Below are 109,928 nucleotides of genomic sequence, written 5' to 3'. Positions count from 1 at the left end.
GCGAGGCTCCGCAGCGTGGCGAAGGTGCCGCGGGGCGCCGCCGGGATGGCACCGGGTTGGTCGCCGGATGGGGCGCCGGCTTGGGCATTGGGTTGGGCGGGGGGCACGCGGGAACTCCGGGGCAGGGCCCGCGCATCCGTGCGCGGGACCCAGAGGGCCGGCGCCGGGGCGGGTCCGGAATGGGAATGCCGCCCGGGCGGGCGGCGCGCCACCCCGGTCGGGGCAGCCTCAGGTTGCCAGATGGGGCCTTTGCGGCCCTGGCGCCACCCGGGCCGCCGCATGGCCGGGATGCTGCGGCGCACAAGCCATGAAACCGCTTGGCCGGGGGTGTCGCGCGCCGCGCAGCGGGGCAGGATAGGCACATGAATCCCTTCGCCCGGCACATCGCCGCTTGCAACAACCTTCCCTCCCCCGCCGGCTACCTGCCCTTCCGAATCGGGGCTGACCAAGTGGGTTGGCTCGAGCCCGACGCCGCCCGCGCCCTCACCTTCCTGCCGCGTGTCGTGCATTTCGGCCCGGAGGGCGTGTCGCTGGCCACCAGCCTGCGCGGCCCCGCGGCCCGTGGCGCGGCGATGGCCGAGATCGCCCGCGCCCTCGCCCGGGCCGGGTTTGGCCGCATCCGGGGCGAGGAGTTCGACATCCGCGCGACGCCGGAGGGCCCCGTCCTCGCCACCGTGGACCGCGGCGTGCTGCCGGCGCTGGGCATCATGAGCCAGGGCGTGCACTTGAACGGCCTCGTCCGCAGGCCCCCGGGACCGGATGGCGGGCTACATCTCTGGGTGGGCTGGCGCGCGAAGGACAAGGCGGTCGCGCCCGGGCAGATGGATAACGTGGTCGCCGGCGGCATCCCCGCCGGGCTGACGCCCGAGCGCTGCCTGGCCAAGGAGGCGGAGGAGGAGGCCTCCCTCCCCGCCACCCTGGCGCTGAAGGCCCGCCCGGTCGGTCGCGTCTCCTACATCATGAAGACAGAGGAGGGGATGCGGCGAGACCTGCTGCATCTCTACGATCTCGACATGCCCGAGGACGTCATCCCCCGCCCGAATGATGACGAGGTGGAGCGCTTTGAACTTTGGCCGATTGCCCGCGTGCTGGAGGCGGTGCGGGATTCGGAGACGGTGAAGTTCAACGTCAACCTCGTGCTGCTCGACCTCTTCCTGCGCGAAGGGCTGGTCGAGGACCCCGACGGCTCGCTGCGGGCCGGGCTGGAACAGCTGGCGTGACGCTGGAACTGGACCACCTCGTCATCACCGCGCCGAGCCTGGTGGAGGGGGTGGCCCATGTGCGGGACAGCTTGGGGCTGGAGATGGGCCCGGGTGGCGCACATCCCGAGATGGGCACTCATAACCGCCTGCTGCGTCTGGGCGATGGCGCCTTCCTGGAAGTGATCGCCGTCGGCCCGGCGGCTCCCTCCCCCGCGCGGCCGCGCTGGTTCGGGCTGGACGATGAGGAGGCGCTGCGGGCGGATTGGGCGACGGGGCGGCGGATGCGGGCCTGGGTGGCGCGAACGGGGGATCTCGGGACGCTGCTGGAACGGCATGGGGCGCTGCTGGGCGAGGCGGCCTCGGTCTCGCGAGGCGACCGGCGCTGGCACTTCGCCGTGCGGCCCGATGGTTTGCCGCCGGCGGGGGGTGCCGTGCCTTGCGTGATCGACTGGGGCCCGCGGGGCTGCCCGGCACCGGCCATGCCGGAATCAGACGCGCGGCTGGCCTCCTTCACCGTGGAGCATCCCGATGCCGAAGCGATCGGCAGCCTGTTCCGGCAGATCGGACTGGTTGACCCGCCGACCCTGCGCACCGGCCCCGTCCCGCGGCTCGAGGCCGTGATCGACACACCCTCGGGGCCGCGGGTGCTGCGCTAGCCGGCTCAGCCCGTACCGGATTCGGTGGTCTTGTCGCTCTCGGCGAGCTTGCGCAACTCGTCCGAGGTGAGGCCGGCGGGGATGGAGCCGCTCAGCGAGCCGTCGCCCGCATCCTCATGCGCCTTGTCGGTGGGGGCACCGCCCTCGGTATGGGACGCGTCGCCGGCCGAGGGTTCAGGGCCTGGCTTGGTCTTGTCGGTGTCGCTCATCATGAACCTCCTGCGCCTGCGATGCTTCAGCAACGCGTGGGGCCGCGGGAGGTGTCCGGCCCGCCCTCACCTCGTCAGACGTGCTGGCCGCCATTGATGTGGATTTCCGCCCCGTTCACGTAGGAGGACGCGCCCGAGCAGAGGAAAAGGATGGTCTCCGCCACCTCCTCTGCCGTGCCGAGCCGGCGCATCGGGATCTGGCGTTCCACGATGTCCTCGGTGCCCGGGGAGAGAATGGCGGTGTCGATCTCCCCCGGAGCAATGGCGTTCACCCGCACCCCGTGCGCGCCGAACTCAAAGGCCAGTTCCCGCGTCAGCGCGGCCAGCGCCGCTTTGGAGCAGGCATAGGCCGCACCCGCGAAGGGATGCACGCGCGAGCCGACGATAGAGGTGACGTTCACGATGCTGCCGCTACCCGCGCGCAACTCAGCGAACAGCCCGCGTGCGAGGGCGGCGGTGGAGAACAGGTTCACGTTGAACACCGAGGTCCAGACGGCGTGGTCGGTCTCCAGCGCGCCGAGGCGGCCGCCCTCCTCGCCCTTGGGGGAGATCCCGGCATTGTTCACCAGCGCGTGCAGCCGCCCCTCCGGCAGCCGATCCCGCACCTCGGCGATCATGGCCTCTACCTGAGCCGGGTCGGAGAGATCGGACTGGATGTGGCCCCAGCGCGCCCCGGGCCAGCGGCATTCCTCGGAGAAGGGCTGGCGGGAGACGGTGAGGATGCGCCAGCCCTCACCCTGGAACCGCTTCACCGTCGCGTGGCCGATTCCCCGGCTGGCGCCTGTCAGCAGCATGATTCGGGGGCTGGCGCTCATCTCGGACCTCGGAGGGGTTCCGTGGCCCACATGCCGCGATGCGGCATCGCGGCGCAAGCCGGCGCAACGGGCGGAGGGCGGCGGGCCGCCCGCCTCGGGCAGCCTGGGTGCGATCACGGAGATGCCCCATGTCGCAACCACGACGAGGCCTGTTCAACCTTTCCCTCTCCAACCTCGCTGCCCAGGCCTCGGAACAGGTGGCGCTGGCGGCGGCGCCTCTCATCGCCGTTCTCGCGCTCGGCGCCGGCGCGACGGAGACGGGATGGCTGCAGGCGGCGCAGGCCCTTCCCTTTCTCCTCCTCGCCCTGCCGGCCGGGGTGCTGGCGGACCGCGTTTCCCGCACCCGGCTGATGATCGGGGCGGAGGCGCTGCGGGCGGCGGCGCTGCTCGCGGTGCTCGGCCTCGCGGCAACGGGGCGGCTGAATTTGGCGGGGCTGGCGGCGCTGGGCTTCGTCGGCGCCGCGGGCACGGTGGCGCAGGCGGTCGCGGCGCCGGCGTTGCTGCCGGCCATCGTTCCGCGCGAGGGGCTGGCGGCAGGGAACCGGCTAATCGAGCTGGGGCGCAGCCTGTCCTTCACGGCCGGCCCTGCGCTGGGCGGGGCGCTGATCGGATGGGCAGGGGCCGGGCCGGCCTATGGGCTGGCGATCGGCCTGTCCCTTCTCTCGGCGGCGCTGCTGGCCGGTCTGCACGAGCCGGCGCGCGCCACCCCGCCGCGCCGGCATCCCGGGCGGGAGCTGCGGGAGGGCATGCAGTTCGTCCTCCGGCACCCGCTGTTGCGGCCCATCCTGACGACGGCGGTGCTGTTCAACACGGCCTGGTTCGTGCTGCAGGCCGGGTATGTCGTCCATGCCGTGCGCGATCTCGGCCTGTCGGCGACCGAGGTGGGAATCACGCTGGGGCTTTGCGGGGCGGGGATGGTGGCGGGGGCTTTGGCCTCACCCTGGCTGGCGCGTCGCTGGCCGCTGGGCGCGCTGATCGCGGTGGGACCCTGCGTCGCGGCACTGGCCGCGCTGCTGATGCTGGCGACGGCGGTCTGGCCCGTCCCGGTGTTGGCGGGGGCTGCGCTGTTCCTCTTTGGCGCGGGGCCGATCCTCTGGACCATCCACACCACCACGCTGCGCCAGGCGGTGACGCCAGGGGCCATGCTCGGACGGGTTTCCGCCACAGTGCTGACGGCCACCTTCGGCGCGCGGCCGCTGGGGGCCGCTACCGGCGCGCTGCTGGCGGCGCAGTATGGCGTGAAAGCCTGTCTGATCGCTTCTGCGGCCGGGTTCCTGGCCCAGATGGCAATGATCCTCGCCTCTCCGGCCGTTCGGCTGCGGGGCCTGCCGGCCATGGAGCGCGCCGCAACAAGCGCCATCGAGCCGCAAGGCGCGGCATAGGGGCGACGGCGGGCGCGAAAGGCGGCACTCTCGGTGCACCCGAGAGGAGCACCCGATGCCCAGACCCGCCCGCCGCCTTCCCTCGCCCCGCGCCATGATCGTGGCGCCGCAGCCCGAGGCGGTGGAGGCCGGCGAGGCCATCCTGCGCGCAGGCGGCAACGCGCTCGATGCCGTGCTGGCCTGCGCGTTGGCCCAGGGCGTGGTCGACCCGATGATGAGCGGCATCGGCGGCCTGGGCGTGCTCCAGCTGCTGGACCCGCGCAGCGGCACGCACGTGATTCTGGACGGCCTCTCCGCCGCGCCTCGCGCCTGCACCGATGACATGTGGGCGGACCGCTATGTCGGGGAATGTCCGGATGGCTTTGGGTACATCGTGCGGGACCACCTGAACGAGATCGGCCATCGCGCCGTGACCACGCCGGGCATCCTGCGCGTGTTCGGCATGGCGCATGCCCGCTTCGGCCGCGCGGATTGGGCGGATCTGTTCCAGCCCGCCATCGGCCTCGCCGAGGAGGGCTGGCTGGTGCGCCCCCATGTCGCGACGATGTTCCACCTGGACGAGAAGGCCTATGGCCGCCTCTCCTACGCCGCCAAGCTCGGCCTAACTGAGGACGGGCGCCGCATCTACATGGGCGAGGACGGCGCGCCGAAGCGGCTGGGCAACACCGTGCGCAACCCCGACCTTGCCGCGACCTTGCGGCTGGTCGCGCAGGAAGGCGCGGAAACCCTCTACACGGGGGAACTCGCCCGTCGCGTGGTGGCCGACATGCAGGCGCATGACGGGCTGCTCTCGGCGGAGGACCTGGCGGGCTTCATGCCGGCCTGGCGCGAGCCGCTGCGCGTGGATTACCGCGGTTACGGCATTGCCGTGCCGCCGCCACCCGCGGGCGGCGTGGTGGTCGCGGAGATCCTGCGCATCATCGAGCGCTTCGACCTCCCCGCCCTGGGCCATAACGCGCCCGAATACATCCGTGTGCTGGCCGAGGCGATGAAGACCGCCATGCGCGACAAGGACCGCCATATCGGCGATCCCGACTTCATCCCGCCCCCGCTCGCCCGCCTGCTCTCCGATGCCTATGCGGATGAGTGCGCGGCCTCGATCCGCGCGGGCGAGAAGGTGCCGCTGCCGCGCATCGGGGCGGATGCGAAGCACACCACCACCGTCTCCTGCGTGGATGCGGACGGGATGGTGGTGACGCTGACCCACACGCTCGGCCTGCCCTCCGGCGTTATTCCTCCGGGCACGGGCTTCATGCTGAACGGCGGCATGAACAACTACGACCCGCGGCCAGGCCGCGCCGGGTCCCTCGCGCCGGGCAAGCGGCGCTTCTCCACCATGTCTCCCACCATCGTCTTCGACGGGAAGACGCCGGTTGCCACCCTCGGCGCGCCGGGCGGGGCCTGGATCGCGGTGGCGATCCTGCAGGTACTGTCCAATGTGCTGGACTGGGGGATGACGATGCAAGAGGCGGTGATGGCGCCGCGCTTCTCCTCAACTTCGGACGCCATCGACATCTCAAACCGCATTCCGCGCGCGACGCAGAAGGCGCTGGAAAAGATGGGTTACGAGGTGCGCCGCAACCCCACCAGCTACCCCTTCGCTGCCGTGCACGGGATCACGATGTGGGAGGGCGCGTTGGAGGGCGGCGCGGACCCGCAGCGGGACGGACTCGCGGCCGGCATCGCGTGACGCCGGCCGGATCGGGATTTAGCGCAGCGTCTCGCGCGTGACGCTTCCGCTCGGCGCGGGCTGCATCTGCATCATGCCCGGCTGGCCCGGAGGAGCGCCCATCGGGGCGCCGCCGCCCGGGCCCTCTCCTCCACGGGTGCCGAGGCGCATCAGCGTGGCGCGGAGCGGGTCGGCCGCCGGGTTATGGGCCTGCATGTCCAGCACGATCTGCCGCGTGGAAACGGAGCGACCGTAATAGCCGGTGTTGAAGTCGTTGCGGCTGGAAAGCAGCGAACCCTCGAGCGAGATGCCGGCATACAGGCCGCGGGCACGGGCGAAGCTGACGATATCGGCCCCCACCGCCGTCGTCGTGGCGCCCGCGATGCCCGTGCCGAGGGTGGCGATCGAGGCCGAGGCATCGGCCCCCAGCTTGATCTGGCTGTCCATCACCGCGCTCAGGCCGCGGTTGGTCATGATGAACATCATGACCTGCATGTCCTGGATGCCGATCTGCAGCCCGAAGCTGGCCGAACCAATGGTGTAGAAGGCCGGTGAGGACCAGGAGCCCGCCCCGTCCCGCGCCGTCATCACGCAGTCGCCGCCCTGGCCGCCGAAGATGAAGCCTGCGCGGAAGATGCGCGGGCAGATGATGACGGCCCGTGCCTGGGCGAGGGTACGGTTGGATTCCCGTACGGCGGCCGGGTCCCCGTCGTTCAGCATGTCCTGCACGGTGAGGGTGGCGCGGTCCACCAGCGTCTGCTGCTCAGCTTGGGTCTGGGCCACGCCCGGCGCGGACATGGCCGCCACCATGCCGAGCACCCCGAGCAGCATCATCCTGTGTCGCATGAAGTTCTTCCCCCAACCCCTTGCCCCGGCGGGGAGTTTAGCGACTCGATCGTGGCGAGGCCAGGGCAGGTCCTGGCCGTTCCGGTGGCGGGGTTTCAGTCCTGCGGGGGCTCCTCGTTCACCGCGTGCACGCGCCAGTGGCCCTCATCCCGCTCCAGCCGGGTCAAGGACAGGTTCTTCACGCTGAACTGAAGGGCCTGATAGGGCGTCAGCGCGCAGGCATGGGCCAGGGCCGCCCGGATCGAGCCGCCATGGGCGATGATCACGGCATCCCCGCCTGCATTCTCGTCCGCCACCGCCTCCAGCGTCGGTCCCACCCGCGCGACCACATCCGAGAGGCTCTCGCCCCCGGGCGGCCGCTCATCGGCGCCGTGGTTCCAGAAGGGATGCGGCGGGTCGCGAAGCACGGCGGTGAAGGCCTCATGCGTCAGCCCCTGCCAGTCGCCCAGGTGCTGCTCCACGAAGTGAGGCAGGTCAGTCAGTTCGGCCTCCGGATAGCCGGCGGCGAAGATGGCCATGGCAGTGGCGCGGGTGCGGGCCAGCGGGGTGCAGTACCAGCGGGCCTCGCGCGGGATGCGGGTGCCGAGCCAGGCATGGGCCGGCCGCTCGCGCGTCAGCGTGTCCTGGCACAGCGCGACGTCCATCGAGCCATAGGCGGTGAGCCGCGCGGAGGCCTCCACGAGGGCGTGGCGGATCAGGAAGATTCGGGTCGGGTCCGGCATGGCCGCCCCATACGACACCCGGCCGTGGCGGGCGAGGGGCGCCTTGGGCGCCAGCACTGTCGCCCCCGGGCGTCGACGCCTGATGTTGCCACCCGCGCCCTCACTCCCCGATCGTCAGCAGCGCCCCGCGTTCCCGCGCTCGGCGGAACTGCCCCATGAACAGCCAGGCCATGGCCGCAAGCCAGAGCAGGTCCAGCGCGAATCCCGCACCCAGATGCCCCCAGGCGATGCGCCCCTCGAGCAGGGCCGCGCGCATCCCCTCGAAGACATGGGCGGCAGGGATGGCCAGGGCCACGGGCTGCAGCCAGCCCGGCAGCACCGAGACGGGGTAGAACACGGCCGCGAAGGGCGTCAGCCCGAACAGAACCGACCAGGCCAGCGCCTCCGCCCCGGCGCCGTGGCGAAGGATGAGGCTGGTGACGCCGAGCGCCACCGCCCATCCCATCATCATCAGCAGCGCGAAGAACAGCACCACCACAGGGCCGAGGGCGAAGAGCCCGAAGCCGTAGAGCAGCCAGGCCAGCAGCACCGCCGGCAGCACGCCGGTGAGCATTCGAATCGTGCTCATCCCCACCAGCGCCGCCACCAGCTCCCAGGGGCGCAGCGGGGAGACGAAGACATGGCCGAGGTTGCGGGACCAGATCTCCTCGAGAAAGGAGATGGCGAAGCCCATCTGGCTGCGCAGCGCCACTTCCCAGAGCAGCACGCCGCCGAGCAGGGCGCCGGCGGCAAGGCTGGCCGTGTTGCTCTGCACGCCGGCGATGTAGGCAGTGACGAAGCCCCAGACGATCATCTGGAGAACCGGCCAGTACATCAGCTCCAGCACCCGCGGCCAGGAGCGCCGGAACAGAGCAAGGTGGCGGTACATCATCCCCCAGATGCGCCGCGCCGAGGCCAGGGCCGGCCCGTGTCCCCCGCGTGTCGCCACGACCTGTCCTGCCACGCCGCCCCCCACCCTCTCCGCACGCCCAAGATAGGGTGAAGTGCCCCTCCCGCCACTGTCCGGCCGCGCGGCACACCCCATATCCAGGACCGGATGAACGGCCCCCCGCCCACCCTGCTCGACATCGCCCGGATCTACCTCGAACCCGCTGTGGAATCCCATGCGCGCGGACGGGAGATCCTGGCCCGCTTCCCGGACGCCGAGCGCATCCTCGTCGTTTCCCACTGGCGCATCCCGGAACTGCGGGAGAGTGATCCGGGCGATTACCTGCGGGCCAAGCGGGGGTCGCTGGTGCTCGGCGTGAAGAAGGGGCTGACCATCAGGCCGAACGGGCGCAGCGCGGATTTCATCGCGCCCTCCTCCTCCAATGGCTGCGCCATGGCCTGTGCCTACTGCTACGTCGCCCGGCGGAAGGGGCACTCCAATCCCATCTCCATCTTCGTCAACATCGAGGAGATCGCGGCGGCCACCGCGCGCCATGCCGCACGCCAGGGGCCGAAGATGGAGCCCAACCAGGTCGATGCGCGCGACTGGGTCTATGACCTCGGCGAGAACGGCGATCTCTCGGTCGACGCGCTCATCTCCGACAACGTCCGCGACCTCGTCGCCCTGTTCCGCGGCATCCCCAACGCCAAGGGCAGCTTCGCGACCAAATGGGTGAACCCTGGCCTGCTGGATTACGACCCGCAGCACCGCACGCGCATCCGCATGTCGCTGATGCCGGCAGGCATGGCGAAGTTGCTGGATGTCCGCACCTCCCCTGTGGCCGAGCGCATCGCGGCCATCCCCGAGCTGCATCGTGCGGGCTACGAGGTTCATCTGAACTTCTCCCCTGTCGTCCTGCGGGAGGGATGGGAGGCGGAGTGGAGCGAGTTGTTCGCGGAACTGGATAATGTCCTGCCCGCCGCCGTGAAGGAACAGCTAGCCGCCGAGATCATCATGCTCACCCACAACGAGGGGCTGCACGAGATCAACCTCGCCTGGCATCCGAAGGCGGAAGAGCTGCTCTGGCGGCCGGATATCCAGGAGGAGAAGCGGTCGGAGAGCGGCGGCGTGAACCTGCGCTACCGCACGGGGTGGAAGGGCCGCTGGCTCGGCCGCTTCCAGGATCTGCTGGCGGCGCGCATGCCCTATTGCCGGGTGCGGTATGCCTTCTGACACCGTGCTGGAAGCTCCCGCCCGCGCGCATCCGCTGTGGAAGCCGAAGCGCGTGCTGGTCACGCCCTCCGCCCTCACCTGGCCGCAGGGCGCGGCGATGGTGGAGCGCGCGGCGGCGCTGGGCAGCGAGGTGATCCGGCTGAAGGCCGATCGCCTCACCGGCCTGCCGGACAACTACAGGGACGCCAAGACCACCATGGCCGTGGTCGTCGCCTCACCTAGCCGCCGCAAGCCGCAGCCCATTCCGCCCAGCGCGGACTGGCGCTTCGACCTTGCCGAGGGCTGCCCGGCCCATTGCAGCTACTGCTATCTCGCGGGCTCGCTCGCCGGGCCGCCCATTATCCGCGCCTATGCCAACCTGCCGGAGATCCTGGCCGCGCTGCCGCCGCTGCTCGGCCAGGGGCAGGTGACGTCGCGCAACGCCGCCCGTGCCGCGGAGGGCACGACCTTCGAAGGGTCCTGCTACACCGATCCACTGGGCATCGAGCACATCACGGGCAGCCTCGCCGAGACCATCCGCTTCTTCGGTGCCTGGGAGGCAGAGGCGCAGCTGCGCTTCACCACCAAGTACGATGCGATCGGGCCGCTGCTGGACCTGCCGCACAACCGCCGCACACGCATCCGCTTCTCCGTCAACGCGCGGGGCGCCGAGCGCTTCGAGGGCGGAGCGCCGCGCGTGGCAAAGCGGCTGGCGGCGATGCGACAGGCGGCGATGGCGGGATACCGCATTGGGCTGACCGTGGCACCCATCATCCCGGTGCCGGACTGGCAGGAAGCCTATGACGAGTTGCTGGCCCATTGCGCCGAGGCGCTGAAGGACGCGCCCGATCCCGACCTGACGGTGGAGCTGATCACCCACCGCTTCACCGACGGATCGCAGAAGGTGCTGCAGGGCTGGTATCCCGGCAGCGGGCTGGAGATGGACCCCGCACAGCGCACGCGAAAGCTGACGAAGTTCGGCACGGGCAAGTACGTCTTCACCCGCGAGAGAATGAGCGACCTGCGCGCCTCACTCGAGGCCAGCGTTGCGCGCCGGCTGCCGCGGGCGCGCGTGCTGTACTGGACCTGATCGCCCTCGCCTTGCCGATGCGCGGCGCCTCTCGCATGGTGGCCGCGAACCATCGGAGGACACCATCCATGACGAGAGAGATCATCAAGTCCCCGCGCGTGACGCCGCTGCGCTCGGCCAGCTCGCACGCGGTGAAGGCGGGCGGCTTCGTCTTTGTCACCGGCACCACGCCCTTCAAGGGCGGCGAGCGCGAATCCGCCACCATCGCCAAGGGCGACCTGGCGGCGCAGGTGCATCAGGTCATGCAGAACATCCAGGCCATCCTCGAGGAGGCAGGCACCACCCTCGACCGTGCGGTGAAGATGAACGTCGCGATGACGGACCTGACCCGCTACCACGAGATGGACGCGATCTACCGGACCTATTTCACGCCGGGCAACTACCCCTCGCGCCAGACCACCGAGTCACCGCGCCTCGCGCATCCGGACTTCCTCGTCTCGATCGATTGCATCGCCGAGGTCTGACCTAATCCTGCGTCAGCCCGATCTCGGCGACGAGCTGGCCCAGCCGCTCGTTGTCGCGACGGATCTGCGCCGTCAGATCCGCGGGGCCGAGCAGGAAGGGTGAGACGCCGACCGGAAGGTGCTCCGCAAAGGCGGGGGTGGTGATCGTGTCCTCGATCTCGCGCGCCGTCCGCTCCACCACCGGCTGCGGCACGCCGCGCGGGAAGAACAGGCCGGACCAGGCATTGAGCATCGGCACCTCGGGCGCCGCCTCGGCGAAGGTGGGAACGTCGGGAAAGGCGGGATCGCGCCTCGTGCCATTGTAGGCGAGCGGCCGCAGCGCACCGGATTGCAGATGCGGCAGGGTGACGCTGACGGAATCCATCGTCACCTGCACGCGGTTCGCCAGCAGGTCCGTGTTCCCGGCGGCGCTGCTGCGGTAGGGCACGTGCTGCATCGGGAAATCCAGCGCGCGCCGTAGCGTCTCCAGGTTCAAATGCGGCACGGTGGCATTGCCGGGGGAGTAGTAGAACAGGGGGCTCGCCTCCGGCCGGGACCGGGCATAGGCGACGAGCTCCGCGAGGTTACGAACTGGCAGCGCGGCATTCACCGCGAGGAAGGCGCTGGAGACCGAGACGCCGGCGACCGGCAGCAGATCCGTGAACGGGTCGTAGCGCGCGGGCCTGGCCAGATGCGGGGCGATGGCCAGCGCCGCGACGGAGACGATGCCGAGCGTGCCGCCATCGGCCGGGGCCCGGATCAGGTTCAGCGTGCCCAGCATGCCCCCCGCGCCGGGCTGGTTGTCCACCACCAGCCGCCGTCCTGACCGCTGACCCAACGCATCCACGAAGACCCGCGCCACCTGGTCCGTGATGTTGCCGGCGCCATAGGGCACGATCAGGCGGGACGGGCCGCGATCCGCCTGCCCGGTGGCCGTGCCCGTCCGCTGGATCAGCCCGGCGGCCGTGGCCGAGAGGAGAAGGTGGCGACGCTGCATTCCGGGGCCTGACAATTCCGTTCGGGTGCCGAGCCTAGGCGCGCCCTCCCCGGAGCAACAAGCGCGCCACCCCTAACCGAGCAGCGACAGCCAGACCATCACCAACCCCACCATCGCCGCGCCCCACACCACCGAGCGCAGATACGGCACGCCCGCGGCATAGAGCGGCACATAGACCACCCGCGCCCAGAAATAGATCAGCGCGCCCCAGCCGGTCAGCTCGCCGTTCCGCCCGGCCAGATGCGCGGCCAGCACGGCGGCGGCGAAGAGAGGGAAGGTCTCCAGGAAGTTGTCCCGCGCGCGGGTCAGCCGGCCCGCCACGCCGGTGGGCGGTGGCTGCGGCTCGTCCCGCGCGCCGGCGGACCATTGCAGCCCGTTCGGGCGCTGCACCGAGGTGGCGCCGGCTGCGAGCATGATCTGAACGAGGCCGAGAAGGACGCTCCAGGCGAGCCAGCGCAGTTCGGGGGTCATGGGCAATCCTTTCCGTGTCGCTGGCACAACGCCGCTGCACGTCCTGAGTGCACCTCTTCTAAGCCGGCCCCCGCCGCGCTACATCCAGATGTCCACGTTTCGTTCCTGATCGGGCATCCCTTGGCCAAAGCCACCCACCGCTTCGTTTGCCAGTCCTGCGGCACCGTCCACCCGAAATGGCAGGGCAAGTGCGAGGGCTGCGGCGAATGGAACACCCTGGCCGAGGAGGTGGTGGAGGCCCGCGTCCCCGGCCCGGCCAAGACGGCCATTGGCGGCCGGAAGGTCGAGTTCGTTCCTCTCAAGGGCCATTCCGCCCCCCCTCCCCGCACCCGCACCGGTATGGCGGAACTGGACCGAGTGCTGGGCGGCGGCTTCGTCCCGGGCTCGGTGGTGCTGGTCGGCGGCGATCCCGGCATCGGCAAGTCCACCATCCTGCTGCAGGCCGCGGCCCGGGTGGCAGATGCCGGCAAGCGCACCCTCTACATCTCGGGCGAGGAGGCGATCGAGCAGGTGCGGCTGCGCGCCCTTCGCCTGGGCGTCGCCAATTCTCCACTCGGATTGGCCGCCGCCTCCTCACTGCGGGACATCCTGGCGAGCCTGGAACAGGAGCGGGATGTCGGGCTGGTCATCATGGACTCGATCCAGACCGTTTGGCTGGACAGCCTTGATTCAGCTCCCGGCACCGTCTCCCAGGTCCGCGCCTGCGCGGCGGAGCTCGGCCGGCTGGCCAAGGCGCGCGGCTTCGCTCTCGTGCTGGTGGGCCACGTCACGAAGGAGGGGACGCTCGCCGGCCCCCGCGTGCTCGAGCACATGGTGGACGCCACCCTCTATTTCGAAGGGGATCGCGGGCATCAGTTCCGCATCCTGCGCGCCACCAAGAACCGCTTCGGCGCCACCGACGAGATCGGCGTCTTCGAGATGACCGAACAGGGCCTGGCCGAGGTCCCCAACCCCTCCGCCCTGTTCCTGGCCGAGCGGCGCGGCAACATCTCCGGCTCCGCCGTCTTCGCGGGGCTGGAGGGGACGCGGCCGGTATTGGTGGAGATCCAGGCCCTGCTCTCCCCCGCCACGGGCGGCAGCCCCCGGCGGCAGGTGGTGGGGTGGGACTCGGGGCGGCTCTCGATGCTGCTGGCCGTGCTGGAGAGCCGCTGCCGGATGAGCCTCGGGCAGAACGACGTGTACCTAAACGTGGCGGGCGGGCTGCGGATCAACGAGCCGGCGGCGGATCTGGCCGTCGCCGCCGCCCTGGTCAGCGCCGCCACCGATCGCTCCTGCCCGCCCGACGCAGTTTTTTTCGGCGAGGTCGGCCTGTCCGGCGAGATCCGCCAGGTCGCACAGACCGAACTGCGCCTGCGGGAGGCTGCCAAGCTCGGATTTGCGGCCGCCACCCTGCCCCGGCGCGTGGCCCGCGGCGGCCGGGCGCTCTCGGCCCCGGATGGGCTGCGCCTGACGGAAACCGGGCATCTCGCCGATCTCGTGGCTCCCTTCGCGGCAGCCGGCGCAGCCAGGAAGCCCGCGAGGGACAAGGCCCCGAAGGACAGTGAGAGGGAGAAGGCCAGGCCGGAGGCGGCCGAGGCGGACTGAACCACCCCATGGGCGCGCAACATGCCTCCCCCGCAGCCGCCGGGGCGGCTTCCGGGTGACGCCGCGCCACCGCATCGCTATATCCCGCCGCAATGACCTGGGTTGATGCCGTCTTCCTCGCCGTGATCGCCGTCTCCGGCATCATCGGCTACATGCGCGGCCTCGTCCGGGAGGTCCTGGGCGTGGGCGCGTGGGTCGGCGCCATTCTCTTCGCCTTCTACATGCTGGACGGCACGCGCGGCCTGTTCATCGGGATGGTGCCCGAGAACCAGGCCTGGATGGCGGATGTCGCGGCGCTCGCGGCCGTCTTCGTCGTCACCCTCATCATTCTGAAGATCCTGATCGCCTTTCTGGCGAACGGCGTACGGAACTCCGTGCTGGGGGGCGTGGACCGGGCGCTGGGCATCGTCTTCGGCCTCGGGCGGGGTTTTGTGGTGATCCTGGTTGCCTATATCGCGGCTGGCGCCTTCGTTCCGAACACGGATCTCTGGCCCGCCCCTGTCCGCGGGGCGCGCTTCCTCCCCGTCATCGCCGATGGCGCCGCTTGGCTGAACGACCAGCTTCCCGCCGCCTACCGACCCCGCCTGCCCGACCCGCCGACCGGCCGGGCGCCCACCGCCGAGGAACTGTTGCGGCCCCCTGCGCGCAACCGGATCTGACCCCATGACCGAGATGACGACCCACCCGTTCGCTGCCGCCACCGACGACGCAGACGATGCCTTCCATGAGGAATGCGGCGTCTTCGGTGTCTGGAACTCCCCGGACGCGGCGGCCCTCACGGCGCTGGGCCTGCACGCCCTGCAGCACCGGGGGCAGGAGGCGTCCGGCATCGTCTCCCTCGGCGAGAAGGGGTTCCGCAGCCATAAGGGCCTCGGGCTCGTGGGCGACATCTTCGGCGATGCGCGAGTGATGGCCAGCCTGCCCGGCCGCGCGGCGGTGGGCCACAACCGCTACGCCACCGCCGGCGAGACGGCGCTTCGCAACGTCCAGCCGCTTTATGCGGACTTCGCCTTCGGCGGCTTCGCCGTCGCCCATAACGGCAACCTGACCAATGCACTGGCACTCCGCCGCCAGCTCGTCCGCCGCGGCTGCCTGTTCCAGTCCTCCACGGATTCCGAGGTGTTCGTCCACCTCATCGCCATCTCGCTCTACGCCACCGTGCTCGACCGGTTGATCGACGCGTTGAAGCAGGTGGACGGCGCCTACTCCCTCGTCGCGCTGCATGACGGTGCGCTGATGGGCGTGCGGGACCCGCTGGGCGTGCGCCCGCTGGTGCTCGGCCGCCTCGGACCGGACCAGAACAATGCCTGGGTGCTGGCCAGCGAGACCTGCGCGCTCGACATCGTCGGCGCCGACTTCGTGCGCGACGTGGAACCGGGCGAAATCGTCCTCATCGACGATGACGGCGTGCGCAGCGTGAAGCCCTTCGCCAACACCGCCAGCCGCTTCTGCATCTTCGAGTACATCTACTTCGCCCGGCCCGATTCCGTGGTCGAGGGCACGCCGGTCTACGAGGCGCGCAAGGGGATCGGCCGGGAGCTGGCGCTGGAAAGCGGCGTGGATGCCGATGTGGTGGTTCCGGTGCCGGATTCCGGCGTTCCCTCCGCCATGGGCTATGCCGCCGAGGCCGGTATTCCCTTCGAGCTGGGTATCATCCGCAACCACTATGTCGGCCGTACCTTCATCGAGCCGACGGACACGATCCGCCATCTCGGTGTGAAGCTGAAGCACTCGGCCAACCGGGCCGTGCTCGAGGGCAAGCGGGTGATCCTGGTGGACGATTCCATCGTTCGCGGCACCACCTCGAAGAAGATCGTCGAGATGGTCCGCCAAGCCGGCGCGGCGGAGGTGCATATGCGCATCTCCTCGCCGCCGACGACCCATTCCTGCTTCTACGGCATCGACACGCCCGAGCGGGACAAGCTGCTGGCCGCCAACCACGACGTGGAGGAGATGGCGCGCATCATCGGCGCCGACAGCCTCGCCTTCATCTCGCTGGACGGGCTGTACCGTGCTCTCGGCCGCAAGGGCCGGGACGCGAAGGACCCGGGCTACTGCGACGCCTGCTTCACCGGCGACTACGCGATCCCGCTGACCGACCTCACCGGCCATCCCGAGCGCACGCCCGCGCTGCTGGCGCTGAACGGCGTATGAGCGGGCCGCTCGCGGGGCGCGTCGCCCTCGTCACCGGGGCCTCGCGCGGCATCGGCGCGGCGACGGCCATCGAGCTCGCCCGCCTCGGCGCGCATTGCGTGCTGACGGCGCGCAGCCAGGGCGGGCTGGAGGAGACCGACGACGCCATCCGCGCGCTCGGCGGCAGCGCCACCCTCCTGCCCTTCGACCTGCAGAAGGACGCCGACAAGCTCGACCCGCTCGGCCCCTCGATCTACGAGCGCTTCGGGCGCCTGGACATCCTAGTGCATGCCGCCGGTGTGCTGGGCACTCTCACCCCCGTGGCCCACATCACGCCGAAGGATTGGGCCGAGGTGGTCGCGGTGAACATGACCGCTGCCTGGCGCCTAATCCGCACGCTGGACCCGCCGCTACGCGCGTCCGACGCCGGGCGGGCCGTGATCCTCACCACCGACCGTGCGGGCGCGCCGAAGCCCTATTGGGGCGCCTACGGGGCCAGCAAGGCGGGGCTCGAGCATCTCGTCGGCACCTGGGCCGCCGAGGTGGAGGCCACGCCGCTGCGGGTGAACCTGTACGATCCCGGCCCGGTGGCGACAGGCCTCCGTGCCAAAGCCATGCCGGGCGAGGACCCCGCCAGCATCGCCCGCCCGGCCGATGTGGCGCCCCGCATTGCCGCCCTCTGCCTGCCGGACGAGGCACGCAGCGGCGAGGTCGTGCGGGCCGCCTGACCGGCCTCACATTCGTGCGCCGGGCACGCCACGGCTGAAAACCGACCACGCCGCATCTCGCGAAGCTGCGGTGGGTCACGGCGCCACACAGTACTGCCTGCAATCACCGTATCCGCGGCAGCCATGCCGCTGGTGTCCGGAGACCCCTCGGGTCCCCGATGGGGTGCAGGTGGCTAGCCCCCTGAGTGCCGCGCGAGCCGCCCGCCGCTAACAGGAAGGCCTTAGCCCTCATCCTCCGCGAAGGGATTCTCGGTCCCCCGCAGATTCAGCCGGATCGGCACGCCCGGCATGTCGAAGGCGTCGCGGAAGGAGTTCACGAGGTAGCGCCGGTAGTCCTCCGGCATCATCTCCGCCCGCGTGCCGAACACGGCCAGGGTCGGCGGCCGCGCCTTGGGCATGGTGACGTAGCGCAGCTTCAGCCGCTTGCCCGCGACGAGAGGCGGCGCGTGGCGCTCCAGCGCCTTCTCGAACCAGCGGTTCAGCGCACCGGTGGGAATGCGGCGGTTCCAGGTCTCATAGGCCTCGCGCACGGTGGGCATCAGCTTCTCCACCCCTTGACCCGTGGCGGCCGAGAGCGGGACGACGAGGATGCCCTTCAGCTGAGCGAGGGAGGCGAGCAGCACGTCCTCCACCTTGCGACGGGCGGCGTTGCGGTCCTCCACCGCGTCCCACTTGTTGAAGGCGAGGACGATGGCGCGGCCCTCGCGCTCCGCTAGGCGGGCGATGCGCAGGTCCTGCTCGTCCATGCCCTGCACGGCATCCACCACCAGCACCGCGATCTCGCATTCCTTCAGCGCCGCGATCGTGGCGGCTGTGGACATCTGCTCGAGCGCCTGGGTGATCTTGGCGCGGCGGCGCAGGCCGGCCGTGTCCACCAGCCGCACGGGCCGGCCCGTCTCGTCCGTCCACTGCACGGCCACCGAATCGCGGGTCAGACCGGGCTCAGGGCCGGTGATCATCCGCTCCTCGCCCAGCAGGGCGTTCAGCAGGGTGGACTTGCCGGCATTCGGGCGGCCGACAATGGCCAGGCGCAGCGGGCGCTTGTCGTCCGCGACCTCCTCGCCCTCTTCCGGAGGCTCGGGGGGCAGCGCGTCGCGAATCTCGTCATGCAGCTCGCCCATGCCGTCGCCGTGCTCACCCGAGACGAGAAGGGGGGCGCCCAGGCCGAGTTCATAGGCCTCCAGCGCGCGGGCGGAGCCCTCCCGGCCCTCGGCCTTGTTCGCCAGCAGCAGCACGGGCTTGCTCTGCCGGCGCAGCCACTGAGCGAAGGCGCGGTCGGAAGCGGTCAGCCCGGTGCGGACATCCACCACGAACAGGATGAGGTCGGCGGTGCGCAGCGCGGCCTCGGAGCTGGCGCGCATGCGGCCGGGGATGGTGTCGGGCGACGCCTCCTCGAGGCCGGCGGTGTCCACCAGCAGAACGTCGCGCCCGGCGATGCGGGCGACGGTTTCCTTGCGGTCGCGGGTCACGCCGGGCGTGTCGTCCACGATGGCGATACGGCGCCCGGCCAGGCGGTTGAAGAGGGTGGACTTGCCCACATTGGGGCGGCCCATCACGGCGATACGGGGAAGCATGGGGGGCAAGAGCACCCCCCGTGCCGCCGGGTCAAGTGAATCGGTGGCGGGCGGCGTGGCGGGGCGGCCCGCCGCGCCGGCTCAGGCGCCGCGCAGCGCCACCAGCGTGCCGTCGTCGGTGACGAGATAGACTGTCCCGGCCACCGCGATCGCGGGCAGGGTGACGCCGCCCGGCAGGCGGATGCGGGAGGCGATCCCGCCCTCGGCCGGATCGACTAGCACGGCCTCCCCGAGCGAGGAGGGCACCATGATCCGCCCGCCCACGACGAGAGGGCCGCCGAAGCTGACGGGGTTGCGCCGGCGGTCGCGCGCGGAGCGCTCGTCCAGCGCGGTGAGCCAGCGCACCCGGCCATCGGCACGGCCCATGGCGACGAGCTGGTTCTCGGGCGTGACCGCGAAAATCCAATCCCCTGCCACGGCCGGGGAGCGGGCGCTGCCTACATCGCGCTCCCACAGCCGGCGGCCGGAGCGGAGATCGACCATCAGCGCGGTGCCGGCCTGGCCGACCGCGACCACGCGGCCTTCGGTGATCACCGGCAGCCCGGCGACGCCCGCGAGCTCGGCCAAGCCGCCGCGGCGGGCCGCCTGGCCACCGGAGGAGAGGCTCTCGGTCCAGACCACCCGGCCATCGGTCACGCGGAGGGCGGCCAGCTCGCCCGAGGGGAAACCGGCCACCACCGTCTCGCCCTCGATGGCCGGGGCGGGCAGGCCCAGCGGCACGGCCGAGACCGGACTGCCGCGATAGATCCAGAGGCGACGCCCGTCCTCGGTGGACAGTGCGAGGAGCTGGTTCTCGACGGTGGGGACGAAGATGCGCCCGGCGGAGACGGTTATGCCGCCCCGCGTGGGCGCCGGGACGGAGGCGCGCCAGCGGATCTCGCCCGTGCCGGGGTCCATTGCCAGCACCTCGGCCATGCCGGTGGCGGCATAGAGAACGCCGTCCGCGAAGGCGAGGCCGGCGCCGATCGCGCCCACATCGTCCTTCTCCGGCGTCGTTTCGCGGGTCCAGCGGCGGCCGCCGGTATTGGCATCGAAGGCCGAGACGGTGCCGAAGGCATCGGTGGTGAAAACGGTGCCGTTCGCCAGGATCGGGCCCGCGGTGATGCGGCGGCGATAGGAGGAGCCGGTGCCGATGCTCGCACGCCAGGCCTCGCGCAGCCCCTCGCCGGCCGAAGCATGGCCGGGATCATGGGCCAGGTTGCCGCCGGCCTGCGGCCAGTCGGCCAGGGCGGTGGGCGCGGGCAGGGTGACGGGGCGGCCGGCGAGGGCGGGGTCGATCTCCACCCGGCGATCGGCCTGAATCACCGGCAGGCGCTCGCCCGGCAGGGGCGTCTTGCTCTCGCCGAAGATGCCGTCGATCGTCTCGCAACCGGCCAGGGCCAGGGCGGCGCCACCCAGAAGAAGGGCACGGCGGCGGGAGGGATTCGTCATCGCGTCGCGGGTCCTCTCAAGCATTCGGAAGCTGCGCGAGCACGCGGGTGGCGCGGTCTCGAAGAGCCTGGGGCGCGGCCTGGTCGGCGATCAACCCCTCCAGCGTCCGCCGCGCCTCGGCGGTGTTGCCCTGGCGAATGGCCACCAGCGCCTGCAGCTCACGGGCGGAGGCCCGCCAGGGGCTGCCCTCGCCGGCCAGGGGCGCGATGCGGCCGGCCAGCGCCGCCGGGTCCTGGCTGTCCAGCCCGTGCAGCACCCAGTTGAGGGTGGCCAGCTCGCGGTAGAGCGGATCGGCCGCGCGGTCATTCGCCACGGCATCCCATTCGGCCAGCGCGCCGGGCAGGTCGCCCGTTTCGGACTTCAGGGCGGCGGCGCGGAGGCGGGCGAGGATGCGGTAGCCATCCGGGGCGCGGCTGGCGATGTCGTCGAACCGCGCGGCGGAGGCCTTGAGGTCGGCGCCCTGCAGCTCGGTCTCGCGATGGACCACCAGGAAGGCATTGGCGGCCGATTCGGCCTCGCGGGTCTCGTACCAGCGCCAGCCCTGCCAGCCGGCGACGCCGAGGATTGCGATGAGCGCGAGCGCGGCCAGGGCCCCGCCATAACGCATCCCGAGCTGCCGGGCGCGCTCGGCGCGCAGATCCTCCTGCACCTCGTCGAAGATATCGGGCAAGCGGGTTCCTTCCCCCCTGGGCCGCCGGGATGGGCAATAAGGGCGGGGGTATAGCGGGACCGTCACGGGGCGTTAAGCCCGGGGCGCGTTTGATGAGGGGATGCGCCGCCATGCCCTCCTCGTCCCGTTCCTCCTGGCGCTCGCAGGCTGTGAGGCGGCGGGGCCGCTGGTGGCCGTGAACGGGGTGTCGCTGATGCTTACGGGGCGGGCGGTGCCCGACCTCGTCTATTCCGGGGTGACGGGGCGGGACTGCTCGATCGCCTATCTGGATGGCGGGGAACGCTACTGCCGGGCGGTGCCCGAGCCGGTGGAGCAGCCCTACTGCACCCGCAGCCTGGGCCGGGTGGATTGCTGGACAGGGCCGGTTCCGGGCAACCCGCCGCCGCGGGATGTCGGGCAGTACCGCCCTGGTACGCCGGTACCGCCCTGGCCGGAGCGGCTGCTCTAGGGGTCAGGCCTCAAGGATGCAGAGAGGCACCCTTGGTCGCCTTGTCCACGTCCTTCTTCGGGCCGCGCAGGACCAGGCCCACCAGATCGGGCGCCTCGGCATTCTCCGCCCGGAACGCCTCCCGGTTCGCCGCGTCATGCCCGGTGGAGAACATGGCGCGGACATAGGCGGCCCGGGTCAGGCCGCGCTCGATCCCCATTCGCCAGGCACGCTGCAAGGTTTCCGGCCCGGCGGCGAAGACCAGCATGGGCTGGCCAAGCAGCCGGGCATGGAGGCGGCCCGCCGCGTCCTCATAGGGCTCGCCCATCGCCTCGGGTGCCGCGCCCGCGATACCGGTAGCCAGGAAGGCCGTCACGTTCAGCTTCTGCCAGACCGCCAGGTCATCCAGCACCAGGATGGCCACCTTCGTATCGAACACCATGATCCCGCCCCACTCGCCGCGTCGTCCGGCGGGCATCTCAGGCGCGGGCGGCGGCCCGGTCTGGAACATCCGTGCACAGCGCGCGGTAGGCGGCCGGCGCCAGCCCATAGGCCCGGCGGAAGCGGCGGCCGAGATGGCTCTGGTCCGCGAAGCCGCATTCCACCGCCACCGCTGCCGGACGTTCCCCGGCCGCCAGCAGGGTGCGGGCGCGCAGCAGGCGGATCTGCACGAGATAGGCGTGCGGGGAAGTGCCGTAGGCTGCTCGGAAGGCGCGGGCGAGCTGGAACCGGTCCGCCGCGCCCGCCGCACGGGCGAGGGCGTCGGCGCCGGGATCGGCCGCCATGTCGTCGTGCAGCCGCTCCCGCGCCCGCCTTGCCACACGGGCATCGCCCCGGGCCGGTATGGCGCGCCTCGGTCGCCCGAGATGCGGGCGCAGCCGATCCAGCACCGTGTCCAGCGCCGCATCCCACGCCAGCCGCTCTGTCGGGCGGGCCAGGGCGATGCAGGCGGCACGGATGGCCGCGCCGAGCGGCGGGTCGTCGCAGAGGCTGGCTGCGAAGCCCGGATCGCTCGTCGCGCCACCCAGCCCGGCCCGCAGCCACGGGCGCGGCAGATAGAGCATGTGATAGGCGAAGCCGCCCTCGGCGCCGGCCTGCCCGTCATGCGCCTCCTGCGGCTCGATCAGGATCACCCGGCCGGCGGTGCTGCGCCGGCGAGCGCCGCGGCAGAGGAAGTCCTGCACGCCACGGTCCGTAACGCCGACAAGCCACTCGTCATGCCGGTGCAGGTCGTAGGCATGAGCGGCGAAGCGGGCTCGGATCGCCTCGACGCCGCTCGCGCCGTCATGCACCAGGCGCACCTCGTCGGGCGGGGCCGGCAAGGTGGGGGACCCTACCCCGCCCGCGTGCCGTCGAAGCGCACGGGCTCGCCGGCGGGCGCGCCGAGCACCTCGTCCTCCCGCATCACGGCCTGGCCGCGGATCACGGTCATCACGGGCCATCCTTGGCAGGTGGCGCCGATGAAGGGGCTCCAGCCGCAGGGGGAGACGAGCCAGTCGGCCTCGATGGTGCGGGACTTGCCCATATCCACCAGGGTGAAGTCGGCATCGTAGCCGGCGGCGATCCGGCCCTTGGCAATCGCGCCATAGACCCGCGCTGGCCCCGCCGCCATCAGCTCCGCCAGGCGGGAGAGCGACAGGCGCCCGGCCGAGACGTGGTTCAGCATCAGCGGCACGATGGTCTGCACGCCGGTGAGGCCGGCAGCGGTGGCGGGCCAGGGGCGTTCCTTGGCCTCCTTGGAATGCGGCGCATGGTCGCTGCCCACCGTGTCCACCGTGCCATCCGCCACCGCAGCCCAGGCGGCGTCGTAGTGGCGCTTGTCGCGGATGGGCGGGTTCATCACCGCATAGCCGCCGAGCGCGTCATAGGCATCCGGCGCCCATTGGGTGAGGTGGTTCAGCAGCACCTCTACCGTGCCGACATCGCGGAACTCCTTCATGTATTCCAGCTCCTCCGCGGTGGAGACGTGGAGGATGTGGGCGGGGCGGTTCGTCTTGCGGGCGAGCGCCATCAGGCGGCGCGTGCCCAGGAAGGCGGCCTCCACGTCGCGCCATTCCGCGTGCAGCTTGTGCGGCCCACCGGCCGCGAACATCGGCTTCCGCCCCTGCAGCCGGTACTCGTCCTCGGAGTGGTAGGCGATGCGGCGGGTGCCGCCGCGCATCACGCGCTCCAGCGTCTCGTCATCCTCGATCATCAGGTCGCCGGTCGAAGATCCCGCGAAGACCTTGATGGCGCAGACATTCGGCTCGCGCTCCAGCGTGCCCAGCTCCGCCACGTTGCTGCGGGCACCCCCGACATACATGCCGACATCGCAGTAGGCAGTCTCGTGGATGTGGCCGCGCTTCCAATCCAGCTTCTCCGCCGAGGTGATGGAGGGCTGGGTGTTGGGCATGTCGAACACCGCCGTCAGGCCGCCGAGCACCGCGCCCTTGGTGCCGGTGGCCATGGTCTCGACATTCGGGGCGCCGGGGTCGCGCAGATGCACATGCGGGTCGATCAGCCCGGGCAGCACATGCAGGCCGGCGCAGCCGATCACCTCGGCCGCTTCGGCCGTGCGCAGGTCGCCAATGGTGGCGATGCGGCCATTGCGGACGGCCACGTCCGCCGCCCTCTCGCCCCAGGGCAGCACGAGCGTGCCGCCGCGCAGGATCAGGTCGTAGCTCGCCATGTCGTCGCCCTAGGTCTCGATGGAGGCCGCGGTGATAACCCAGGCGGCGAGGGTGCGGGAGGGGCCCGGCTGGACCTCCCCTCCCCCATCGCTATCCTGCTGCGGCGCACTCCCCTGCGAATTCCTGGAAAGGAGGCCCCGGCATGCCGTCCGACCTCGCGCGGCTGCCGGCACCGGCACAGTGGCTCCTGCTCGCCGGCTTCGCGGTCCTGTTCACGGCGGTGTTCCGGCTGCTGGGCATCCCCGCCTCTCAGCTTCTCGGCCCGATGGCGGCCAGCGTCCTGCTCAGCCTCGGCGGGCTGGCGGTGCGGCTGCCGCGCGGGATCTACGTCGTGGCCCAGGCGCTGGTGGGCTGCCTGATTGCCACCGTGGTGACGCCGGGGATCCTGCACACCTTCCTCGACGACTGGCCTCTCATCCTCGGCGCCGTCCTCTCCACCCTGGCGGCCAGCAACCTGCTGGGCTGGCTGATGAGCCGGATGGGGGTGCTGCCCGGCACCACGGCCATCTGGGGCACCGCGCCCGGCGGCGCCTCGGCCATGGTGGTCATGGCCGAGGACTTCGGGGCGGATGCCCGGATCGTGGCGCTGATGCAGTACCTCCGCGTGGTACTCGTGGCGGGAGCGGCGGCGCTGGTCTCGCATTTCATGGCGCCCGCCGCGCCAGTCCTTCCCGCGCCCTGGTTCCCGCCCCTCCAGCCCCTGGCCTTCGCCTCTGCCGTGGCCCTGGCCGCCGCCGGTGCCTGGCTGGGGCGGCGCCTGCGGATCCCGGCCGGGGCGATGCTGGTGCCGATGGTCCTGGGCGCCACGCTGCACTCGGCCGGGCTGATCGAGCTGCAACTGCCGCCAACCTTGATGGCGCTTGTCTATGGCGCGATCGGCTGCAGCATCGGGCTCGGCTTCACGCGGCAGGTGCTGGCCCGCGCCGCCTCGGCCCTGCCGGTGATCCTTGTCTCCATCTTCGTGCTGATGGGGCTGTGCGGGCTGATGTCGTTGGGGCTGGTCTGGCTTCTCGGGCTCGATCCGCTGACGGCCTATCTCGCAATGAGCCCGGGGGGCATGGATTCCGTGGCGGTGATTGGCGCCGCGAGCCAGGCGGACATGTCCTTCGTCATGGCCCTGCAGACGATGCGGCTGGTGGCCGTGGTGCTGCTCGGGCCGCCTCTCGCCCGGGCGCTGGCGCGGACGTTGCGACCCGCTGCCCCGGAGACCAAGCCGGAGTAAGACGCCGCTTGCGCACATAAGAGACTTAAAGATATCCTTATGACGCGTTGGTCCCGCGCGAGCGGGTGAAAAGGGAACGCCGTGCGGCCTGACCCCCATCCCGGGGTGAGGGCCAAGTCGGCGGCTGCCCCCGCAACTGTCAGCGGCGAGCCGCGCGTCCATCCGCCCCCGACAGGGCGGGGCCACTGGGGAAACCCGGGAAGGCAGGGCGTGCGGTGGTGACCCGCGAGCCAGGAGACCTGCCAGCGCATCAACCTCTTTCAGCCGGCGCGGGGCGCGTCCGGTGGAGAAGAACGATGCGCGTCATCCCCCCGGGCGATCCCCCGCCACCCCGTTCGGCCCCGGCCACCCTTCGCCGCTGACCCCCTGCCATGACGGACGCCCCGGTGGGCGCCCTTCCCTCTCCTTGCGTGCGGCTCTGCGCGCTGGATGGGGACGGGATGTGCCGCGGCTGCTTTCGCCTCCTCGACGAGATCGCCGCCTGGCCACTCGCCGATGACGTGGAGCGGCGCGCCATCCTGCTGCGCTGCACCCTGCGCCGTCACATCCGAACGGACGACGAAACATGACTGCTACGAATCTCGGCTTTCCCCGCATCGGCCTGCGGCGCGAGTTGAAGACCGCCCTCGAATCCTTCTGGGCGGGTAAAACGCCAGAGTCGGATCTGCGCGCCACGGCCGAGGCGCTGCGCCTGCGCCACTGGACCCTGCAACGCGATGCCGGGATCGACTGCCTGCCCGTCGGCGACTTCTCCCTCTACGACCATGTGCTCGACACCGCCTGCGCCGTGGGTGCCATCCCCGATGGCTATGGCTGGGCGAAAGGCGGGCCGGTCTCGCTCGAAACCTACTTCACCCTCGCGCGCGGCGAGCGCGGTACGGTTGAGGCGTGCGGGCACGCGCATGGCAACACTGCCAAGGGCGCGCCCGCGCTCGAGATGACGAAGTGGTTCGACACGAACTACCACTATCTCGTCCCCCTCCTCCGCCGCGGGCAGGAATTCGCGCCCACCGCCTTCCCCGCCGTGGAGGCCTATGAGGCGGCGAAGCAGGCGGGCTTCAACGCGCGCCCCGTGCTGCTCGGCCCCGTCTCCTTCCTGCTGCTGTCCAAGATGGCGGAGGGAGAGGGCGATCCGCTCGATCTGCTGCCGGGGCTGCTTCCGGTCTATGCCGAGACGCTCAGGCGCCTAGCCGCCGCCGGCGCGCGCTGGGTGCAGGTCGACGAGCCCTGCCTCGTACTCGACCTGCAGGACAAGACGCGACTGGCCTTCGCCACCGCCTATGCCACGCTGGCCGGCGTCGCGGCGCCGCTCTCAGTGATGCTCACCACCTATTTCGGCGGGCTGCGCGACAATCTGGAACTGGCGCTGGCGCTGCCCGTGCAGGGGCTGCATCTCGACCTGGTGCGGGCGCCGGAGCAGCTCGCCACCGCGATCGGCAAGGCGCCGCCGCGCATGGCGCTATCGCTCGGTCTGGTGAACGGGCGCAACGTGTGGCGCACCGACCTGCGCGCCGCCTTCGGGCTGCTGCGCGAGGCGGCAAGCGAGCGGCGCGCGGAGACGCTGATGGTGGCGCCCTCCTGCTCCCTGCTGCACAGCCCGATCGACCTGGATGGCGAGACCGCGCTCGACCCGGAGCTGCGGGGCTGGATGGCCTTCGCCAAGCAGAAGCTGGGCGAGGTGGCGATCCTGGCGCGCGGCCTGCGGGACGGCGCACTTGCCATTGAGGCCGAGCTGGCCAAGAGCGACGCGATCCAGGCCGCCCGCCGCGCCTCCGCCAGGCTGAACGACCCGGCCGTTGCCGCGCGCCTCGCCGCCGGCACGCCGGAGGATGCGCGCCGCGCCTCCCCCTACTCCGCTCGCCAGGTAGCGCAGCGCGAGCGGCTGAACCTGCCCGCCTTCCCCACCACCACCATCGGCTCCTTCCCGCAGACCGCCGAAGTGCGGGCTGCCCGCGCCGCCCGCAAGCGCGGCGAGACGACGCAGGAGGAGTACGAGGCCTATCTGCGCGCGCAAATCGCGAACTCCGTGCGCTGGCAGGAGGAGGCGGGCATCGACATGCTCGTCCATGGGGAGTTCGAGCGGAACGACATGGTCGAGCACTTCGCCGAGTTCCTGGAGGGTTATGCCTTCACGAAGAACGGCTGGGTGCAGTCCTACGGCTCGCGCTGCGTGAAGCCGCCGGTGATCTTCGGCGACGTCTCGCGCCTCACGCCCATGACGGTGCGCTGGAGCGCCTATGCGCAATCCCTCACCAGCCGCCCGATGAAGGGCATGCTCACCGGCCCGGTGACCATGATGCAATGGGCCTTCGTGCGGGACGACGTGCCCGCCGCCACCGTGCGCCGCCAGCTTGCCTACGCGCTGCGCGACGAGGTGGCCGATCTGGAAGCGGCCGGCATCGCCGCCGTGCAGATCGACGAGCCCGCCATCCGCGAGGGCCTGCCGCTGCGCGCAGCCGACCGCGCGAGCTACCTGGGGGATGCCGTGGAGTGCTTCCGCATCGCGGCTTCCGCGGTGCGCGACGCGACGCAGATCCACACCCACATGTGCTACTCGGAGTTCAACGACATCATCGCCTCCATCGCGGACATGGATGCCGATGTCATCTCCATCGAGACCGCACGATCCCGCATGGAGCTGCTGGAGGCCTTCGCGGTGTTCAGCTACCCGAACGAGATCGGCCCGGGCGTGTGGGACATCCATGCGCCGCGCGTGCCCGAAGCCGAGGAGATGCGCGGCCTGCTGCAGGTTGCAGCGCAGCGCATTCCCGCGGAACGGCTGTGGGTGAACCCGGATTGCGGGCTGAAGACGCGCGGCTGGGCGGAGGTTCGGCCGGCCATCGCGAATATGGTGGCGGCGGCGCGCGGGCTGCGGGCGCAGGCGGCGGAGTGAAGCAAGGCTGGGGGGAGATATCCCCCCAGACCCCTTTCTATTTTTGCCTTGTAGCGCTCGTGCGCCATCGGCACCGGTCCGACGACAAACTCGGAGAAAAAGGAGGGGTCCGGGGGAGTTCCTCTCTCCCGGCCTTCCTTCACCAGGTCAGCTCAGCGACGCTGATCCGGTTCTCCGCCAGTGGCCAACCGCGCGCCACCACGCGCTCCTCGTTGAACACGCCCACGACAGGCCGCCCGATCTCCGCGACGGGCAGCCGCGCAACCACGGTGGACCCGGCCGGCACGCCGCGCGGCACCTCCGTAGGCTCGCGCCCGTCCAACAGCACGACATCGCGCGGAATGCCGAAATAGCCGCGCGGGCGGTTGAAGCGCACCACCGCGCCCGCGCCCTGGTCCGCGGCGGCCGGCGGTGCGGCCGGGCGCAGGTTCACCACGTCGGAGGAGCGGGGAAAGGGGCTGCGGTAGATATGCGTGATGGGATGGTCCGGCGCCGCCACAACGAATTCGAGCAGCCAGTGCGGGCCGACCTGCAACGGGCCCCAGCGCCCGTCCTCGCCGGTCATCTTCGCGTGGATCGGGCCCCGCCTGCGCTCGCCGGTACCGGGCTCCACGCGATAGACCTCCACCATCGCGCCAGCCACCGGCCGGTTGGTTTGCACGCCGCCGGGGGTGCCGGTGACGCGGCCATTCAGCACCACGCGATCCTCCGGTACCACGTCCAGCCGGTCGGGCTCGCGGCCGGCGATAAAGCGGTACATCTCGCGGAAGGCGCGGGCGGAATAGGCCGTCTCGCGGTGATCGACACCGGGGAGGACGAGGTTGGTCGCGCCGCGCAGCTCCGGGCTGTCGTAGCCGACGCCGGTGGGCACGCCGGGGCGACCGGCATAGCGGCCGTCGGGTTGCGCGTAGAGATCGTTGGCATCCGAACGCAAGGTGAGAAAGGCAGTGCCGGGCACCACCTGACTCTCGCCGCCGTTCAGCCTTTGCAGCAGGTCGGAGCGCCGGTTGAACTCGCGGTTTCGGCCGGGCTCCCAGTCATAGATGCCGTTGTTCGGCGTCCCGCAGGTAATGACATGGGACACCTCGGACCCACCGCCATGCCACTGCACATGGTTGCGGATCGGGTAGCCGCCGCGGGAGTTCCCAACCAGCGCCACGCGTGCCGCGCCGGTACGGCCCCGCAGCGCAGCAATCTCCTCAGCCAGCTCGCCCCATGCCTGGTCCGAGGAAGAGCGGCGGGGCTGGGGTACGGCATCGTCGTCCCGTGCCAGCGGGTCGGTGAAGTCCAGCGCGCGCAAGCGGTCGCGCGGCCATGCGTTGCTCTCGAAACGCCACAGCATCGTCATCCACAGCGCCGAATGGTCGCCATTGCCGTGCACGAACAGGATCGGGGTCAGGGCGGCCTCCTGGGCATGGGCATGGGTCCGGACGACTTCTGGCAGCAACGGGGCAAGCGCCAGGGCGCCCAGCAGGGTGCGGCGGTGCGATGTCATGAACGGCCTCCCGAGGTCTCTGGCGGCACCCTAGCCGCACCGCGCGGGATGGGAACCCAAGGGTGTCTCGCTTCGTCGCGCACTCCAGGAACTCTGGGCAGAGCTGAAAATATCGCTCTTCGCGCATCTGGTCTCGACCCCGGTCAGTACAAAGTAAGAAAGGCCCCTTACAGGGGAGGGAATACCATGCTTGATGCGTCTTCCTCGCCCGGGTGCCGCACTGAGGTCCCCTTGTGCGGTGTCACCTATGTTAGCGAGAGCCTAATCTTCGGATCCGAGGCTGGCTGGGCGGCGGAGATCGAGCAGATCCTGCACTCCTCCTGTCGATGGAATGCGGGAATGGGCATCACCGGTGCCCTGCTGATGACGGAGAACCGCTTCGTGCAGGTGCTGGAGGGTGCGGCCCCTGCCATCCTCCTTTCCATGGACCGGATCAGCAGCGACCCGCGCCACCGTATTCTGCGCATGGAGAAGCGGCAGTTGGACCGCCGGCGCTTCGCCGCCTGGTCCGTGGCCTTTCTCGGCCGCGATGACGAGGTACCCGCCCTTCTTGCCCCCGCCAGGTCCTTCGCCTCTGGGCAGGATGCCGCCCCGGTGCTGGCGCTGATGCACTACCTGGTGCGCGAACCAGCGACGGGCTGAAGGCCCCGCTACCGCGCCGAGAGGGCCTCGAACACGCCGCCCTCCATGCGCCTGTTCTCCACATGCCGGGCGTGCCACAGCGCCCAGAACAGCAGGTGCCAGGCGGCGAAGCCTTCGCGCTTGCCGGCGGCGGCGCGGAACAGGGGCAGGATGCGGTCGGGCCGCGCGATCTCGGCCACGCCGGGCTGAGCAGCCACCAGCGGGGCGAGCCGCTCGGCGGCGCCGGCGATCCAGGCGCCCACGGGCACGGTGAAGCCCTGCTTTCTCGAGAACGGATCGGCGGCCGGGAACTCCCGCGCCAGCCATTGCCGCAACAGCCACTTGCCGCGGCCGTCGCGCACCTTCATCGCGTCCGGCAGGCGCCAGCAGGCCCGCGCCACGCCCTCGTCCAGGAAGGGCACGCGTCCCTCCACACCATGGGCCATCAGGCAGCGGTCGAGCTTCGTGAGCAGGTCATTCGGCAGCCAGTCCGCGATATCCAGCGCCTGCGCGGCCTGAAGACGGGTGCGGCCCGGCATGGCGGCGGCGACCTCGGCAGCGGCCAGCCCGTCGCGCCAGGCGCGCGGGGCCTCACGCAGCACATCCAACCGGTCGAAGGCGCCATGGGCGCGCATCGCCTTGCCGCCGAGCCACCAGGGCCGCATCGCGGCGCGGTGGCGGCCATAGCCGGCCAGCAGCTCGTCCCCGCCCTCGCCCGAGAGCACCACCTTCACCTCCTGCCGCGCCCGCCGCGCCAGGAACCAGGTGGGGATGATGGCGTAGTCGGCCGCTGGATCGTCCATGGCGCCGACGATGTCGGGCAGGTGGCGCCAGACCTCGGCCTCATTCACCGTGATTGTCTCGTGCCGGGCGCCGGCCGCGCGCGCGACATGCGCGGCGCGCTCGCGCTCGTCCGCGGCGCCTCCCTTCTGGGAGTTGGGGACATCGAAGCCGGCGGTATAGGCCAGCACGGGGCGGTCGTTCAGCCGGGCCATCATCGCCAGCACCGCCGCGCTGTCCACGCCACCCGAGAGGAACATGCCGTAGGGCACGTCGCTGCGCTGGTGCAGGTCCACGCTCCCCTGGAAGGCGGTACCGAAGCGATCCAGCGCCTCGGCCTCCGTGATCGCCTCCGGCCCGCCCTCCGGCAGGGCATTGCGGCGCGCGCGCTCCAGCACCGCGCCATCGCCCAGCACCACTGTCTCCCCGGGCAGGACGCGGCGGATGCCCTCGAAGATCGTCTCGGCGCCGGTGGTGAACTGGAGCTGCATCAGCTCCTCCCGCGCCTCCGTGCGGATGCGCGGCTGGATCAGCCCGGTCGCAAGGATGGCCGCGGGCTCGGAGGCAAAGGCGATGCCGTTCGACACCTGCGCGACATAGAGAGGCTTGATGCCGAAGGGATCGCGCGCCAGCACCACGCGCCGTGCCGCGCGGTCATGGATGCCGAAGGCATACATGCCGCGCAGTGCGTCAGTGAAGCGCAGCCCGTCGCGGCGCCAGAGATGCAGTGGCGGCTCGCAATCCGATCCCGTGCTGCAGATCAGCGCGTTTTCGGTGCGCAGCTCGCGGTAGTTGTACACCTCGCCATTGCCGATCAGGGCCGCGGCGCCGGCGAAGAGCGGCTGGTCGCCACCGGCCAGGTCGATGATGGCCAGGCGCGTGTGCGACAGCGCGACGCCGCCTGACACATGATGCCCGTGCCCGTCCGGCCCGCGATGGGCCAGCGCGCCCGTCATGCGGTCCAGCACCGAGAGGTCGGGTGACTGGCCGGCCTTGAGGACGATCCCTCCGATCCCGCACATGCCTTCAGCCCCCCGATTTGTGCGGCTGCAGCGTGGGTAGCAGCGCGCGCCAGCGCGCCAGCACCGGCGCCTCCGCGTGGTGCAGCTCGAAAACCGCACGGCCGCCCTCGGCCAGCGCCGCCGCGCGGTCCGGGTCGGCGATCAGGTCCTTCACGGCATGGGCAAGGGAGTCCGGGTCGTCCACCGGCACGATCAGCCCGGTCTCGCCATCCGCGATCAGTTCCTGCGGGCCCGGTGTGGCGGTGGCGATCACCGGGACGCCTGCCGAGAAGGCCTCCAGCACCACATTTCCTAGCGGCTCCTGGCGGGAGGAGAGGACGAAGAGGTCGCAGGCGGCCAGCAGCGCGCCCGTGTCCTCGCGCCATCCCAGCAGCGCCAGCCGATTCTGCACTCCAAGCGAATGTGCAAGCCCTTCCAGCGCCGCGCGCTCCGGCCCGTCCCCTGCGATCGAGAGATGCGCCTCCGGCACCAGGGCAAGGGCCCGGATCAGCGTGTCGAACCCCTTGTTCTTGTGCAGCCGGCCCATGGCAAGCAGCTTCACCTGCCCGGGCGACGCGGGCAGGGCGGCCGGTGCCGCCTCCGAGAAGTCCGGTGCGAAGTTCGGCAGGTGATGGACCCGCGCCGCATCCCAGCCCTGGGCGATAATCCAGCGCACCAGGTCCCGCGTGTTCGCCACCAGATGGTCGCAGCGACGATAGTAGGAGAGGTCGTAATACCCTCCCAGCCGCCCGACCAGCACCCAGGACCCGGGATAGGCGAAGCGCGCGGCGCGGTTCATCCAGGCCACCGCGACGTCCGGGCGGAAGTCGTGCAGCGCCTTGTCCAACTGCGGTGCGGTGAACAGGTCGAAGGGCCCGCCGAAGCGCAACTCCACGGGCTCGAGCCCGCCGGCGCGCAGCCGCGCGGCACGGCCGGGATCGCGTCTCATCACAGGCAGCACCGTCTCGCCCGCGCCGTGCAGGGCGATGGAGACGCGCTCGTAGAAGGTCTCGGCGCCGCCCATCGGGGCGCCGGCCATGATCTGGGCGATTCTCAGCGGGCAGTCCTCATTCCGGCCGGTGCCTGTCCGGCTCCAGCCTGGCCTTCAGATGCGACAGCAGCGGGAACAGGCCCGTGCAGAAGGCCAGGAGCACGCCCCAGCCCCCTTCCCGCCAGCCGCCCTGCCCCAGAAGCGAGCCGAAGAAGCGGCCAGGAAAGGCGAGGAGATGGCCCGGCAGAGAGCCAATCCGGCGGTTGGCCAGCAGGTCGGTTGCCTGATCGGCGGAAAGCCGGTCCAACCGGCGCAACAGGCCGGAGATGTCGGGGGCCAGCGTGTGGTGGAGACCGTGGGCGGTGAGCCACTCGCCTTCCGTGCCCGTCCAGTCCTGGCCGGGATTCAGGCGCTGCGACTGCCAGCGCTTCGCGCCGCGGCGGAACAGGATGGGCTTCAGCGTGGCGCCGAAGCCGCCGGCCCAACCGCGGCGGATCAGGCGATCGCCCAGATGGTTGTCGACCCTTACGGGGTGGAAGGCGTGGGGGGATGCCTCGGTCACGCGCCGGATCTCCGCCCACAGCTCGGGCGACACGCGCTCGTCGGCATCGACTTCCAGCACCCAGTCGCCGCTGCAGGCTTCGATGCCGGCGTTGCGGCGGTCCCCCTCCAGCGGCCAGTTTCCCTCGATCACGCGATGGGCGCGCTTCCAGGCGATGGCCAGGCTCTCATCCGTGCTGCGGTCCAGCACCACCACGATCTCGTCAGCTGGCGCCAGGCTCTCGAGGCAGGCGGGCAGCCGGGCCTCCTCGTTGCGGGCAACCACCAGGGCCGAGATGCGGGTCATGCGGCCTTCCTGACTCGTAGGACAGGCATGGTCACGCCGAGACCGGCGTGGGCAGCAGCGCGCGGGCGGCATCCAGCGCCTGCTCCACGCCCAGCCCCTCCATCCTGCCATCGGCCGCCACAACGGCGCGGGCGGCGCGGCCGACCGGAGCGTACTCCCCCGCCGGCGTCGGGCCGAACAGGCCGAGCGTGGGCGCCCCCGTTGCGGCGGAAAGGTGCATCAAGCCGGAATCATTGCCGATGAACAGGCGGGACCGCGCGAGCAGCGCCGCCGCTTCCGGCAGGGCGAGCCGCCCGACCAGGTCCAGCGCCTGCGGCAGGGCGGCGATTACGGGGGCGGCCATGGCGCGCTCCGCGTCACCCGGGCCGCCGAGCAGCACGGGCCGCGCACCCGCCAGTGGGGCATCAGGGGCAGTCAGCGCTTCGGCCAGGGCCACGAAGCGCCCGGCCGGCCAGACCTTGCCGCCCCAGTTGGCGGTGGGCCCCAGGGCCAGGATGGGGCGGTCATCGCCCAGCAAGGCGCGCACCCGCGCGGTGTCCTCGGGCGCGAACCAGGCCACGGGCGGGGGCGGCGGGTCCAGCCGCAGCACGCCCGCGATATGCCCGATGCGGTGCCCGGGCCGCCGGCCGCCGCGCATCACCGCCCGCCGCCGCGCCGGTACCAGCCAGCCCAGCGCCGAGCCGCGCAGGTCCACCACCAGGTCCCAGAGGGTGGTCGAGACCTGGGACCAGAGGTCCAGCCAGTGCAGCGAGAGCCGGCGCTTGGTCACCACAATGGTGCGCTCCCGCCCGGGCATGCGCGCGAAGACACCCTCGGCCACTGGGCCGCAGGCAATGGTGATCCGCGCCCCCGGATTGGTGCGGATCAGGTGGTCCAGCAGGCCGGTGGAGAGCACGGCGTCGCCGATCCGGGTGGAGGTGACAAAGAGGATCCGCATGGGCTGGGCCTGTGTAGCACGTCCGGCGCCGGGATGGGCCAGCCGCGAGGCCGGCCCCCGCCCGGTTCAGCCGCCCGACGCGCCGCGAAGCGCCAGCAGCGGCACCAGCGCCGCCAGGGCCACGAGCACGGACCAGTATTCCATCCGGATCCAGAACAGCTTGTGCAGCCGGTGGAGCAGCACGCGCTCCCCAGTCGCCGGATCCACCAACTCCCGCGGCGGTCGGCTGTTCATCCGCCGCCCGACCACCCAGTTCACTGCCGCTGCCGCGAACAGGCCGATGCTGAAGGAGACGAAGGCCAGGTCCGGGCGGCCGATGGCCTGCAGCAGCCATTGCACCAGCGCGCCGACGGCGACAGCGGTACCGAGCACGACGGGGACGACGAGGATGCCCCAGCCCGACCAGATGACAATCAAAGGGGTCTCTCCCGCAGTTGGGCAGGACTGACCACGCCGCGTCGCCGCCGGCAACCGTCACGGCTTGCGCCGGAGGGCGCGGCGCCCGATCTGCCGGGCATGCCCAGCGCCCCCCTCCCCGACCGCGGCCTGCTCGAGATCGCCGGCCCCGACCGCGCCACCTTCCTCCAGGGCCTCGTCTCCAACGACGTTGCGATCTTGGGGACTGGCATGGCCCCTGAGATGGTGTGGGCGGCGCTGCTCTCGCCGCAGGGCAAATGGATCAGCGACTTCCTGGCCTTTGAGGCCCCCGCCCTGGCCCCCGATGCCATCCTGCTGGACCTGCCCCGGGCCGATGCGGCCATGGTGGCCGAACGCCTTTCCCGCTTCCGCCTGCGCTCGAAGGTGACGCTGACGGATCGCTCGGGCGAAGTGCCGGTCGGCGCCGTTTGGGGTGAGGAGCCGCCCATGGCCGCCCTCGTCCGCCGGGACCCGCGGCTGGAAGCGGCGGGCTGGCGGATCTACGGCACGGCGCTGGAGGGCGATCCCACCGACTATGACCGCCATCGCCTGGAACTCGGCCTGCCCGACGGCACCCGGGACCTGGACCGCGACAAGACCGTGCTGCTGGAGGCCGGCTTCGACGAGCTGCACGGCATCGCCTGGGAGAAAGGCTGCTACATGGGGCAGGAGCTGACGGCCCGTACTCGCTACCGCGGGTTGCTCAAGCGCCGGCTGGTGCCGGTAGCGGTGGAGGGCCCGCTGCCGCCGCGCGACGCGCCGGTGACGCGGGACGGCGCGGTGGTGGGCGAGATGCGCTCCGGCCTTGATGGCCTCGGCCTCGTGCTGCTGCGGCTGGAGGCGGCGCGCGCCGATGCGCTGGCCTGCGGGGACGCTGTGCTGCGCCCCAGCCTTCCCGCCTGGATGCGGCTGCCCGCCCCCGCGGCCTGATCCGGCGGCTGGCTGCTCCCCCGGGATCTGCCGCGAGCGACGGTTCAGCCGCCCCGCGCCCTTCGCGGGCCGCCGGATCCGCCGCGGCCGGGGCCCTTCCCCGGCGCCCCACCTCCCCAGCTCCTCCGCGGCCCTCCACGGCTGCGCGATGGCATCTCTCCGCCGCCAGACACCGCGCGCACCCGCCCGGAGGGGCTGGCGGCGAGCACGGCCTCAATCCACTCGTTGAGCCGCCGGCTCTCCTCCATCGCGCCGTCGATGTCGCGATAGGTGTCTGGGTAGCGCAGCGCCATCCAGCGCCAGGCGACGAGGCGGCGGTGCACCTTCTCGGCCAGCTGCAGCGCATCCTGCCCCGCGCGGTCCGGCGGCGGCAGCTTGCCGGCGCGGGGCGGCGGCACGGCCAAGCCCAGCCCCTGCTCCACCGCCCAGTCCGCCAGCCGCTGGATGCCGTCGTCCCGCTCGTCCACGGGGCACAGCGCGTAGGTCCAGCGGTCCATCAGCGACAGCTCGCGCACGCCATCCACCTCGGAGGCGATGGCCAGCTGGGTCGAAAGGTCGCCGAGGCGGTAGTTCGGGTCATCGCGCCGGAGCACCGCGCGCTCGATCCGGCGAAGGGTGCCGAACAGGCTCTCGGTCCCGATCTCGGCCGCCACCGCGGCGATGATCTCCGCATCGGGCGCGACCGGGGGGCGCAGGTCGGTCGGCGGTTCCGGCGCGGCGCGCAGGGCGCGGGCGATGTCCTTCGGGTCCCCGCCCCCCGCGAGCACGGCGACCACCCCCTCCGCATGCGCGCCGCCGAAGCGACCGGCGCGGCCGCCGATCTGCTTGATCTCCTGCACCGTGAGCGGGCGGTCCTCTTTTCCGTCGTATTTGGTCAGGGCCGAGAACACCACGCGCCGGAGCGGGCCGATATTCAGCCCCATGCCGATCGCGTCCGTCGCCACCAGCACCTCCGCCTCGCCTTCGCGAAAGCGCCGGGCCTCCGCGCGCCGGACCGTAGGGCCGAGCGCACCATAGACCACCGCCACGCTCCGCCCGCGCCGCAGCAGCTCGGCACGAAGGGCGAAGACCTCGCGGCGGGAGAAGGCGATCACGGCATCGCCGCGGCCGATCTCGGCCAGCGGCACGGGCGCGGTGGCCGCGGTCAGCGGGCCCATGCGTTCGAGCCGGATCTCCTCCACGGGGTCACCGCACAGCTTGGCAATGCGGTGGATCATCGGCGCGGCATCGGGTGCGCCGAGCAGAATCACCTGCCGCGCGGGCACGCCCATGATGGCCGCGGTCCAGGCCGGCCCGCGATCCGGGTCGGCCAGCATCTGCACCTCGTCGATCACGGCGACGTCCACCGGGTTCTGGAAGGGGCACATCTCCACGGTTGCCGCGGTGTGGCGGCTGCCGGCGACGCGGATGCGCTCCTCGCCGGTGGACAGCGCCGTCGGGATGCCGCGCGCCTCCAGCGCCTCCCGGTACTCATGCGCCAGAAGCCGCAGCGGGCCGAGGGCAATGCCGCTCTCCGCCTCCGCCAGCCGGCTCAGGCCGAAATAGGTCTTTCCCGAATTGGTCGGGCCCAGGCAGGCGATGATCCGGCGATTGAGCGCGCGAGCGGTCGCGAAATGGGCAGCGTAGCGGTCCAGCCCGGCGATGCGGGCAACGGCCGCGTTGCTCGCCCGGCGGGTCTCGGTCCAGGTGCCGCGCTCGGCGCCGGGGCGGTTCCCGGCATCGGCTTCCCGCCAGCCCGGCACCTCCGGCCGCAGCGCCTCCAGCGCGGCGGGGTCGAACTCGGCCTCGCGGAAGGTGCGGCCGCCGCGGCGGGCCTCCACCCGGCGGGCCACGGGCACCAGCCCGGCGCGGATCCAGCGCTCGGCTTCCTCCCGCGTGCAGTCCAGCATGCTCGGCACCGCCTCCGGCCCGACGAGGGAGCTCTCCCAGGTCTTGAGGCGCCGCTCCTCCTCGGCCCGGGTCTCGCGCGCCGCCCGCGAGGCCGCGCGCCGCTCGTCCCGGCGCAGGCGTTCCTCGGCCTCGGCACGGCGGGCGAAGGCGGCGGCGTCGGCCTCGTTCATGCCGAAGGCCTCGGCGACGAGAACGGCGCAATGGGCGACCGTCTCCAGCGAGGGCTCGCGCGACGGCCCCTTCGGCAAGTCCTCGAGCGCCGCCGCGAGCGCGGCTTTCGGGGTGCGGTAGCCGCCCAGCCGCATCACCACGGCCCGGCGCAGGGCCGAGAGCAGTTCCGCCTCACTTGCCTCGGGCTGGTCCACGCCGCTGACGGCCACGTCCAGATCGTCGGCACGCACGGGAAGGGCTTCGACCCGCCTGGTCAACGCGCCCAGCCGCTTGCGCCAGCTGGGGCGGCGGATCTCGATCAGCGCCCGGCGCAGCACCTCCTCCGGCACCGGCGCGGTGCTGCCCACGGCTTCCAGCAGGGCGCGCATCTCCTGCGGCTGCACCGTCAATCCGGCGGCCTGCGCGGCGCTGCGAACCGCCTCGCCTTCGTCATCCGCAACGCGCTGGTGCTGGTCCATGGGGTCTCCGACACAGGCGATCAGGGCATCACGGGCCCGGATCAGGAGGTAAACGCGCGCTTCGGAGCCATGGTTCGGCAGCTTGCGCGAAGGCCCGACGGTCAACTTCGCCGGGGCCGGACAGGTCTAGCCGGTTGCGGGGCTCTGCCCAACTGCCATAGCGTCAGACAGTGCCTCATCCCCTGCCCCCGCTCGTCCTGGACGACACGCCTTCCCTTGCCGACCGTGCCTATGAGCGGCTTCGCGAGGCGATCGTGGACGGCACCTTGCCAGCTGGTCGCAAGCTGTCCGAGCGCAGTCTGGCGGCGGCACTCGCCATCTCCGCACAGCCCATCCGGGAGGCGCTGCGCCGACTGGAGGGCGAGGGGCTGGTCGAGAGCCGTCCGCGCAGCGGCACCTTTGTCGCGGCCCTCGATGACGGGCGGCTGATCGAGATGGGGCGCATCCGCGCGGCGCTGGAAGGGGTGGCCGCCGGCTTCGCCGCCCGCCAGGCGACGCCGGAGGCGCTGGCCGCCCTGCGCGCCCGGCTGGAGGCGATCCGCGCCGCGACCACCCTCGGCGATCCCGCCCGGCTGGCGGAGGCGAACGACGCCTTCCATCTCGCGCTCCATGCCATCACCGGCAACGCGCTGCTGTCCCGCACCCTGCAGGCGCTGCGGGCCTACCACCACATGAGCCGCACCCGTGTCCTCTCCACCCGCGACCAGCGGGACCGGGCGCTGGAGGAGCATGGCGCCGTCCTCGCCCGTATTGAGGCCGGGGATGCGACAGGGGCCGAGGCGCTGATGCGCGCCCATGCCCTGCGCTCCCTCGCGGTCGCCTACCCCGAGGCCGGCGCGGGCTGACCCGGCTGGCCCCTGCTCCCGATCGCGGGCAGGATCGCGCCAAGCCCCTCGGGGCACCAACGGCCATAGGGGTGGGATGTGAGCGCAGCGGGCAGAGACCAGGGTTTGAGGGGCGTGCTGATCGCCCGGCGCGTGCCGGAGGCGGTGGCGGCGCGCGCGCAAAAGGAGTTTGGCGCGGTCATTGCCGATCACGACATGGACGCGGAGGAGGCCCTGGCCGTGGCGGCCGAGCACGGGCTCGCCGCTCTCGTCACCGGCCCGAAGGTGCGGCTGACGGCCGCCCATGCCGCGAAGCTGCCGCCCTGCCTGAAGATCGTTGCCAACACCAGCGTCGGCTACGACCACATGGATGCCGCGGCCTGCAAGGCGGCCGGTGTGCTGGTGACGAACACCCCCGACGTGCTGACGGACTGCACCGCGGACCTCGCCTTCATGCTGCTGCTGAATGCCAGCCGCCGCGCCTATGAGTACGAGGGGATCATGCGCGCGGGCTGGCGCAAGCCCCTTGGCATGCCCGACATGCTCGGGCGCCAGCCCAGCGGCCGCACACTCGGCATCATCGGCATGGGGCGGATCGGCCAGGCCATGGCGCGGCGCGCGCGCGGCTTCGGCATGAAGATCATCTACCACAACCGCAGCCGCCTCTCGCCTGAGCAGGAGGAGGGCGCGGAGTATGTGGCCGACCTGTCTGCCATGCTGCCGCGCTGCGAGTACCTCTCCCTGCATCTGCCGGGCGGCGCGGCCGGCACGCTGATGACCGCCGAGACCTTCGCCCAGCTGCCCCGCGGTGCGATCTTCGTGAACACGGCGCGCGGGTCGCTGGTGGATGAGGACGCGCTGATCGACGCGCTGAAGTCCGGCCAGCTTTTCGCCGCCGGGCTGGACGTGTTCCGCCGCGAGCCGGACTTCGACACCCGGCTGGCGGAGCTGCCGAACGTGTTCCTGACGCCGCACATGGCCAGTGCGACGCTGGAGACGCGGGACGCGATGGGGTTCAAGGCGCTGGACAATGTCGCGGCCGTGTTTGCCGGGCGGGGCCCGTTGGACCCGGTGTGAGAGAGGCTCGGGGGGGAGTTCTCCCGTCGAACGTATAGGTTCGACCCCTTCCTCCATTCCTTCAAGTTTGTCGTCGCGCGGGTGCTGTTGGCACGCCAACGCGACTGACGAAAACCGAAAGGGGTCCGGGGGACACCTCCCCCGGCCTTCCCCTCAGGCGAAGCGGCGGCGCATCGGCGGCCGGCGCGGCGGCGGCTTCGGGCCCATCACCTCGTCGATCTCGGCCTTGGCCTGGTTCACCAAATCGATGAGCAGTGCGGAGCCCTCCGCGGGCTCGACCAGCCGCGGGCGGCCGAGCCGTGCCGGCGGGTGGACCACCACGGAACAGCTGCCATTGCCGCGTTCCTCGATCTCGAGGACGTGCTGGCGGTAGTCGCGGGTGGAGACGACGGTGAGGCGGGCCATGACCCGTGGCTAACGCAAGATACGGGCCGGCGGAAGCGCGGAGTGCGTCATGCCGCCCCTCCGGTCCACGCGCGGCGGCACTCCCAACCCTAGGGGCGCGGCGTCAGAGACGCCGCTCCTCGATCGGCGGCAGGAAGGCGTCGGTGTAGATGTCCTCTACCTTCAGCCGCGGCGTCAGGCCGTAGGCATTCTCCACCGCCGTGATCGCCGTCTGGAAGCGCGCGCGGTCGGGGTTGGAGAGGCCGTTCCGGTTGACGTGGTCGGAAATGACCTGCTCGTCCATGCTGAGGGCCTGGCGCTGGGTCTCGATCGCCACATCCGTCAGCGGCTCCACGCGCTTGAGCATGGCGATGCTCTCGTCGCGGTTCTTGTTCGCGTAGATGAGCGAGCGGAACAGCGCCCGCTGGGCGTTGCGCACCAGCTCCGGGTTGCGCTCGGCAAAAGCCTTGGTGGTGATGAAGGCGGTGCCAAGCAGATCCAGCCCGTGGTCGCGGTAGTACATCACGCGCTGCTGCGGGAAATCGAGGCCGAGCGCCTTCAGCGACATGCCGGCCGAGGTGATGGCGCCGGTGATGCCGTCCACGCGCCGCTGCGCCAGCATCGGCTCGCGCAGCTCCGGGCTCACCGTCATCCAGTTCACCTTCGAGGCATCCACCCCCGCGGCCCGCGCGAAGGCGGGGAAGAGCTGACGGCCGGCATCCGACTCCGGGGCGGCCAGGGTACGGCCCTCCAGGTCCTTGGGCGTGCGCACCGGCCCGTCGGCGCGGGAGATCGCGCAGAGAAGCGAACGGTCGCCCCACATGGCGGTGGCGATCAGCCCCGCATTCGGATTCTCGGCCATGAACTTGATGACCGGGTTGATGTCCGCCTGGCCCATCTCATAGGCGCCGCTCGCGATATCCACCGGCGTGCGGCCGGAGCCGAAGCCACGATCCACCGTGGCGTCGATCCCGACCTCGCGAAAGAAGCCCTTCTCGCGCCCCATGATGGCGTAAGCGTTCGGTCCCTGCTTCGCCCAGTCGAGCGCGAAGCGCAGCTTCTGCAGGGGCTGGGCGCGCGCCAGGTTCGGCATGGCCAGCCCCGCGCCGAGCAGGGCGGCGCCCCCAGCGAAGATGCGCCGGCGAGACAGGTGCTGAGCCAGGTTCTGAGACAGCTGCGGCGCCATCGGAAATCCCTTCATGCCGGGATCGGATGCCCGGCCCTTCGATCCCGGCAGCAAAAAGGGTGCCGGGACCCTTTTGGCAAGCCCCTTCGGCGGTCCCCCTCCCTGCCCGGGTCTTGCATGGCATGATCGATGCGGGGCCGCCGGGCCCGCGCCGAAGAAGAGGCCCGTCCCATCGATCCCTGCACACTCACAGCCGAAGGCATGGTCCGGCTCTACCATCGCGGCGCCCTCTCTCCCGTGGAGGCCACCCGCGCCGTCCTCGCGCGCATCGCGCGGCTAAACCCCGAGCTGAATGCCATCATCACGGCCGATCCGGCCGGCGCGCTGGAAGCGGCGCGGCGCAGCGAGGCGCGCTGGCGGGAAGGTCGCCCCGCCGGCCCGCTGGATGGCGTGCCGCTGACGGTGAAGGACAACATCGCAGTCGCCGGCCTTCGCTGTTGCTGGGGCAGCGCGGCCTATCGGGACCACGTCCCCCCCAGGGACGAGCTGCCCGTGGCGCGACTTCGCGCGGGCGGCGCCGTGATCCTGGGCAAGACGAACGTCCCCGAATTCACCCTGGAGGGCTACACGGACAATGCCGTCTTTGGCCCCACCCGCAATCCCTGGGACCCGAGCCTGACCCCAGGCGGGTCCAGCGGCGGGGCGGTGGCGGCGGTGGCCTCCGGCATGGGCCCGCTGGCACTCGGCACGGATGGTGGCGGCTCCATCAGAAGGCCGGCCTCCCATGCCGGGCTGGTGGGGCTGAAGCCCACCCCAGGCCGCGTGCCGCGCGCGGATGGGTTGCCTCCCATCCTGCTCGACCTCGAGGTGATCGGCCCGATCGCGCGAACGGTGACGGATGCAGCGGCGCTGTTGGGTGCGATTGCCACGCCAGCCCCCGTGCAGGACCCGGCCTCGCGCGGAATGCCGCCCTTCGCGCCGCCCACCCATGTCCCGCGCCTCCGCATCCGCTACGTCCCACGTTTCGGGGACCACCCCGTCGATCCCGGGATCGCTGCTTCCGTGGCGCGCGCGGCCGCGCGGCTGGCAGGTCTCGGCCATCAGGTGGAAGAGGGCCCGGTGCCCTTCGCGGTGGAGGAGGTGCTGCCGCTTTTCTCCACCATTGCCGGCGCCGGCCTTGCCTGGCTGCTGGGCAGCCTGCCCGGGAAGCCGGCGCCCGCCTCCCCTGCCCTGGTTGCGATGGCCGCGGCCGGGCAGGCCATGCCGGCCTCCACCCTGATGGCAGCGCTGGAGGCGATGGCTGCCTTCCGCCGCGCCATGGCCGCCTTCCTGACCACAGGGTGCGACGCCGTCCTCACCCCTGCCGCCGCCGCCCTGCCCTGGCCGGCCACGGACTCCCACCCGCCCCGGATTGACGGGCGGGAGGTCGGGCCGCGCGGTCATGCCGTGTTCACCAGTTTTGCCAATCTTGGTGCCCTGCCGGCGATCGCCCTGCCCTGTGACCTGGTGGCGGGCCTGCCTGTCGGCTTCCAGCTTGTCGCCGCGCCGGGGGCGGATGCCGTGCTGCTGGCCGTGGGCGCGGAATACGAGGCCGCGCATCCCTGGACCGACCGCTGGCCCGGTCTTTGCCCCTGATCCAACCCCCCGGAGGCGCGCCTTGCCGAGACTGACTATCCATCGCCTGTCCATGGCGCATCCGGGCGACGTCAGCGCGCTTCAGGGACTGATCGAGCGCGGCAGTCTGCCCGCCAGCCAAATCCGCGCCGTGATCGGCAAAACCGAAGGCAATGGTGGGTTGAACGACTTCACCCGCGGCTATTTCACCCAGTCGCTGATGCATCTCCTCTCCCGCGCCACCGGCGAGCGCGCAGAGGAGCTGGCGGAGCGCATCCCCTGCGTGCTCTCGGGCGGCACCGAGGGCGTGCTCTCGCCCCACTACATGGTCTTCGCCGTCGATTTCGCGGCGGAGGGTGCGGAAGGGCTGGCCATCGGCACCGCCTTCGGCCCGCCCGTCGCGGCCGGGGATGTGGGGAACGACACCCAGATCGCGCGCGTGGCCAGGGCCGTGCGCGCGGCAATGGCGGATGCAGGGATCACGGCGCCCGACCAGGTCGCGCTCGTGCAGGTGAAGTCGCCGGCGGGCGGACCGGGGCTGCTGCTGCGCTCCGTCGCGGGCGGCGCCATGGGCGCGGCGCTGGCGCTGGGCGACGTGGCGGCCGACCGCGCGCTCAGCGACGCCCTGCTGGAACGGCCGGAGCTGTTCTCCTCCCGCGTCAGTGCCTCCGCCGGGGTGGAGGTGATGCGCGACGAGGTGGTGGTGTTCGGCACCGCGCCGGGCTGGGCGCCGGGGCTGCGCATGGCCGTGCGCCCCATGGCGGATGCGTTGGACCTCGCGGCCGTGCAGGCTGCCTTCCGCGCCGCCGGGCTCAGCACGGAGCCCGACGTGCCCGCCGCGCAGCGCGCGCGCATTCGCGCCGTGCTGGCCAAGGGCGAGCCAGACCGCCGGCACCATCTGCGCGGCCAGCGGCACACCATGCTGGGCGATACGGATCTGGACGCGCAGCGGCATCTACGCGGAGCTCTCGGCGCCGTCATCGCGGCGGTGGCAGGGGATGGACGCATCTTCGTCTCGGGCGGGGCTGCGCATCAGGGGCCGCCCGGTGGCGGTTTGGTCGCGGTGATCGCGGAGGAGGCTTGATGCGGATCGGGATCATCGGCAGCGGCGTTGCGGGATCGCTTCTTGCCGAAGGGCTGCGCGGCGCGCCCGGCCATGAGGTGACGGTGTTCGAGCGCGCGGCCACCGGCGAGCATGCGGAGGCAGGAACCGGCCTCAACCTTGGCCCCAACGCGCTGAAGGCGCTGCGCCTGCACAACCCCGCGCGGTACGGCGCGCTGCGCGCCGCCTCCCTGCCCTGGCGCCGCTGGACGGTGGACCTGGCCGACGGCACGCGCCTTCTCGACCTCGACATGCTCGACGTGGCCGAGGAACCAGGCGTGCGTGTCCGCTGGTCCGAGCTGTACCGCGTGCTGCGCGAACCGCTTCAGGACATCACGCGCCAGGGCCATGCGATGGAGGGATTGGAGGAGGATGCGGCCGGGCGGCTCGTGCCTGTTTTCCGGTTGTCCGACGGCACGCTGGTCCGCGATGGCGGCTTCGACCTGCTGGTAGGCGGCGACGGTCGCTACAGCCGACTTCGCGCGCTCACATCAGGCGACCCGCCCGTGGAGCAATTCGGCATCTGCATCTGGCGCATGCTGGTGAGCAATGCAGACGATTGCCCCTTCGACGATTACGGCCAGTGGTTCGAGGGCTCCAACCGCCTCCTCGCCTTCCGGGTGCCGGGGAATGCCGTCTACATCGCGGGTGCCTTCCGCCTGACCGATGGCGCGGAAATCCCGGATTACGCGCGCCGCGCCTCCTACCAGCGCGCGCTGTTCACCCCATCATCCGGCATCCCGAGCCCGGAGGTGGCCTGGATGCTCGGCCGCATCGAGGCGCAGTTCGAGGAGATCCACTGGGCCCGCATGCAGGACGCCCCGGTGCTGCGCCATGCGGCCGGCGGCCGCGCCCTGTTCCTGGGCGATGCCGCGCAGGCGATGATCCCCACGCTCGGCCAGGGCGCGACCATGGCAATGGAGGACGGGGTGCTGGCCGCGGCCGTGCTGCGCGCGGGTGGCGATGCGGCGGCGGTAGCCGCGCTGCGGGATCCCCGTGTGGACTTCGTGCGGGCCCTGTCGCGCGAAGCAAGCGACACGGTCCTCGGTGCCGATCCCATTACAGGCACGCGGAAGAAGGGGGAGCCGCCTTTCCTCGATGCGCTTCGGCGCCTTTACACGGAGGTGCCGGAAACGGTGTGAACGGCAGGGAGAATGCGTCCTCCCCTGCCTTCCTAAACCCGGATCAACCCCGAGACGGGCCGGACCGGCGTCGTATCCGGGAACACATCGGCCACCGCCTGTGCGGGGAAGTGCAGGTGGTCCACCATGACCCCAGCCAGCACCGCGCGCAGGTCGGTAGTGGGGCGCAGGTCGCGATTCTCGTACAGCTCGTGCGGTGCAAGGCCTGGCCAGTCCGCCAGCACGCGCCCGCCATTCAACCGCCCGCCCAGCAGCAGCGCGGCCGTGGCCATGCCGTGATCCGTGCCGCCCGTGCCGTTCAGCCGCGCGGTGCGGCCAAATTCCGTGACGACGGCCACCACCGTGTCTGACCACACCGGACCCAGCCCCGTCCGCAGTGCGTCCAGCGCATCGTCCAGCGCGCCCAGCCGGTTCGCCAGCCCACCCCGTGCGGTGCCCTGGGTCGAGTGAGTGTCCCAGCCCTTCAATCCCAGAACCGCCACGCGCGGCCCGTTCGGCTGCACCATGATGCGTGCAGCGGCCGCGGTCTCGGTGGTGAAATCCGGGCGGCCCGGAACGCGCTGTGTGCCCGGAGCGCCGGGCGCCGTGTCCTGCATCATCGTGTCCAGCTGCGCGCCACCCCGCAGCGCCTCGGCCAGCTTGGGATCACGCGCCTCGTAGAGGTCGAGCAGGCGGGCCACGAGCTCCTCGTCGGCGTAGTGGAAGCGCTGGAGCTGCCAGGTCTCAACTGGAGCGGGACCCTGCATGATCACCGGAATCACTGGCGCGATCGCCAGTCCCTTCGCCGGCGCCACGCGTTCCCCGCGGGGAAGTGCCGTCAGCGCCCGGTTCAACCAGCCCGTCCGCTCACCGGTGGTCACGCGCGGCAGCCCGCTCTCCAGCACGTCCTGCCCGTCGAAGTGGGAGCGGCCGCGATAGGGCGTGTGGGCGGCGTGAAGCGCGATCGCCTCCTTTGCCTGGAACATGGCCAGCAGCTTCGGCATGTTGGCGTGCAGCCCGAACATGCCGTCCAGCGCCACCGTCTGGCCCGAATCCGCCCCACGCAGCGCAGAAAAGGCCGGATCGCCCACGGGCTGCAGCATAGAGATGCCGTCCAGTCCGCCGCGCAGGATCACCACGAGCAGCCGCGGGTCGCGCCCCGCCGCGCGGGCCAGCCGCGGCGCGTAGGGCCAAGCGAACAGAGCACCGAGGCCGCCGAGGACGGCGCGGCGCATCACGGGATGGGTCATCGCCTCTGGAACTCCGGGGAGAGAAGGAGAAGAGTCAGCGCCTGCCGGCCATCCGCGGCCCGCTCCACGGCGCGTCGTGTCTCCGGGCTGGCAGCGGGGCCGAAGGCAGCATCGAGAAGGGCGCGCGCATCGGTGCGGGGCGGAACCCGGGCAGCCAGTTCGGACGCCCAGTCGAGCCGGGTCTTGATCGAGTCCGGCGCGGCCCAGGCATCGTCCTCGTTCGGCCACCCCTTGGGCGAGGGTGCCTGCCACAGCGGCTGGCCCATGGCGCCCAGGGCGCGCCCGGGCTCGGAGCGCGCGGGGAGCCCACCAAGAAGGCGCGCGCTGGCCAGCATCAGCTCGATGGGCGGGCGCACCTTTCGCGGCGGCACCCAGGCCTCGCTATCCGCGACAAGCGCGCGGGTGACCGCACCGAGGTCGCCATCGGTACGGCGGAACACCGCCGCCATGCGCTCCTCCAGACCCGCCAGCCCGTTGCCGACGAAGTGCCGGACCATGCGGCGGGTGACATGGCGCGCGGTGGAGGGATGGCGGGCCAGGTCCGTCAGCGCGGCGATCGCCTGGTCCGCTCCCTCCTGCGGGTAGGTCTTGCCCAGCAGCGTCTGTGGCCCGGGCTCGTGGCGCTCGGGGAAGAAGCCCACGCGCTCCGGCCGGGTCGGGTTGGGGGCGAGATCGATCGTCCAGCCCGTCAGGATCTTGGCCAGGGCGATCACGTCGTCCTGCGTGTAACCACCATCGACGCCGAGCGTATGCAGTTCCAGCAGCTCGCGCCCCAGGTTCTCGTTCAGCCCGCCACGGCGGCGCCCGCGGCGGTTCACTGGGGCGTTCGGGCCGGTCGAGCTGCGATTGTCCAAATAGAACAGCATGGCCGGATGCAGCGCAGCGGCGACCAGCAGGTCACTGAACTTGCCCAGCATGTGCGGACGGACCGCATCCCTGTCCATGCCACCGCCAAGAAAGCCGATATAGGCGCCGGCTGTCGTGAAATGGTCGGACCAGTAAAGGGAGAGGCGCTCGATCAGCGGCGTCGTGGTGCGGGTGGCAGTCTCGATTGCCACCTTCAGCTCTCCTGCCGCCACCGTGCCGGGCCGGGTGAAGGAGGTGCCGGGATCCGCGCCGCCGCGCGAAACGACGGCGTTGCGCTCGTCCAGGATGCGCCGGCGCTCGACCAAGAGGGTGAGGCCTTGGGTGGTGTTCGGGGGCAGATCTTCGCCCGAAACGGGGGCCGTGACCGGCTGCATGAGCTGGGCCGCCACGCGGCCGCGCGGGTCCGACCGTGCGGCCGCGAGCTCGCCAGGGGCGGCGCCGAGGCCGAACCGGTTGACGCTCAGCAGGATGTCGGACTCTGCCAAGGCCATGCTCCGTGGTAGAAGGCGTGGGCAGGAAAATGCCCTGAGGACAAGATGGTCCGGGCGACGCATCCACCAGCCCTCTCAGGCCTGCCTTGGTGTGGGAACCTTCGGGGTGGGATGCAAGGCGCGGGCCCGTACGGCAAGGATCACGAAAGGTATCCGCCCTCTCCCACCCTGCCCTGGCAGAGCGAGGGTGGGAGGCCCGGCGATGTGATCCGTCCCGCGCCCGATCGCGGTTTACAAGCCCTTCATGCTCCGTGCATGTTCCGGTCAGTGATGGTCCGGGGCCGGTGATGTCTGCATCGGCTGCGTCCTCGTGATCACTTCGCACGGGAACGACGTATGCTCGATGAATCCACGATCCATGGGCCGGCCGCGGGCCTGACCACGGCCGGGCTGGCCATGGAGGATGTGGCGGGCCGCACCTTCTTCCTCATCGGCAACAACGACAGCTGGGTTCGCAGCATGCGCTTCGCCTTCAAGGCGGACGGATCGGTGCTGGGACATCAGAGCCGCGACATGTTCCGCTGGCGAGTCGAGGGTGACGGTATCGCCTTCCTCAACCGCAAGGGCCAGGTGACGGCCACGTTCCGCCGCACCAGCGCCGATGGTGAGCCGCTCGCCTTTCGGGGGATGATGCGATTCACTGCAAAACCGGCCGAGTACCGGATGGAGGAGCAGGTTTCCTCTTCCCGTCGGATCGCGGCCCTGCCGGAGGTGCTGCGCTTCGACGGCGAGTTCGGGGAGGAGGTGAACAGCTTCATCCCCTACGTCCACTGGCTGCACCAGACCGGGCAAATGACGGGCCGGCGGATCGATACCTATGCGGGCATGGAACCCTTCTACTTTTTCCTGAACGCGGACCAGATCAACGTCTCGGCACGCAAAAGGGGCATGGTGCGGCCGAACACGGCGCCGGCGCATTTCCTCTATCCAAGCGGGCTGTATGCGCATCAGGCGGGCATGGAATGGGCGCCCAACTACCGCGGCCGCTACAAAACTGACTTCGGCTTTGGAAAGCCCATCCTTGTCGTCCACAACAAGTACACGGTCGAGTGGGGCGGCGTGCCGCACAACTTTCTCAACCCCGAGACGCTCGAGCAGATCTTCTCCCGGTACAAGAACGACTACCAGATCGTGTTCTTCGAGGCGGCCCGGGCCTCCCATAGTGCCCGCGGCTACTCCGTAGACCGCCAGCACCTGCTTACCTACAGCGATGTCGAGATCGCGGAGAAGCACCCGGAGGTCATCATCTTCGGCGACATGCTCGAGAAGTCGGGAAGTGCCTACAACCTGCTAAAGCTCAAGATCTTCAGCAGTGCTCACCATTTCATCACTGTACAGGGCGGCAACGCGCATATGTGCGCGCTCTTCCCCGGGTCACTGGTGGCTATTCAGCACATCCGCGGCGTCGAGACGCGCCACGCCTACCAGAACGGCATCTTCCAGTTTCTGGCCAATCCCCGGCCGCTCTACCTCGTGGGCAAGAACCCCGACCAGCTCGGCGATATTCTGGACGCCTTTGAGGATTGCCGGAAAATCGGAGACCGCGTGCATCTCGGGCCGAAGGGCCTCGACCTCTACGAGCGCTACTACCCGGCCCCTGTCCGGCCCTGGTAGCAGCATCCGCTCCTCGCCTACTCAGGCGAGGATGGTGCGCGCCAGTTCCTGCTTCCTGGTGCGGATACCCACCTCGTCGATCATCGGCGCAGGCATCGTGCCAAAGTCCAGCGTGGCCGGATCCGTCTCAAAGAAGGACGGCCAGTTCGATCCGAGCTTGGCGACGGAGCCGTGCTTGATATCGTAATAGCCCGCGGATCCCGAGATATAGCTGCCCTTCACCCCAGCGCGAGACGCCAGCAAATGGCAGTGGAAGCGCGTGCTGATGCAAAAGTCCCCCGGCCGGAAGGGCAACCCGTCCTCGAAGATCAGGTCCTTGTCGTAAATGGCCGCATCCGCCACCGCCTTGCGGAGGACATTCACGAACTGCATGTCGTGCTTCTGGAAAAAATTCAGGTAGCGCACCGAGGAAAAGTGGCCCCGGTTGGCCTCCATGACGGTCATGATCCCGTCCAGCAGGGACTGATGGCGACCCGCTAGCTTCATGTCCTTCTGGACGTTGATGTAGAGCGCCGGCGAGCGGTCCGGCTCACGCGAGGTCTTCACTTCCGAGATGAAGGTGTCGTCCACCCCGAAAATCACATTCGCCTCGGGCGACTCCGCCTTCACGAACTCGAAGCTCTGATGATCCCGCGTCTCAATCAAGGTGAACTGGCCGAACAGCTCGGCCAGGCCCGGCGTGTCACGCTGAAGCGGCAGCAGACCCAGACCGGTCCCGTAGAGCGGCACGCCCAGGCGCTTGGCCAGCGTCGCCATCATGCTGACCGCGGCAAAGGAGAAGCGGAAATGATCGTTCAGGAAGCCACCGCCACAAACATGGAAGGCGCTGATCCGCGAGAGGGTGCTGCGCCAAGCGGTGTTGTTCTCCAGCATATGTTCCGCTGCCTCGATGCCAGCACGGATGCAGCCCGCGACACCGAGCGCCTCGGCCCCCTCCTTCGCCCGCACGACGAAGGCCTTGCTCGTCCCCGCGAGGAAGTCGTTAAAGAAGACCGGGTCGTCCATGTGATAGGCCTGCATCCAGGCCGCACCGCAATTGGCGATCAGCTTCTTGGATGGGGCGTTATCGAGGGCGAAGCGGATCCACTGATCGAGGATGTAGTCGTCACCAAAGTTCCTGTTGCCACCGTAGCAGTAGAACACGTGAATGGATGCTGCCACGACAGTCGCTCCTCGAATCACCGCCACAGTCCACCACGCAGCGCGCCTGACGAACCCCCTGTTCTTAGACCAGCTCTCGTCCGCGTGGAATCACCGTAACGGGCGCGGGCTCGGCGGGAACTGGAGGGACGGAGATGTCTCGGAGATGCCCTGAGCTTGTTTTGAATATGTCACAGGCCGATGCAGCCGAGCGAACGGGAACGCATCCCGTTCGCTCGGCCAGGGATATCAGCCGCGCTCGGCCAGGAACCGCCGGACGCCGGCCAGCGACTGATTGATGACCTGGTCCATGTCCAGATACTGGTAGGTTCCGCAGCGCCCGATGAAGCTCATCCGGTCCAGCTTGGTCGCCAGCGCGGCGTACTCCTTGTACTTCTCCTGGTACCGCCCGTCCGAGGTCTTCACGGGGTAGTACCGCTCCTCGTTGTTGTCGCGGTAGTCGCAGGGCTCTTCCACCGTGATCGTGCGGCGGCCTGTGTCCTCGACGCGGTGATGCGGCAGCAGGTCCCAGTGCGTCTCGCGCGTGAAGGGGCCGGTGTCGGTGTAGTTCGTCACCGTCCAGTTCATATCGGCCGGCGCCGGCTTGTCCTCGGTGCGCTGGTGGAAGCGGATGGAGCGGTAGGGAAGCTCGCCCAGGCAGCGGTCAAAATACTCGTCGATCGCCATGCTGTTGAAGCAGTGCGTGTAGTCGTTCTCCATCCCCTTCTCGTAGTGCACGCCCGTCTCAACACGGATGTTCGGGTGGTCGAAGATGGAGCGGAAAATGGCGGTGTAACCGTCCTGCGGCATCATCTGATGGCGGTCACCGGGGAAGTAGCGATCCTCGCGGTCGGTCCGCAGTGGGATGCGCTTCACCACCGAGGCGTCCATCTCCTCGAGGTCCAGGGCCCACATCTTCTTCGTGTAGGGGCGGAAGAAGAGGTCGGTCAGTTCCTTGCCGATCTTCGAGTTCAGGTGCTCGGCCGCGTTTTGCGGATTGGGGATGTCCACGGCCACTTCGGCCAGCGCGGCCTGCATCGCGGCCTCGTCCGGCAGCGGACGGTGCAGCACGGCCTCCACCGTGTCGGCATTCACCGGCAGCGGCACCAGGCGGCCGTCCGGCAGCAGCGCGCGCACGCGGTGCTGGTAATCCACGAAGGTGCCAAAGCGCTTGATCCACTCCACGACAGCGTCATTATTTGTGTGGAACAGGTGCGGGCCGTAGCGATGGACGCGCACGCCATTGGCGTCCACCTCGTCATAGGCGTTGCCGGCGATGTGGTCGCGGCGGTCGATAACGCGCACATCCCATCCGGCCTCGGCCAGGGTGCGGGCGTAGACGGCGCCGGCGAAGCCGGCCCCGACGATCAGGGCCGTCGATCGGGCCATCTCAATACCTCATGCTTGCGCGACACGACCCGGTGGAAACCGGGGCTGCCGCTCGATACGGGGGAACTCAGGAAGCCGCGGCGGCCTTCTGGCGCTGCTCGGCCTCCTGCAAGGAGGCATAAGCCTTGTCAAGCATTTCGCCGCCATAACCCTGGTCACGAAAGTAATCCAGATCCTTGAGGAAGGACGGAATAATCTTCCACTTGACCGCAATCGCGGACATCTTGCCGAGATATTGCCGGAAATCGAGCACGGGGTGTAGCAACTCGGAGGTGACCGGCAGCCGCCTCTCGTGGTTCAGCACCCGGCCCTCGCGCGTGTTGAAGGAAGCCTTCTCCACGCTACCCGGCATGACCTCGTTCAGCGGCAAGCAGCGGAAATGCCCCGCCGCCTCCAGCGCGGAGGACACAAAATACTCGCAGTACACGCTCTGCTGGCCGTCGCTGAGCTTCGGCTGTGAGGCCTCTGCCACGCGCTCACGGTACAGGTGGATGAGCGCCCGCCGGGACAGGCCGATGATGGGGAAGATGCTCTTCCAGGCCTGCGGAAAGCGGTGCGGCCGCTTGTCCCGCCCGGGGCCGAGCTTGCGGTGGTTCGTGGCGACGAGGTCGAGATCCGCCATCTCATCCGAGCGCAGCCGCGCGGCGAGGCGCTGGAAGTAGTCGCCGTCCTTGTCCGCCGGGCCCACGTCGTACTCAATCATCAGATAGAAGTCGTAATCCGGGATCTGCGGCATCGTCGCGTAGAAAGGATAGTCGCCCAGGTACGCCATCGCCCGCGGATGCTGCGTCGACAGCCCGAGCGCCTGGCAGGAGGCGATCGAGTGCGGCACCTTCCGGAAGGGTGCCACATCGATCTCGCCCCGCGTCTCGTCGAGCGCAAAGAACACGTCCCAATCCGGCACGGCCGAAAGCTGGGCAACGAGTTCCATCGCCTTGGCCGACTGCTTCAGGTGGCTGCGGAGCAGGACGGCCACCCGACGAGGCTCCCCGGGAGCCCGGCCGGGCCGGGTTTCCGGCAACTCATCCGGTCGTGTCACCATCCATCCTTTCCGGCCCATACGGGCTGGCCTCCTCTGATCCCTGAAAAATGCCGGGACAATGCGGTTCTATTGGTAGTGATGTCGCAGAAAAGGGGCGTCGCGTCGTCCGCAGAAATCCAGTTCCGGCTTCAACTTCTTCGTCAGTTGCTCAACCGTCTCCGGCTGCAGGTCGCCCCGGAAGCGCCCGGGCGTGACATCCGAGCCCTTCCAGGTGCCACCCACCTTCACCCAGTCCGGGTTAGCGAACAGGTTCTCCGGCCGCTCGATGCGCAGCGCATCCGCCACCTGCGACGGCGCGCGGTTGAAGGCGCGGCAGAGATTGTCGACCATGTAATCGAAGGCGCAGCAGAGCTGGTTGTAGGAGGTCCAGGTTACTGCATCGCCCAGCGGTCCGTCCGAGAGGTCGGTCAGCATCTGATAGCTGGCCTTGTTGTTGCGGCCGAGCACGTAGCGGTCGATCCCGCCCTCCTCGACCTTCCGGCGCTTCTCCTCGGCCACCTCGGGCGTGTCATGCGTGTTGGGGTGCTGCAGCGCCCACCAGTACTGGTTACAGGCCAAGTCCCGCGGGTCGCGGTAATGCGCGATCATGCGGAAGGGCGATACGTCGAGCGTCGAATCCCAGTGCCGCGGTCCGCGGAACCAGTAGAGGACGTTGGGCGCCTTTGAATCGAGGAAAGTCGCGCCCTCCTTCTTCTCCAGCGAGGCCGGCCCGCTCGCCGCCTTCAGCCGCAGCGATGGCCCGCCGATGGTGTGCAGAATCCGCAGCATGGACGCGGTACCCGAGGTGGGCGTGCAGATGAACACATAGGCCATGGTGGCTATTCCTTGCCCCGCAGCCGCCACAGCTCGGCCGCGATGATGAAATCCTCCTCCCAGTCCACATCCACCGTCTTGTCCTTGGCGATGGCGTAGAGCAGGGGCGTCGCGCCGATCCGGTCGCCATGCGCGCGGTACACATCCGCATTGGCGATGAAGATCGCGCTGTTCACCTCGTATAGAGGGGTCAGCGTCTGGGTGCGCGGCCACTTCTCCGCGGTCCGGTCGTAGTTCACAGAGGTGGTCGCGTTCCAGATGAAGGTGCGCAGCTCCGTCACGCCCAGCAGGCTGTCATGCGAGCCCGCACTACGCGCCGCACGATAGGTCGCGATCGCCGCGGAATACTCGGCCGCACCGAAGAAGGGACTGGTCACATGCGTCCACACCACATCCCCTTCCGGGATGATGCTGGGCACATAGGCGATCACCTCGTCCGTGCTGGTCGAGGAGGAGCAGAGATGATCCGGCCGATGGTCGATCCGCAGCTTGCCGTCCGAGCGCGCGACATAGGGGGCCGCGATCTCCTCCACTGCCGGGTCGTTGGTGGAGAGCACCACGGCATCCAGCGCCTGGCAGGACAGCAGCTGCTCCAGCTTGATTCCCAGCAGCCCGTCCTGCCGATCGGCGAAAGGGCGGGTGTTCTTGCGCGGCACGCGCTGGCTGCCGGCGCGACAGGGAAGGAAGGCAGTGACGGGCATGGAGATCCGTTCAGGCGTCGAGAAGGGCGGGCAGGCCGCGCAGGTCGCGGATGACGGGAAAGCCGTGCTCGGCCGCGAGCGCGCGCATGCGCGACTTGGCCGTGGAGAAGTGGTCGGCATAGGCGAAGCGCGCGCCCACTGCCTCGGCCGCCGTGAAGTCGGCCTCGGCATCGCCCACGAACCAAACATCTCGCAGCGGCAGGTCGCGCCCAAGCTCCCCCGCCACCAGCTTCAGGTTCTCCGCCTTGGTCGCGGGCGAGCCATGGATGGCGCGGAACCGCCCGGCCAGGCCGCGCTCGGCGAACACCTCGCGCAGCTCGGCACCGTCCGACCCGGAAACGACGAAGAGCGGCAGACCGCGCGCCGACAGCCCGTCCAGCACCTCGCGCATGGCGGGGGTGGAGGCACAGCGCGTGTAGCGGCCGCGCAGAAGCTGTGCATAGGTGCTCACAAGCACGTCCCGGTCCACGCCCGCGGGCCGGGTCTTCAGATCATCCCAGGTCAGGAAGTGCTCGAACAGCCGGTAGCGGGATGTACCGAAGTTGGCGGTCTGGTAGCGGGAGAACCGGGCGATGTCCTCGGGATGGAACCCGTGCTCCGCCAGCGCCTCGCGGAACACCTGGACCTTGAGCGTGTTGGAGACGAGCAGGACGCCGTCGCAGTCGAATACGACAGCGGCCACTGCTTTCCGGTTCATCGCGGGAGTCCTGCGCGTTTCGGGCCTCAGGCGACTTCCGCGATCAGCCCGTGGATCGAACCCTGCTTCACGCGGTAGCGCGTGGGGGTAAGGCTGGACAGCTCCGCCCCGCCCGGATGCGCCGCGAAGCTGTCGAGCACGGACTGCACCTCGCGCGACAGCTCCTGCTCGGCCGCGGATGCCATGGTGTAGCCGTCGAAGCCCACCAGGAAGCAGCGGCGCGCGCCGAGGCCGAGCGCGGTGCCCAGCGCCAGCGCCAGAGGCGAGTTGTCGGAAACCGGGCCGAGATGCGCCTCGTCCGTCTCGAAGGGATTGGCCTGCACCACCGGAATGGTCAGCCCCTCCGGCACGCAGCCCGGCACGCGCGGCGGTGCGGGGACCACGGCGGCAGCCACGCGGGCCATCGCCTCGGCCGGCGCGCGGAATGCGTCATGCCCGGGCAGGCATAGAAGCTGACGACCGCCGATCTGGGACGCGATATCGAGATGGCGCGAGGAGGAGAAGACCACTGCCGGATCGTGCTGCGCGACCAGCCGCGCGATAGCATCGGCATGGCGCCTTACCGAGGGACCGCCGCCGACCAGCAGCACGTCACCCGACTTCATCCCGAGCGTGGCCACATCCGGATAGACCGACTGATCCACGTCCTGCCCGCCCTGGCGCTGCAGCGCCTGCACGATCGACATGACGGAGTAGCGGTTCTTCGCCAGCCAATCCATCACGTCCTTCTGGGGCAGGTTATTTGCGCCCGAGATCATGTAGGGCAGGTTCGTGCCCCAGCCCTGCTCGCGCTGCATCACCTCGAAAGGCGCGACGACGGCGGACAGCGCCTGATGATCGAGCGGCGCGTTCAGCCCCTCGCGCGCGAGCTGGATGAGGATGGTCTCGGTCTTCGCATTGCCGGCGCCGCGGCCCATGCCGGTGAAGGTGCCGTCCACGATATCCGCGCCCGCCTCGATGGCGGCGAGGGTGTTGGCGAAGGCCAGGCACATGTTGTCATGGCCGTGGAAGCCGATGGCGAAGCCCGGCATCCGCTCCCGCAGCTCGCGGAACAGGCGGGACACCTCGGTCGGCGTCACGCCGCCATAGGAGTCGACCAGGGACAGCGCGTCATAGGCATCCTGGCTCTCGATCGCGAGCCGGATGTGATCCAGGTTGTCCTTGAAGGTGGACAGGTACATCACGTTGAAGCCCACCTGCAGGCCGAGCTTCTTCAGCTCCCGCGCCAGCGACAGGCCGTGCGACAGATGTGCCGGCGCGCAGGCGATCCGCACCATGTCGAGAATGCCGGCGAGCGGGCCGAACAGCGCGGGCACGCGCTCCGGCTCCACCGCCTTGGCGTCGATCATCACCATCATCTTCTGCTCGGGGCGCAGGCGCGCGCGAAGCGCACGCAGCTTGTCGGCCGTCAGGAAGAAGTATTCGCCGTAATAACCGGACAGCTTATCATTGACGTAGCCGACCTCGACATGGTCGATCGGCAGGCGCGACACGCTGTCCATATAGGTATCGACGAGCTTGGGGTCGAAATCCCAGGATGTGTAGTAGCCGCCATCGCGGAAGGTGCAGTCCAGGACCTGAACCATGGCTCTCTCTCCACTCGGCATGCGGCACCGCACAATGCGGAACCTAGCCATGCACCGGCGGGCGGGCAATGTTCAATCTCGGAAGGCAGCACGCCCCTGAGAACTGGCCTGACCTCCCGAAAACGTGAGCTAACTGAGCGCCCGGATCTTTATGGTAGCGCATCCAGCACACTCGGGTGAAAGAGGTCTTCCGGCGTGATCTCCCGAGCGGCCAGCCCGTCCGCTACGGCGAATCGGACCATTGCCCCCACCTCCTCCCGGTTCCGCCGGAAGCCGTAGGGCCAGGGATCACCCCCCATGATCCGGGTCTGCGCTTCCGCTTCCGCCGCGATCCAGGGCAGCGAGGCGCGGAGCACGTTCACAAGTGACAGATCGGCGACGGCCATGGCGCGCGCGCGGGCGAAGGCACGGAACAATTCGACCGGCAGCCAGGGATGCGCGGCGGCAAGCTCCTTGCGAAGGGCGACGCAGTGCATGATCGGGAAGAAGCCGGTTGCGCGGAAATAGGCTTCCTCTTCCGTCCGGTAATCCGGGTAAAGCCGGTCCACCGGCGCCGAGCGTGCGACGAAGCAGGAGGGCGGGCGCGGCCCGACCACCGCGTCCAGCTCGCCCGAAGCCAGCAGCCCGTTCAGCGTCTCCGTCGGCCCGATCGCGGCCACGTCCATTCCGGGCGGCAGGGTGAGCGCCACCCGCTCGCTGCCTCCGATCTCCTCCATCCCGCCGGTGCGCCAGGCGATGCCCATGGTGTCCACGCCGTAATGCTCGCGCAGGATGCCGCGCACCCAGAGAGCGGCCGTCTGCTGGTACTCCGGCAGCCCGATCCGCTTCCCCGCCAGATCCGCCGCCGACCGGATCCCGCGATCCGTCCGCACATAGATTGCCGAGTGCCGGAAGGCGCGGGAGGGAAAGACGGGGATGCCGATATAGGGCGCGTCCCCCCGCGACGTGGTGACGATGTGGCTGCCCATGGACAGCTCCGTCACGTCGAAGGCGCGGTCGCGGAGTGCGCGGCGGAAGATGTCCTCCGGCTCCCCGGGCAGCACGGTCAGGGTCACGCCCGGCACCGTCACGCGCCCATCCAGGATGGGGCGCGTGCGGTCCGAGCTGGTGCAGGCGAGGGTCAGGCGAAGCGTCTCGGGCAAGGCGTTCATTCCATCCTGTCAGGCCATCCGGGCGGCATTGGCGTAGGGGCGGCTCAATCCAGCGCGATCCGCGCCAGGCGCACGTAGTTGCGCTGCGTCTCCACATCCTTCCGGAGGAAGGCGTCGAACTCGGCCTGCGACATCGCCATGGGCTGCGCGCCCTGCTTTGCCATCGCCTCCCGCGTCTGCGGGCGGTTCAGCCAGGCATTCACTGCGCCGTTCAGCCTCTCGACGATCGGGCGCGGCACCTGCGCCGGCGCCATCAGCCCGAGCCAGATCGAGGCCTCGTAGCCTGGAAGGCCGGATTCCGCGACGGTGGGCAGCTCCGGCAGCAGCGGGTCACGCTGCGGACCTGTCGTGGCCAGCGCCCTGGCACGCCCGCCTGCCACATGCGGCTGCATCGTTGGGATCGCATCGAACATCATCGGCACCGTGCCGGAAATCAGCGCCGTACGCGCCTCCCCCGAGGAGCGGAAGGGAATGTGCTGGATCTCGATCCCGGCCATCGAGCGGAACACCTCGCCCGCGATGTGATAGGGCGTGCCGGGACCGGAGGAGGCGTAGTCGATCCGGCCGGGCTCCGCCTTCGCCTTCGCGATCAGCTCCGCGACGCTGCTCACGCCGAGCGAGGGATGCACGGCCAGGACGTGATGCGCCACATTCACCGAGGCCGCCGCGGCGAGGTCTCGCATCAGCGCGTAGGGCCTGTTCGGGATCAGCGTCTCGTTCGCGGTGTGCGTGTTGGACATCATCAGCAGGGTGTAGCCATCGGGCACCGCCTTCGCGACGACATCCGTGCCGATCACCGCCCCCGCACCGGGCCGGTTCTCCACTACGAAAGGCTGGCCGAGGCCCTGGGTCAGCGCCTCCGCCACGTTGCGGGCGGCGATATCGGCCGATCCGCCGGCGCCGAAGGGCACGATGATGCGCACCGCGCGGCTCGGCCAGCCCGCCTCCTGCGCCCGGGCCGAGCGGATCGCAGGCACCGCCAAGCCGCCCGCAGCCAGTGCGGCAAACCCCCTGCGCGTGATGATACCACCCATTCCCTCGTTCCTCCCGAGCGTTCTGCCGGGCCGGTTCGGCCTCTGGCACGCGAAGCCTAGTCCACCTTGCCGATCCGCTGCACGGCGCGCACCAGCCGCGCGCTGTCCTCGCGAAAGAAGCGCTCGAACTCCGCCCCGTCCTGGTAGGCGATCGGGCTGCCCGCCGTGTCGAGCGCGCGCTTCAGCCCCTCATCCGTCACGCAGACCTGCCGCAGCGCCGTCCGCAGCCGGTCCTGCACCGGCGCGGGCGTCGCCACCGGCACGAACACGCCCGACCAGATGTAGAACTCCACCTCCGGATGACCCAGCTCGATGAAGGTCGGCACCGTCTCGAAACCGGGAATGCGCTCGCGCCCCCAGCTCGCCAGCGCGCGCAACCTCCCCTCGCGCACATGCGCCAGCGCCGGGCCGGGACCGGAGGCCAGGGTGTCCAGCGTACCGGAGAGCAGCGCCGTCAGCGCCGGCCCGCCGCCCTGGAAGGGCACATGAAGCAGGTCCAGATCCGCCGCCCCGGTGAACATCGCCATCGCGACATGCAGCGTGGAGTAGTTGCCGGCCGAGCCGAAGGTGATCGCACCCGGCCGCTTCTTCGCATCGGCGATGAATTCCTGGATCGTGCGCCAGGGCGAATTCCCTGACACCAGGAAGACGGTCGGGTCGGCGGTGATGCGCGCGATGGGCGCGAAGCCCTCCACCGTATAGGCCGGGGTGCGGCCCTGGATGCGCTCGCTCTCCGGCAGCATGGCATGGGAGGAGAGCGCCATCAGTGTCGTGTAACCATCCGGCGCTGCGCGCGCGACGCTCGCCGTGCCCACGATGCCGCCCGCCCCCGGCCGATTGACCACCGGCACCGCCTGGCCCAGCACACGCTCCACCGCCGCGGCCGTGGGGCGCGCGGAGGTGTCGGCCTGCCCGCCCGGCGGGAAAGGCACGATCATCTGGATGGCACGGCTGGGCCAGGCCGAGGCCGAGGCCGAGGCCGAGGCCGAGGCCGAGGCCGCGGATTGCGACAGGGCGCCGGCCGGGACCAGCCCCGTCGCCCCGAGCGCCGCCATCAGATCACGACGATGCAGCACGTCTCAAACCTCCTCCGGGCAGCTGACACGCCGCCGCTTATTCTTGCGCGGGGGCAGAACCCCGCGCCGCCTCGTCAGGTCGCGCTGCGGAGCGCGGCCACGTCCACCTTGCGCAGCGTGTTGCGAATGCGCCCGATCCCCTCGATCGCGCATTCCACGACATCTCCGTCCCGCAGGAAGCGCGGCGGTTTGAAACCGATGCCCACGCCCTCCGGCGTGCCGGTGGCGATCACGTCGCCCGGGAGCAGCGCCATGCTGAGCGAGATGGTCTCGATCAGCGTCGGGATGTCGAAGATTAGGTCGTTCGTGACGGCGTCCTGCCGCTTCTCACCATTCACCGTGCAGCTCACGCGCAGGGCGTCGTGCTGGAGCTCGTCCGCGGTGACGATCCAGGGGCCCATCGGGCAGAAACCGTCGATGCCTTTGCCCAGCAGCCACTGCTTGTGCACGCCCTGCAGGTCCCGGGCGGTCACGTCGTTCACCACCGTGTAGCCGAACACATGCTCCATCGCCTGGGCTTTCGGGATCGCGCGACCGCCTCGCCCGATCACCACGGCCAGCTCCGCCTCGTAATCCAGCTCGGCATCCAGCCCCGGCACCATCGGGATGTCGGCCCAGGGGCCGGAGACGGAGGTGAAGGGTTTGGTGAAGATGATCGGCGCCTTCGGCACCGCATCCGCCGCGCTGGTGGAGGAGGAATCATACCCGCTGCTGGCAAATTCCCGCGCATGCGCATGGTAGTTCTTGCCCACGCAGAAGATGTTGCGCGGCGGATGCGGCAGGGGCGCCAGCAGCATCGCCTCGTCCAGTGCCTCACCCTCGCCCGCGGGTTCCGGCAGCGTGGCACCGCCCGAGAGCACGCCGATCAGCGCCGTCATCTCGGTCGGCAGGCCGGGGGCCAGCGTCTCCACCGGCCAGTACCGCCGGCCCGCATCATCCACCCGCACCAGGCGCGCCGCACCGCCTTTCCTTACCATCGCAAGCTTCATCAGCCCAATCCCTATACCAATCCAGCTTCAAACGGATCCAATCCGGTGATAAGGTTCGCTGATTGGTTGAACCGGTCAAGACCCTGGATCGATGACAGCGCAGCATGACGAGAGCCTTAACAATCGCCTCGGCGCCGTCGATCTCCGCGCGGCCCTGGCCCAGGACCTCCAGTCCGGCCGCTGGCAGCCCGGCGAGAAGCTGCCGACCGAGCGCGAGTTTGGCCTCCATTACGGCGTGGCCCGCAACACCGTGCGCCGCGCGCTGGACGCCCTCGAATCCGAGGGGTTGATCCTCCGCCATGTCGGCCGTGGCACCTTCCGCGCCACCCTCGCCACACCCTCCGCTCCGGAGGACGCGCTCAGCCCTTCCGACGTTCTCGAATGCCGCCTGATCTTCGAGCCAGAGATGATCTCCCTCGCTGTCGCCCGCGCCAGCCGCGCCGATCTCGACCGCATGGCCGAATGCCTGCGCGGCACGGACGAGGCCGCCGATCTCGCGACCTTCGAGCACTGGGACGCCGCCCTGCACGATGCCTTCGCGCAGGGCACGCACAACGCCGCGGTCATCGCCATGTCCCGCGCCCTGGCCCGTGTGCGCGAGAGGACGGATTGGGGCCAGCTTAAGGCCCGCGGCAACACGCCCGGCCACCGCGCCACCCTGCAGGCGCAGCACCACGCGATGCTCGATGCGCTACGCCGGCGGGACCGTGCGGAGGCGCGCCGCGTGATGCGCGAGCACATCCTCTTCGTGCAGGGCTACATGTTCGGCGAGTGATCGGCCGCCCTGCCCCCTTCATCTGTCGGAGGGCGGCGATCCAGGTTACCAGGGCACCCCGGCGCGTACGCACCGGGCACTCACGTATGAAGGACGCGCCATGACCCGCTCTGCGCTTCTCGCCCTACCCCTCCTCCTCCTTGCGGCACCGCTCCATGCCCAGGCACCCGCACAGGGGCCGGCCGCGTCGCCACGCCCGGCAACGATGTGGGAGGACGTGGATCAGCCGATGAGCGCGCTGCTGAACGGCGGGCATCGCATCATCTCCGCCTTCGGCCCGAGCTTCACGCTCGAGCGGAATGGCAAATACGTTGCCTGCGAGGTCCGTCCGGCCGGTGGGATGCGCGGCGCGCGCGAGACCACCTCGGAGTGCCACCGCCTGAACTAGCGGGCGATCCTGCGGGCATGCCGGCGCTAACCGCCGGGATGCCGCCCCGCCGCCCGCCCCAGCGCGGAGGCCAGGCGCAGCGCCCAGTCCTCGATTCCACCGGCATCGCCCAGCAGGTCCTGCCGCACCTCGATCAGCGCCGCGTCCAGCCCACGCGCGTCGCCATGCACCGGTACCGTGTAGTCATGCAGCCCGGGCTCAATCCTGTAAGGCTCGTTCTCCCCTACGACGAGATCACTGCCCTCGCCGATCGCCGCCGCCAGCGCCTTGCCGAACACCTCAGCCCGATCGAACAGCACTCCGGCGTGCCAGGGCCGGTCCACGCCGCGGTAGCGCGGCGTGAAGCTGTGCACGCCCACCACCACCGCCGGCTGCCCCGCCGCGTGGCGCCGGTCCAGCAGCGCGGTGACGGCGTCGTGGAAGGGATGGAACCACGCCACCTCCCGCGCCGCACGCTCCTCCGTACCCAGGCCCAGATTGCCAGGGATCGCCGTGTCCTCGCTCTGCTCCGGCATGCTGTCGGGGACGCCGGGCGGCCGGTTCAGGTCGATCAGCAGCCGCGACGCACCGGCGAGGAACAGCGGCGCGTCCAGCAGCGCCGAGAGCCGGCGCGCAAGTTCCGCCGCGCCGATGTCCCAGGCGATGTGCCGCGTCAGCTCCGCCTCGGCCACACCCAGCGCGCCGTAGCGCGAGGGGATGTGGTTGGAGGCGTGCTCGCACAGCAGTACGAAGGGCGAGGCGCCCTCCGCATTCAGCACCGTGACGGGCGCGGGGTCGCTCACGCCGCCTGCGCCTCGTCCGCCACCACGTTGAAGCCCGACAGGTTGCAGCGGCCGAAGGTGGTGGTGATCGCCACATCCGCCGCGTCGCGCCCGCGCGCCATCAGGATGCGGCCGATGCGCGGAAAGTTGTGCCGCGCGTCGAAGGTGTACCACTGCCCGCCGAGGTAGGCCTCGAACCACGCGGAGAAGTCCATCGCGGCATCCGAGTACGGCACGCCGAAATCGCCGAGATAGCCAGTGCAGTAGCGCGCCGGGATGTTCATGCAGCGGCATAGCGCGACGGCGAGATGGGCGTAGTCCCGGCACACGCCCACGCGGTCGTTGTTGCCGCTGAAGGCGGTGCGATACACGTCGGCATGCTCGTAACCGAAGCGGATGCGCTGATGCGCGTAATCGCAGATGGCCTGCACCCGCGCCCAACCGGGCTCCGTCCCGCCGAACAGCGACCATGCGAGGTCCGAGAGCCGGTCCGTCTCGCAGTAGCGGCTGGCAAGGAGGAAGACGAGCGCGTCGTCCGGCAGTTCCTCCACAGGCACCTGCCGTGCATACGGCACCACCAAATCGGGCAGCCCGGAATCAATGATATCAAAGCGGGCGGAAATCGTCGTCCGGCCTGTGGGCGCAAGGATGCGGTGGCAGATATTGCCGAACATGTCCCGGTACTCGGTCGCGGCAACCGGCGGATCGAACATGATCTGATGCGGCCCGACCAGATCCGGCATGCGCGAGGGATGCACGCTCAAGGCCAGGATCATCGGCGTGGGCTGCGGACAGTCATAAGTGATGTCGTAGCCGGCATGGATCTTCACGTCGGGAGGCTCCGGTTAGAGGGAAGGCAGATGATTGGCAGGAACGGCGTGCGTCATGCGCCAGGCAGAGCGGGCATGCGGCGGGATCCGGGTGTGGGCACCTCGGCCGTGACCTGGACGGAGACATCCATGCCCAGGCTGTCGTCGGGAAAGCCCTTCCAGCTGCCGTGCAGCGGCACCGCCTGGTCGGGGTCGCGCGCCACGGCCACGCGGATCAGGTCGCGGTTGCCGACGATGCCGTTGGTGGGGTCGAACTCCACCCAGCCCGCGCCGGGCAGGTAGACGCGCACCCAGGCATGGGTGGAGCCGCCGCCGACGCGCGCGGGCCCTTCTCGCCCGCGGCCGTCGAGCCCGGGCGAGTAGATGTAGCCGGACACGAACCGGGCCGCGAGGCCGAGGGAGCGCACAGCCTCCATCATCAGCAGCGCGAAATCGCGGCATGTGCCGCTGCCCAGCTCCAACGTGCGCACCGGCTCCTGAATGCCGCGGATGGCGCGGGGGATGTATGTAAAGTCGCGCTTCACTGCGCGCGTCATCGCGGCCAACAGGTCCAGCGTCCCAGTCGGCCCGCTCTCCCGCAGGAAGCCGCGCGCCCAACGATCGACCGCGCGCTCGGGATCGGCGTGGTGTCGCTCGATGGAGCGCGCCAGGTCCGGCATTTCCTCGACAGAGTAGGAAAAGGGCAGGCTGCGCGCATGCTCCTCCAGACGGAAGTCGAGATCCTCCACCGGGCTGTGGTCGAGCCGCATGGTGCTCTCGAAACGAAGCTCCCGCGCTCGAGCGCTGAAGGAGGCTACGCCCACGCTGTTGCCGAACACGTCATGCACCCACCAGAAGGCTTTGGGCCGGGGTGTGACCTCGATCCGCGCATCCAGCAGCCGCTGGTCGTGCCCGTCCCGCGGCCGCAGCATCATCCGGTGCTCCCCGAAGGAGACGGGCTGCCGGTACTTGTAGGTCGTAACGTGTCGGACGGTGAGGATCGGCATGGTCACCCTGTCGCGGCCCAGAGGGCCTGAGCACCATGGGGGTAAGCAAAGGGCAGGCCGCACGCGGGGAGAGTTGCCCTCCACGGTCCTGGCCCGCCTATCACATGTTATTCATCGTAGCGCGGGTTGCTCCCCGCAGTTTCACCTTTCGCCCGATTTCCGCCTTTCCCGCTCCATCCGCAGCGCCTGGTTGATCAACGCCATATGGGTAAAGCCCTGCGGGAAGTTCCCGCGCTGCTCCCCGGTGGCCGCGTCGATCTCCTCCGCGAACAGGCCCAGGTCGTTGCCGCGCGCGACCAGTCCCTCGAACAGCATGCGGGCTGCCTCGCCCTTCCCCGCCAGGGCGAGGCAGCCGACCCTCCATAAGGCGCAGGCGGTGAAGGTGCCCTCCTCTCCCTGCATCCCGTCCTCCGTGCGGTAGCGGTAGACAAGGTCGCCCTCGCCCAGTTCCCGTGTGATGGTGTCGAAGGTCGCGTGCAGGCGCGGGTCATGCGCATCGAAGGCCTCGAACAGCACGGTTCGCAGCACCGCCGCGTCCAGCGCGTCGGACCCGTAGGCGCCGGTATAGGCACCGCGCGCCGGGTTCCAGCCGTGCTCATGGTACTCCGCCCGCACCTCGCCGGCGGCCCGCTCCCAGTCGGTGATGCGCGCCTCCTCCACCCCGCCCACGCGGCGTGCCAGCCGCGCGGCCCGGTCCAGCGCCACCCAGATCAGCGCCTTGGTGTGCACCATGTGCCGCTTCGGCTGGCGCGGTTCCCAGATGCCGTGGTCGGGCTCGTCCCTCGCCGCCATGGCGCAGGCCGCAAGATTGGAGAGCGCCTCGGGCAGGTGATCGTTCACCTTGTGTGGCGGGTCGAAATCGACCGCCTCCAGGAAGGCATCCAGGGCCAGCAGGTGCTCGCCATAGATGTCGTGCTGCGTCTGGCCGGCCGCACCATTGCCGATCCGTACGGGGCCCACCCCGCGCCAGCCCGGAAGATGCGGCAGCTCCTCCTCCTCCGGCACCGGCCCGTCGATGCCGTAGAGCAGGCGGAGGCCCTTCCCATGCGTCGGGTCGGCGGCTCGCAGGAAGCGCAAGTACTCCGCCGCCTCCCGCACATAGCCGAGCATGACGAAGGAGGTAACGGTGAAGCTCGCATCCCGAAGCCAGGCATAGCGGTAGTCGTAGTTGCGGTTGCCCGGCACGGCCTCGGGCAGGCCGATGGTGGGCGCGGCGATGATCGCCCCGGTCGGCGCATAGGTCAGCAGCTTGAGGCAGAGCACGGACCGCAGCACCGCTTCCCGGTAGGGCCCGCGATAGGTGCAACGCCCGCTCCATTCCTCCCAGTAGTCCCGCGTGGCCTCCAGCCGCGCGATCGCTTCAGCGATCCCGCCCGCCGGCCCCGCATCCTCGCCCAGCAGCAGTGCGGCACACTCTCCGAGCGCGAGCTCGAAGGCAGAAGTCACCGCCCCACCCTCAATGCCGGGCCGCCCGGGTATTCCATCCACCCGCAGCGGCTGCGCCCCTGCCTCGAACAGCACGGACCCATCCGCCCGTATCACCGGCTGGCAGGCCGCACGCCCGTAATCCGGCGTGGCCAGCACGGTGAAGCGGCCGGAGATGCGCCCCTCCTCGCAGCGGAGCAGCCGCACCAGCCGGCCCTCCGCCTCCCCGTCCGGCCCCTCCGCGGGCACCTCCATCGGTCGGCGCAGCGCCATGAAGTCGTGCAGCACCGCCCGCCCCGTGGCGGTGGTGAAGACCGTCTCCAGGATGTTGGTGCCAGGCAAGTAGCGGCGGCTGGTGCCGATCAGCCGGTCGAAGGCGATCCCGCAGGCCCCGCCCTTCTTCTCGTCCAGCAGCCGCAGGAACAGGGCCGGGCTGTCATGCCGCGGCCAGCACATCCACTCGATGGAGCCGTCGCGCGCGATAAGCGCGGAACGGCAGGTGTCGCCGATCAGCGCGTAATCGGCGATGGGCTTCGACATCGGGCGGGATTCTCCGGCAGGGCTCGCCGCAGATGCGCCCGATTCGCGCGGAAGAAAGCCGCCGGACGCGCGCTCGTGATCGGGAGGCGCTAGAACAGCCCCTCGATCTGCCCCTCAGCATCCAGCCCGATTGTCTCCGCCGCCGGATGGCGCGGCAGGCCGGGCATGGTCATCACATCGCCGCAGATCGCCACCACGAAGCCCGCCCCGGCCGAGAGCCGCACCTCCCGCACCGGCAGCACATGCCCCGTGGGCGCCCCCAGCAGCGCGGGGTTGGCGGAAAAGGAATACTGCGTCTTCGCGATGCAGACCGGCGCGTTGCCGAACCCGGCCTCCTCGAACTTCCGCAGCCGCGCGGCCAGCGCCGGCGGCAGCGCAATGTCGGACGCCCGGTAGATCTCCCGGGCGATGGTGCCGATCTTCTCCGCCAGCCCCATCCCTGTGGGATAGATCGGCTGGAACCGCGCCGTGCCGCCGGCAATCAGCCCCTGCACCGCCCGCGCCAGTTCGGCCGCCCCCGCCGCGCCGTCGCCCCAGTGCGTGCAGAGGATCGCGCGCGTGCCGAGCGCCGCCATCGCCTCCTGCACCGCCGCGATCTCGGCATCGGTGTCGCCCGTGAAGCGGTTCAGCGCCACCACCACGGGCAGGCCGAACTTGCCCATGTTCTCCACATGCCGCTCGAGGTTGGACAAGCCGCGCCGCACCGCGTTCATATCCTCGGTGCCCAGCGCCGACTTCGCCACGCCGCCATGCATCTTCAGCGCGCGCACGGTGGCCACCACCACGCAGGCGGAGGGCGAGAGCCCGGCCATGCGGCACTTGATGTCCAGGAACTTCTCCGCGCCCAGATCGGCGCCGAAGCCCGCTTCCGTCACCACCACATCGGCCAGCCGCAGCCCCAGCCTCGTCGCGATCACGCTGTTGCAGCCATGGGCGATGTTGGCGAAAGGCCCGCCATGCACCAGCGCCGGGCTGCCCTCCAGAGTCTGGACCAGATTGGGCATCAGCGCGTCGCGCAGCAGCGCGGCCATGGCGCCATCCGCCTTCAGCTCATGCGCCGTCACCGCCCGCCCGTCTCGCGCCTGGCCGATGATGATGCGCCCAAGCCGCGCGCGCAGGTCGTCCAGGTCCTTGGCCAGGCAGAAGATCGCCATCACCTCGGACGCGACGGTGATGTCGAACCCATCCTCGCGCGGGAAGCCGTTCGCCACGCCACCCAGCCCCACTGCGGCCAGCCGCAGGGCGCGGTCGTTCATGTCCACCGCGCGCTTCCAACCGATGCGCCGCGCATCGAGATCCAGCGCGTTGCCCCAGTAGATGTGGTTGTCGATCATCGCCGACAGCAGGTTGTTCGCGGAGGTGATCGCGTGGAAGTCGCCGGTGAAGTGGAGGTTGATCTCCTCCATCGGCGCCACCTGCGCCCGCCCGCCCCCTGTGGCCCCGCCCTTCACCCCGAAGCACGGCCCCAGGGAGGGCTCGCGCAGCGCGATCATCGTCCGCGTGCCCAGTGCGTTCAGCGCATCGCCCAGCCCGATGGTGGTGGTGGTCTTGCCCTCGCCGGCGGCAGTGGGGCTGATGCCGGTGACCAGCACCAGCGCGCCCTCCCGCCGTCCCTCCTGGGCGCGGACGAAATCCATGCCGATCTTGGCCTTGTACCGCCCATGCGGCTCCAGGGCGTCGAGGGGGATCCCGGCTCGCGCGGCAATCTCGGCGATGGGGCGCAGCGTGGCGGCCCGCGCGATCTCCAGATCCGTCGTCATTCCTAGTCCCTGCGGCTGGTCTCCCCGGGGTTACGGCAGGCCCGCCCGCACGGCAAGCCGAAGCGCTTGGCGGGGCCCGCCCCCAATGCCAAGCTTCCCGCAACGAAAAATACCGGAGGAACACGCCCCATGACCGAACGCCCCAAAGATGCCAGGCCGGGCGCGCCCCGCCGGGCCCTGCTCGTCGCCCCCGTCCTGCTGGCGGCGCCGGTCCTGCTCCGGCCCCGCGCGGCAGTCGCCCAAGTCGCCGAATGGCCCTCCCGCCCCGTCACCGTCATGGTTCCCTTTGTCGCCGGCGGCCCGTCGGACATCGTCGCCCGCGCCGCCGCCAACCGCATGACCCAGATGGTCGGCCAGCCCGTGGTGGTCGAGAACCGCCCGGGCGCGAATGGCGAGGTCGCCGCCCGCGCCGCCATGCGTTCGGCGCCCGATGGCCACACGATGATGGTCGGCTCCATCGGCGTCTGGGCCATCAACGCCGCGCTGCGCCCTAATCTCGGCTACGATCCCGTGCGTGACTTCACGCCGCTGGTGCTGGCCGCCACCACCCCGAATGTCCTCGTGGTGAACGAGAAGCACCCGGCCCGTGACATGCCCGGACTCATCGCCTGGCTGAAGGAGCGCAACGGCCGCGCCTCCTACTCCACCTCCGGCGTCGGCTCCTCGGACCAGATGACGACCGAGTTGTTCAAGATCCGCACCGGCACGCAGATCACCCACATTCCCTATACCGGCGGCGCCGCGGCCGCGACCGATCTGATCGCCGGCAATGTGGACCTCTCCTTCCAGAATCTCGGCACGGTGGCCGCCCATATCGCCGGCGGCCGGCTGCGTGCCCTGATGGTGACCAGCGCCCAGCCGCATCCTGTGCTGCCCGGCGTGCCCACCTCGCAGCAATCGGGGCTGGAGGACTTCGTCGTCACCTCCTGGCAGTCCTTCATGGCGCCCGCCGGCATGGCCACGCCCCTGCGGGACCGCCTGGCCGGCGCGCTGCGCGACGCGCTCCTCCACCCCGAAGTGAAGCCGCGGCTGGAGCAGATCGGCTTCGACGTGGTGCCCACCACCCCCGAGGATTACAGCCGCTTCCAGCAGGCCGAGATCGAGCGCTGGCGCGGCGTGGTGCGCGCCGCCAATATCACCGCGAGCTGACGCCTCCCCCTCGCTGACGGGGATGAACGCCCGCGCCACGGCACGAGCGTTACCCTCTTGCCCATCACGGGAGCGTTTGACCTGCGTTAGCGCGCTTTTCCTTGCCCCGTGACAGGGTAATCTGGAGGAAATCCGATCGGGGTGGCCGCGTGGCAGGGAAATGGCTCGGCGGGCTTTCGCGCGCAGCAATGGCGCCGCTGCATCTGGCGGCGCTCGCCACCTCCTCGCGCTCCTTCGCGCATAATCCCTTCCTCGGCAGCGCGAGGCTGAACCGCTGGGGCCTGCATGCCCGCCGCGTGGCCCTCGCCCAGCGGATGGCGCAGTTCCGCCGCGCCCGCTTGGCCCCCACCCTCTCAGCCGAGGACCGCGCCACCTTCGAGCGCGACGGCATCGTGGTGAAGCCCGATGTCCTGCCACCCGAGGCCTTCGCCCGCCTGCGCGCCGAGATCGAGGCCTTGCGCGCGCCCGCCCGCGAGATGAAGCAAGGAGACGCCGTCACCCGCCTCATGCCCCTCTCGCCCGATGTGCTGAAGCGCCTGCCCGAAACCCGCGCGCTGGTGAATTCCGGCTTCTGGCGCGGCCTGCTGAACTACGTCGCCAGCACCCGCATCGGCCCGATCCTGTTCATCCAGACCATCCACAGCCACGCCGCCGTCGGCGAGGACGACCCGCAGACCGAGCTGCACAGCGACACCTTCTACCCCAGCATGAAGTGCTGGCTGTACCTGCACGACGTTCCCGCCGAGGACGGCCCCTTCGTCTATGTCCCCGGCTCCCACCGCGCGACGCCGCGCCGCCTGTGGTGGGAACGCGAGCGCAGCCTCACCTGGCAGGAGGGCAACGGCCACCACCGGCGCGGCTCGCTGCGCGTCTCGGAGGAGATGGTGCGCCGGCTCGGCTACGGACCGCCCATCACCTATGCCGTGCGCGCCAATACCCTTGTCGTTGCCGACACCTACGGCTTTCACGCCCGTGGCCCGAGCACGCGCCCCTCCACCCGCGTCGCCCTCTGGGCTCAGGCGCGGCGCAACCCCTTCCTACCCTGGGCCGGCCTCTCGCCGACCAACCTGGACGCAGTGCGGGACCGGCAGGTGGTGGTGTTCTGGAGGCTGGCGGATCGGCTCGCCCGCTGGGGCCTGATGCGGCAGACCTGGCACGCAGCCGGGGCCGTCGGGCCGATGGACCCGCCCGTAATCAAGTGAGGGCGGGGGAGATATCCGCCCGGGCCACCCTCTATGCTTAGGAAGGGCTTTGGAGCGCCAGCGGCACGGGCGTGACGAAAAACTCGAACAAATAAGGAGGGAGCCCGGGGGAGTTCACCTCCCCCGGCCTTCAGGCCGCCCGCCGTCCCACGCCCAGCTCCTCCAACGCCCCGCCAATCGCCTCCACCGCGGAGCGCATGTCGTCCGGCGTCACCGCCCCGATGCAGCCGATCCGCACCGTGGGCACCTGCGTCGTGAAATAGCTGCTGATCATGAAACCACGCCGCTTCATCGCTTCCGTGAAGCCATGCAGCGTGAAGCCCGGCTCCTCTGGCTGGTAGAGCGTCAGGATGATCGGCCCCTGCTGCGCCTCCTCGACATAGGGGCGCATTCCCAGCCTCACCACGCCCTCGCGCAGCACGCGCATGTTCTCGGCGTAGCGCGCCAGCCGCGCGGCCCGGCCACCCTCCGCCTCAAAGAGGTTGAGGGCCACCGCGAAGGCGTGCAGCACCTGCACCGGCGGCGTGAAGCGGAAGGAGCCCCAGCCCGACTTCTCCGCATGAACCAGCACATCCGCCAGGTCGAAGGACCAGGACCCCGCCTGTCCCACCAGGGACCGCGTGCGCTCCATCGGGCAGACCGCGAAGCCGATGCCCGGCATTCCCTCGATGCACTTGTTGGAGGTGAAAATCAGCGCATCAACCTCCGGCTGCGCCTTCATGTCGAAGGGCAGCGCCCCGAAGGCGGACACGGCATCGGTGATCAGCCGCCGCCCGGCCGCGCGCACGACGGCACCGATCTCGGCGGGGTCGTTGATGATGCCGCTTCCCGTCTCGGAATAGACCATGCCCACATGCGAAATGGTCGGGTCGGCCGCCAGCGCCGCCGCCACCTCCTCACCCCGCACGCCGCGCGTGTCCGGCACCGGCATCACCACGGGATCGCGCCCGGCCTCCCGCGCCAGCCGGGCCATACGCTCGCCATAGGCGCCGTTGCAGGGCAGCAGAATCCGGCCGCCGGCAGGCACAAAGGTCCGGATCGCGGCCTCTACCACGAAATGCCCGGCGCCCTGCAGCGGCAGCGTCGCATGCACCCCGGCCACGCCGCCCGCGATGTCCCGCACGCGGTCGCGGATGCCCTCGTATTCCGGCGCGAAGTCGCGGTCCCACGGCGCGATGTCCACGGCCATGGCCGCCCGGGTCTCGGGACGGGTCTGCACGGGGCCGGGAGTGAGCAGAAGCATGGGGCGGAAACCTCGTCCGGACTGATGGCCGGCGAAACTGCACCCCTGAAAAGCGCGGGACAACCCGTCCCGCGCCCCGTCAGGCCTTTGATGTCAGGAGCCGAAGATCAGCAACCGGCTTGGCGCGGCACCCGCTCCACCTCCAGCCCGAACAGGGGCCGGAGCCGCGTGCCCAGCACGTTGCCGAAGAAGGCGGCCACCATCCACACCCAGCCATGCAGGCTGCCCGAGGCGATGCCGGAGAAATAGGCGCCGATGTTGCAGCCATAGGCCAGCCGCGCCCCGTAGCCGAGCACCACGCCGCCCACCACGGCCGCAACCGCCGAGCGCAGCGGAAGCCGCCAGTTCGGCGAGAACCGCCCGGCCAGCGCCGCCGCCAGCAGCGCGCCGACCATGATGCCGACATCCATCACCGAGGTGACATCGCCCAACACGCTGCCATGCAGCAACGCCTGCTGCCCGGGCGAGGCCCAGTACGGCCAGGCGTTCACGTCGAAGCCCAGCGCCAGCGCCGCCTTGGACCCCCACAGCGCGAAAGCCGAGGTGATGCCCCAGGGCCGCCCGGCCAGGGCCAGGGTCACGAAGTTCAGCACCGCCAAGGCAAGGGCGCCCGCCACGATCGGCCAGGGCCCACGCAGCAGCCGCGGCAGCCCGGCGCGCGCGGGCATCACGGCATGCACCAGCCGCCCATGCCGCCGCCGCTCCAGCAGCACTGTCACGCCAGCGATCCCTGCGAAGACTGCAAGGTTCAGCACCAGCGCCGGCACCACCCCGAAGCTGGCCACCAGCGAGATCGGCGGCAGATGCGGCAGCGCCGACCACCAGTGCAGATGCGCCGCCCCCATAGCCGATCCCGCCACGAAGGAGAGCAGCGTCAGCACCATCCGCACCGAGCCGCCGCCGACGGTGTACAGCGTGCCAGAGGCGCAGCCGCCGCCGAGCTGCATCCCGATCCCGAAGATGAAGGCCCCGAAGATCACGGAGACACCGACGGGCGCCACAAGCCCCTGCACCGGTTGCCCGAACACACTGCCCGCGGCCAGCACGGGAAAGAACAGCAGCACCGCAAGCGCCAGCATCAGCATCTGCGCCCGCAGCCCCTCGCCGCGCCGGTCCGCGATGAAGACCCGCCAGGCCGAGGTGAAGCCGAAGGCCGCGTGATAGAGCACCAGCCCCAGCACCGCACCCAGCAGGTACAGCGCCGCCTGCCGGGCGCTCACCACCTGTCCCAGCACCGCCATTCCCGCGATCAGCAGCGCCGCCGCGCCAATGGCGGCGGTGGCCTGCACGCTCGGCGGCTGTGGTACCGGTGAGACATCGGTCATCGTGGTGGCGGACATGCAGGCACTCCCCTGGGACGCGGCGCCGGGCCAGCGCGATCGGTCAGGAGATGGAGCACGTCCGGGAGAATTTCACTGCACCAAAAGATGCCTTGCGCGCATTCCACGCCCGCAGCCGCTAATTAAGCGGTCAGGGCTCCGCGCAGTTCACGCAGCAGCTTACGCCGGATCGCCTGGGCGAAGTCGGCGTAGTCCGAACACTCCATCACGAAGGCCCCCGGCCCGCCGATCACCTGCGCGGCGTAATGCGCGGGCAGATCCGGCTCCTCGTTCACCACGGCCAGCGCGTTGATCACCACCCCCGCCGCCACCGCCGCGTCCCGCACGGGGGCGGATGGGATGCCGGCATTCCCCGCGCCGTCTCCGGAGACGTCCACCACCTGCCGTGCGGCATTGCCTGGAAACTCGGCCAGCAGCCGTAACGCGGCCGTCAGCCCCTCGCCCAACGCGGTGGCTCCGGGAGGAACCAGCCGCGGGCAGAGATCCACCGCCTCCGCCAGGGCCGCCGCGCCCTCGGCATCGGCCAGCCGCATCCAAGGCACCGCCGCCGCCTGCGCCCCGGGGCCCGACCACAGCAGCAGCGCCACAGCAGCCGCCCCGCGCGGCCCGCCCCGGGCCGCCTCCACAACGGAGGGGTCGCGAAAGGCCTCGGCCAGGCCGCCCATCATCAGCCCGAACTCGTCGTGATCGACGGATGAGGAGGCGTCCACGGCCAGGCACAGCGCGATGTCCACGTCCCGCATCCCCCGCAGGTAGGGCCGCGCCCGCCCGGCACAAAGGGCACTTCTCTCGGCCGCGTCCCGGCAGCCGCCCACACAGCCATGCGTGGCGGAAGGAAAGGCCGGGAACGGCGCCCTCGCACCCAATGGCTGCTTCATCGGGTTCGACAGCTTGCGGATCGGGGAACAGAGCGGGGGGTGGCGGTATGGCCCTGCCGCCGCGCTCCCCTGCCTTGAAGCCGACATGCCGCGACGGCATCTTCGCCACCGGGCTGCCTCGGCGTGGCTGCCCGGGCATCCGGGGCAGGACGGGTCATCCTCCGTGCCCTCTGCGTGTCGTCCCCATGGCCCAGGCCCCGAGCAGAGACGGAAACCGATGGACGGCACGATCGCCACGCCCCTGCCCGCCCCCGCCCAGGACCCGGCCGGGACGGGAGTGCACGAAGCCGCCCCGATCTCCCGCATCGTCGCCGAGGTGGCGGCCACCTTCCCGGGTGAGCGGATCAGCCTCGGCGAAATGGCAGAGGCCTTCGGGGACCGCGCCTTCGGCCTGCTGATCCTGCTGCTGCTACTGCCTTCGCTCCTTCCAGGCATGGCCAGCGTCTTCGGCCTGCCTATGCTGGTGCTTGGCATGCAGATGGGCCTCGGCCGGCGCGTGCCGAAGCTGCCCGGCTTCATGGCCCGCCAGTCGATCAAGCGGACGGACCTGCTGCGACTGGCCGGCGCTTCCTCGAAATGGCTGAAGCGGATCGAGTGCTATGTCCGCCCCCGCCCCGGCCCTTTCACTACCCCGTTCGGCGATCGGCTGTTCGGCTGGCTCACCGTCTATGTGGCCGTGATGCTGATCCTGCCCGGGCCGGGCACGAACGGACCGCCCGCCTTCGGCAATATCGTCATGGCCCTCGGCCTGGTGGAGCACGACAGCAAGACCATGGGCTGGGGCGTCGCCCTCACCGTCCTGGGCTGCGCCTTCGCCACCGCGGTGCTGGCTGCACTGGGTTGGATGGGCGTCAAAGCGCTGGGCTTCGTATTCTAGGCGTCGCGTGACACTGCGTGTTCCAGGGAACACACTTGGCCGCCGACCCGTGCTCAAGGCGCCTCAGCGCCTCCCACCGCGCTCTCGATCGCGTTACACGCCCCGCCATGCGCCGGTGGCCCGAAAGGGCTGAAACGGGAATGCGCGACGTGCCCTGGCCCGGGAAAGGCCGCGGCGCCCATCCGCAGCTGCCCTCGCAACTGTAGGCGGCCAATGCGCCCCCATCGCCATTGCGGCCCGACCAGGCTGTGAGAAGGCGGGGGCGCTCCTCGAAGGAGGGGGCCGCGAGCCAGGAGACCGGCCGGCGCAGAGCTGTCTCGCGCGTGCCGGGCGAGGTGCACCGGCGCAACGGACCTTTGGACAGGGGGCGGACATGCCCCTTCCGCAGGCGAGAACCGCGTCCACCGTCGCGTGCCCTCCTCCCGGGTGGCGCGCGGCAGATCGTGACCGCTCGGCTTGGGATCCCCCGATGCGCCGCATTGCTCTGCTCGCCTTCACCGCCCTCTCCATGCCTGCCCTCGCGCAGGTCTCGCCCTCGGTCACGACCACTGGCACGCCCCCCCTCGCCCAGCCCAGCGCGGCCATCGCCGAAACCGTCGTCACCGCCACCCGTATCCCTACCCCGATCGAGCGCGTGCCGGGCTCGGTGACCGTGATCGACCGCCAGACCATCGAGGAGCGCGGCTACCAGACCCTCGCCGAGGCGCTGGTCAGCGTCCCCGGCTTCGCCCTGATCCAGTCCGGCGGCCTCGGCCAGCCCGCCTCCGCCTTCATCCGCGGCACCGCCTCCCGCCACGCCTTGGTGCTGCTGGACGGCGTGCCCGTAAACGACGCCTCCGAGCCCAATGGCGCCTTCAACTTCGGCAACGACCTGCTGGGGATGGAGGTGGAGCGCATCGAAGTGCTGCGCGGCCCCGCCTCCTCCCTTTACGGTTCCGGCGCCATCGGCGGCGTGGTGAACATCGTCACCCGCCGCGCGCCCCCCGACCGCACCATTGCCCCCTTCGGTGAGGTCGCCGGCGGCTCCAACCGCACGCTGCGCGGCTCGGGCGGGATCGCCGGCACGGTCGGCGAGTTCGACTACCTCCTCTCCCTCCGCAGCCTGTCCACGCGCGGCTCGGATGCCACCCCCTCCCGCTTCAACCGCGACACGCGCGAGCGCGACGGCTTCCGCAGCACCGGTGCCACCGTTCGCCTGGGCTGGACGCCGAGCGAGCGCTTCCGCCTGGAAGGCCTCGCCAATTGGCGCGAGAACCATGGCGGGCTGGACAACGTGCCGGACGACGACCCCAACTACTCCTTCGAGGACCGCCGCTACACCGGCCAGATCCGCGCCGAGGGCAAGCCCTTCGAGGCCTGGACGACGGGCTTCCGCATCGCCCAGACGGTGGATCGCCGCCGCTACTCCAACCCCGCCGACAGCCTCTCCCTCTCCACCACCGAGGACCTGTTCCGCGGCGAGCGCACGATCTTCGACTGGGGCAATCAGATCCGCCTGCCCGATGCCGGGATCTTCGACCAGAGCCAGCTCTCCTTCGGCGTGACGCATGAGCGGGAGGACGTCCGCCAGGCCTCCGGCAGCGCCTTCTTCCGCACCACCGTGGATGCGAACGCCTCGAACACCGCCGGCCACGCCGGCTATCAGGTCCGCGTCTTCCGCCGGCTCGACCTCACCGCCGGTTTCCGCAACGACTCCTCGGACGACTACGGCGACCACGCCACCTACCGCCTTGGCGCCGTGCTGGCCGTGCCGGAGATCGGCGCGCGCATCCGCACCGCATATGGCACCGCCTTTAAGGCGCCCTCGCTCTACCAGCGCTACGGCGTCATCTCCGGCTTCTTCCAGGGCAACCCGGACCTGCGCCCCGAGTCCTCGCGTGGCTGGGAAGCCGGGGTGGAGTTCGACATCCCGCTCGCGCGGCAGCGCGACTTCGCGACCGTCGGCGCCACCTATTTCGAGAACCGCATCCGCAACCTGATCAACTTCGACGCTTTCTTCTCCTCTCTCGAGAACGTCGATCGCGCGCGCATCAAGGGCGCCGAGTTCACCGCCACCCTGCGCCCCGCGCGCTGGCTGACGGCGACCGCCGCCTACACGATCACCGACGCGCGCGACGCCCGCACCGACGAGCGCCTAGCCCGCCGCCCCGAGCAGCAGCTGGCGCTCAACGCCAGCATCCGCCCGCTGGACAACGTGACCATCGCGCCGGAGCTGATCATCTACGGCCGCTCGCGCGAGGGTGCCTTCGCCTCCTACTCCAACAGCGGCAACGCCATCACCACCGCCCGCGACAACAAGGCCGGCACCATCTTCAACCTGACCGCGACCTGGCAGGTGACGGAGCCGGTGGCGCTCTTCGTCGAGGGCCGCAACCTGACGGACAGCGACTTCGAGCCCGCCAACGGCTTCGTCATCGCCGGCCGCACGGTGCTGGCGGGAACGCGCTTCCGCTTCTGATCGGGGACCGGGCAGCGTTCCGGGCCGGCGGGCGTTCATCCATGCGACGCCATGGAGAACGCCCGATGAGCCAGATGACGCTGCCCGACCTGTCCAAGAGGATGGCCGATATTGACTTCGCCATGCTCTCCACCCGCGCGGAGAACGGCCACATCGCCGCCCGTCCGATGAGCAACAACGGCGAGGTCGAGTATGCGGGCGATTCCTACTTCTTCGCCCTGGAGAGCACGCACACCGTCGGCGAGATCCGCCGCGATCCAAAGGTCGGCCTCACCTTCAGCGCCGGCAAGAGCCTTCTCGGCAAGCCCGGCATCTTCATCGCCGTCGAGGGCACGGCCGAGCTGATCCAGGACAAGGCCGCCTTCCGGGAGCACTGGACGACGGACCTGGACCGCTGGTTCGAGCAGGGCGCCGACACCCCCGGCCTCACCCTTATCAAGGTCCACGCCACCCGCATCCACTACTGGGACGGCGAGGAGGAGGGCGAGGTCCCCGTCCGGTGAACGCCGGGCCGGTCCTGCTGGCCGGCGGCACGGGCGACCTCGGGGGGCGGATCGCGAAAGCGCTTCTAGCCCGGGGCGCCACGGTCCGCGCCGTCCTCCGCCCCGGCACGGCGGCAGACAAGGTGGTCGCCCTACGCCATCTCGGCGCCGAGGTGGCGCTGGTGAACTTCGATGACGCGGCGGCGCTCGCCGAATCCTGCGCCGGCGCGGGCTGCGTCGTTTCCGCGCTCAGCGGGCTGCGCGGCACCATCCTGCAGAGCCAGGGCGCGCTGCTGGATGCGGCGGTGCGCGCGGGCGTGCCGCGCTTCATTCCCTCCGATTTCGGCATGGACTTGTTCAAGATACCGCCGGGCCGGAACCGCAATTTCGACCTGCGCCGCGAGTTCCACGCGCGGCTGACCCGCGCGCCGATCGCCGCCACCTCCATCCTCAGCGGCGCCTTCGCGGACATGCTGGGCGGGGAGGCGCCGCTCATCCTCTTCGGCCTGCGCCGGGTGCTCTACTGGTCCAACCCGGACCAGCCGCTGGATTTCACCACGAAGGACAACGTGGCCGAGTTCACCGCCGCCGCTGCGCTGGATCCGACCACCCCGCCCGTGCTGCGCATCGCGGGAGATGTGGCCAGCGCGCGCCAACTGGCGACGATCGCGGCCGAGGTGACCGGCATGCCCTTCGGCCTACTTCCCGCGGGCGGGCTGGGCCTGCTGCGCGGCATGATCGCGGTCACCCGCAAGCTGATGCCGCGGGATGGCGAGGTCTTCCCGCCCTGGCAGGGCATGCAGTACGTCGAGAACATGTTCGACGGCCGCGGCAAGCTCGAGTCACTGGACAATGATCGCTACCCGGAAATCCGTTGGACCGGGCTGCGGGAGGTGCTCGCCTCCCGCGCCTAGGCCACGCGCTACAGCGTCTCGAGCAGCCCGACGATGACCTGCCCGCGCGGCGCGAGGTCGCGCCACAGGATGTGCTCATTCGGCGCATGGGCGCCGGCGCCGGTGCAGCCCAGCCCGTCCAGCGTCGGGATTCCCATGGCGGCGGTGAAGTTGCCGTCCGAACCGCCGCCGCGATGCTGCTTCGGCAGCTCGTAGCCGGCCTCCCGCGCCAGGGTCCGGGCGCGCTCGTACAGGTTCAGGATGTCCGGGTTCTCGGCAAAGGAGGGTCGGTTCATGCCGCCGGTAATGGTGATGGTGATGCCATCCTCCGTCCCGGCCAGCGCCATGATCTCGCGCTCCATCCGCTCGCCGTCCTCGGCAGTGGCGACGCGCAGATCGATCTCGCAGCCGGCCTCGGGCGGGATGACATTGGGCCGTGTGCCGCCCCAAACAGGCGCGACATTGGTGGTGGTGCCGCCAGCCAGATCCACCATCGCATGCACCTTCTGGATGAGCCCGGCGAGCGCCACCACCGCGCTGCGCCCCTCCGACCAGTTGCCGCCGGCATGGGACGACACGCCCTCAATCTTCACGACGAACCGGCCCACGCCCTTGCGCGCTGTGACGCAGGCGCCGCCCGGGTTGCCGGCGGGCTCGGGGATCAGCACGGCGCTGGCCCCTGCCGCCTCACGCTCGATGATCTCGCGGGATGTCGGGCTGCCCACCTCCTCGTCGGGGGTGAGCAGAAGGGTGATCGGGCTGTGGGTCTCGATCTTCTGGCGCAGGATCTCGCGCAGTGCGTGGAAGGCGAGGAAGGACCCCGCCTTCATGTCGTAGATGCCGGGGCCGAAGGCCTTCTCACCCTCCACCTTCCAGGGCATCGAGGAGGCGAGCGTGCCGTTGTCCCACACCGTGTCCAGATGGCCCGCGATCAGCACGGGCTTGCGGTTGCCGGTGCTGGGGGAGGCCGGGGTACGGGCGATCAGGTTGTCGCCATAACCGTCCCGCCCGGGGATGCGCGTCACCTCGGCGCCGGCGGCGCGCAGCTCGGCCTCGGCCCGGTCCATCAGCCCGTTCACCGCGGCGGAGTCCGTCGTCGGCGTCTCATGCAGCACCCAGCCGCGCAGTTCCTCCAGCAGGGTCTCGCTGGTACCGATCCTGGTGCGGGGCATGGGTGCGTCCTCTTCCGTGGGGCCCCGGTTCTCGCGCCGGGGTCCCGGGTTGTCCATGCCCAGGGAGACCCCGGGAAGGCCTGGTCCCGGTGGGGTGATCGGGCGCTGGCTGGAACGTGGCGTGCTGCGATGCCACATTCGGCCCATGAGCATTGAAATGAAGAAGGTCTGCGTCTTCTGCGGCGCCAACCCGGGCAGCGATCCCGCCTTCGCCGAGGCGGCGCGGGACCTGGGCCGGGCCATCGCGGAACGGGGCCTCGGCCTGGTCTATGGCGGGGGCAAGGTGGGGCTGATGGGCGTGGTGGCCAATGCCGCGCTCGAGCACGGCGCCGAGGTGGACGGGGTGATCCCCGAGCACCTGATGCAGCGGGAACTGGGCCACGGCTCCGTCACGCGGCTGCATGTCGTTTCCTCCATGCATGAGCGGAAGGCGCTGATGGCGAAGCTGTGCGACGGCTTCGTTGTGCTGCCCGGCGGCTTCGGGACTCTCGAGGAGGCCTTCGAGGTCCTCACCTGGTCGCAGCTCGGCCTCCACCGGAAGGGGACGGTGTTCCTGGACGTGAATGGCTACTGGAGCCGGCTGAACGCCATGCTGGACGGCATGGTGGACGCAGGCTTCGTCCGGCCGGAGCACCGGGCGCTGTCCCTGACCGCCCGCGAGCCGGCGCAGGCGCTCGACCTGCTCGCCGAATTCCGTCCGCCGGAGGTGACCCGCTGGATGGAGCGGGTGGCGCAGGCCTGAGGTGACCTGCCGGGTCTGGACCGACTGGCGCGGACTGCCCGAGGCAGCGCGCGGCGGCACTGTGGCGCTGGGCAACCTTGACGGGGTGCATCTTGGCCATCGCGCCGTGCTGGCCGCGGCCCATGGTGCGCGGCCGGACCTGCCGCTCGCCGCCCTGACCTTCGAGCCGCATCCCCGCGAGCATTTCCGCCCCCAGGACCCGCCCTTCCGCCTGACCCTGCTGCCCGCCAAGGCCGCGGCGCTGGCCGGGGCCGGCTGTGCCCATGTGCATGCCGTGCCCTTCGATGCCCCGCTGGCCGCAATGGAGGCCGAAGCCTTTCTCGACGCCGTGCTGCTGGATGGGGTCGGAGCGCGCCATCTGGCCTGCGGGGCGGATTTCGCCTTTGGGCATCGGCGCGGCGGCGATGTCGGGTTCCTGTCCCGCTGGGCGGAGCAGCACGGGATCGGGCTGACGGTGGTACCGCCGGTATCCGACGTGGCGGGCCCGGTGAGCAGCACGCGCATTCGGCGGGCGCTGCAGGACGGGTATCCCGACCGCGCGGCCGCCCTTCTCGGCCGGGACTGGGAGGTGCGCGGGACGGTGTTCCAGGGCGACCGGCTCGGGCGGGAACTGGGGTGGCGGACGGCCAATATCTGGCTTGGGCGTCATCTGGAGCCGGCGCGCGGGGTGTACGCGGTGTGGGCGGCCCTGCCGGATGGAAGCGTTGTGCCGGGGGTGGCGAATGTGGGGCGCCGGCCGACGCTGGGCGGTGATCCCGAGACGCGGCTGGAGACGCATCTGTTCGACTGGTCTGGCGATCTCTACGGGCAGGAGATCGGGGTGCGTCTGCATCGCTTCCTGCGGGAGGACGCGGTGTTCACCGGGCTCGATGAGCTGAAGGCAGCCATCGCGGCGGACGCGGTGCAGGCGCGGGCAGTGCTCGGGCTGGTTTAAGCAGCCGAGGTATCGCAGCGGGGGAAAGACGGAACGCTTACTTTCCCCAAACCCATCATCTTTATAACTGTTTGGGATGCTCCGCTGACGGAGTGCCTCGCGCTCACGAGCCGAGGCGACTGAAGGTTCCAAACCCAATCCGCGGCAGCCAGATGGGGGTCCAGGGGCCTCAGGCCCTTGGCGGGTGAGGTTCGGAGAGGGCAGCGCCCTCTCCGACGCCGCCTCACATACGCAGGCCCATGCGGCGGATCATCGCGGATTCCTCCTCTACCGACTTGCGGGCGAAGGCGGTGTAGGCCTCTGGCCCCATATGCATCGCGGGCATGTCGAACTTGTCGAGCACCGCGACATGGGCGGGGTCGGCGACGGCGTCCCTGAAAGCGGCATCCAGCGTGCGGACCACGGCCGGGTCCATGCCTTTCGGGCCAGCAACGCCGTAAGGAGAGGTGGAGATGATATCGAGGCCCAGTTCCTTCAGCGTGGGGACATTGGGATAGCGCTTGGCGCGCTCGGGGCCCCAGGTGACGAGAAGGCGAAGGCGGCCGTCCTCGACGAGGGGGCCCCAGCCGGAGCTGTCGGCGGTGGCGTGGATCTGGCCGCCCAGCAGGGCCTGCATATTCTCGGACACACCGCGGAAGGGGACGTGGACCCAATTGATGTCCTTCGTGCCGGCGATCTGCTCCATGGTGATGTGGAGCGAGGTGGCGACGCCGGGGGTGCCATAGTTGAACTTGCCGGGATTGGCCTTCGCGTCGGCAAGAAAGGCGTTGAAGTCGGCCCAGGGGGCATCGGCCTTTACCACCACGCCGAAGAGGTAGCCGGTGAGGTGGGAGACGTAGGTGAAGTCCGCCAGCGGGTCGAAGGGCGGGCGCTGGGCCATGAAGGGCACGCGGAAGACGCTGATAGGCATCTGGGCGAGAGTGTAGCCGTCCGGCCGCTCGCTCAGCAGGGCCTGGGCGCCGAGGATCCCGCCGGCACCGGCCTTGTTCTCCACCACCACGGGCTGGCCGAGGCGGCGGCTGGCCTGCTCGGAGAAAACGCGCATCTGGACGTCGGTAGTGCCGCCGGGGGCCCAGGGGACGAGCATGCGGATAGGCTTGTCAGGGAAGCTTCGTTGCGCGAGCGCCCGGGGCGAGAAGGACGGGGTGGCGAGCGCAGCGGCGCCCAGGCCGAGCGCGTGGCGGCGGGTGACGGGCATGCGGGATGTTTCCCTGGACGGTTTCCTCGGCAAGAGTATCGGGACGGTTTAGAACAAAAGGGAAGGATGATCGGTGCCCCCCCCCGCTTAGGGATGGGCGCCGAAGGTGACGGATCGGGCGGGGCTGGTTCCGTGGGTGGGCCTGGCCAATCGGGGCGTTGACCTCCTGAAGGACCAGTTGGAAGCGCATCGACACTTGCTCGGCCTCGGCGAGAACGATGTTGCGCTCCTCTGCAGGGAGGGCCGCGAGAAGGGCGTTGGCTTGGCGGGGCTGGCTGAACGATCCGGGCGTTTGCATCTCCGTCCAGATGCTTGTCCTGCCTGCCTGGCCGGCTGTCCCCTCCCTGGGTTAGGCCCCGGCCAGATCGTTTCCTCTGTCGGCAACCCAGGTTCCGGAGGGGGTGCCGTGCCCGCGCTCCTGGCCGTCTCAGCTAGATGAGTGAGGCGCGGAGAACGAGCATCCGGGCGGCGCCATGCGGCCGGTCAGCCAGGGATTCCCACCCCTCCAGGGCCGGGACGGCTTCGTCCCGCCCGATCTCGAGGCAGGCGAGGGCGCCGGGGGCGATCCAACCGGCGGATCTCAGCGCCGCGAGGGCCTGGGGGGTGAGGTCCCGGGCATAGGGCGGGTCTAGGAACAGAAGAGTGGCGGGGGTTCCGACACGCGGGGGACGGAGGGCGTCCCCGGCGAGGATGCGGGTGAGCGGCTCGGCCTTCAGGGCGGCGATGTTGGCACGGAGGGAAGCGAGGGCGGCGCGGTCCTGCTCGATGAAGGTGGCGTGGGCAGCGCCGCGGGAGAGGGCTTCGAGGCCGAGGGCGCCGGTACCGGCGAAGACGTCGAGGACCGTTGCGCCCTGGAGGTGATCGCGGCCGGCCCAGGGGGCATGGCTAAGACTGTCGAAAAGGGCCTGACGAACGCGGTCCGCCGTGGGGCGGGTGGTGGCGCCGGGCGGGGCCTGGAGGGCTCGGCCGCGCCACTGGCCGGCGACGATCCTCATCGCGCGTGCCTCGTTGATTGGCACCCCAGGACGGCCACGCGCCTCACTCGGTGTGCGGCTTCGCGCCCCAGGGCGTCCGGTGCGGGTCGCCGGCGCGGCGGGCGCGCGGGGGGCGGCTGCGGGGCGGGGTGGCCTCGTCGGGGGGAAGTTCGGTGCGCTCGGTACCGCGCTGGATGCGGGGAGCGGCAGTGGCAATGCCGAGCTGTTCGCGCATGGTGCGGGCGTTGACCTCCTCCACCGCGCCGGCGGGAAGGGTACCGAGCTGGAAGGGGCCGTAGGCGACGCGGATGAGGCGGGTCACGTGCAGTTCGAGATGCTGCATGACGCGGCGGATCTCGCGGTTCTTGCCTTCCTGCAGGGAGACGGTGAGCCAGGCATTGGTGCCCTGGCGGCTGTCGAGCCCGGCCTGGATGGGGCCGTATTTCACGTCGTCCACGGTGATGCCGCGGGCGAGCCAGGCCAGCGCTCCCTCGTTGACGCGGCCGTGGACGCGGACGCGGTAGCGGCGGAGCCAGCCGTTGGAGGGAAGCTCCAGCCGGCGGGCCAAGGCGCCGTCATTGGTGAGGAGCAGGAGGCCTTCCGAGGTAAGGTCGAGGCGGCCGACGGAGACGAGGCGCGGGAGGCCGGCAGGGAGCTTCTCGAAAACGGTGGGGCGGCCCTGGGGGTCCTTGTGCGTCGTCACCAGGCCGTCCGGTTTGTGGTAGCGGAACAGGCGGGTGGGTTCGGCCGTGCCGACGCGCTGCCCGCGGACGAGGACGGCGTCCCCCTCCGCGATGAAGGTCGCGGGGCTCTGGACGGGCTTGCCGTTGAGGGTGACGACACCCTGGGCGATGAGGGCCTCGGCATCGCGGCGGCTGGCGACACCCGCGCGGGCGAGCCACTTGGCGATGCGCTCGCCGCGCTCCGGGTTGCCCGCGTCGTCGGCGGTCTCGGGGGTATCGTCGCTCATGCTGCGGCAGGGCCTGTGCTGGAGGGCGACGTGCCGGACAGCCCGTTGGGGGAGCGGGCGGCAGGGGTTTGGCGGGCGGCGTCCACGAAGGCGTCGAGAATGGCGTGGTCGCGCGGATCCACCGTGTATTCGGGGTGCCACTGCACGCCCAGGCAGAAGCGGTAGCCCGGGTGCTCCAGGCCTTCCACCACGCCGTCGGGCGCGCGGGCGTTGACAATAGCGCCGTCGCCCGGCCGGTCCACGGCCTGGTGGTGGGCCGAGTTCACGGCCATGGCAGGTGCGCCGACGATGCGGGAAAGCAGGGTGCCGGGGGTGAGCTCGACCTCGTGGCCGGGCTCGGTGCGTGGGTTGGGCTGCTCGTGGGCCAGGGGGGAATCCGGCACGGCGTCGGGAATATGCTGGATGAGGGTGCCGCCGAGCGCGACGGCGAGGAGCTGCTCCCCCCCGCAGATTCCCAGCACGGGGATGTCGCGGCGCAGCGCCCCGCGGAGGATGGCGATCTCGAAGGCGGTGCGGCCCTGCTTGAGGACCACCGTGTCGTGGCGGGGGCCGCCGCCATACATCGCCGGGTCCACGTCGAAGGCACCACCGGTGACGAGGAGGCCGTCGAGGCGGTCCAGGTAGTCGTCGGCCAGCGCGGGGTCGTGCGGGAGGGCGATGGGGAGGCCACCAGCGGCGGTGATGGCGTCGAAGTAGTTCTGGCGCAGGGCGTACCAGGGCAGCTTGGAGTAGCTGCCAGGCTCCTCGGCATCGAGGGTGAGGCCGATCAGGGGGCGCGCATTGAGGGGTTGGGCGGTCATGAGTGGGTTGGTAGAGCCTGGGAGGGCGCGGCCACAAGCGTCAGGGGCGGGTTGATGCCGGATGGATTGCGGGATGGAGGACCGATGGCGCTCGCGCTGGAGGAGGCGCGGGCAGCGAGTGGCCGGGACGAGGTGCCGGTCGGGGCGGTGGTGACGGACACCGCCGGCCTGGTCTTGGCACGCGCGGGAAACGAGGTTGAGGCGCGGTTCGACCCCTCCGCGCATGCGGAGATGCTGGCCCTGCGGGCCGCGGCGGCTGTGCGAGGGGCGAAGCGGCTGTCGGATTGCACGCTGTGGGTGACCCTGGAGCCCTGCCCGATGTGCGCCCAGGCGGCGAGCCTGTTCCGGGTGCGGCGGGTGATCTTCGGGGCCTATGACCCCAAAGGCGGCGGCGTTGAGCACGGGGCGCGTATTTTCACCTCCTCGTCCTGCCATCACGCGCCGGAGGTGGTGGGCGGTGTGCGGGAGACGGAGTCGGCGGCGCTGCTTCGGGGCTTCTTCGCGGGGAAGCGCTGAGGCTTCCCCTTCGCTGGTTCAGCGCAGGCTGAGCTCGGTGAGGCGCATGGAAAAGGGCTGGACCGGGCAGAAAAGGATAACGCGGCAGGATTGCGCCGCGGGGCCGTCCCCATTGTCGTTGAACTCGATCACGTGGAAGGCGGGCTCGGGGCCGAGCTCGACGGGACGGCCGGGGAGGTCGGCCGTGGAACCGTCGGCGCCAATGCGCCGGAGGAGGCTGGTGAGGGGCAGGCGGTCGGTGGAACTGCCGCGGAGGAAGAGGGTGGCGCGGCGCTTCTCGCGCAGCACGGCCGGGTCCCATTCCATCTCAATGGTGACCCAGCCGCTGGAGGTGCGCTGAAGGAGGGCGATCTCGAGAGCGCCGTCCGGGGTGGGGCGGAGATGCAGATCCGGCTTGGCGCCCTTGCGGAAGCCGATGGTGAGACCGGGCGCGATCTCCTCATAGGGCTGCGAGAGGGGCTGGGCGCCGAGGGCGCCGGGCGCGGCAAGGTGAGCGGCGTAGTTGGGCGAGGAGGCCTCGACGCGGTGCCCGGCCTCGGCCATCTCGCGCTTGAGCGTCAGGACCATGTCCAGGACGTCGTCGAGCCGTTCGGTGATCCGGCGGGTCATGGTCGCTCCGGTATGCTGCATTGCGGCAGAGGATGTGGCGGGCAGTGTTCCTGCTGCAATGCACAAATTGGTTTACGCCCGGCCGGTGAGCTGGGGAGAAGCCGCCGTGAGGGCATGGCCGGGGCGGCCGGTCCCTGACACATTCGGTGCCCGGGATGGGCGGAGGAGAGCGAATTCATGCGGCTGCTGGGTCTGGACGCCTCGCTCGCGCGCGCCTCGGCGGCGCTGTGGGAGGACGGGGTGGTGCTGGCCGAGGCGCGGCGCGACGGGGCGCGGGGGCAGCCGGCGGCACTCCCGGGGTTGGCGGATGGAGTGTTGCAGGCGGCCCCGGGTGCGCCCGACGCTGTCGCGGCCTCAGTGGGCCCGGGCGGGTTCACGGGGCTCCGGGCAGCGCTCGCCCTGGGCCGCGGCTTGGCAGACGGCTGGGGCGTGAAAATCGTCGGGGTGACAACGGGACAGGCGCTGGCCGAAGCCCTTCCGGCGGCGCAGGTGGCCGGGCGGGCGGTCTGGTCGGTGACCGTGGCCGGGCGGGGCGGGCTCGTGCTGGAGCGGGTGGGCGAGGCGCCGGTGCTGCTGGACGAGGCGGGCCTCCCCTCCCCCTCCGGGCCGGTGGTGCTGGTGGGGGACGCAGCGCCCATCGCTGCGGCGCGGCTGCGGGCACGCGGGGCGAATGCCCTGCTCTCCGATGCGCGGCTGCCTGAGGCCGCGGGGGTGGCGGCCGCTGCGGCGCGCGGGTTGCGGGACGGGACGGGGCTGCGGGAGGCGGTGCCGCTCTATGCCGAGCCGCTGGCGCTGCGGGTGCCTGGCGGGGGCTGAGCCGTGACAGAGACAGCAGTGCGGGCCGTCGAGGCCGGGGAGTTGACCGGGCTGGCAGCGCTGCACGCGCGGGCCTTTCCGCCAGACCAGCACTGGGGGGTGGTGGCGCTCGGGACCATGCTGGCGCTGGAGGGCGGTTTCGGGCTGGTGACCGGCGGAGAGGAGCCGGCGGGCTTCGTTCTGGCCCGGGCAGTGGCGGGGGAGGCGGAAATCATGACGCTGGCGGTGGACCCCGCCTCGCACCGGCGAGGCCTGGGGCGGCAACTGCTGGAAGCGGCGCTGGCGGAGGCGGCGCGGCGGGGGGCCGGGGTGCTGTTCCTGGAGGTGTCCGAGGCGAATCTGGCGGCGCGGGCGCTATATGCCGGGGCCGGGGCGGCGGAGGTGGGGCGGCGCCGACGCTACTACAGCGACGGCAGCGACGCGCTGGTACTGCGCTTCAGCCCGCCTTCCTGATCCAGAGCCGGGTGTCGCCCGCCGCGTCCTCATCCTGGGCGAGGACCTGATGGCCCTGTTCCGTGGCCGTGCGGGGGACGTTGCGACGAGGCTCCTCGCCGCGAAGGGTAACCAGGAGAACCTCGCCGGGCGCCATCCGGTCGAGCGCCAGGCGGGTGCGGACGAAGGTCATCGGGCAGGTGTCGCGAGTGATGTCGAGGCGGCAAGTCTCGTCAGGCATGTCCGCGTGTCCTTCGGGAGGGTTTTCGGGCGTCAGTTCTTTGGACATTTGCGCTGCACCTCTACTCTTCTCTGTTGTTGCCAGGGCCGAGGATGTAAATCAGTTGCGAATCGCGTACGCAGCAAGTGCCGGGGGTCGCGGGTGTCTTTCATTCGACGAAACTGGCGGGGATGGCGTGGCGTGTCGGGCAGTGGCGAGGCCGAGGGGATCCGGGGATGGCGGAGAGCGTGACGATGGTGCGGGATTCCGCGGATGGAAGCGTACTGGGGCTGACGGCGCAGATCGTGGCCGCGCATGTCTCGAACAACCCTGTGCCCGTGGCAGAGCTCTCCGGGCTGATCGAGAATGTCCATCGCACGCTGGCTGGACTGGGCCGACCGGCCGAGATGGCGGCGCCGATCCGGCCGGAGCCAGCGGTGCCCGTGAAGAAGAGCGTGACGCCCGAGTACCTGATCTGCCTCGAGGACGGCAAGAAGTTGAAGATGCTGAAGCGCCACCTCAAGACAGCCTACAACATGACGCCGGAGCAGTACCGGGAGCGCTGGGGCCTGCCGCCGGATTATCCGATGGTGGCGCCGGCCTATGCCTCGCACCGCTCGTCGCTGGCCAAGAAAATCGGGCTCGGGACGCGGCCGCGGACGACGCGCCGCGCGCGCGGCGCGAAGGACTGAGTGGGCAAGGCGCCTCACCGGTGAGGCGCCTGCCCCGCGGGGCAGGCTCCGGGGGCGGGTGCCGGCGGCGAGGAGCCGGATGCGGTGCCGGGCGCCCTGCCGGATGGTCCGTTGGGCGAAACGCCGAACGGGCTGCTGGACGGGCTATTCGAAGGGCCATTCGACGGGGCGTTTGGCGTCGGGGCTGCGGCGGGCTAACAGTCTCCGCCCGAACGGGATGAACATGGACCACGCCACCCACACCCATAAGGCGCCACAGGGCGCGGACGCGACCCGGATCGAGCGGCTCTGCGTCGAACGCGGCCTGAAGATGACCGGGCAACGCCGGCTGATCGCGCGCGTGCTGTCCGAGGCCGAGGACCACCCCGACGTGGAGGAGCTGTACCGGCGCGCCATCGCGCTCGACAGCAAGGTCTCCATCGCCACGGTGTACCGCACCGTGCGGCTGCTGGAGGAGAAGGGCATCCTTGAGCGGCGCGACTTCGGCGGCGGGCGGTCCCGCTACGACCCGGCCGATCGCGGGCAGCACCACCACCTGATCGACGTGGACACGGGCACCGTCATCGAGTTCGAGGACGAGGAGCACGAGCGGCTCGTGCAGTCGATCGCGGCGCGCTACGGCTTCACGCTGGTGCAGCAGCGGCTGGAACTGTTCGGCAAGAAGGTGGCGGCCCCCCTCCCCGCCTCGGCGGATCGGCGGCGCGCGGGCGGGCCGGGGACGAAGAAGGACGCGGGGTGACGTGCCGGAGATGACGGGGCCCGGGACGAGGATTACGGGAGCGGGGACGACGGGAGCGGGGGTGTTCGGGTCCGGCATGATGGGCGCACCCTCCGGCTTTGGGGAGATCCGCAACGGCAGCCTGGGCGTGCGGATCGCGGAGAGCGCGGCGGAGGTGGAGGCCGCGCAGGCGTTGCGCTGGCGGGTTTTCTACCAGGAAATGGGCGCGCATGCCGATGCCGCCACCGACGCGGCCCGGCTCGACGCTGATGCCTACGATCCCGTAGCCGACCACCTGTTGGTGCTGGACCATGACCGCGGCGAGGGAGCTGCGGCGGTGGTGGGCACCTATCGCCTGATCCGCCGCCCGGCCGCGGACCGGGTGGGCGGCTTTTACTCGGCCTCTGAATATGATCTCACGCCCATCCTGGCGCTGGAGGGCGGGCTGCTGGAACTCGGGCGGTCATGCGTCGATGAGGGCTATCGCACGCGCGGCACCCTGCAGCTGCTGTGGCAGGGCATCGCGGCCTATGTGTTCCAGCACCGGATTGCGCTGATGTTCGGTTGCGCCTCCCTGCCCGGCACCGATCCGGACGCGCTGGCGGAGCCGCTGACCTATCTCTACGCGAGCCATCTGGCGCCGCCTGCGCTGCGGCCGCGGGCGCTGCCCGAGCTGTATGTGCCGATGAACCGGATGGATGCGGGCTCGATCGATTCTCGGCGCGTGCTGGCGGACCTGCCGCCCCTGGTGAAGGGGTATCTGCGGCTCGGCGGCTTTGTCGGCGACGGGGCCGTGGTGGACCGGCAATTCAACACCACCGATGTCTGCGTGGTGGTGAAGACGGACCAGGTGACGGCGAAGTACCTGAAGCACTACGAGCGCCGGATCGGCGGCGCGGGCGAGTAGCCGCGCCGGCCGCACGGTCCGGGGCCGTTCACGCCCGGGGCTGATCAGTCCACGGGCAGTGCCATGCCGTCCCGCTGCGGGTCGGCGCCGCCTTCCAGCCGGTCGCCCGCGATGCCGATGCCGTGGAGCGCGGCGAAGGCGTAGCTCATCGGGCTGCGCTTGATGTCGTAGCCCTGGGCAGCCAGCGTATCCGTCACGTCGCGGCGGATGCGGTTGGAGACGTCGATGGAATCCGACACCGCGACGATGCGCGGGGCGGCGACCGCATCCGACATGGACATGCCGAAATCGAGCACGTTGCTGATGCCCTGCGCCACCGCGGGCGCGATGTAGCTGCCGCCGGGCGCGCCGATAACGATGCGCGGCCGGTCACCCTGGAAGACGATGGTGGGGGCGGAGGAGGAGGCGCGGCGCTTGCCGGGGGCGATGGAGCCGGCGCGGCCCGGGCGCGGGTCGAAGCGGCTCATCGAGCCGTTGTACATGAAGCCCAGCCCCTCGGTGATGGCGCCGGACGGGCTGCCGAGGGTGTGGGTCATCGTCACGCAGTTGCCCTCGCGGTCCATCACGGAGACATGGGTGGTGTCGCGCTCGGTTTTCCGTTCGAGGCGGGTCACGCGCAGGCGGTCGGCGCGGCGGATGCCCTCGGCCACGTTTGCTGTGTAGGCGGGCGAGAGGAGCTGGTCCGTCGGCACGGGCACGAAGGCCGGGTCCGACATGTTGCGGTCCTTGTCGATGGTCATGCGCTTCATGGCCTCGGTCAGGATGCGGATATGCTCGGTGCCGGAATGGGTGAGCGCGCCGATGTCGAAATGCTCGAGGATGTGCAGCACCTGCAGCATGGCGAAGCCGCTGCTTGGGGGCGGGTTGGTGGCAATACGATGACTACGGTATTCGCCCCAGATCGGGTCGGCGAGGCTGGGACGATAGGCGCGCAGGTCCTCCATGCCGATCAGCCCGCCATGCGCCTTGAAGTCGGCGGCGATCTCCTCGGCCATTTCGCCGGTGTAGAACAGCTCAGGGCCGCCCTCGGCGAGGCGTTCAAGGCTGCGGGCCATGTCGGGGTTGTGGATGGTGTCGCCGAGGCGCTTGAGCGTGCCGTCCTCGCGGAAGTAGACGCGGCGTCCCGTCGCGGTCATGCGCAGCTTGTCGATGGTGTTGACCTGGCCGCTGGCGGACTGGTCCTGCGACCAGAACCAGTGGACATGCGGGCGCACCATCCAGCCCTGGCGGGCCTGGGCGATGGCGGGCTGGAACACGTCCCGCCACTCCATGCTGCCCCAGAGGCGGAGCGCTTCCGCGTAGCCCGCGACATTGCCGGGGGTGCAGACGGCGAGGTGCCCGGCCTCGCTGATGCCGCCTTCCAGCAGGAAGGCAAAGCCATCGCGCGACTGGCCGAGGAGCTTGGATTCCCACATGTCCGGCGTGGCGGCGAGCGGGGCGCGGGAGAAGAACTCCAGCACCTTGTGCACGCCGCGGCCGGGCAGGAAGACCTGCATGGAGCCGAAGCCGCCGATGCCGACCATCTGCGGGTCCACCACGCCCTGCACGAGGCCGCAGGCGATGGCAGCGTCCACCGCATTGCCGCCGCGCTCGAGCACGCGGGCGCCGGCTTCCACCGCTTCCGGCTGCGGCGCCACGATCATCCCGGGCATGTCAGGCGCGCTTCGTCTTGAGGAGGCCGGCGAGGAAATCCTGCACGCGGTCGATGACGAGCATCCGGCTGTGGGCGACGCCGGGGACAAGGTCGAAGCGCACGGTCACGCCGGCGGCCTCGAAAGAGGCCTGCAGAGCCTTCAGGCGTTCGGGGCGCGTGCGGCCGGCATCGTTGGCGCCCTCCATCCAGTAGGTGCCGCCGGGCTTGTGGGTGATCTCCCAGGTCTCGAGATCGGCGTCGCCGACGAGCATCTGCACGGGAACCCTCGCCAGCGCATCGCGGTCGAAGGCGATGCCGAAGACCTGTTCCAGGTTGCGGATGCCGACCCACCAGTCGCGATCGGCGTCGAGCAGGGTGACGGAGCCGGAGGCGCCGATGCTGGCGGCCCAGAGCTTGCGGGGATGCAGGATGGCGAAGCGATGGGTGAAGTGGCCGCCGCCGGAGAAGCCGAACAGGGCGAAGTTCTGCCAGTCGCGGCCGTAGCGCTGCGCGACCTCCTCCACCATGCCGAGCAGGACGCGGTCGTAGCGGATGTCGCCTTCCTGCATGTATTTGTAGCCGCTGCGCGCGCCATCCCCGAGCGGGCCAATTGGGAAGATGGGGCAGAGGATGACGCAGTTGTTCCAGCGCCCGAACTCGGCAAAGCCGTCGCGGAAGTCGAGGAAGCTGGTGCGCGAGGTGCCGTGCACGCAGACCACCAGCTCGGTGTCTGGGCCGATCTGCGGCGGGACGTAGAGGCAGTACTGGAAGCGCGGATCGACCTTCGCGGAATAGATGGCGGTCTTGCCGGTGTCGTAGGTGGCGCGCAGCAGCTTGGCCTGCGTGTCTTCGGTGGTGGTGGACACGGGGATCAGGATTCCTTCGTGACGCCGTTGGCGAGCGTGTACTGGTCGGCGCGGGTGACGTAGCCGATGCCCTTCTTCGCGGCCCAGACCGAAACCTCGTGGTGCAGCGGGATGAGGGCCACCTCGCGGAAGGCGATGCCGCTGGCTTCCGCCAGCAGGGCGTTGCGGGCTGTGTCGTCCATGGTGCGGAGCGCCTCCTTCAGGCGGCGGTCCACCTCCGGGTTGGAGTAGCGGCCACCGTTGGAGATGCCGTAGCCGGCCGGCTTGTCCTCGGTGGCGACGAGGGCGCCCATGGGGTTGCTCGTCTCGCCCGTGTTCACGCCCCAGGCGCCGAGGAAGCAGGAGAGCTCGGTGCGAGCGTTGTTGCGGCCGGCATAGGTGGACCAGGGCATCACCTCCGCGCGGCACTCGATGCCGATGCGGGTGAACATCTGTGCGACGGCCTGCACGATCTTGGCGTCGTTGATATAGCGGTCGTTCGGGCCGTGGACGGTGAGGCGGAAGCCGCGGGGGTAGCCAGCCTCGGCGAGCAGCGCGCGGGCGCGGTTCGGGTCGAAGGGGGCGGGCTCCAGCGTCGGGTCGGTGCCAGGGCCACCCTTGGGCAGGAACTGGGTGGCAACCACGGCCTGGCCCTCCATCGTGCGGTCCACGATGGCCTGACGGTTGATAGCCATGGAAAGCGCCTGGCGGACGCGGAGGTCCTTGAACGGGTTGCGGTCGAGCGGCCGGCCGTCGGTGCCGGTGACGAAGGGGGAGACATCGTTCACCTGGTCGGTGGCAAGATAGACGAACCGGGAGGAGATGCCGCTGATCAGGTGCAGGCGCGGGTCGGCCCGCACGCGCTCGGTGTTGCCGGACGCGACGGCCTCCACGATGTCGAGGTCGCCGGCCAGGAGGCCCGCGAGGCGGGCGGCGTCGTCGGTGACGACGCGCAGCTCCACCCGCTCCCAGGGCGTGGCGCCGCCCCACCAGGCCGCGTTGCGCTCGAGGGTGATGCGGTTGCTGGGAATGTAGTCGCGCAGGATGTAGGGGCCGGTGCCGATGGCGGCGCGGCCGGCGTTGAACTCGGCGCTGGGGGCGTCCTTGAACCGGGCGCTGATGATGCGGACGCGGCCGATGGCGTTCAGCAGCAGCGGGTCGGGCGCGCGGGTCTCTACCAGCAGGGTGCGGGGATCGGGCGCGGACATGGCCTTGATGCTGCGCGTGTAGGTGCGGAAGGACGCCGCGCTGGGGATGTCCGTCGCGCGCTGGATGGAGACGATCGCGTCCTCGGCGGTGAAGGGCGTGCCGTCGGTGAAGCGCGTGTCGCGAAGGCGGAAGGTCCAGTGAGTGTCGTCCGTGCGCGTCCAGCTTTCGGCAAGGCCGGGGACGGAGCGCGAGGCGTGATCGTTGACGATCAGGCTGTCGAACAGATGGGTGGCGACGGCGTTGTTCGGGGCGTTGCTGAGCAGGTGCGGGTCGAGGGTGGTGTTGGGTGCGGCCATGCCGATCCGCAGGGTGCTGCCGCCCGGCGTCTGGGCCCGGGCGGAGGCGAGCCAGCCCGGTGCGGCCCATCCCGCCCCTGTGGCCAGGGCCAGGCTGAGGAGGTCGCGTCGCTGGGTCATGGCCGTGTCGTCTCTGGGGGGTGCCGGGAGACTAGGTCCGGTCTCCCGGGCGGTCCAGGCGGGCTCGTCACGCCGGTGTCACCAGCGCGCCATGGACGTGTCCCGGGCCTGGGAGTAACCCGGCTGAATGGACGCCGCCATCCGCGACCCTGCCGAGGCCCTGACCCCACCGAGCCGCCTGCGCCGGCGCACGCCGCTGCGCTTCCGGCGCGCCGTTCCGGGCGGGCGCTTCTTCGATGTGATGGACGACCGGCCGCTGGGCGGGCGGCTTCGGGCGGTCCGTCGGCTGGCAAGCGTGCTGCTGTGGACGCTTCTGGCCATTCCCGTGCAGGCCGTGCTGCTGCTGGTTCCCGGGCCGGGGAAGGTTGCTTTCGCGCGGGTGTACTGGCGGGTGGTCTGCTTCCTGATCGGGATGCGGATCCGGGTGGTGGGCGAGCGGCGGGCGGCGCCGCGCACGCTGTTCCTGGCCAATCATTCCTCCTGGCTCGACATCCTCGTGCTGGGCGGCACGCTGGATGCCGCCTTTGTCTCCAAGGCCGAGGTGGGGCAGTGGCCGCTGGTCGGGCTGGTGGCGCGGCTGGGGCGGACGGTGTTCGTCTCCCGCGCCCGCGGCCGCACCGGTAACGAGGCCCGCGAGATGCGGGACCGGCTGGGCCGGGGCGACAGCCTGATTCTGTTCCCCGAGGGCACGAGCTCGGACGGGACGCGGGTACTGCCCTTCCGCTCCTCCTTCCTCTCGGTGGCCGATGCGGCGGAGGTGATCCAGCCGGTGTCGGTGGCCTATGACCGGCTGGGCGGGCTGCCGGCCTGCCGGCGGGACCGGCCGCTATTCGCATGGTACGGCGATATGTCGATCGGCCCGCATGCCTGGCGGCTGTGCCGGCATGCCGGGCTGCGCGCGACCATCCTGCTGCACGACCCGCTGGACCCCGGGACCATCCCGAACCGCAAGGCGCTCTCCGCTGCGGCCGAGGCGACGGTGGCCGAAGGGGCGGCGATGCTGCGGCAGAACCGCGAGCCGCGGCCGCTTCCGGTGCGGCCCGTTTCGATCCCGGTGGCCTGACGCGCTTGACGGGAATCGAACGCTTCCGCAACGCTCGGGGCATGGACATGCCGTGCCCGCCGCGCGGGGCCTTCACTCCGGGCTTTTCTTGACCTGGAAGGCCCTGCGCCGCACATCCCCCCGGCCCGGGGCCCCCTGCAGACGGGGCCGCGGTACGAGAGGGTCTTCTTCCGCATGAGCAGTTCCACCGGCCCCGTCCTGACTGGTTCCCCGGTTGCCTCCCTGGCAGCCTCCGAGACGGGCACCAGGCCCGCGCGCAAGCTCCTGATCCGTACCTGGGGCTGCCAGATGAACGTGTATGACAGCGGGCGTATGGCCGACATCCTGGCGCCGCTGGGCTATGCCCCGACCGAGAGCGCGGAGGAGGCCGATATGGTCATCCTCAACACCTGCCATATCCGCGAGAAGGCGAGCGAGAAGGTCTTCTCGGACCTCGGGCGGCTGCGGGACACGAAGAAGGCGCGCGCGGCCGAGGGCCGGCAGACCGTGATCGCGGTAGCGGGCTGCGTGGCGCAGGCGGAGGGGGCGGAAATCACGGCCCGGGCGCCCTGGGTGGATATCGTGCTGGGGCCGCAGACCTATCACCGGCTGCCGGAGATGGTGGCCCGCGCGAGCCGCGCGGCCGGCGCCGTGATCGAGACGGACTTCCCGGCCGAGGACAAGTTCGACCACCTGCCCGAGGCCCGCGCGGCGCAGGGGCCTGTGGCCTTCCTGACGATCCAGGAGGGCTGCGACAAGTTCTGCTCCTTCTGCGTGGTGCCCTACACGCGCGGGGCCGAGTTTTCCCGACCCGCCGTGGCAATCCTCACGGAGGCGCGGCAGCTCGCGGCCGGCGGGGCGCGGGAGATCGCGCTGCTCGGGCAGAACGTGAACGCCTGGGTGGGGGAGGCGCCAGGCGGCGGATCCTGGCGGCTGGCGCGGCTGCTGCGGGAACTGGCGGAAATCCCCGGCGTTGCTCGTCTGCGCTACACGACGAGCCACCCGCGCGACATGGATGACGACCTCATCGCGGCTCATGGGGAGATCCCCGCCCTGATGCCCTATCTGCACCTCCCCGTGCAGAGCGGGTCGGACAAGGTGCTGGCCGCGATGAACCGGGGGCATAAGGCGGCTCTCTACCTGCGACTGGCCGACCGGCTGCGCGAGGCGCGGCCGGACATCGCGCTGACCTCGGATTTCATTGTCGGGCATCCCGGCGAGACGGCGGCGGACTTCGAGGCGACGATGCGGCTTGTCGAGCGGGTGGGCTTCGCCGGCGCCTATTCCTTCAAGTACTCGGCGCGCCCCGGCACGCCCGCCGCCTCCATGGCCGGGCTGGTGCCCGAGGCGGAGAAGGACAGCCGTCTCCAGACCCTGCAGGCGGTGCTGCGGCACCAGCAGGATGCCTTCAACCACGCCTGTGTCGGGCGCGTGGTGGATGTGCTGATCACCGGCCTGGGGCGGCATCCCGGGCAGGTGGCGGGACGCAGCCCGTGGCTGCAGCCGGTCCATGCAACCGGTGCAGCCCCGGTTGGCGCCGTGGTGCCGATGCAATTGCGCGCCGCGCTCCCCAATTCCCTTTCCGCAACCATGGTGCTGACCGAGGAGTCCGCCGCCGCTTGACCCAGATCGCCGCCCCCGCCGGGGGGATCTCCCTTCGGCCCGATGCCCGTCCGATCAGCCGCCCCGGTTTCCAGCCGGACGTGCCGCGGACCATTAATCTGACCTTCGACGACAACGCCCTGCTGGCGCTGCTGTACGGAGAGCACGACCGGCATCTCTCGCGCATCGAGCAGCGGCTGGGGGTACGGATCGCCTCGCGGGGGAACCGCGTGACGATCTCGGGAGGGGCTGAGGCGACTGGGCTGGCGGAATCGGTGCTGCGCTCACTGTGGCAGCGACTGGAGAAAGGGGACGCGACGGGCATGGCGGAGGTTGAGGCCGCGCTGCGCATGGCCGACGGGCCCGTGGAGGATCCGCGGCTGCCGTTGGCGGATATGCCGGCGATCCGGACACGCAAGGGCGCCATCGCGCCGCGCAGCCGGACACAGGCGGGCTACATGGACATGCTGCAGCGCCAGGAGATGGTGTTCGGCGTCGGGCCCGCGGGCACGGGCAAGACCTATCTGGCGGTCGCGCAGGGCGTGGCGCTGCTGATGGCCGGGCGCGTGGACCGGATCATCCTCTCCCGCCCCGCGGTGGAGGCCGGGGAGCGGCTGGGCTTCCTGCCGGGCGACATGAAGGAGAAGGTCGATCCCTATCTCCGCCCCCTGTATGACGCGCTGCACGACATGATGCCGGCGGACCAGGTGGCGCGCCGGATCGTCTCGGGCGAGATCGAGATCGCGCCGCTGGCCTTCATGCGCGGGCGCACGCTGGCCCATGCCTATGCCATCCTGGACGAGGCGCAGAACACGACACCCGCGCAGATGAAGATGTTCCTCACCCGCATGGGCGAGGGGTCCCGCATGGTGGTGACGGGCGATCCCTCCCAGGTGGACCTGCCGGCGGGACAGAAGTCCGGGCTGGTGGAGGCGCTTTCCATCCTGGACGGGGTGGATGGCATCGGGGTGACGCGCTTCGGTGAGGCGGATGTGGTAAGGCACCCGCTGGTCGGGCGGATCGTCTCGGCCTATGGCCGTGCCGAGGCCGATGGGCGGATCGCGCCCACCGATGGGCGCGGGCCGCCGCGCGGCAGGATCAGGGAGTAAGGCAGAGGTGGGCAGTCGCCCGCCCGGTGGTGAAGCCACCGGGCTTTTCATGAAAGGGGCCGGCGGCGATGCCGCCGCGCTCCTCCTGGGAGCCGGCCAGGCGGCCGGATTCCCCGTCGGCCGGGCCGGCCGCGATTCGGGCGGGCACTGGCCTGCCGGCGACGGCGATGAGGCCGGGCTGGATGACGAACCGCCCGGCGGGGACTGGGATTTCGATATCGAGGTGGTGGTCGAGGACCCGGCCTGGCGCTCCGCTGTGCCGAGGGTGGAGGAAGTTGCGCGGCGTGCCGCGGCGGCCGCCTTCGCCGAGGGCGGGCCCGCGCCGGAATGCGGAGCCGTGACGGTGCTGCTGACCGGGGACCTGCAGGTGAAGCGCCTGAATGGCGACCACCGGGGCAAGGTGAAGCCGACCAACGTGCTGTCCTTCCCTCCCCTGCATCCCGGGATGCCCGGTGACGTGGCGTTGGCGCTCGGCGTGGTCCGGCGCGAGGCGCGGGCGGCGGGGCGCAGCGTGATGGCGCATCTCTCGCACCTCGTGGCCCATGGGGTGCTGCACCTGCTCGGCCATGACCACCTGCGCGCGGGCGAGGCGCGGCGGATGGAGCGGGCGGAGGCGCGGATCATGCGCCGGCTGGCGCTCCCCAACCCCTGGAGGGGCGTGGCATGAGCGAGCGGAACGGGCCCGATCGCAAGGGCATTCTGTGGAAGTTCCACGGGCTGCTGCAGCGGCGCGAGGCCGAGAGCGTGCGCGACCAGGTGGAGGCACTGGTCGAGGGTGAGGCCGAGGAGGGCAGCATCCCCGAGGCGGATGCGCTTGACGCAAACGAGCGCGTTATCCTCGGCAATGTCCTCAAGCTCCGCCACAAGACGGCGGTGGATGTGATGCTGCCCCGCGCCGACATCGTGGGTATGCCCTGCGACCTGACGCTGGACGAATCCATCCGGCTGATCCAGCGCGAGGGCCACAGCCGCTTTCCCGTCTACCGCAACGACCTGGATGACATCCGGGGCATGGTGCACATCAAGGACGTGTTCGCCGCGGTCGGGCGGGACGAGGAGCCCTTCTCGCTGGAGAAGGTTCTGCGGCCGCTGCTGTTCGTGGTGCCACAGGTGCCGGTGCTCGACCTGCTGCTGCAGATGCGCGAGGCGCGGACGCATATGGCGCTCGTCGTGGACGAGTATGGCGGCATCGACGGGTTGGTGACGATCGAGGACCTGGTCGAGACCATCGTCGGCGACATCTCGGACGAGCATGACGAGGACGTGGCGCCCCAGGTGACGGAGCGGCCGGATGGCAGCCTGGACCTGGATGCCCGGCTGAAGATCGAGGATTTCGAGGCCCGGATGGGGGTGGTGCTGACGGGCGAGGAGCGCCTGCAGGACATCGACACGGTGGGCGGGCTGGTCTTCACCCTGGCCGGGCGCGTGCCGGCGCGGGGGGAACTGGTCTCCCACTCCTCCGGCCTGGAGTTCCGGGTGCTGGAGAGCGATCCCAGACGGATCCGCCGCGTGCGGGTGCGGCGGGCGGTGCCGGCCGGTGGGGTTCAGGGCGCCGATTCCGGCATGGCGGGCGGGCCTGAAGGTGCGCCCGAGGGCCAGATCGGAGGGATCACCGGGGTCGCGTCCCGGGCGGCCGAGTAGCGCGGCGGGTTTTTTGGGGGCGGGGTTCGTGCAGCGGTTCATCCTGTATCTGGAGTCGCGCGCCGGCTGGCGCGCCCTGGCCGCTGCCTTCGGATTGGGGGGGCTGGCCGCGCTGGCCATGCCGCCGCTGTTCCTGATCCCGCTGCTGCTGCTGGCCCTCCCGGGGCTGGTGATGCTTCTGGGCCGGGCCACGAGCTGGCGCCGGGCGGCGCTGATTGGATGGGCCTTCGCCTGGGGGCATCACGTCGTCGGGCTTTACTGGATCACCTACTCCATCCTGACCGAGGCGGAGCGGCTGTGGTGGCTTGTGCCGCTCGCTGTGCCTCTTTTGGCGCTGTGGATGGGGCTGTACGGCGCCATCCCCGCGGTTCTGGCCTGGCTCGCGCGGCCGGGCTGGCCGCGGGTGCTGGTGCTGGCCTGCGGCTGGGTACTGGCGGAGTTCGTGCGGGGCTGGGCTTTCACGGGGTTTCCCTGGAACCTGCTAGGCTCGGTCTGGGCCTTTGCCGCGCTGCCAGTTCAGGGCGCAGCCTGGATCGGCACCCACGGCCTTTCCCTCGTGACGGTTCTGCTGGCCTGCACGCCGCTGCTCGGGCGGCGGGCGATGGCGGGCGGCGTCGTGGTTTTGCTGGCCTTTGCCGCGTTCGGGGCGGTGCGGCTCGCCCCGGCGGAGCCGTCGGCGCTGCCGGTCACCCTCGTGCTGGTGCAGGGAAATGTGGCGCAGGAGGCGAAGTGGCGGGCGGAGACGCGGGTGCCGATCTTCCGCCGCTACCTGGAGCTAAGCCGCGAGGGGGCAGAGGCAGCAGCGCGGGCGGCACCGGGAACCCGGCCGGTAATCATCTGGCCCGAGACAGCCAGTCCCTTCCTGCTGGCGGATGATGCCGAGGCGCGCCGGGTGGCCGCGGAGTCACTGCCGCCGAGCGGTCTTCTGCTGGCCGGCACCGTGCGGGGGGAGTGGGGGCCGGACGGGCGGCCAACAAAGCTGTTCAACAGCCTGGTCGCAATGGGGCCGGACGGGGTGATCTCGGCGACCTACGACAAGTCCCATCTGGTGCCCTTCGGCGAGTACATGCCGCTCTCGGGGCTGCTGCCGATCCGGGTAATCCGGGGAGGCGTGGACTTCGGTGCGGGGCCGGGGCCGGTCGCACTGGCGCTGCCGGGGCTACCGCCGGCGGGGCCGCTGATCTGCTACGAGGTGATCTTTCCGGGAGCCGTGGTGGGAGCGGAGCGGCCGGGGTGGCTACTGAACATCACGAACGACGCTTGGTTCGGGATCTCGGCCGGACCGCATCAGCACTTGGCGGCTGCGCGGCTGCGGGCGGTGGAGGAAGGGCTGCCGCTTGCACGGGCGGCGCAGACAGGTATTTCGGCCAGCTTCGATTCGCGGGGGCGAGAGATCGCGCGTCTGGGGTTGGGGGAGACAGGCTTCGTGTTATCGCCCCTGCCGGCAGCCGGAGAGCCGACGCCCTTCTCACGATTTGGTTTACTGATCCCTGCTTTGCTTGCCGCAGCCGTTCTACTGGCAGGGTTGCTGAATCGCCCAAAGGGGTAAAAAAGGCTTACCTGTTGCCCATATGAGGGATCCGGAGGCTGTGTGCCGGGCAGGAATGTCCAGTTTTTTAGAATTCTCGAAAGAGTTGACATTTCCTTACCGTCCCCCCAGTCTCTTTTGCATCGTTGCAGGGTTCTATGAGGGTTGCTGCCTCGGCTGCGCCTTCATGGTGTGCAGGACGTGCGCCGCTCCCCTGCCGTCTTTTGAACGAAGGAGTGGCGCCGATGTCGAGTGAGGAGGCGCTTGAGCGCACCGAGCGCGTCGAACATCGCCCGAGCCCGATCGACGTGCATGTCGGTAGCCGTGTGCGTTTGCGCCGTACCCTTTTGGGGATGAGCCAGGAGAAGCTGGGGGAGGCCCTCGGCCTTACCTTCCAGCAGGTGCAGAAGTACGAGCGCGGCGTGAACCGGATCGGCGCCAGCCGCCTGTTCGACCTGGCCCGCGTGCTGGATGTGCCGATCGGGTTCTTTTTCGACGATATGCCCGACAGCATGGGCGGTAGCGCCTCCGGCGGCTTCCGCTCGCGCCTTGCCGGGTTCGCCGAGACCCAGGAGGGGTTCGAGGACGATACGCTGCACAAGCGTGAAACGCTTGAACTGGTGCGGGCCTATTACCGCATCAACGAGCCGGCGGTGCGCAAGCGGGTGTTCGACCTCATCAAGAGCCTCGCCCCGACCGAGTAATCCGTCAGCCCCTCGTCTGGGGATTGTCGAAAACCGGGTTGCGATAGTCGCGCAGGGCCTTGCTTAGGGCCTGCGCGAGGCTTGTCTTGTCGTCCTCCCCAAGAAAGTGGCCGATCTCGGTGGAACGGCCGCGAGCGGCCAGTCGCAGCTCGCTCACCCGGCCAGGACGGGGAGTCAGGACCACACGGGCCCAGTAGGCCTCGAAGGACAGGGCACCGCGCCGGCCGCGGCGATCCGTCCGCTCCACGCGCAGGTGGCCCTCGGCCAGGATAATCCGCTCGGCCAGCCGGTCCGACCAGCGCCGGTGGGCCCGGAGCAGGCCTAGTACCAGCACCACCTCGCCGCCCATGAAGCCCGCCACCGGCCAGGCGCCGAGCGACCAGAACAGCGCCGTGAGCCCGGCGGAGCCGCCCAGCACCAGCCCGGCGATGATGCGCAGTCCGGCCGGCGTGCCGGACTGATGCGGCACGCTTAGCGCTTCAAAGCGGAGCGGCTCAACCGCCAGAGGAGCGGGGTCGAGGCCGGGCGTATCGGGCGATCCGGTCACGAACATGAAATTCAGTCGTCGCCGGCCGTGTTCAAGGCCCGATTCGCCCGGAGCGGCGATTCGGCCGTAAAGGCGATGGCGTGACACGCCCTCCCTCCCCTCCCCTGCATGGCACGGCCCGCCAGCCTCGACGCGCGCGACGCATGGCGGCCGCGCAGGCTGCCAACTTCATCCGCGCACTGGCCGAGGCGAATCCGGCGCCCCGGCCGGAGCTGGACTACCAGGATCCCTTCACCCTTCTCGTCGCCGTCGTGCTCTCGGCACAGACGACGGACCTGGCGGTCAACAAGGCGACCGCCACCCTGTTCGCCGCGGCACCGGACGCGGCCTCCATGGCAGCGCTGGGGGTGGAAGGAATCGCGCCGCATATACGCCGGATCGGTCTGTGGCAGGCCAAGGCGAAGAATGTGGCGGCACTGGCCGGGCTTCTGCTGGAGAGGCACGGGGGCGAGGTGCCGCGGGAGCGTGAGGCGCTGGAGGCCCTGCCGGGCGTTGGGCGGAAGACCGCGAATGTCGTGCTGAACGTCGCCTTCGGCGAGAACGCGATGGCGGTGGACACCCACATCTTCCGCCTGGGCAACCGAACCGGGCTGGCGCCGGGGGATACGCCGCGGAAGGTGGAGGACGGGCTGGTCAAGCGCTGCCCGCCGGAGCTGCTGCGGGACGCGCATCACTGGCTCATCCTGCACGGGCGCTACGTGTGCAAAGCGCGGCGGCCGGAGTGCTGGCACTGCGTGGCGCGGGCCTGGTGCAACTACCCGGACAAGGTGGCGGGGCCGAGCGACTAGGGCCCGGGGATCAGGCTGCGGCGTCCTCCTCCGCCATGGCTCTCAGCTGCGACAGGCTGACGACCCGGTTCCGGCCGCGTCGCTTCGCCGCGTAGAGCGCACGGTCCGCCTCGCTGACCAGGAACTTCGCGCCGCCGGGCAACCCGGAGGTGGGCCGCAGCGTGGCACAGCCCAGGCTCGCGGTGACGATGCCGACCTCGCTCCCCTCATGGGTCAGGCCGAGCCGCTCGATGGCGGAGCGGAGGCGTTCGGCGATGTGCCGCGCGCCCTCGGCCTCGGTGTTCGGAAGGAGCACCGCGATCTCCTCGCCGCCATAGCGTGCGGCGAGGTCGATGTGGCGCTGCACCGCGCGGGAGACGGCTGCCGCGACTGCCCGCAAGCACTCGTCGCCCGCCGGGTGCCCATAGCGATCGTTGAAGGCCTTGAACCGGTCCACGTCGAGCAGAAGCAGCGAGATCGGCAGATCCTCGCGCAGGGCGCGGCCCCATTCACGGTCCAGCGCGGCATCCAGGGAACGACGGTTGGCCAGGCCGGTGAGGGCATCGGTGTGGGCGGCGGCCAGCATGGCCTGTTCTGCGGCCGCGCGCCGGGCCATCTCGCGCCGCAGCAGGACCGCCAGGAGCAGGATGAGGGCGTTCAGCACGGCGAGGATGCCGCCGGTGATGAAGGCCTTGGCGCGCCAGTCCGCGAAGATGTCCTCCACCGCCGTCGCGACGCTGACGACCAGGGGCAGGTTTCCGATGCGGCGGAAGGTGTATAGCCGCGCCACTCCGTCCAGCCCGCCATGCCCGACGAAGCTGCCGGAATCCTCGGCCATGTAGCGCTGCACGGTGTCGGCGCCGCTCAGGTCGCGGTCGATCTCCACGGGCCGGAACGGGTGACGGACCAGCAGCCGGCCGTCGCGGCGAAAGAGGCTTACGGCGCCGTCCCGGCCGACATCCAGGGTGCCGAAACGGTCCTGGAAATAGGCGAGGCGCAGGGTGCCGACCACCACGCCGGCGAAGCCGCCGGCCGCGTTGTGCAGCCGGCGGCTGATGGCGATGCTCGGGTCGCCGCCGCGCAGGCGGCTGCGGAACGGGCGGCTGATGAAGAGGCCGGCATCCGGCCTGTCCCGGTGAACCGTGAAGTAGTCCCGGTCGGACAGGTTCAGGCTGAGCGGGGTCGTCGAGATCGAGGAGGCGGTTGGGCGCCCATCGGGCCCGATGACGAGAATGGAACCGAGATACTCCGCCGTCGCGGCACGGTCGAACAGGGCGAGTTGGCGGAGCTCGGGACTCGCGCTCTCGATCTCCGGCAGTTGCAGGGCCGCGATCGTGCCCTGGATCGAGAGATCGTAGAGGCCGATGTTCCGCTCGATATCGTGCTCCAGCGCGCGCACGAGGTTCGCCGAGGCCAAGCGGGCGTGCTTCCAGGCATCGTTCCTCCCATCGACGAGCACCCAGGCGCCGAGGCCGATCACGCCGAACGCCACGGCAAGGCCGAGGCCGCGAAGGGCCGAGGTAAGGCGGGCCGGTCGTCCAGCCGCCGGGCCGGGCATGGATTGGGCGGCTTCCTGGCGCATCACCTTCCCTGGCCGCGGTCTGCGGCTTCGGGGGCAGTAAGGGCCGGAAAGGGTTAACGCGAGCCTAGGAGGCGGGCAGTGCTCAGGCCGGCGGCTCGGCCCCTACCTGATCCACGATGCGCCGGTAATGCTCGGGGCGGCGGTGGGCGGCGAAGTTGAACATCTTCTCTTTGCCCTGGCGCGTGAGGTCGAGGTCGCAATCGGCGACCAGTACCTCGTCGCCGAGCGTCTTTGCCTGGGCGACGACAACACCGTTGGGGTTCACGATGACGGAACCTCCGATGAGGCCGGAGCCGTCCTCGTTGCCGGCCTTGGCCACGGAAACGGCCCAGGTGGCGTTCATATAGGCGTTGGACTGGGCGGCGAGCGTCGAGTGGAAGGTGCGGATCTCCTCGTTCTCCGTGCTGCCGCCGTTCGGGTCGTAGGCGGCGGAGTTGTAGCCCATGACCATCAGTTCGACGCCCTGCAGGGCATAGACGCGCCAGGCCTCGGGCCAGCGGCGGTCGTTGCAAACCAGCATGCCCATGACGGGGGCGCCCCAGTCGGCCGGGCCGCGGAAGGCGGGGAAGCCGAGATCGCCGTATTCGAAGTAGCGCTTCTCCAGCTGCTGGAAGCGGTCGCCGGCGCGGGGCTCGACGGAGCCGGGGAGATGCACCTTGCGGTACTTGCCGAGGATGGTGCCGTCGGGCGCGGTGGAGATGGCGGAGTTGAAGCGCTGGCCGTCCTCGGTGAGCTCGGCGTAGCCGACGTAGAAGCCGACGCCGAGCGCGCGCGCGCGGTCGAACAGCGGCTGCACGCGCGGGTTAGGCATGGCGCGCTCATAATAGGCGTCCAGCTCCGCGCCCTCGATCAGCCAGCGCGGGAAGAAGGTGGTGAAGGCGAGTTCGGGGAAGACGACGAACTTCGCGCCCTGGGCCGCGGCGTCCTCAAGAAGCACGATCATGCGGGCGAGGACGGCCTCGCGGCTGTCGGCGCGCTGGTTCGGGCCCATCTGGGCGGCGGCGAGGCGGAGGATGCGGGGCATGGGCGGGAACCTCTGCACAACGGCGGACGATGGCCCTTCATGCCGCAGCCAGGGGGCGGGGGGCAATCGGCCGCAGGCGGGAAAGCGCGGCGCGGCTTGACTTCGGGAACGGCCATGTCCAAAAGTGTTATATGGCAGCGAATGTTTCCGAAACACGCAACCGCCCGGGCCGGCCGCGCGAGTTCGACGCCGACGTGGCGCTGGACACGGCGATCGGCGTGTTCAGCCGCAGCGGCTACAGCGGGACTTCCATCACCGACCTGACAGAGGCGCTGGGGCTGACATCGGGCAGCCTCTACAAGGCCTTCGGCGACAAGCGCGGGCTCTTCCGTGCGGCGCTGGAGCGCTATGTGCAGCGGCGCGACGAGGCGCTGGCGGAGCGGCTTGCCGGCGCGAAGACCGGGCGCCAGCGGGTGGAAGCGTTGCTGGCCTTCTACGCCGCCGCCAGCCATGGCGAGGCGGGACGGACGGGATGCTTGGTGGTGGGCAGCGCGGTGGAGTTCGCCTCTTCCGATCCGGAGCTGGGGCGACAAGTGGCGTCGCTTCTCGCCGCGCGCGAAGCGCGGTTGTGCCGCCTGATCCAGGAGGGCCAGCGGGACGGCTCGATCGGGCGGCACGTGGACGCGGTCGCGACGGGGCGGCTTCTCCTATGCTTGGTGCAGGGGATGCGAGTGGTCGGGAAGACCGGCCGGGCTCGGGCTGAGATGGGCACCGTCGTGGCCACAGCGTTGCGGCTGCTCGATTAGGGTTTGCCGAATTTGGCAATGATCATTTCCCAATTAGGTCAGCATGACGGACAGCCTTGCCGCGCCGATGGATTTCACGGACCGCACGCGTTTCCGGGGAAGCTTCCGCCATGGGACGGCGGCGGTGGGGGATGTGCGCCTCCACTATGTCGAGGGCGGCACGGGGTCGCCGGTGCTGTTGATCCCGGGATGGCCGCAGAGCTGGTACGCCTGGCGGCAGGTGATGCCACGGCTGGTGGCGGCGGGGCAGCGCGTGGTGGCTGTGGACCCGCGGGGCATGGGGGATTCGGATCGGCCGCCGGGGGACTACGACCTGGCCACGGTGGCGGCGGAAATCTGGGGGTTGGCGCTGGCGCTCGGGCTGCTAGAGGCGGGGCCGGTCGATGTCGCCGGGCATGATGTGGGCAGCTGGATCGGGCATGCGCTGGCGGCGGACTGGCCCGGCGATGTCAGGCGGCTGGCGGTGCTGGATGCGCTGGTGCCGGGGCTGTCCTCGCCGCGCACGGACCTGCCGCCAGAGGAGGCCAATCTGCGCAGCTGGCATTTCGGCTTCAACCGGCTGGACGACCTGCCGGAGATGCTGATCGCAGGGCGGGAGCGGGCCTTCCTCACCTGGCTGTTCCGCGCCAAGGCGGCCCGGCCCTGGGCGATCGGGGCGGAGGATATCGAGGAGTATGCGCGCCAGCTTGCCGCGCCCGGCGCGGTGCGCGCGGCGACGGGGTACTACAAGGCGGCCTTCTCGGCGGAAGGGCTGGCGGCGAGCCGCGCCCGGGCCGCGCGGCCGCTCGCGATGCCCGTGCTGGCGCTGGGGGCGGAGCGCGGCGTGGGGGAGACGATCGTGGATGCCATGCGAATGGTGGCGTCCGATGTGCGCGGTGGGGTGGTGGCGGGCTGCGGGCACTATATGCCCGAGGAGGATCCGGAGCGGGTGTCGGGGGAGCTGATCCGCTTCTTCGGGGCGGAGGCGCCGCGGTGAGCGCCTTTCACTTCGGCCTGGCGGTTCTCGCGGGCGCGATGCTGCCCTTGCAGGCGGTGGTGAATGCGCGGCTGGCGCGCGCGGTGGGCGGGCCGGTCTGGGCGGCGGCGATCTCGGCGCTGGTGGTCGCGGTGGTGCTCGCGGCGGTGGCGGGCGTGATGGGGCGCACGGGGCCGCGGCCGGGGGGCCTGTCGGGGCTTCCCTGGTGGGCCGGGACGGGCGGGCTGTGCGGGGCGGTGGTGCTGTCGGCGACGACGGCGGTGGCGCCGCAGATCGGCGCGGCGAGCATGATCGCCCTGGTGATGGCCGGGCAGGTATTGGCGGCCATGGCGCTCGATGGCGCGGGGTGGTTCGGCATGCCGGTGCAGCCGCTCGGCGCGCAGCGCGTGGTGGCGGCGGGCTTGCTGATCCTGGGCGCGGCGCTGATGGCGGTGCGGCTGGACCGGCCGTGACGGGTTGCCGGTGAGAGGTCGGACCCGGGCGCGGCCGGGCCCGACCTCCGGCTGTCAGTGCGGGGCGTTGTCGCCCATGCCGTGCACCACCTGCACCGGGTCCCGCCGGCCGATGCCGAGGAGCTGGTAGAGGCCGATGGCGGCGATGGTGGCGGTGCCGATGCCGGCGATGGAGAAGCCGCCGATCGTCACCGTGAAGTTGCCGGCGCCGAGAACGAGCGCGGTGCCGACGGTGATGAGGTTGCGCGCGTCCGAGAAGTCCACGCGGTTGTCGACCCAGAGGCGGATCATGGCGGCGGCGATCAGCCCGAACACCACCACCGCGAGACCGCCGAGAACGGGGCCGGGGATGGTGCGGAGAAGCGCGCCGAATTTCGGCGAGAAGCCGAGCGCGATCGCGCAGAGGGCGGCGACGACGAAGAGGAGCGTCGAGAACACGCGGGTGACGGCCATGACGCCCATGTTCTCGACATAGGTGGTGACGCCCGTGCCGCCGCCGAAGCCGGAGACCATCGTGGCGATGCCATCGCCGAGGAAGCCGCGGCCGATATAGGGGTCGAGGTTGCGCGCGGTCATCGCGCCGATGGCTTTGATGTGGCCGAGGTTCTCCGCGACCAGGATGAAGGCGACAGGGGCGATGAGGGCCATGGCGCCGGCATCGAAGCTGGGCGCGCGGAAGGCGGGCATGCCGAACCAGGGGGCGGCGGAGAGCTCGGCGAAGGAAATGGGGGGCAGCAGGCCCATGACGTTCGCCATGACGAGGTACAGCACGTAGCCGCAGGCGATGCCGGCGAGGATGGAGATGCGGCGGATGGCGAGCGGCGCGTAGACGGCGATCAGCGCCGTGGCGATCAGCGTGGCGAGCGCGACGATGACATG

General features: G+C 70.5%; 108 protein-coding genes and 2 riboswitches (2 of these 110 cut by a window edge). Of the genes, 50 read left to right on the top strand and 58 right to left on the bottom strand.

The window, feature by feature from the left end; genetic code table 11:
- On the bottom strand, positions 1-47 hold the start of the coding sequence (locus ACVBD7_RS01040; RefSeq protein ID WP_458097611.1) for an ABCB family ABC transporter ATP-binding protein/permease. It extends 1,900 nt beyond the left edge of the window; the window shows 47 of its 1,947 coding nt (coding positions 1-47); the start codon lies at positions 45-47; its stop codon lies beyond the left edge, outside the window.
- Between the two features lie 315 nt (positions 48-362).
- Here ACVBD7_RS01040 and ACVBD7_RS01035 point away from each other — a divergent pair, with 315 nt between their 5' ends.
- Positions 363-1,220, top strand: a complete 858-nt coding sequence (locus ACVBD7_RS01035; RefSeq protein ID WP_458095667.1) for a DUF4743 domain-containing protein — start codon at positions 363-365, stop codon at positions 1,218-1,220.
- Positions 1,217-1,858 carry a VOC family protein gene (locus ACVBD7_RS01030; RefSeq protein WP_458095666.1) on the top strand — a complete coding sequence of 214 codons (642 nt, stop codon included), beginning with the start codon at positions 1,217-1,219 and terminating at the stop codon, positions 1,856-1,858. Before ACVBD7_RS01035 ends, ACVBD7_RS01030 begins: the two co-directional genes overlap by 4 nt.
- 5 nt (positions 1,859-1,863) lie before the next feature.
- Here ACVBD7_RS01030 and ACVBD7_RS01025 read toward each other — a convergent pair whose 3' ends face one another.
- Positions 1,864-2,067, bottom strand: a complete 204-nt coding sequence (locus ACVBD7_RS01025; RefSeq protein WP_458095665.1) for a hypothetical protein — start codon at positions 2,065-2,067, stop codon at positions 1,864-1,866.
- Between the two features lie 74 nt (positions 2,068-2,141).
- Positions 2,142-2,882 (bottom strand): SDR family NAD(P)-dependent oxidoreductase, encoded by a 741-nt coding sequence (locus tag ACVBD7_RS01020; protein WP_458095664.1) that lies wholly within the window; start codon positions 2,880-2,882, stop codon positions 2,142-2,144.
- 128 nt (positions 2,883-3,010) lie between these two features.
- On the opposite strand from ACVBD7_RS01020, the gene ACVBD7_RS01015 reads away from it, so the two are divergent.
- Together ACVBD7_RS01015 and ggt (ACVBD7_RS01010) are read left to right on the top strand one after the other, a co-directional pair.
- Positions 3,011-4,264 (top strand): MFS transporter, encoded by a 1,254-nt coding sequence (locus ACVBD7_RS01015; protein WP_458095663.1) that lies wholly within the window; start codon positions 3,011-3,013, stop codon positions 4,262-4,264.
- Between the two features lie 55 nt (positions 4,265-4,319).
- Positions 4,320-5,954, top strand: coding sequence for a gamma-glutamyltransferase (gene ggt / locus ACVBD7_RS01010; RefSeq protein ID WP_458095662.1), 1,635 nt, complete (start codon positions 4,320-4,322; stop codon positions 5,952-5,954).
- An 18-nt stretch (positions 5,955-5,972) separates the two neighbouring features.
- On the opposite strand, the gene ACVBD7_RS01005 is transcribed toward ggt (ACVBD7_RS01010), so the two are convergent.
- The 3 genes from ACVBD7_RS01005 to ACVBD7_RS00995 all read right to left on the bottom strand — a co-directional run bounded on the left by ACVBD7_RS01005 (position 5,973) and on the right by ACVBD7_RS00995 (position 8,444).
- Positions 5,973-6,779 carry a lipid-binding SYLF domain-containing protein gene (locus ACVBD7_RS01005; RefSeq protein ID WP_458095661.1) on the bottom strand — a complete coding sequence of 269 codons (807 nt, stop codon included), beginning with the start codon at positions 6,777-6,779 and terminating at the stop codon, positions 5,973-5,975.
- Between the two features lie 95 nt (positions 6,780-6,874).
- Positions 6,875-7,501 carry a histidine phosphatase family protein gene (locus ACVBD7_RS01000; protein ID WP_458095660.1) on the bottom strand — a complete coding sequence of 209 codons (627 nt, stop codon included), beginning with the start codon at positions 7,499-7,501 and terminating at the stop codon, positions 6,875-6,877.
- A 100-nt stretch (positions 7,502-7,601) separates the two neighbouring features.
- Entirely contained in the window at positions 7,602-8,444 is an 843-nt protein-coding gene (locus ACVBD7_RS00995; RefSeq protein WP_458095659.1) for an ABC transporter permease, read from the bottom strand.
- Between the two features lie 93 nt (positions 8,445-8,537).
- Here ACVBD7_RS00995 and ACVBD7_RS00990 point away from each other — a divergent pair, with 93 nt between their 5' ends.
- The 3 genes from ACVBD7_RS00990 to ACVBD7_RS00980 all read left to right on the top strand — a co-directional run bounded on the left by ACVBD7_RS00990 (position 8,538) and on the right by ACVBD7_RS00980 (position 11,135).
- Positions 8,538-9,602: a spore photoproduct lyase family protein gene (locus ACVBD7_RS00990; protein ID WP_458095658.1), complete on the top strand. Its 1,065-nt coding sequence runs from the start codon at positions 8,538-8,540 to the stop codon at positions 9,600-9,602.
- A complete protein-coding gene (locus tag ACVBD7_RS00985) occupies positions 9,592-10,671 on the top strand; it encodes a spore photoproduct lyase family protein (protein WP_458095657.1) in 1,080 nt (359 codons plus the stop codon). Before ACVBD7_RS00990 ends, ACVBD7_RS00985 begins: the two co-directional genes overlap by 11 nt.
- 68 nt (positions 10,672-10,739) lie before the next feature.
- The gene (locus ACVBD7_RS00980; protein WP_458095656.1) at positions 10,740-11,135 is read left to right on the top strand and encodes a RidA family protein; all 396 of its coding nucleotides are present in this window, start codon (positions 10,740-10,742) and stop codon (positions 11,133-11,135) included.
- A gap of 1 nt (position 11,136) precedes the next feature.
- On the opposite strand, the gene ACVBD7_RS00975 is transcribed toward ACVBD7_RS00980, so the two are convergent.
- Entirely contained in the window at positions 11,137-12,111 is a 975-nt protein-coding gene (locus tag ACVBD7_RS00975) for a Bug family tripartite tricarboxylate transporter substrate binding protein (protein WP_458095655.1), read from the bottom strand.
- A gap of 72 nt (positions 12,112-12,183) precedes the next feature.
- Positions 12,184-12,582, bottom strand: coding sequence for an MAPEG family protein (locus ACVBD7_RS00970; protein WP_458095654.1), 399 nt, complete (start codon positions 12,580-12,582; stop codon positions 12,184-12,186).
- 120 nt (positions 12,583-12,702) lie between these two features.
- Between ACVBD7_RS00970 and radA the strand changes: the two genes are divergently transcribed.
- From radA to ACVBD7_RS00950, 4 genes are all read left to right on the top strand, one after another.
- Positions 12,703-14,166 carry a DNA repair protein RadA gene (gene radA, locus ACVBD7_RS00965; RefSeq protein WP_458095653.1) on the top strand — a complete coding sequence of 488 codons (1,464 nt, stop codon included), beginning with the start codon at positions 12,703-12,705 and terminating at the stop codon, positions 14,164-14,166.
- A gap of 92 nt (positions 14,167-14,258) precedes the next feature.
- Positions 14,259-14,825: a CvpA family protein gene (locus ACVBD7_RS00960; RefSeq protein WP_458095652.1), complete on the top strand. Its 567-nt coding sequence runs from the start codon at positions 14,259-14,261 to the stop codon at positions 14,823-14,825.
- Between the two features lie 4 nt (positions 14,826-14,829).
- Positions 14,830-16,320 carry an amidophosphoribosyltransferase gene (purF, locus tag ACVBD7_RS00955; RefSeq protein ID WP_458095651.1) on the top strand — a complete coding sequence of 497 codons (1,491 nt, stop codon included), beginning with the start codon at positions 14,830-14,832 and terminating at the stop codon, positions 16,318-16,320.
- Positions 16,317-17,027 carry an SDR family NAD(P)-dependent oxidoreductase gene (locus tag ACVBD7_RS00950; protein ID WP_458095650.1) on the top strand — a complete coding sequence of 237 codons (711 nt, stop codon included), beginning with the start codon at positions 16,317-16,319 and terminating at the stop codon, positions 17,025-17,027. The genes purF and ACVBD7_RS00950 overlap by 4 nt, the downstream gene beginning before the upstream one ends.
- A 221-nt stretch (positions 17,028-17,248) precedes the next feature.
- On the opposite strand, the gene der is transcribed toward ACVBD7_RS00950, so the two are convergent.
- The 3 genes from der to ACVBD7_RS00935 all read right to left on the bottom strand — a co-directional run bounded on the left by der (position 17,249) and on the right by ACVBD7_RS00935 (position 20,702).
- Complete coding sequence (gene der, locus ACVBD7_RS00945; RefSeq protein ID WP_458095649.1) at positions 17,249-18,601, bottom strand: ribosome biogenesis GTPase Der; 1,353 nt, start codon at positions 18,599-18,601, stop codon at positions 17,249-17,251.
- 81 nt (positions 18,602-18,682) lie between these two features.
- Complete coding sequence (locus tag ACVBD7_RS00940) at positions 18,683-20,032, bottom strand: outer membrane protein assembly factor BamB family protein (RefSeq protein ID WP_458095648.1); 1,350 nt, start codon at positions 20,030-20,032, stop codon at positions 18,683-18,685.
- A gap of 16 nt (positions 20,033-20,048) precedes the next feature.
- Positions 20,049-20,702 carry a tetratricopeptide repeat protein gene (locus tag ACVBD7_RS00935; RefSeq protein ID WP_458095647.1) on the bottom strand — a complete coding sequence of 218 codons (654 nt, stop codon included), beginning with the start codon at positions 20,700-20,702 and terminating at the stop codon, positions 20,049-20,051.
- Between the two features lie 100 nt (positions 20,703-20,802).
- On the opposite strand from ACVBD7_RS00935, the gene ACVBD7_RS00930 reads away from it, so the two are divergent.
- A complete protein-coding gene (locus ACVBD7_RS00930; protein WP_458095646.1) occupies positions 20,803-21,150 on the top strand; it encodes a hypothetical protein in 348 nt (115 codons plus the stop codon).
- A 10-nt stretch (positions 21,151-21,160) separates the two neighbouring features.
- Here ACVBD7_RS00930 and ACVBD7_RS00925 read toward each other — a convergent pair whose 3' ends face one another.
- From ACVBD7_RS00925 to ACVBD7_RS00915, 3 genes are read right to left on the bottom strand one after another with little or no spacing between them, the layout of a single operon-like run.
- Positions 21,161-21,571, bottom strand: a complete 411-nt coding sequence (locus tag ACVBD7_RS00925; protein WP_458095645.1) for a DUF2000 family protein — start codon at positions 21,569-21,571, stop codon at positions 21,161-21,163.
- Between the two features lie 37 nt (positions 21,572-21,608).
- Positions 21,609-22,451, bottom strand: a complete 843-nt coding sequence (locus tag ACVBD7_RS00920; protein ID WP_458095644.1) for an AraC family transcriptional regulator — start codon at positions 22,449-22,451, stop codon at positions 21,609-21,611.
- An 11-nt stretch (positions 22,452-22,462) separates the two neighbouring features.
- Complete coding sequence (locus ACVBD7_RS00915; RefSeq protein WP_458095643.1) at positions 22,463-23,797, bottom strand: dihydroorotase; 1,335 nt, start codon at positions 23,795-23,797, stop codon at positions 22,463-22,465.
- Positions 23,798-23,940: 143 nt separating this feature from the next.
- Between ACVBD7_RS00915 and ACVBD7_RS00910 the strand changes: the two genes are divergently transcribed.
- From ACVBD7_RS00910 to metE, 3 genes are all read left to right on the top strand, one after another.
- A complete protein-coding gene (locus ACVBD7_RS00910; RefSeq protein ID WP_458095642.1) occupies positions 23,941-25,020 on the top strand; it encodes an AbrB family transcriptional regulator in 1,080 nt (359 codons plus the stop codon).
- Between the two features lie 31 nt (positions 25,021-25,051).
- Positions 25,052-25,281, top strand: a riboswitch (cobalamin riboswitch).
- A gap of 110 nt (positions 25,282-25,391) precedes the next feature.
- Positions 25,392-25,589 (top strand): DUF1289 domain-containing protein, encoded by a 198-nt coding sequence (locus ACVBD7_RS00905; RefSeq protein WP_458095641.1) that lies wholly within the window; start codon positions 25,392-25,394, stop codon positions 25,587-25,589.
- Positions 25,586-27,913 (top strand): 5-methyltetrahydropteroyltriglutamate--homocysteine S-methyltransferase, encoded by a 2,328-nt coding sequence (gene metE, locus ACVBD7_RS00900; protein WP_458095640.1) that lies wholly within the window; start codon positions 25,586-25,588, stop codon positions 27,911-27,913. The genes ACVBD7_RS00905 and metE overlap by 4 nt, the downstream gene beginning before the upstream one ends.
- A 139-nt stretch (positions 27,914-28,052) precedes the next feature.
- On the opposite strand, the gene ACVBD7_RS00895 is transcribed toward metE, so the two are convergent.
- Complete coding sequence (locus ACVBD7_RS00895) at positions 28,053-29,408, bottom strand: hydrolase (RefSeq protein ID WP_458095639.1); 1,356 nt, start codon at positions 29,406-29,408, stop codon at positions 28,053-28,055.
- On the opposite strand from ACVBD7_RS00895, the gene ACVBD7_RS00890 reads away from it, so the two are divergent.
- A complete protein-coding gene (locus tag ACVBD7_RS00890; RefSeq protein WP_458095638.1) occupies positions 29,328-30,050 on the top strand; it encodes a BLUF domain-containing protein in 723 nt (240 codons plus the stop codon). The two genes, ACVBD7_RS00895 and ACVBD7_RS00890, sit on opposite strands and share 81 nt — an antisense overlap.
- Positions 30,051-30,058: 8 nt before the next feature.
- Here the strand turns inward: ACVBD7_RS00890 and asnB are convergent, their stop codons facing one another.
- From asnB to ACVBD7_RS00865, 5 genes are all read right to left on the bottom strand, one after another.
- Positions 30,059-31,831, bottom strand: a complete 1,773-nt coding sequence (asnB, locus tag ACVBD7_RS00885) for an asparagine synthase (glutamine-hydrolyzing) (RefSeq protein ID WP_458095637.1) — start codon at positions 31,829-31,831, stop codon at positions 30,059-30,061.
- Positions 31,832-31,835: 4 nt separating this feature from the next.
- The gene (locus ACVBD7_RS00880) at positions 31,836-32,849 is read right to left on the bottom strand and encodes a glycosyltransferase (RefSeq protein ID WP_458095636.1); all 1,014 of its coding nucleotides are present in this window, start codon (positions 32,847-32,849) and stop codon (positions 31,836-31,838) included.
- Between the two features lie 28 nt (positions 32,850-32,877).
- Entirely contained in the window at positions 32,878-33,648 is a 771-nt protein-coding gene (locus ACVBD7_RS00875) for a glycosyltransferase family 2 protein (protein WP_458095635.1), read from the bottom strand.
- 31 nt (positions 33,649-33,679) lie between these two features.
- Positions 33,680-34,585, bottom strand: coding sequence for a glycosyltransferase family 9 protein (locus tag ACVBD7_RS00870; RefSeq protein WP_458095634.1), 906 nt, complete (start codon positions 34,583-34,585; stop codon positions 33,680-33,682).
- A 66-nt stretch (positions 34,586-34,651) separates the two neighbouring features.
- Positions 34,652-35,002, bottom strand: coding sequence for a hypothetical protein (locus tag ACVBD7_RS00865; protein ID WP_458095633.1), 351 nt, complete (start codon positions 35,000-35,002; stop codon positions 34,652-34,654).
- Between the two features lie 99 nt (positions 35,003-35,101).
- Here ACVBD7_RS00865 and ygfZ point away from each other — a divergent pair, with 99 nt between their 5' ends.
- Entirely contained in the window at positions 35,102-35,932 is an 831-nt protein-coding gene (ygfZ, locus tag ACVBD7_RS00860; protein ID WP_458095632.1) for a CAF17-like 4Fe-4S cluster assembly/insertion protein YgfZ, read from the top strand.
- A gap of 44 nt (positions 35,933-35,976) precedes the next feature.
- Here the strand turns inward: ygfZ and ACVBD7_RS00855 are convergent, their stop codons facing one another.
- The gene (locus ACVBD7_RS00855) at positions 35,977-38,451 is read right to left on the bottom strand and encodes a helicase-related protein (RefSeq protein ID WP_458095631.1); all 2,475 of its coding nucleotides are present in this window, start codon (positions 38,449-38,451) and stop codon (positions 35,977-35,979) included.
- A 170-nt stretch (positions 38,452-38,621) separates the two neighbouring features.
- Here ACVBD7_RS00855 and ACVBD7_RS00850 point away from each other — a divergent pair, with 170 nt between their 5' ends.
- Both ACVBD7_RS00850 and ACVBD7_RS00845 read left to right on the top strand, forming a co-directional pair.
- Positions 38,622-39,296 carry a GntR family transcriptional regulator gene (locus ACVBD7_RS00850; protein ID WP_458095630.1) on the top strand — a complete coding sequence of 225 codons (675 nt, stop codon included), beginning with the start codon at positions 38,622-38,624 and terminating at the stop codon, positions 39,294-39,296.
- A gap of 114 nt (positions 39,297-39,410) precedes the next feature.
- Positions 39,411-40,352: a 2-hydroxyacid dehydrogenase gene (locus tag ACVBD7_RS00845; RefSeq protein ID WP_458095629.1), complete on the top strand. Its 942-nt coding sequence runs from the start codon at positions 39,411-39,413 to the stop codon at positions 40,350-40,352.
- A gap of 153 nt (positions 40,353-40,505) precedes the next feature.
- Here ACVBD7_RS00845 and ACVBD7_RS00840 read toward each other — a convergent pair whose 3' ends face one another.
- Both ACVBD7_RS00840 and ACVBD7_RS00835 read right to left on the bottom strand, forming a co-directional pair.
- A complete protein-coding gene (locus tag ACVBD7_RS00840; RefSeq protein WP_458095628.1) occupies positions 40,506-40,757 on the bottom strand; it encodes a hypothetical protein in 252 nt (83 codons plus the stop codon).
- 103 nt (positions 40,758-40,860) lie between these two features.
- The gene (locus ACVBD7_RS00835) at positions 40,861-41,922 is read right to left on the bottom strand and encodes an ABC transporter substrate-binding protein (RefSeq protein ID WP_458095627.1); all 1,062 of its coding nucleotides are present in this window, start codon (positions 41,920-41,922) and stop codon (positions 40,861-40,863) included.
- Between the two features lie 129 nt (positions 41,923-42,051).
- Between ACVBD7_RS00835 and ACVBD7_RS00830 the strand changes: the two genes are divergently transcribed.
- From ACVBD7_RS00830 to ACVBD7_RS00820, 3 genes are read left to right on the top strand one after another with little or no spacing between them, the layout of a single operon-like run.
- Positions 42,052-43,497, top strand: coding sequence for an amidase (locus ACVBD7_RS00830; RefSeq protein ID WP_458095626.1), 1,446 nt, complete (start codon positions 42,052-42,054; stop codon positions 43,495-43,497).
- A 22-nt stretch (positions 43,498-43,519) separates the two neighbouring features.
- Positions 43,520-44,560: a ring-opening amidohydrolase gene (locus ACVBD7_RS00825; protein WP_458095625.1), complete on the top strand. Its 1,041-nt coding sequence runs from the start codon at positions 43,520-43,522 to the stop codon at positions 44,558-44,560.
- Positions 44,560-45,720 carry an FAD-dependent oxidoreductase gene (locus ACVBD7_RS00820; protein ID WP_458095624.1) on the top strand — a complete coding sequence of 387 codons (1,161 nt, stop codon included), beginning with the start codon at positions 44,560-44,562 and terminating at the stop codon, positions 45,718-45,720. The genes ACVBD7_RS00825 and ACVBD7_RS00820 overlap by 1 nt, the downstream gene beginning before the upstream one ends.
- A gap of 32 nt (positions 45,721-45,752) precedes the next feature.
- Here the strand turns inward: ACVBD7_RS00820 and ACVBD7_RS00815 are convergent, their stop codons facing one another.
- Together ACVBD7_RS00815 and ACVBD7_RS00810 are read right to left on the bottom strand one after the other, a co-directional pair.
- Positions 45,753-46,949 (bottom strand): DUF1501 domain-containing protein, encoded by a 1,197-nt coding sequence (locus ACVBD7_RS00815; protein WP_458095623.1) that lies wholly within the window; start codon positions 46,947-46,949, stop codon positions 45,753-45,755.
- Positions 46,946-48,301, bottom strand: a complete 1,356-nt coding sequence (locus ACVBD7_RS00810) for a DUF1800 domain-containing protein (RefSeq protein ID WP_458095622.1) — start codon at positions 48,299-48,301, stop codon at positions 46,946-46,948. The genes ACVBD7_RS00815 and ACVBD7_RS00810 overlap by 4 nt, the downstream gene beginning before the upstream one ends.
- A gap of 342 nt (positions 48,302-48,643) precedes the next feature.
- Between ACVBD7_RS00810 and ACVBD7_RS00805 the strand changes: the two genes are divergently transcribed.
- Complete coding sequence (locus tag ACVBD7_RS00805; RefSeq protein ID WP_458095621.1) at positions 48,644-49,921, top strand: hypothetical protein; 1,278 nt, start codon at positions 48,644-48,646, stop codon at positions 49,919-49,921.
- Between the two features lie 21 nt (positions 49,922-49,942).
- On the opposite strand, the gene ACVBD7_RS00800 is transcribed toward ACVBD7_RS00805, so the two are convergent.
- The 11 genes from ACVBD7_RS00800 to ACVBD7_RS00750 all read right to left on the bottom strand — a co-directional run bounded on the left by ACVBD7_RS00800 (position 49,943) and on the right by ACVBD7_RS00750 (position 61,539).
- Entirely contained in the window at positions 49,943-51,082 is a 1,140-nt protein-coding gene (locus ACVBD7_RS00800; protein WP_458095620.1) for a polysaccharide pyruvyl transferase family protein, read from the bottom strand.
- Positions 51,083-51,310: 228 nt separating this feature from the next.
- Complete coding sequence (locus ACVBD7_RS00795; RefSeq protein WP_458095619.1) at positions 51,311-52,450, bottom strand: FAD-dependent oxidoreductase; 1,140 nt, start codon at positions 52,448-52,450, stop codon at positions 51,311-51,313.
- A gap of 67 nt (positions 52,451-52,517) precedes the next feature.
- A complete protein-coding gene (locus ACVBD7_RS00790; RefSeq protein ID WP_458095618.1) occupies positions 52,518-53,426 on the bottom strand; it encodes a hypothetical protein in 909 nt (302 codons plus the stop codon).
- A gap of 132 nt (positions 53,427-53,558) precedes the next feature.
- Positions 53,559-54,305 carry a hypothetical protein gene (locus tag ACVBD7_RS00785; protein WP_458095617.1) on the bottom strand — a complete coding sequence of 249 codons (747 nt, stop codon included), beginning with the start codon at positions 54,303-54,305 and terminating at the stop codon, positions 53,559-53,561.
- A gap of 5 nt (positions 54,306-54,310) precedes the next feature.
- Positions 54,311-55,006, bottom strand: coding sequence for an acylneuraminate cytidylyltransferase family protein (locus ACVBD7_RS00780; protein WP_458095616.1), 696 nt, complete (start codon positions 55,004-55,006; stop codon positions 54,311-54,313).
- 10 nt (positions 55,007-55,016) lie between these two features.
- Complete coding sequence (locus tag ACVBD7_RS00775; protein WP_458095615.1) at positions 55,017-55,703, bottom strand: HAD family hydrolase; 687 nt, start codon at positions 55,701-55,703, stop codon at positions 55,017-55,019.
- Positions 55,704-55,729: 26 nt separating this feature from the next.
- Positions 55,730-57,289 (bottom strand): aldolase catalytic domain-containing protein, encoded by a 1,560-nt coding sequence (locus ACVBD7_RS00770; RefSeq protein WP_458095614.1) that lies wholly within the window; start codon positions 57,287-57,289, stop codon positions 55,730-55,732.
- 149 nt (positions 57,290-57,438) lie between these two features.
- A complete protein-coding gene (locus ACVBD7_RS00765) occupies positions 57,439-58,440 on the bottom strand; it encodes an ABC transporter substrate-binding protein (protein WP_458095613.1) in 1,002 nt (333 codons plus the stop codon).
- A gap of 44 nt (positions 58,441-58,484) precedes the next feature.
- Positions 58,485-59,474 carry a tripartite tricarboxylate transporter substrate binding protein gene (locus ACVBD7_RS00760; protein ID WP_458095612.1) on the bottom strand — a complete coding sequence of 330 codons (990 nt, stop codon included), beginning with the start codon at positions 59,472-59,474 and terminating at the stop codon, positions 58,485-58,487.
- A gap of 56 nt (positions 59,475-59,530) precedes the next feature.
- Positions 59,531-60,550 (bottom strand): tripartite tricarboxylate transporter substrate binding protein, encoded by a 1,020-nt coding sequence (locus ACVBD7_RS00755; RefSeq protein WP_458095611.1) that lies wholly within the window; start codon positions 60,548-60,550, stop codon positions 59,531-59,533.
- Between the two features lie 74 nt (positions 60,551-60,624).
- On the bottom strand, positions 60,625-61,539 hold the full coding sequence (locus tag ACVBD7_RS00750) for a fumarylacetoacetate hydrolase family protein (protein ID WP_458095610.1): 915 nt from the start codon (positions 61,537-61,539) through the stop codon (positions 60,625-60,627).
- Between the two features lie 91 nt (positions 61,540-61,630).
- On the opposite strand from ACVBD7_RS00750, the gene ACVBD7_RS00745 reads away from it, so the two are divergent.
- Together ACVBD7_RS00745 and ACVBD7_RS00740 are read left to right on the top strand one after the other, a co-directional pair.
- Positions 61,631-62,314, top strand: a complete 684-nt coding sequence (locus ACVBD7_RS00745; protein WP_458095609.1) for a FadR/GntR family transcriptional regulator — start codon at positions 61,631-61,633, stop codon at positions 62,312-62,314.
- A gap of 100 nt (positions 62,315-62,414) precedes the next feature.
- The gene (locus tag ACVBD7_RS00740; RefSeq protein WP_458095608.1) at positions 62,415-62,702 is read left to right on the top strand and encodes a hypothetical protein; all 288 of its coding nucleotides are present in this window, start codon (positions 62,415-62,417) and stop codon (positions 62,700-62,702) included.
- Positions 62,703-62,728: 26 nt separating this feature from the next.
- On the opposite strand, the gene ACVBD7_RS00735 is transcribed toward ACVBD7_RS00740, so the two are convergent.
- From ACVBD7_RS00735 to ACVBD7_RS00715, 5 genes are all read right to left on the bottom strand, one after another.
- Positions 62,729-63,484 (bottom strand): N-formylglutamate amidohydrolase, encoded by a 756-nt coding sequence (locus ACVBD7_RS00735; RefSeq protein ID WP_458095607.1) that lies wholly within the window; start codon positions 63,482-63,484, stop codon positions 62,729-62,731.
- The gene (locus tag ACVBD7_RS00730) at positions 63,481-64,293 is read right to left on the bottom strand and encodes a transglutaminase-like domain-containing protein (RefSeq protein ID WP_458095606.1); all 813 of its coding nucleotides are present in this window, start codon (positions 64,291-64,293) and stop codon (positions 63,481-63,483) included. The genes ACVBD7_RS00735 and ACVBD7_RS00730 overlap by 4 nt, the downstream gene beginning before the upstream one ends.
- A gap of 53 nt (positions 64,294-64,346) precedes the next feature.
- A complete protein-coding gene (locus ACVBD7_RS00725) occupies positions 64,347-65,279 on the bottom strand; it encodes a transglutaminase family protein (RefSeq protein WP_458095605.1) in 933 nt (310 codons plus the stop codon).
- A gap of 141 nt (positions 65,280-65,420) precedes the next feature.
- Positions 65,421-67,244 (bottom strand): glycoside hydrolase family 15 protein, encoded by a 1,824-nt coding sequence (locus ACVBD7_RS00720; protein ID WP_458095604.1) that lies wholly within the window; start codon positions 67,242-67,244, stop codon positions 65,421-65,423.
- A gap of 89 nt (positions 67,245-67,333) precedes the next feature.
- Entirely contained in the window at positions 67,334-69,004 is a 1,671-nt protein-coding gene (locus ACVBD7_RS00715) for a formate--tetrahydrofolate ligase (protein ID WP_458095603.1), read from the bottom strand.
- Between the two features lie 129 nt (positions 69,005-69,133).
- On the opposite strand from ACVBD7_RS00715, the gene ACVBD7_RS00710 reads away from it, so the two are divergent.
- Positions 69,134-70,153, top strand: a complete 1,020-nt coding sequence (locus tag ACVBD7_RS00710) for a Bug family tripartite tricarboxylate transporter substrate binding protein (RefSeq protein ID WP_458095602.1) — start codon at positions 69,134-69,136, stop codon at positions 70,151-70,153.
- Positions 70,154-70,302: 149 nt separating this feature from the next.
- Positions 70,303-71,355, top strand: a complete 1,053-nt coding sequence (locus ACVBD7_RS00705; RefSeq protein ID WP_458095601.1) for a phytanoyl-CoA dioxygenase family protein — start codon at positions 70,303-70,305, stop codon at positions 71,353-71,355.
- A gap of 130 nt (positions 71,356-71,485) precedes the next feature.
- On the opposite strand, the gene ACVBD7_RS00700 is transcribed toward ACVBD7_RS00705, so the two are convergent.
- The 3 genes from ACVBD7_RS00700 to ACVBD7_RS00690 all read right to left on the bottom strand — a co-directional run bounded on the left by ACVBD7_RS00700 (position 71,486) and on the right by ACVBD7_RS00690 (position 74,681).
- Positions 71,486-72,598 (bottom strand): 2-aminoethylphosphonate--pyruvate transaminase, encoded by a 1,113-nt coding sequence (locus tag ACVBD7_RS00700; RefSeq protein ID WP_458095600.1) that lies wholly within the window; start codon positions 72,596-72,598, stop codon positions 71,486-71,488.
- A gap of 107 nt (positions 72,599-72,705) precedes the next feature.
- Positions 72,706-73,938 (bottom strand): YeeE/YedE family protein, encoded by a 1,233-nt coding sequence (locus ACVBD7_RS00695; RefSeq protein WP_458095599.1) that lies wholly within the window; start codon positions 73,936-73,938, stop codon positions 72,706-72,708.
- A gap of 122 nt (positions 73,939-74,060) precedes the next feature.
- The gene (locus tag ACVBD7_RS00690) at positions 74,061-74,681 is read right to left on the bottom strand and encodes a DUF1194 domain-containing protein (protein ID WP_458097610.1); all 621 of its coding nucleotides are present in this window, start codon (positions 74,679-74,681) and stop codon (positions 74,061-74,063) included.
- A gap of 352 nt (positions 74,682-75,033) precedes the next feature.
- Here ACVBD7_RS00690 and ACVBD7_RS00685 point away from each other — a divergent pair, with 352 nt between their 5' ends.
- The 4 genes from ACVBD7_RS00685 to ACVBD7_RS00670 all read left to right on the top strand — a co-directional run bounded on the left by ACVBD7_RS00685 (position 75,034) and on the right by ACVBD7_RS00670 (position 79,547).
- Positions 75,034-75,693: an exopolysaccharide biosynthesis protein gene (locus ACVBD7_RS00685; protein WP_458095598.1), complete on the top strand. Its 660-nt coding sequence runs from the start codon at positions 75,034-75,036 to the stop codon at positions 75,691-75,693.
- Positions 75,694-75,789: 96 nt separating this feature from the next.
- A riboswitch (cobalamin riboswitch) is annotated at positions 75,790-76,013 on the top strand.
- A 149-nt stretch (positions 76,014-76,162) separates the two neighbouring features.
- Positions 76,163-78,151, top strand: a complete 1,989-nt coding sequence (locus ACVBD7_RS00680; RefSeq protein WP_458095597.1) for a TonB-dependent receptor plug domain-containing protein — start codon at positions 76,163-76,165, stop codon at positions 78,149-78,151.
- 65 nt (positions 78,152-78,216) lie between these two features.
- Positions 78,217-78,654, top strand: a complete 438-nt coding sequence (locus ACVBD7_RS00675) for a pyridoxamine 5'-phosphate oxidase family protein (RefSeq protein ID WP_458095596.1) — start codon at positions 78,217-78,219, stop codon at positions 78,652-78,654.
- Positions 78,651-79,547, top strand: coding sequence for an NmrA family NAD(P)-binding protein (locus tag ACVBD7_RS00670; RefSeq protein ID WP_458095595.1), 897 nt, complete (start codon positions 78,651-78,653; stop codon positions 79,545-79,547). Before ACVBD7_RS00675 ends, ACVBD7_RS00670 begins: the two co-directional genes overlap by 4 nt.
- Positions 79,548-79,555: 8 nt before the next feature.
- Here the strand turns inward: ACVBD7_RS00670 and ACVBD7_RS00665 are convergent, their stop codons facing one another.
- Complete coding sequence (locus tag ACVBD7_RS00665) at positions 79,556-80,698, bottom strand: M20 family metallopeptidase (protein WP_458095594.1); 1,143 nt, start codon at positions 80,696-80,698, stop codon at positions 79,556-79,558.
- 157 nt (positions 80,699-80,855) lie between these two features.
- Between ACVBD7_RS00665 and ACVBD7_RS00660 the strand changes: the two genes are divergently transcribed.
- Both ACVBD7_RS00660 and ribF read left to right on the top strand, forming a co-directional pair.
- On the top strand, positions 80,856-81,440 hold the full coding sequence (locus ACVBD7_RS00660) for an LOG family protein (RefSeq protein ID WP_458095593.1): 585 nt from the start codon (positions 80,856-80,858) through the stop codon (positions 81,438-81,440).
- A gap of 1 nt (position 81,441) precedes the next feature.
- A complete protein-coding gene (gene ribF / locus ACVBD7_RS00655; protein ID WP_458095592.1) occupies positions 81,442-82,374 on the top strand; it encodes a riboflavin biosynthesis protein RibF in 933 nt (310 codons plus the stop codon).
- A gap of 223 nt (positions 82,375-82,597) precedes the next feature.
- Here ribF and ACVBD7_RS00650 read toward each other — a convergent pair whose 3' ends face one another.
- From ACVBD7_RS00650 to ACVBD7_RS00635, 4 genes are all read right to left on the bottom strand, one after another.
- The gene (locus tag ACVBD7_RS00650; RefSeq protein WP_458095591.1) at positions 82,598-83,572 is read right to left on the bottom strand and encodes a tripartite tricarboxylate transporter substrate binding protein; all 975 of its coding nucleotides are present in this window, start codon (positions 83,570-83,572) and stop codon (positions 82,598-82,600) included.
- Between the two features lie 431 nt (positions 83,573-84,003).
- The gene (rsmD, locus tag ACVBD7_RS00645) at positions 84,004-84,567 is read right to left on the bottom strand and encodes a 16S rRNA (guanine(966)-N(2))-methyltransferase RsmD (RefSeq protein WP_458095590.1); all 564 of its coding nucleotides are present in this window, start codon (positions 84,565-84,567) and stop codon (positions 84,004-84,006) included.
- Between the two features lie 43 nt (positions 84,568-84,610).
- Positions 84,611-85,516, bottom strand: a complete 906-nt coding sequence (locus ACVBD7_RS00640) for a pseudouridine synthase (protein ID WP_458095589.1) — start codon at positions 85,514-85,516, stop codon at positions 84,611-84,613.
- Complete coding sequence (locus ACVBD7_RS00635; protein WP_458095588.1) at positions 85,513-86,316, bottom strand: gamma-glutamyl-gamma-aminobutyrate hydrolase family protein; 804 nt, start codon at positions 86,314-86,316, stop codon at positions 85,513-85,515. The genes ACVBD7_RS00640 and ACVBD7_RS00635 overlap by 4 nt, the downstream gene beginning before the upstream one ends.
- A gap of 84 nt (positions 86,317-86,400) precedes the next feature.
- On the opposite strand from ACVBD7_RS00635, the gene ACVBD7_RS00630 reads away from it, so the two are divergent.
- Positions 86,401-86,832, top strand: coding sequence for a nucleoside deaminase (locus ACVBD7_RS00630; protein WP_458095587.1), 432 nt, complete (start codon positions 86,401-86,403; stop codon positions 86,830-86,832).
- A gap of 18 nt (positions 86,833-86,850) precedes the next feature.
- Here the strand turns inward: ACVBD7_RS00630 and ACVBD7_RS00625 are convergent, their stop codons facing one another.
- The gene (locus tag ACVBD7_RS00625; RefSeq protein ID WP_458095586.1) at positions 86,851-87,441 is read right to left on the bottom strand and encodes a hypothetical protein; all 591 of its coding nucleotides are present in this window, start codon (positions 87,439-87,441) and stop codon (positions 86,851-86,853) included.
- A 177-nt stretch (positions 87,442-87,618) separates the two neighbouring features.
- Here ACVBD7_RS00625 and tsaB point away from each other — a divergent pair, with 177 nt between their 5' ends.
- Together tsaB and ACVBD7_RS00615 are read left to right on the top strand one after the other, a co-directional pair.
- Positions 87,619-88,257 (top strand): tRNA (adenosine(37)-N6)-threonylcarbamoyltransferase complex dimerization subunit type 1 TsaB, encoded by a 639-nt coding sequence (gene tsaB / locus ACVBD7_RS00620; protein WP_458095585.1) that lies wholly within the window; start codon positions 87,619-87,621, stop codon positions 88,255-88,257.
- 3 nt (positions 88,258-88,260) lie between these two features.
- Positions 88,261-88,710 carry a GNAT family N-acetyltransferase gene (locus ACVBD7_RS00615; RefSeq protein ID WP_458095584.1) on the top strand — a complete coding sequence of 150 codons (450 nt, stop codon included), beginning with the start codon at positions 88,261-88,263 and terminating at the stop codon, positions 88,708-88,710.
- On the opposite strand, the gene ACVBD7_RS00610 is transcribed toward ACVBD7_RS00615, so the two are convergent.
- Positions 88,694-88,930, bottom strand: coding sequence for a sulfurtransferase TusA family protein (locus ACVBD7_RS00610; RefSeq protein ID WP_458095583.1), 237 nt, complete (start codon positions 88,928-88,930; stop codon positions 88,694-88,696). The two genes, ACVBD7_RS00615 and ACVBD7_RS00610, sit on opposite strands and share 17 nt — an antisense overlap.
- Before the next feature lie 215 nt (positions 88,931-89,145).
- Here ACVBD7_RS00610 and ACVBD7_RS00605 point away from each other — a divergent pair, with 215 nt between their 5' ends.
- From ACVBD7_RS00605 to ACVBD7_RS00595, 3 genes are all read left to right on the top strand, one after another.
- Entirely contained in the window at positions 89,146-89,601 is a 456-nt protein-coding gene (locus ACVBD7_RS00605; protein WP_458095582.1) for a MucR family transcriptional regulator, read from the top strand.
- Between the two features lie 223 nt (positions 89,602-89,824).
- A complete protein-coding gene (locus ACVBD7_RS00600; RefSeq protein ID WP_458095581.1) occupies positions 89,825-90,340 on the top strand; it encodes a Fur family transcriptional regulator in 516 nt (171 codons plus the stop codon).
- A 76-nt stretch (positions 90,341-90,416) separates the two neighbouring features.
- A complete protein-coding gene (locus ACVBD7_RS00595) occupies positions 90,417-91,226 on the top strand; it encodes a GNAT family N-acetyltransferase (RefSeq protein WP_458097759.1) in 810 nt (269 codons plus the stop codon).
- A gap of 44 nt (positions 91,227-91,270) precedes the next feature.
- Here ACVBD7_RS00595 and ggt (ACVBD7_RS00590) read toward each other — a convergent pair whose 3' ends face one another.
- Genes ggt (ACVBD7_RS00590) through ACVBD7_RS00580 form a run of 3 tightly spaced genes read right to left on the bottom strand, consistent with a single transcriptional unit; the run spans position 91,271 to position 95,329 of the window.
- Positions 91,271-92,878 (bottom strand): gamma-glutamyltransferase, encoded by a 1,608-nt coding sequence (gene ggt / locus ACVBD7_RS00590; RefSeq protein WP_458095580.1) that lies wholly within the window; start codon positions 92,876-92,878, stop codon positions 91,271-91,273.
- Position 92,879: 1 nt separating this feature from the next.
- Positions 92,880-93,725, bottom strand: coding sequence for an alpha/beta hydrolase (locus ACVBD7_RS00585; RefSeq protein ID WP_458095579.1), 846 nt, complete (start codon positions 93,723-93,725; stop codon positions 92,880-92,882).
- 5 nt (positions 93,726-93,730) lie between these two features.
- Positions 93,731-95,329: an ABC transporter substrate-binding protein gene (locus tag ACVBD7_RS00580; protein WP_458095578.1), complete on the bottom strand. Its 1,599-nt coding sequence runs from the start codon at positions 95,327-95,329 to the stop codon at positions 93,731-93,733.
- 127 nt (positions 95,330-95,456) lie between these two features.
- Here ACVBD7_RS00580 and ACVBD7_RS00575 point away from each other — a divergent pair, with 127 nt between their 5' ends.
- The 7 genes from ACVBD7_RS00575 (at position 95,457) to ACVBD7_RS00545 (ending at position 102,955) form a co-directional block, all read left to right on the top strand.
- On the top strand, positions 95,457-96,392 hold the full coding sequence (locus ACVBD7_RS00575) for a lysophospholipid acyltransferase family protein (RefSeq protein ID WP_458095577.1): 936 nt from the start codon (positions 95,457-95,459) through the stop codon (positions 96,390-96,392).
- A gap of 174 nt (positions 96,393-96,566) precedes the next feature.
- Entirely contained in the window at positions 96,567-97,994 is a 1,428-nt protein-coding gene (gene miaB / locus ACVBD7_RS00570) for a tRNA (N6-isopentenyl adenosine(37)-C2)-methylthiotransferase MiaB (protein ID WP_458095576.1), read from the top strand.
- A 53-nt stretch (positions 97,995-98,047) separates the two neighbouring features.
- Positions 98,048-99,082 (top strand): PhoH family protein, encoded by a 1,035-nt coding sequence (locus tag ACVBD7_RS00565; protein ID WP_458097758.1) that lies wholly within the window; start codon positions 98,048-98,050, stop codon positions 99,080-99,082.
- A gap of 49 nt (positions 99,083-99,131) precedes the next feature.
- A complete protein-coding gene (gene ybeY, locus ACVBD7_RS00560) occupies positions 99,132-99,749 on the top strand; it encodes an rRNA maturation RNase YbeY (RefSeq protein WP_458095575.1) in 618 nt (205 codons plus the stop codon).
- A complete protein-coding gene (locus tag ACVBD7_RS00555; RefSeq protein ID WP_458095574.1) occupies positions 99,746-100,723 on the top strand; it encodes a hemolysin family protein in 978 nt (325 codons plus the stop codon). The genes ybeY and ACVBD7_RS00555 overlap by 4 nt, the downstream gene beginning before the upstream one ends.
- Before the next feature lie 28 nt (positions 100,724-100,751).
- Positions 100,752-102,272, top strand: a complete 1,521-nt coding sequence (gene lnt / locus ACVBD7_RS00550; protein ID WP_458095573.1) for an apolipoprotein N-acyltransferase — start codon at positions 100,752-100,754, stop codon at positions 102,270-102,272.
- 224 nt (positions 102,273-102,496) lie between these two features.
- The gene (locus tag ACVBD7_RS00545; protein WP_458095572.1) at positions 102,497-102,955 is read left to right on the top strand and encodes a helix-turn-helix domain-containing protein; all 459 of its coding nucleotides are present in this window, start codon (positions 102,497-102,499) and stop codon (positions 102,953-102,955) included.
- Between the two features lie 4 nt (positions 102,956-102,959).
- Here ACVBD7_RS00545 and ACVBD7_RS00540 read toward each other — a convergent pair whose 3' ends face one another.
- Complete coding sequence (locus ACVBD7_RS00540; RefSeq protein WP_458095571.1) at positions 102,960-103,502, bottom strand: DUF2244 domain-containing protein; 543 nt, start codon at positions 103,500-103,502, stop codon at positions 102,960-102,962.
- A gap of 143 nt (positions 103,503-103,645) precedes the next feature.
- Between ACVBD7_RS00540 and nth the strand changes: the two genes are divergently transcribed.
- Positions 103,646-104,290: an endonuclease III gene (gene nth, locus ACVBD7_RS00535; protein WP_458097757.1), complete on the top strand. Its 645-nt coding sequence runs from the start codon at positions 103,646-103,648 to the stop codon at positions 104,288-104,290.
- A 10-nt stretch (positions 104,291-104,300) separates the two neighbouring features.
- On the opposite strand, the gene ACVBD7_RS00530 is transcribed toward nth, so the two are convergent.
- Both ACVBD7_RS00530 and ACVBD7_RS00525 read right to left on the bottom strand, forming a co-directional pair.
- Positions 104,301-105,851, bottom strand: coding sequence for a diguanylate cyclase (locus ACVBD7_RS00530; protein ID WP_458095570.1), 1,551 nt, complete (start codon positions 105,849-105,851; stop codon positions 104,301-104,303).
- Positions 105,852-105,933: 82 nt separating this feature from the next.
- The gene (locus tag ACVBD7_RS00525; RefSeq protein WP_458095569.1) at positions 105,934-106,875 is read right to left on the bottom strand and encodes an N-carbamoyl-D-amino-acid hydrolase; all 942 of its coding nucleotides are present in this window, start codon (positions 106,873-106,875) and stop codon (positions 105,934-105,936) included.
- Positions 106,876-107,006: 131 nt separating this feature from the next.
- On the opposite strand from ACVBD7_RS00525, the gene ACVBD7_RS00520 reads away from it, so the two are divergent.
- Genes ACVBD7_RS00520 through ACVBD7_RS00510 form a run of 3 tightly spaced genes read left to right on the top strand, consistent with a single transcriptional unit; the run spans position 107,007 to position 109,049 of the window.
- Complete coding sequence (locus ACVBD7_RS00520) at positions 107,007-107,621, top strand: TetR/AcrR family transcriptional regulator (protein ID WP_458095568.1); 615 nt, start codon at positions 107,007-107,009, stop codon at positions 107,619-107,621.
- A 43-nt stretch (positions 107,622-107,664) separates the two neighbouring features.
- The gene (locus ACVBD7_RS00515; RefSeq protein WP_458095567.1) at positions 107,665-108,597 is read left to right on the top strand and encodes an alpha/beta fold hydrolase; all 933 of its coding nucleotides are present in this window, start codon (positions 107,665-107,667) and stop codon (positions 108,595-108,597) included.
- Positions 108,594-109,049 (top strand): DMT family transporter, encoded by a 456-nt coding sequence (locus tag ACVBD7_RS00510; protein ID WP_458095566.1) that lies wholly within the window; start codon positions 108,594-108,596, stop codon positions 109,047-109,049. The genes ACVBD7_RS00515 and ACVBD7_RS00510 overlap by 4 nt, the downstream gene beginning before the upstream one ends.
- A gap of 54 nt (positions 109,050-109,103) precedes the next feature.
- On the opposite strand, the gene ACVBD7_RS00505 is transcribed toward ACVBD7_RS00510, so the two are convergent.
- Positions 109,104-109,928, bottom strand: the 3' portion of a protein-coding gene (locus ACVBD7_RS00505; protein ID WP_458095565.1) for a solute carrier family 23 protein. It continues 495 nt past the right edge of the window; 825 of the gene's 1,320 nt are visible here — the last part of the coding sequence; its start codon lies beyond the right edge, outside the window; the stop codon is at positions 109,104-109,106.

It is taken from the genome of Roseomonas sp. WA12 (genome assembly GCF_054165765.1).
The sequence above is the reverse complement of the archived record's forward strand: the minus strand, read 5'-3'. Positions and strand labels throughout refer to the sequence as shown.

Excerpts from the sequence above, each read along its gene's own strand:
- ACVBD7_RS01035 (WP_458095667.1), top strand. The coding sequence starts at position 363 with ATGAATCCCTTCGCCCGGCACATCGCCGCTTGCAACAACCTTCCCTCC.
- ACVBD7_RS01025 (WP_458095665.1), bottom strand. The coding sequence starts at position 2,067 with ATGAGCGACACCGACAAGACCAAGCCAGGCCCTGAACCCTCGGCCGGC.
- ACVBD7_RS01020 (WP_458095664.1), bottom strand. The coding sequence starts at position 2,882 with ATGAGCGCCAGCCCCCGAATCATGCTGCTGACAGGCGCCAGCCGGGGA.
- ACVBD7_RS01015 (WP_458095663.1), top strand. The coding sequence starts at position 3,011 with ATGTCGCAACCACGACGAGGCCTGTTCAACCTTTCCCTCTCCAACCTC.
- ggt (WP_458095662.1), top strand. The coding sequence starts at position 4,320 with ATGCCCAGACCCGCCCGCCGCCTTCCCTCGCCCCGCGCCATGATCGTG.
- ACVBD7_RS01005 (WP_458095661.1), bottom strand. The coding sequence starts at position 6,779 with ATGCGACACAGGATGATGCTGCTCGGGGTGCTCGGCATGGTGGCGGCC.
- ACVBD7_RS01000 (WP_458095660.1), bottom strand. The coding sequence starts at position 7,501 with ATGCCGGACCCGACCCGAATCTTCCTGATCCGCCACGCCCTCGTGGAG.
- ACVBD7_RS00990 (WP_458095658.1), top strand. The coding sequence starts at position 8,538 with ATGAACGGCCCCCCGCCCACCCTGCTCGACATCGCCCGGATCTACCTC.
- ACVBD7_RS00985 (WP_458095657.1), top strand. The coding sequence starts at position 9,592 with ATGCCTTCTGACACCGTGCTGGAAGCTCCCGCCCGCGCGCATCCGCTG.
- ACVBD7_RS00980 (WP_458095656.1), top strand. The coding sequence starts at position 10,740 with ATGACGAGAGAGATCATCAAGTCCCCGCGCGTGACGCCGCTGCGCTCG.
- ACVBD7_RS00975 (WP_458095655.1), bottom strand. The coding sequence starts at position 12,111 with ATGCAGCGTCGCCACCTTCTCCTCTCGGCCACGGCCGCCGGGCTGATC.
- ACVBD7_RS00970 (WP_458095654.1), bottom strand. The coding sequence starts at position 12,582 with ATGACCCCCGAACTGCGCTGGCTCGCCTGGAGCGTCCTTCTCGGCCTC.
- ACVBD7_RS00960 (WP_458095652.1), top strand. The coding sequence starts at position 14,259 with ATGACCTGGGTTGATGCCGTCTTCCTCGCCGTGATCGCCGTCTCCGGC.
- purF (WP_458095651.1), top strand. The coding sequence starts at position 14,830 with ATGACCGAGATGACGACCCACCCGTTCGCTGCCGCCACCGACGACGCA.
- ACVBD7_RS00950 (WP_458095650.1), top strand. The coding sequence starts at position 16,317 with ATGAGCGGGCCGCTCGCGGGGCGCGTCGCCCTCGTCACCGGGGCCTCG.
- der (WP_458095649.1), bottom strand. The coding sequence starts at position 18,601 with ATGCTTCCCCGTATCGCCGTGATGGGCCGCCCCAATGTGGGCAAGTCC.
- ACVBD7_RS00940 (WP_458095648.1), bottom strand. The coding sequence starts at position 20,032 with ATGACGAATCCCTCCCGCCGCCGTGCCCTTCTTCTGGGTGGCGCCGCC.
- ACVBD7_RS00930 (WP_458095646.1), top strand. The coding sequence starts at position 20,803 with ATGCGCCGCCATGCCCTCCTCGTCCCGTTCCTCCTGGCGCTCGCAGGC.
- ACVBD7_RS00925 (WP_458095645.1), bottom strand. The coding sequence starts at position 21,571 with ATGGTGTTCGATACGAAGGTGGCCATCCTGGTGCTGGATGACCTGGCG.
- ACVBD7_RS00915 (WP_458095643.1), bottom strand. The coding sequence starts at position 23,797 with ATGGCGAGCTACGACCTGATCCTGCGCGGCGGCACGCTCGTGCTGCCC.
- ACVBD7_RS00910 (WP_458095642.1), top strand. The coding sequence starts at position 23,941 with ATGCCGTCCGACCTCGCGCGGCTGCCGGCACCGGCACAGTGGCTCCTG.
- ACVBD7_RS00905 (WP_458095641.1), top strand. The coding sequence starts at position 25,392 with ATGACGGACGCCCCGGTGGGCGCCCTTCCCTCTCCTTGCGTGCGGCTC.
- metE (WP_458095640.1), top strand. The coding sequence starts at position 25,586 with ATGACTGCTACGAATCTCGGCTTTCCCCGCATCGGCCTGCGGCGCGAG.
- ACVBD7_RS00890 (WP_458095638.1), top strand. The coding sequence starts at position 29,328 with ATGGGCATGGGTCCGGACGACTTCTGGCAGCAACGGGGCAAGCGCCAG.
- ACVBD7_RS00895 (WP_458095639.1), bottom strand. The coding sequence starts at position 29,408 with ATGACATCGCACCGCCGCACCCTGCTGGGCGCCCTGGCGCTTGCCCCG.
- asnB (WP_458095637.1), bottom strand. The coding sequence starts at position 31,831 with ATGTGCGGGATCGGAGGGATCGTCCTCAAGGCCGGCCAGTCACCCGAC.
- ACVBD7_RS00880 (WP_458095636.1), bottom strand. The coding sequence starts at position 32,849 with ATGGCCGGCGCCCCGATGGGCGGCGCCGAGACCTTCTACGAGCGCGTC.
- ACVBD7_RS00875 (WP_458095635.1), bottom strand. The coding sequence starts at position 33,648 with ATGACCCGCATCTCGGCCCTGGTGGTTGCCCGCAACGAGGAGGCCCGG.
- ACVBD7_RS00870 (WP_458095634.1), bottom strand. The coding sequence starts at position 34,585 with ATGCGGATCCTCTTTGTCACCTCCACCCGGATCGGCGACGCCGTGCTC.
- ygfZ (WP_458095632.1), top strand. The coding sequence starts at position 35,102 with ATGCCCAGCGCCCCCCTCCCCGACCGCGGCCTGCTCGAGATCGCCGGC.
- ACVBD7_RS00855 (WP_458095631.1), bottom strand. The coding sequence starts at position 38,451 with ATGGACCAGCACCAGCGCGTTGCGGATGACGAAGGCGAGGCGGTTCGC.
- ACVBD7_RS00840 (WP_458095628.1), bottom strand. The coding sequence starts at position 40,757 with ATGGCCCGCCTCACCGTCGTCTCCACCCGCGACTACCGCCAGCACGTC.
- ACVBD7_RS00835 (WP_458095627.1), bottom strand. The coding sequence starts at position 41,922 with ATGGCGCCGCAGCTGTCTCAGAACCTGGCTCAGCACCTGTCTCGCCGG.
- ACVBD7_RS00830 (WP_458095626.1), top strand. The coding sequence starts at position 42,052 with ATGCGGGGCCGCCGGGCCCGCGCCGAAGAAGAGGCCCGTCCCATCGAT.
- ACVBD7_RS00820 (WP_458095624.1), top strand. The coding sequence starts at position 44,560 with ATGCGGATCGGGATCATCGGCAGCGGCGTTGCGGGATCGCTTCTTGCC.
- ACVBD7_RS00815 (WP_458095623.1), bottom strand. The coding sequence starts at position 46,949 with ATGACCCATCCCGTGATGCGCCGCGCCGTCCTCGGCGGCCTCGGTGCT.
- ACVBD7_RS00805 (WP_458095621.1), top strand. The coding sequence starts at position 48,644 with ATGCTCGATGAATCCACGATCCATGGGCCGGCCGCGGGCCTGACCACG.
- ACVBD7_RS00795 (WP_458095619.1), bottom strand. The coding sequence starts at position 52,450 with ATGGCCCGATCGACGGCCCTGATCGTCGGGGCCGGCTTCGCCGGCGCC.
- ACVBD7_RS00785 (WP_458095617.1), bottom strand. The coding sequence starts at position 54,305 with ATGGCCTATGTGTTCATCTGCACGCCCACCTCGGGTACCGCGTCCATG.
- ACVBD7_RS00780 (WP_458095616.1), bottom strand. The coding sequence starts at position 55,006 with ATGCCCGTCACTGCCTTCCTTCCCTGTCGCGCCGGCAGCCAGCGCGTG.
- ACVBD7_RS00775 (WP_458095615.1), bottom strand. The coding sequence starts at position 55,703 with ATGAACCGGAAAGCAGTGGCCGCTGTCGTATTCGACTGCGACGGCGTC.
- ACVBD7_RS00770 (WP_458095614.1), bottom strand. The coding sequence starts at position 57,289 with ATGGTTCAGGTCCTGGACTGCACCTTCCGCGATGGCGGCTACTACACA.
- ACVBD7_RS00765 (WP_458095613.1), bottom strand. The coding sequence starts at position 58,440 with ATGAACGCCTTGCCCGAGACGCTTCGCCTGACCCTCGCCTGCACCAGC.
- ACVBD7_RS00760 (WP_458095612.1), bottom strand. The coding sequence starts at position 59,474 with ATGGGTGGTATCATCACGCGCAGGGGGTTTGCCGCACTGGCTGCGGGC.
- ACVBD7_RS00750 (WP_458095610.1), bottom strand. The coding sequence starts at position 61,539 with ATGAAGCTTGCGATGGTAAGGAAAGGCGGTGCGGCGCGCCTGGTGCGG.
- ACVBD7_RS00745 (WP_458095609.1), top strand. The coding sequence starts at position 61,631 with ATGACAGCGCAGCATGACGAGAGCCTTAACAATCGCCTCGGCGCCGTC.
- ACVBD7_RS00740 (WP_458095608.1), top strand. The coding sequence starts at position 62,415 with ATGACCCGCTCTGCGCTTCTCGCCCTACCCCTCCTCCTCCTTGCGGCA.
- ACVBD7_RS00725 (WP_458095605.1), bottom strand. The coding sequence starts at position 65,279 with ATGCCGATCCTCACCGTCCGACACGTTACGACCTACAAGTACCGGCAG.
- ACVBD7_RS00720 (WP_458095604.1), bottom strand. The coding sequence starts at position 67,244 with ATGTCGAAGCCCATCGCCGATTACGCGCTGATCGGCGACACCTGCCGT.
- ACVBD7_RS00715 (WP_458095603.1), bottom strand. The coding sequence starts at position 69,004 with ATGACGACGGATCTGGAGATCGCGCGGGCCGCCACGCTGCGCCCCATC.
- ACVBD7_RS00710 (WP_458095602.1), top strand. The coding sequence starts at position 69,134 with ATGACCGAACGCCCCAAAGATGCCAGGCCGGGCGCGCCCCGCCGGGCC.
- ACVBD7_RS00700 (WP_458095600.1), bottom strand. The coding sequence starts at position 72,598 with ATGCTTCTGCTCACTCCCGGCCCCGTGCAGACCCGTCCCGAGACCCGG.
- ACVBD7_RS00695 (WP_458095599.1), bottom strand. The coding sequence starts at position 73,938 with ATGTCCGCCACCACGATGACCGATGTCTCACCGGTACCACAGCCGCCG.
- ACVBD7_RS00690 (WP_458097610.1), bottom strand. The coding sequence starts at position 74,681 with ATGCGGGACGTGGACATCGCGCTGTGCCTGGCCGTGGACGCCTCCTCA.
- ACVBD7_RS00685 (WP_458095598.1), top strand. The coding sequence starts at position 75,034 with ATGGACGGCACGATCGCCACGCCCCTGCCCGCCCCCGCCCAGGACCCG.
- ACVBD7_RS00680 (WP_458095597.1), top strand. The coding sequence starts at position 76,163 with ATGCGCCGCATTGCTCTGCTCGCCTTCACCGCCCTCTCCATGCCTGCC.
- ACVBD7_RS00675 (WP_458095596.1), top strand. The coding sequence starts at position 78,217 with ATGAGCCAGATGACGCTGCCCGACCTGTCCAAGAGGATGGCCGATATT.
- ACVBD7_RS00665 (WP_458095594.1), bottom strand. The coding sequence starts at position 80,698 with ATGCCCCGCACCAGGATCGGTACCAGCGAGACCCTGCTGGAGGAACTG.
- ACVBD7_RS00660 (WP_458095593.1), top strand. The coding sequence starts at position 80,856 with ATGAAGAAGGTCTGCGTCTTCTGCGGCGCCAACCCGGGCAGCGATCCC.
- ACVBD7_RS00650 (WP_458095591.1), bottom strand. The coding sequence starts at position 83,572 with ATGCCCGTCACCCGCCGCCACGCGCTCGGCCTGGGCGCCGCTGCGCTC.
- rsmD (WP_458095590.1), bottom strand. The coding sequence starts at position 84,567 with ATGAGGATCGTCGCCGGCCAGTGGCGCGGCCGAGCCCTCCAGGCCCCG.
- ACVBD7_RS00640 (WP_458095589.1), bottom strand. The coding sequence starts at position 85,516 with ATGAGCGACGATACCCCCGAGACCGCCGACGACGCGGGCAACCCGGAG.
- ACVBD7_RS00635 (WP_458095588.1), bottom strand. The coding sequence starts at position 86,316 with ATGACCGCCCAACCCCTCAATGCGCGCCCCCTGATCGGCCTCACCCTC.
- ACVBD7_RS00630 (WP_458095587.1), top strand. The coding sequence starts at position 86,401 with ATGGCGCTCGCGCTGGAGGAGGCGCGGGCAGCGAGTGGCCGGGACGAG.
- ACVBD7_RS00625 (WP_458095586.1), bottom strand. The coding sequence starts at position 87,441 with ATGACCCGCCGGATCACCGAACGGCTCGACGACGTCCTGGACATGGTC.
- tsaB (WP_458095585.1), top strand. The coding sequence starts at position 87,619 with ATGCGGCTGCTGGGTCTGGACGCCTCGCTCGCGCGCGCCTCGGCGGCG.
- ACVBD7_RS00610 (WP_458095583.1), bottom strand. The coding sequence starts at position 88,930 with ATGCCTGACGAGACTTGCCGCCTCGACATCACTCGCGACACCTGCCCG.
- ACVBD7_RS00605 (WP_458095582.1), top strand. The coding sequence starts at position 89,146 with ATGGCGGAGAGCGTGACGATGGTGCGGGATTCCGCGGATGGAAGCGTA.
- ACVBD7_RS00600 (WP_458095581.1), top strand. The coding sequence starts at position 89,825 with ATGGACCACGCCACCCACACCCATAAGGCGCCACAGGGCGCGGACGCG.
- ACVBD7_RS00595 (WP_458097759.1), top strand. The coding sequence starts at position 90,417 with ATGATGGGCGCACCCTCCGGCTTTGGGGAGATCCGCAACGGCAGCCTG.
- ggt (WP_458095580.1), bottom strand. The coding sequence starts at position 92,878 with ATGCCCGGGATGATCGTGGCGCCGCAGCCGGAAGCGGTGGAAGCCGGC.
- ACVBD7_RS00580 (WP_458095578.1), bottom strand. The coding sequence starts at position 95,329 with ATGACCCAGCGACGCGACCTCCTCAGCCTGGCCCTGGCCACAGGGGCG.
- ACVBD7_RS00575 (WP_458095577.1), top strand. The coding sequence starts at position 95,457 with ATGGACGCCGCCATCCGCGACCCTGCCGAGGCCCTGACCCCACCGAGC.
- miaB (WP_458095576.1), top strand. The coding sequence starts at position 96,567 with ATGAGCAGTTCCACCGGCCCCGTCCTGACTGGTTCCCCGGTTGCCTCC.
- ybeY (WP_458095575.1), top strand. The coding sequence starts at position 99,132 with ATGAAAGGGGCCGGCGGCGATGCCGCCGCGCTCCTCCTGGGAGCCGGC.
- ACVBD7_RS00555 (WP_458095574.1), top strand. The coding sequence starts at position 99,746 with ATGAGCGAGCGGAACGGGCCCGATCGCAAGGGCATTCTGTGGAAGTTC.
- ACVBD7_RS00545 (WP_458095572.1), top strand. The coding sequence starts at position 102,497 with ATGTCGAGTGAGGAGGCGCTTGAGCGCACCGAGCGCGTCGAACATCGC.
- nth (WP_458097757.1), top strand. The coding sequence starts at position 103,646 with ATGGCGGCCGCGCAGGCTGCCAACTTCATCCGCGCACTGGCCGAGGCG.
- ACVBD7_RS00530 (WP_458095570.1), bottom strand. The coding sequence starts at position 105,851 with ATGCGCCAGGAAGCCGCCCAATCCATGCCCGGCCCGGCGGCTGGACGA.
- ACVBD7_RS00525 (WP_458095569.1), bottom strand. The coding sequence starts at position 106,875 with ATGCCCCGCATCCTCCGCCTCGCCGCCGCCCAGATGGGCCCGAACCAG.
- ACVBD7_RS00520 (WP_458095568.1), top strand. The coding sequence starts at position 107,007 with ATGGCAGCGAATGTTTCCGAAACACGCAACCGCCCGGGCCGGCCGCGC.
- ACVBD7_RS00515 (WP_458095567.1), top strand. The coding sequence starts at position 107,665 with ATGACGGACAGCCTTGCCGCGCCGATGGATTTCACGGACCGCACGCGT.